109 protein-coding genes, 1 other RNA gene, 1 pseudogene and 1 other annotated feature (2 of these 112 running past the window's edge) are annotated in these 114181 nt (G+C 53.6%); of the genes and pseudogenes, 48 read left to right on the forward strand and 63 right to left on the reverse strand.

Annotated elements, in window-relative coordinates; all coding sequences use genetic code 11:
• A protein-coding gene (gene ushA / locus ACLJRH_RS05650) for a bifunctional UDP-sugar hydrolase/5'-nucleotidase UshA (RefSeq protein WP_000670402.1) crosses the window boundary here: on the reverse strand, positions 1-1009 show its 5' portion. It extends 644 nt beyond the left edge of the window; 1009 of the gene's 1653 nt are visible here — the first part of the coding sequence; the start codon lies at positions 1007-1009; its stop codon lies off the left edge, out of view.
• Positions 1010-1181: 172 nt separating this feature from the next.
• Between ushA and ACLJRH_RS05655 the strand changes: the two genes are divergently transcribed.
• Together ACLJRH_RS05655 and ybaL are read left to right on the forward strand one after the other, a co-directional pair.
• Positions 1182-2402 (forward strand): MFS transporter, encoded by a 1221-nt coding sequence (locus ACLJRH_RS05655; RefSeq protein ID WP_001251593.1) that lies wholly within the window; start codon positions 1182-1184, stop codon positions 2400-2402.
• Between the two features lie 214 nt (positions 2403-2616).
• Complete coding sequence (gene ybaL / locus ACLJRH_RS05660; protein WP_023136490.1) at positions 2617-4293, forward strand: YbaL family putative K(+) efflux transporter; 1677 nt, start codon at positions 2617-2619, stop codon at positions 4291-4293.
• A 48-nt stretch (positions 4294-4341) separates the two neighbouring features.
• Here ybaL and gsk read toward each other — a convergent pair whose 3' ends face one another.
• Positions 4342-5646, reverse strand: coding sequence for an inosine/guanosine kinase (gene gsk, locus ACLJRH_RS05665; RefSeq protein ID WP_000671592.1), 1305 nt, complete (start codon positions 5644-5646; stop codon positions 4342-4344).
• A gap of 152 nt (positions 5647-5798) precedes the next feature.
• On the opposite strand from gsk, the gene aes reads away from it, so the two are divergent.
• The gene (gene aes / locus ACLJRH_RS05670; RefSeq protein ID WP_000801783.1) at positions 5799-6770 is read left to right on the forward strand and encodes an acetyl esterase; all 972 of its coding nucleotides are present in this window, start codon (positions 5799-5801) and stop codon (positions 6768-6770) included.
• Here aes and hemH read toward each other — a convergent pair.
• The 8 genes from hemH to ACLJRH_RS05710 all read right to left on the reverse strand — a co-directional run bounded on the left by hemH (position 6767) and on the right by ACLJRH_RS05710 (position 15041).
• The gene (hemH, locus tag ACLJRH_RS05675; protein ID WP_001250078.1) at positions 6767-7729 is read right to left on the reverse strand and encodes a ferrochelatase; all 963 of its coding nucleotides are present in this window, start codon (positions 7727-7729) and stop codon (positions 6767-6769) included. The genes aes and hemH overlap by 4 nt on opposite strands.
• Positions 7730-7956: 227 nt before the next feature.
• Positions 7957-8601 carry an adenylate kinase gene (gene adk / locus ACLJRH_RS05680; protein ID WP_001220237.1) on the reverse strand — a complete coding sequence of 215 codons (645 nt, stop codon included), beginning with the start codon at positions 8599-8601 and terminating at the stop codon, positions 7957-7959.
• 351 nt (positions 8602-8952) lie between these two features.
• A complete protein-coding gene (gene htpG, locus ACLJRH_RS05685; protein ID WP_001523272.1) occupies positions 8953-10827 on the reverse strand; it encodes a molecular chaperone HtpG in 1875 nt (624 codons plus the stop codon).
• Between the two features lie 110 nt (positions 10828-10937).
• Complete coding sequence (gene recR / locus ACLJRH_RS05690) at positions 10938-11543, reverse strand: recombination mediator RecR (RefSeq protein ID WP_001195023.1); 606 nt, start codon at positions 11541-11543, stop codon at positions 10938-10940.
• Positions 11543-11872 carry a YbaB/EbfC family nucleoid-associated protein gene (locus tag ACLJRH_RS05695; protein WP_000467098.1) on the reverse strand — a complete coding sequence of 110 codons (330 nt, stop codon included), beginning with the start codon at positions 11870-11872 and terminating at the stop codon, positions 11543-11545. The genes recR and ACLJRH_RS05695 overlap by 1 nt, the downstream gene beginning before the upstream one ends.
• A 45-nt stretch (positions 11873-11917) precedes the next feature.
• Positions 11918-13846, reverse strand: a complete 1929-nt coding sequence (dnaX, locus tag ACLJRH_RS05700; RefSeq protein WP_023136488.1) for a DNA polymerase III subunit gamma/tau — start codon at positions 13844-13846, stop codon at positions 11918-11920.
• Positions 12521-12585 (reverse strand) — a sequence feature (DnaX frameshifting element). It overlaps the preceding gene by 65 nt.
• A gap of 113 nt (positions 13847-13959) precedes the next feature.
• Positions 13960-14511, reverse strand: coding sequence for an adenine phosphoribosyltransferase (apt, locus tag ACLJRH_RS05705; RefSeq protein WP_000127350.1), 552 nt, complete (start codon positions 14509-14511; stop codon positions 13960-13962).
• A gap of 152 nt (positions 14512-14663) precedes the next feature.
• Entirely contained in the window at positions 14664-15041 is a 378-nt protein-coding gene (locus tag ACLJRH_RS05710) for a DUF454 family protein (RefSeq protein WP_001189860.1), read from the reverse strand.
• A gap of 68 nt (positions 15042-15109) precedes the next feature.
• Between ACLJRH_RS05710 and priC the strand changes: the two genes are divergently transcribed.
• The 3 genes from priC to ACLJRH_RS05725 all read left to right on the forward strand — a co-directional run bounded on the left by priC (position 15110) and on the right by ACLJRH_RS05725 (position 16823).
• A complete protein-coding gene (gene priC / locus ACLJRH_RS05715) occupies positions 15110-15637 on the forward strand; it encodes a primosomal replication protein N'' (RefSeq protein WP_001530689.1) in 528 nt (175 codons plus the stop codon).
• Between the two features lie 13 nt (positions 15638-15650).
• Positions 15651-15818 carry a pleiotropic regulatory protein RsmS gene (gene rsmS / locus ACLJRH_RS05720; protein ID WP_000051161.1) on the forward strand — a complete coding sequence of 56 codons (168 nt, stop codon included), beginning with the start codon at positions 15651-15653 and terminating at the stop codon, positions 15816-15818.
• A gap of 69 nt (positions 15819-15887) precedes the next feature.
• Complete coding sequence (locus tag ACLJRH_RS05725) at positions 15888-16823, forward strand: Rpn family recombination-promoting nuclease/putative transposase (RefSeq protein WP_000440513.1); 936 nt, start codon at positions 15888-15890, stop codon at positions 16821-16823.
• Positions 16824-16864: 41 nt separating this feature from the next.
• Here the strand turns inward: ACLJRH_RS05725 and mscK are convergent, their stop codons facing one another.
• Both mscK and acrR read right to left on the reverse strand, forming a co-directional pair.
• Positions 16865-20227 (reverse strand): mechanosensitive channel MscK, encoded by a 3363-nt coding sequence (mscK, locus tag ACLJRH_RS05730; RefSeq protein ID WP_000178238.1) that lies wholly within the window; start codon positions 20225-20227, stop codon positions 16865-16867.
• Positions 20228-20345: 118 nt separating this feature from the next.
• A complete protein-coding gene (acrR, locus tag ACLJRH_RS05735) occupies positions 20346-20999 on the reverse strand; it encodes a multidrug efflux transporter transcriptional repressor AcrR (protein WP_000101756.1) in 654 nt (217 codons plus the stop codon).
• A 141-nt stretch (positions 21000-21140) separates the two neighbouring features.
• Here acrR and acrA point away from each other — a divergent pair, with 141 nt between their 5' ends.
• The 6 genes from acrA to ACLJRH_RS05765 all read left to right on the forward strand — a co-directional run bounded on the left by acrA (position 21141) and on the right by ACLJRH_RS05765 (position 27940).
• On the forward strand, positions 21141-22334 hold the full coding sequence (gene acrA, locus ACLJRH_RS05740; RefSeq protein ID WP_001039202.1) for a multidrug efflux RND transporter periplasmic adaptor subunit AcrA: 1194 nt from the start codon (positions 21141-21143) through the stop codon (positions 22332-22334).
• A gap of 22 nt (positions 22335-22356) precedes the next feature.
• Positions 22357-25506, forward strand: a complete 3150-nt coding sequence (acrB, locus tag ACLJRH_RS05745) for an efflux RND transporter permease AcrB (RefSeq protein ID WP_001132508.1) — start codon at positions 22357-22359, stop codon at positions 25504-25506.
• 495 nt (positions 25507-26001) lie between these two features.
• Positions 26002-26376: an Hha toxicity modulator TomB gene (tomB, locus tag ACLJRH_RS05750; RefSeq protein WP_000344807.1), complete on the forward strand. Its 375-nt coding sequence runs from the start codon at positions 26002-26004 to the stop codon at positions 26374-26376.
• A gap of 27 nt (positions 26377-26403) precedes the next feature.
• Positions 26404-26622 (forward strand): HHA domain-containing protein, encoded by a 219-nt coding sequence (locus ACLJRH_RS05755; RefSeq protein WP_001280991.1) that lies wholly within the window; start codon positions 26404-26406, stop codon positions 26620-26622.
• Between the two features lie 178 nt (positions 26623-26800).
• Positions 26801-27352 carry a maltose O-acetyltransferase gene (gene maa, locus ACLJRH_RS05760; RefSeq protein ID WP_001278791.1) on the forward strand — a complete coding sequence of 184 codons (552 nt, stop codon included), beginning with the start codon at positions 26801-26803 and terminating at the stop codon, positions 27350-27352.
• A 117-nt stretch (positions 27353-27469) separates the two neighbouring features.
• A complete protein-coding gene (locus tag ACLJRH_RS05765) occupies positions 27470-27940 on the forward strand; it encodes a YlaC family protein (protein WP_000136183.1) in 471 nt (156 codons plus the stop codon).
• A gap of 55 nt (positions 27941-27995) precedes the next feature.
• Here ACLJRH_RS05765 and ykgO read toward each other — a convergent pair whose 3' ends face one another.
• Both ykgO and ACLJRH_RS05775 read right to left on the reverse strand, forming a co-directional pair.
• Positions 27996-28136, reverse strand: a complete 141-nt coding sequence (gene ykgO, locus ACLJRH_RS05770; protein ID WP_001197749.1) for a type B 50S ribosomal protein L36 — start codon at positions 28134-28136, stop codon at positions 27996-27998.
• 5 nt (positions 28137-28141) lie between these two features.
• On the reverse strand, positions 28142-28402 hold the full coding sequence (locus tag ACLJRH_RS05775; RefSeq protein ID WP_000801415.1) for a type B 50S ribosomal protein L31: 261 nt from the start codon (positions 28400-28402) through the stop codon (positions 28142-28144).
• Positions 28403-28626: 224 nt separating this feature from the next.
• Between ACLJRH_RS05775 and ACLJRH_RS05780 the strand changes: the two genes are divergently transcribed.
• Positions 28627-30177, forward strand: coding sequence for an EAL domain-containing protein (locus tag ACLJRH_RS05780; RefSeq protein ID WP_023136501.1), 1551 nt, complete (start codon positions 28627-28629; stop codon positions 30175-30177).
• A 49-nt stretch (positions 30178-30226) separates the two neighbouring features.
• Here the strand turns inward: ACLJRH_RS05780 and ffs are convergent.
• Positions 30227-30323: signal recognition particle sRNA small type (gene ffs / locus ACLJRH_RS05785), an RNA gene on the reverse strand.
• 84 nt (positions 30324-30407) lie between these two features.
• Here ffs and ACLJRH_RS05790 point away from each other — a divergent pair.
• On the forward strand, positions 30408-30797 hold the full coding sequence (locus ACLJRH_RS05790; RefSeq protein ID WP_000961285.1) for an MGMT family protein: 390 nt from the start codon (positions 30408-30410) through the stop codon (positions 30795-30797).
• A 32-nt stretch (positions 30798-30829) separates the two neighbouring features.
• On the opposite strand, the gene ACLJRH_RS05795 is transcribed toward ACLJRH_RS05790, so the two are convergent.
• On the reverse strand, positions 30830-31399 hold the full coding sequence (locus tag ACLJRH_RS05795; RefSeq protein WP_000779802.1) for a YbaY family lipoprotein: 570 nt from the start codon (positions 31397-31399) through the stop codon (positions 30830-30832).
• 214 nt (positions 31400-31613) lie between these two features.
• Here ACLJRH_RS05795 and tesB point away from each other — a divergent pair, with 214 nt between their 5' ends.
• Positions 31614-32474: an acyl-CoA thioesterase II gene (gene tesB, locus ACLJRH_RS05800; RefSeq protein WP_000084176.1), complete on the forward strand. Its 861-nt coding sequence runs from the start codon at positions 31614-31616 to the stop codon at positions 32472-32474.
• A gap of 99 nt (positions 32475-32573) precedes the next feature.
• Here the strand turns inward: tesB and amtB are convergent, their stop codons facing one another.
• Together amtB and glnK are read right to left on the reverse strand one after the other, a co-directional pair.
• Positions 32574-33860 carry an ammonium transporter AmtB gene (gene amtB, locus ACLJRH_RS05805; RefSeq protein ID WP_000684916.1) on the reverse strand — a complete coding sequence of 429 codons (1287 nt, stop codon included), beginning with the start codon at positions 33858-33860 and terminating at the stop codon, positions 32574-32576.
• A gap of 31 nt (positions 33861-33891) precedes the next feature.
• On the reverse strand, positions 33892-34230 hold the full coding sequence (gene glnK, locus ACLJRH_RS05810) for a P-II family nitrogen regulator (RefSeq protein ID WP_000780341.1): 339 nt from the start codon (positions 34228-34230) through the stop codon (positions 33892-33894).
• 55 nt (positions 34231-34285) lie between these two features.
• On the opposite strand from glnK, the gene ACLJRH_RS05815 reads away from it, so the two are divergent.
• Complete coding sequence (locus tag ACLJRH_RS05815) at positions 34286-34411, forward strand: hypothetical protein (RefSeq protein WP_254888881.1); 126 nt, start codon at positions 34286-34288, stop codon at positions 34409-34411.
• Between the two features lie 31 nt (positions 34412-34442).
• On the opposite strand, the gene ACLJRH_RS05820 is transcribed toward ACLJRH_RS05815, so the two are convergent.
• The 3 genes from ACLJRH_RS05820 to decR are packed head-to-tail and all read right to left on the reverse strand — an operon-like array spanning position 34443 to position 38488.
• A complete protein-coding gene (locus ACLJRH_RS05820; RefSeq protein WP_023136502.1) occupies positions 34443-36224 on the reverse strand; it encodes a SmdB family multidrug efflux ABC transporter permease/ATP-binding protein in 1782 nt (593 codons plus the stop codon).
• On the reverse strand, positions 36217-37989 hold the full coding sequence (locus tag ACLJRH_RS05825; RefSeq protein WP_023136503.1) for a SmdA family multidrug ABC transporter permease/ATP-binding protein: 1773 nt from the start codon (positions 37987-37989) through the stop codon (positions 36217-36219). Before ACLJRH_RS05825 ends, ACLJRH_RS05820 begins: the two co-directional genes overlap by 8 nt.
• 40 nt (positions 37990-38029) lie before the next feature.
• Positions 38030-38488, reverse strand: coding sequence for a DNA-binding transcriptional regulator DecR (decR, locus tag ACLJRH_RS05830; RefSeq protein ID WP_000884593.1), 459 nt, complete (start codon positions 38486-38488; stop codon positions 38030-38032).
• Between the two features lie 112 nt (positions 38489-38600).
• Here decR and cdsH point away from each other — a divergent pair, with 112 nt between their 5' ends.
• Positions 38601-39656, forward strand: coding sequence for a cysteine desulfhydrase (gene cdsH, locus ACLJRH_RS05835; RefSeq protein ID WP_000987850.1), 1056 nt, complete (start codon positions 38601-38603; stop codon positions 39654-39656).
• A gap of 49 nt (positions 39657-39705) precedes the next feature.
• On the opposite strand, the gene cof is transcribed toward cdsH, so the two are convergent.
• Positions 39706-40524: an HMP-PP phosphatase gene (cof, locus tag ACLJRH_RS05840; RefSeq protein ID WP_000113030.1), complete on the reverse strand. Its 819-nt coding sequence runs from the start codon at positions 40522-40524 to the stop codon at positions 39706-39708.
• 99 nt (positions 40525-40623) lie between these two features.
• Between cof and ACLJRH_RS05845 the strand changes: the two genes are divergently transcribed.
• A complete protein-coding gene (locus ACLJRH_RS05845) occupies positions 40624-42324 on the forward strand; it encodes an SgrR family transcriptional regulator (RefSeq protein WP_023136504.1) in 1701 nt (566 codons plus the stop codon).
• Between the two features lie 64 nt (positions 42325-42388).
• On the forward strand, positions 42389-43084 hold the full coding sequence (gene queC, locus ACLJRH_RS05850; RefSeq protein WP_000817201.1) for a 7-cyano-7-deazaguanine synthase QueC: 696 nt from the start codon (positions 42389-42391) through the stop codon (positions 43082-43084).
• A gap of 106 nt (positions 43085-43190) precedes the next feature.
• Here queC and fadM read toward each other — a convergent pair whose 3' ends face one another.
• The 9 genes from fadM to bolA all read right to left on the reverse strand — a co-directional run bounded on the left by fadM (position 43191) and on the right by bolA (position 53754).
• On the reverse strand, positions 43191-43589 hold the full coding sequence (fadM, locus tag ACLJRH_RS05855) for a long-chain acyl-CoA thioesterase FadM (protein ID WP_001194543.1): 399 nt from the start codon (positions 43587-43589) through the stop codon (positions 43191-43193).
• Between the two features lie 103 nt (positions 43590-43692).
• Positions 43693-44067: a helix-hairpin-helix domain-containing protein gene (locus ACLJRH_RS05860; protein WP_000680324.1), complete on the reverse strand. Its 375-nt coding sequence runs from the start codon at positions 44065-44067 to the stop codon at positions 43693-43695.
• A 149-nt stretch (positions 44068-44216) separates the two neighbouring features.
• The gene (gene ppiD, locus ACLJRH_RS05865) at positions 44217-46088 is read right to left on the reverse strand and encodes a peptidylprolyl isomerase (protein WP_023136505.1); all 1872 of its coding nucleotides are present in this window, start codon (positions 46086-46088) and stop codon (positions 44217-44219) included.
• 290 nt (positions 46089-46378) lie between these two features.
• Positions 46379-46669 (reverse strand): nucleoid-associated protein HU-beta, encoded by a 291-nt coding sequence (hupB, locus tag ACLJRH_RS05870; protein WP_254888479.1) that lies wholly within the window; start codon positions 46667-46669, stop codon positions 46379-46381.
• 190 nt (positions 46670-46859) lie between these two features.
• Positions 46860-49214, reverse strand: coding sequence for an endopeptidase La (gene lon, locus ACLJRH_RS05875; protein WP_001067723.1), 2355 nt, complete (start codon positions 49212-49214; stop codon positions 46860-46862).
• 185 nt (positions 49215-49399) lie between these two features.
• Positions 49400-50671, reverse strand: coding sequence for an ATP-dependent protease ATP-binding subunit ClpX (gene clpX, locus ACLJRH_RS05880; RefSeq protein ID WP_000130314.1), 1272 nt, complete (start codon positions 50669-50671; stop codon positions 49400-49402).
• 250 nt (positions 50672-50921) lie between these two features.
• Positions 50922-51545, reverse strand: coding sequence for an ATP-dependent Clp endopeptidase proteolytic subunit ClpP (gene clpP / locus ACLJRH_RS05885; RefSeq protein ID WP_000122257.1), 624 nt, complete (start codon positions 51543-51545; stop codon positions 50922-50924).
• Positions 51546-51791: 246 nt separating this feature from the next.
• Entirely contained in the window at positions 51792-53090 is a 1299-nt protein-coding gene (gene tig / locus ACLJRH_RS05890) for a trigger factor (RefSeq protein ID WP_001198406.1), read from the reverse strand.
• A 346-nt stretch (positions 53091-53436) separates the two neighbouring features.
• Entirely contained in the window at positions 53437-53754 is a 318-nt protein-coding gene (gene bolA / locus ACLJRH_RS05895; RefSeq protein WP_000973433.1) for a transcriptional regulator BolA, read from the reverse strand.
• A 303-nt stretch (positions 53755-54057) separates the two neighbouring features.
• Here bolA and ACLJRH_RS05900 point away from each other — a divergent pair, with 303 nt between their 5' ends.
• From ACLJRH_RS05900 to ACLJRH_RS05935, 8 genes are all read left to right on the forward strand, one after another.
• Positions 54058-54636, forward strand: a complete 579-nt coding sequence (locus ACLJRH_RS05900) for a lipoprotein (protein ID WP_001539323.1) — start codon at positions 54058-54060, stop codon at positions 54634-54636.
• Between the two features lie 43 nt (positions 54637-54679).
• On the forward strand, positions 54680-56155 hold the full coding sequence (ampG, locus tag ACLJRH_RS05905; RefSeq protein WP_023136506.1) for a muropeptide MFS transporter AmpG: 1476 nt from the start codon (positions 54680-54682) through the stop codon (positions 56153-56155).
• A 452-nt stretch (positions 56156-56607) separates the two neighbouring features.
• Positions 56608-57564, forward strand: coding sequence for a cytochrome o ubiquinol oxidase subunit II (cyoA, locus tag ACLJRH_RS05910; RefSeq protein WP_001239448.1), 957 nt, complete (start codon positions 56608-56610; stop codon positions 57562-57564).
• A gap of 10 nt (positions 57565-57574) precedes the next feature.
• Positions 57575-59566, forward strand: a complete 1992-nt coding sequence (gene cyoB / locus ACLJRH_RS05915) for a cytochrome o ubiquinol oxidase subunit I (protein WP_000467158.1) — start codon at positions 57575-57577, stop codon at positions 59564-59566.
• Positions 59556-60170, forward strand: coding sequence for a cytochrome o ubiquinol oxidase subunit III (locus ACLJRH_RS05920; RefSeq protein WP_000179833.1), 615 nt, complete (start codon positions 59556-59558; stop codon positions 60168-60170). The genes cyoB and ACLJRH_RS05920 overlap by 11 nt, the downstream gene beginning before the upstream one ends.
• Positions 60170-60499, forward strand: coding sequence for a cytochrome o ubiquinol oxidase subunit IV (locus ACLJRH_RS05925; protein ID WP_000019878.1), 330 nt, complete (start codon positions 60170-60172; stop codon positions 60497-60499). The genes ACLJRH_RS05920 and ACLJRH_RS05925 overlap by 1 nt, the downstream gene beginning before the upstream one ends.
• Before the next feature lie 11 nt (positions 60500-60510).
• A complete protein-coding gene (cyoE, locus tag ACLJRH_RS05930) occupies positions 60511-61401 on the forward strand; it encodes a heme o synthase (RefSeq protein WP_000971352.1) in 891 nt (296 codons plus the stop codon).
• A gap of 220 nt (positions 61402-61621) precedes the next feature.
• Positions 61622-62986 carry an MFS transporter gene (locus tag ACLJRH_RS05935; protein WP_001000935.1) on the forward strand — a complete coding sequence of 455 codons (1365 nt, stop codon included), beginning with the start codon at positions 61622-61624 and terminating at the stop codon, positions 62984-62986.
• 46 nt (positions 62987-63032) lie between these two features.
• Here ACLJRH_RS05935 and ACLJRH_RS05940 read toward each other — a convergent pair whose 3' ends face one another.
• On the reverse strand, positions 63033-63524 hold the full coding sequence (locus tag ACLJRH_RS05940; protein ID WP_001138913.1) for a YajQ family cyclic di-GMP-binding protein: 492 nt from the start codon (positions 63522-63524) through the stop codon (positions 63033-63035).
• Between the two features lie 125 nt (positions 63525-63649).
• Between ACLJRH_RS05940 and panE the strand changes: the two genes are divergently transcribed.
• Both panE and yajL read left to right on the forward strand, forming a co-directional pair.
• On the forward strand, positions 63650-64561 hold the full coding sequence (gene panE, locus ACLJRH_RS05945) for a 2-dehydropantoate 2-reductase (RefSeq protein ID WP_000705816.1): 912 nt from the start codon (positions 63650-63652) through the stop codon (positions 64559-64561).
• Entirely contained in the window at positions 64524-65114 is a 591-nt protein-coding gene (yajL, locus tag ACLJRH_RS05950; RefSeq protein ID WP_023136507.1) for a protein deglycase YajL, read from the forward strand. The genes panE and yajL overlap by 38 nt, the downstream gene beginning before the upstream one ends.
• Positions 65115-65210: 96 nt before the next feature.
• On the opposite strand, the gene phnX is transcribed toward yajL, so the two are convergent.
• Together phnX and phnW are read right to left on the reverse strand one after the other, a co-directional pair.
• Positions 65211-66020: a phosphonoacetaldehyde hydrolase gene (gene phnX / locus ACLJRH_RS05955; RefSeq protein ID WP_012219071.1), complete on the reverse strand. Its 810-nt coding sequence runs from the start codon at positions 66018-66020 to the stop codon at positions 65211-65213.
• Positions 66021-66029: 9 nt separating this feature from the next.
• Positions 66030-67133: a 2-aminoethylphosphonate--pyruvate transaminase gene (gene phnW, locus ACLJRH_RS05960; RefSeq protein WP_000203956.1), complete on the reverse strand. Its 1104-nt coding sequence runs from the start codon at positions 67131-67133 to the stop codon at positions 66030-66032.
• A 139-nt stretch (positions 67134-67272) separates the two neighbouring features.
• Between phnW and phnR the strand changes: the two genes are divergently transcribed.
• The 5 genes from phnR to phnV all read left to right on the forward strand — a co-directional run bounded on the left by phnR (position 67273) and on the right by phnV (position 71981).
• Positions 67273-67992 (forward strand): phosphonate utilization transcriptional regulator PhnR, encoded by a 720-nt coding sequence (gene phnR / locus ACLJRH_RS05965; RefSeq protein WP_000836268.1) that lies wholly within the window; start codon positions 67273-67275, stop codon positions 67990-67992.
• Between the two features lie 197 nt (positions 67993-68189).
• Positions 68190-69203: a 2-aminoethylphosphonate ABC transporter substrate-binding protein gene (phnS, locus tag ACLJRH_RS05970; RefSeq protein ID WP_000778008.1), complete on the forward strand. Its 1014-nt coding sequence runs from the start codon at positions 68190-68192 to the stop codon at positions 69201-69203.
• Positions 69204-69208: 5 nt separating this feature from the next.
• The gene (phnT, locus tag ACLJRH_RS05975; RefSeq protein WP_000928796.1) at positions 69209-70318 is read left to right on the forward strand and encodes a 2-aminoethylphosphonate ABC transport system ATP-binding subunit PhnT; all 1110 of its coding nucleotides are present in this window, start codon (positions 69209-69211) and stop codon (positions 70316-70318) included.
• Positions 70319-70320: 2 nt separating this feature from the next.
• Positions 70321-71181: a 2-aminoethylphosphonate ABC transporter permease subunit gene (gene phnU, locus ACLJRH_RS05980; protein WP_001602773.1), complete on the forward strand. Its 861-nt coding sequence runs from the start codon at positions 70321-70323 to the stop codon at positions 71179-71181.
• Between the two features lie 2 nt (positions 71182-71183).
• A complete protein-coding gene (phnV, locus tag ACLJRH_RS05985; RefSeq protein WP_000909788.1) occupies positions 71184-71981 on the forward strand; it encodes a 2-aminoethylphosphonate ABC transport system, membrane component PhnV in 798 nt (265 codons plus the stop codon).
• Between the two features lie 43 nt (positions 71982-72024).
• On the opposite strand, the gene thiI is transcribed toward phnV, so the two are convergent.
• A complete protein-coding gene (gene thiI, locus ACLJRH_RS05990; RefSeq protein ID WP_000668648.1) occupies positions 72025-73473 on the reverse strand; it encodes a tRNA uracil 4-sulfurtransferase ThiI in 1449 nt (482 codons plus the stop codon).
• Between the two features lie 209 nt (positions 73474-73682).
• On the opposite strand from thiI, the gene xseB reads away from it, so the two are divergent.
• The 5 genes and pseudogenes from xseB to ACLJRH_RS06015 form a co-directional block, all read left to right on the forward strand.
• Positions 73683-73925: an exodeoxyribonuclease VII small subunit gene (gene xseB / locus ACLJRH_RS05995; RefSeq protein WP_001124944.1), complete on the forward strand. Its 243-nt coding sequence runs from the start codon at positions 73683-73685 to the stop codon at positions 73923-73925.
• Positions 73926-74825, forward strand: a complete 900-nt coding sequence (gene ispA / locus ACLJRH_RS06000; RefSeq protein WP_000348074.1) for a (2E,6E)-farnesyl diphosphate synthase — start codon at positions 73926-73928, stop codon at positions 74823-74825.
• 23 nt (positions 74826-74848) lie between these two features.
• Positions 74849-76711: a 1-deoxy-D-xylulose-5-phosphate synthase gene (gene dxs, locus ACLJRH_RS06005; protein ID WP_000006777.1), complete on the forward strand. Its 1863-nt coding sequence runs from the start codon at positions 74849-74851 to the stop codon at positions 76709-76711.
• Positions 76712-76767: 56 nt separating this feature from the next.
• On the forward strand, positions 76768-77742 hold the full coding sequence (locus ACLJRH_RS06010) for an aldo/keto reductase (RefSeq protein WP_023136508.1): 975 nt from the start codon (positions 76768-76770) through the stop codon (positions 77740-77742).
• Positions 77743-77749: 7 nt separating this feature from the next.
• Positions 77750-77841: pseudogene (locus tag ACLJRH_RS06015) on the forward strand (hypothetical protein); the annotation flags it as partial.
• 4 nt (positions 77842-77845) lie between these two features.
• Here the strand turns inward: ACLJRH_RS06015 and pgpA are convergent.
• The 6 genes from pgpA to nrdR all read right to left on the reverse strand — a co-directional run bounded on the left by pgpA (position 77846) and on the right by nrdR (position 81950).
• On the reverse strand, positions 77846-78361 hold the full coding sequence (gene pgpA / locus ACLJRH_RS06020; RefSeq protein ID WP_000154063.1) for a phosphatidylglycerophosphatase A: 516 nt from the start codon (positions 78359-78361) through the stop codon (positions 77846-77848).
• Positions 78339-79316 carry a thiamine-phosphate kinase gene (thiL, locus tag ACLJRH_RS06025; RefSeq protein WP_000752138.1) on the reverse strand — a complete coding sequence of 326 codons (978 nt, stop codon included), beginning with the start codon at positions 79314-79316 and terminating at the stop codon, positions 78339-78341. Before thiL ends, pgpA begins: the two co-directional genes overlap by 23 nt.
• A gap of 78 nt (positions 79317-79394) precedes the next feature.
• Positions 79395-79814 (reverse strand): transcription antitermination factor NusB, encoded by a 420-nt coding sequence (nusB, locus tag ACLJRH_RS06030; RefSeq protein WP_000801129.1) that lies wholly within the window; start codon positions 79812-79814, stop codon positions 79395-79397.
• 20 nt (positions 79815-79834) lie between these two features.
• Positions 79835-80305 (reverse strand): 6,7-dimethyl-8-ribityllumazine synthase, encoded by a 471-nt coding sequence (ribE, locus tag ACLJRH_RS06035; RefSeq protein ID WP_001021370.1) that lies wholly within the window; start codon positions 80303-80305, stop codon positions 79835-79837.
• Positions 80306-80393: 88 nt separating this feature from the next.
• Positions 80394-81497: a bifunctional diaminohydroxyphosphoribosylaminopyrimidine deaminase/5-amino-6-(5-phosphoribosylamino)uracil reductase RibD gene (ribD, locus tag ACLJRH_RS06040; protein WP_023207505.1), complete on the reverse strand. Its 1104-nt coding sequence runs from the start codon at positions 81495-81497 to the stop codon at positions 80394-80396.
• A gap of 3 nt (positions 81498-81500) precedes the next feature.
• The gene (nrdR, locus tag ACLJRH_RS06045; protein WP_000543533.1) at positions 81501-81950 is read right to left on the reverse strand and encodes a transcriptional regulator NrdR; all 450 of its coding nucleotides are present in this window, start codon (positions 81948-81950) and stop codon (positions 81501-81503) included.
• A gap of 151 nt (positions 81951-82101) precedes the next feature.
• On the opposite strand from nrdR, the gene ACLJRH_RS06050 reads away from it, so the two are divergent.
• A complete protein-coding gene (locus ACLJRH_RS06050) occupies positions 82102-82641 on the forward strand; it encodes a DUF3251 domain-containing protein (protein ID WP_000198486.1) in 540 nt (179 codons plus the stop codon).
• 299 nt (positions 82642-82940) lie between these two features.
• Entirely contained in the window at positions 82941-83804 is an 864-nt protein-coding gene (locus ACLJRH_RS06055; RefSeq protein WP_000752021.1) for a nucleoside-specific channel-forming protein Tsx, read from the forward strand.
• 83 nt (positions 83805-83887) lie between these two features.
• Here ACLJRH_RS06055 and ACLJRH_RS06060 read toward each other — a convergent pair whose 3' ends face one another.
• From ACLJRH_RS06060 to queA, 7 genes are all read right to left on the reverse strand, one after another.
• The gene (locus ACLJRH_RS06060; protein ID WP_000176312.1) at positions 83888-83995 is read right to left on the reverse strand and encodes a type I toxin-antitoxin system toxin Ldr family protein; all 108 of its coding nucleotides are present in this window, start codon (positions 83993-83995) and stop codon (positions 83888-83890) included.
• 437 nt (positions 83996-84432) lie between these two features.
• Positions 84433-84780 (reverse strand): HNH nuclease YajD, encoded by a 348-nt coding sequence (yajD, locus tag ACLJRH_RS06065; protein WP_000974818.1) that lies wholly within the window; start codon positions 84778-84780, stop codon positions 84433-84435.
• 93 nt (positions 84781-84873) lie between these two features.
• A complete protein-coding gene (gene secF / locus ACLJRH_RS06070) occupies positions 84874-85845 on the reverse strand; it encodes a protein translocase subunit SecF (RefSeq protein WP_000046629.1) in 972 nt (323 codons plus the stop codon).
• A 10-nt stretch (positions 85846-85855) separates the two neighbouring features.
• Complete coding sequence (gene secD, locus ACLJRH_RS06075) at positions 85856-87703, reverse strand: protein translocase subunit SecD (RefSeq protein ID WP_000934811.1); 1848 nt, start codon at positions 87701-87703, stop codon at positions 85856-85858.
• 27 nt (positions 87704-87730) lie between these two features.
• The gene (yajC, locus tag ACLJRH_RS06080) at positions 87731-88063 is read right to left on the reverse strand and encodes a preprotein translocase subunit YajC (RefSeq protein WP_000007628.1); all 333 of its coding nucleotides are present in this window, start codon (positions 88061-88063) and stop codon (positions 87731-87733) included.
• 22 nt (positions 88064-88085) lie between these two features.
• Positions 88086-89213, reverse strand: coding sequence for a tRNA guanosine(34) transglycosylase Tgt (tgt, locus tag ACLJRH_RS06085; protein ID WP_000667305.1), 1128 nt, complete (start codon positions 89211-89213; stop codon positions 88086-88088).
• A gap of 196 nt (positions 89214-89409) precedes the next feature.
• Entirely contained in the window at positions 89410-90474 is a 1065-nt protein-coding gene (gene queA, locus ACLJRH_RS06090; protein ID WP_001266530.1) for a tRNA preQ1(34) S-adenosylmethionine ribosyltransferase-isomerase QueA, read from the reverse strand.
• Positions 90475-90567: 93 nt separating this feature from the next.
• Between queA and acpH the strand changes: the two genes are divergently transcribed.
• Together acpH and ACLJRH_RS06100 are read left to right on the forward strand one after the other, a co-directional pair.
• Entirely contained in the window at positions 90568-91149 is a 582-nt protein-coding gene (acpH, locus tag ACLJRH_RS06095; RefSeq protein WP_023136988.1) for an ACP phosphodiesterase, read from the forward strand.
• A 209-nt stretch (positions 91150-91358) separates the two neighbouring features.
• Positions 91359-91961 carry a peroxiredoxin gene (locus tag ACLJRH_RS06100; RefSeq protein ID WP_000244731.1) on the forward strand — a complete coding sequence of 201 codons (603 nt, stop codon included), beginning with the start codon at positions 91359-91361 and terminating at the stop codon, positions 91959-91961.
• 71 nt (positions 91962-92032) lie between these two features.
• On the opposite strand, the gene malZ is transcribed toward ACLJRH_RS06100, so the two are convergent.
• From malZ to phoB, 5 genes are all read right to left on the reverse strand, one after another.
• Positions 92033-93850, reverse strand: a complete 1818-nt coding sequence (gene malZ, locus ACLJRH_RS06105) for a maltodextrin glucosidase (protein WP_023136987.1) — start codon at positions 93848-93850, stop codon at positions 92033-92035.
• 161 nt (positions 93851-94011) lie between these two features.
• Complete coding sequence (gene proY / locus ACLJRH_RS06110) at positions 94012-95382, reverse strand: proline-specific permease ProY (protein ID WP_001555879.1); 1371 nt, start codon at positions 95380-95382, stop codon at positions 94012-94014.
• A 74-nt stretch (positions 95383-95456) separates the two neighbouring features.
• Positions 95457-96776 carry a branched-chain amino acid transporter carrier protein BrnQ gene (brnQ, locus tag ACLJRH_RS06115; protein ID WP_000149625.1) on the reverse strand — a complete coding sequence of 440 codons (1320 nt, stop codon included), beginning with the start codon at positions 96774-96776 and terminating at the stop codon, positions 95457-95459.
• A 408-nt stretch (positions 96777-97184) separates the two neighbouring features.
• Complete coding sequence (phoR, locus tag ACLJRH_RS06120; RefSeq protein WP_023136986.1) at positions 97185-98480, reverse strand: phosphate regulon sensor histidine kinase PhoR; 1296 nt, start codon at positions 98478-98480, stop codon at positions 97185-97187.
• 69 nt (positions 98481-98549) lie between these two features.
• The gene (phoB, locus tag ACLJRH_RS06125) at positions 98550-99239 is read right to left on the reverse strand and encodes a phosphate response regulator transcription factor PhoB (RefSeq protein WP_000113921.1); all 690 of its coding nucleotides are present in this window, start codon (positions 99237-99239) and stop codon (positions 98550-98552) included.
• A gap of 214 nt (positions 99240-99453) precedes the next feature.
• Between phoB and sbcD the strand changes: the two genes are divergently transcribed.
• The 3 genes from sbcD to araJ all read left to right on the forward strand — a co-directional run bounded on the left by sbcD (position 99454) and on the right by araJ (position 105138).
• On the forward strand, positions 99454-100656 hold the full coding sequence (sbcD, locus tag ACLJRH_RS06130; protein ID WP_001221248.1) for an exonuclease subunit SbcD: 1203 nt from the start codon (positions 99454-99456) through the stop codon (positions 100654-100656).
• Positions 100653-103793, forward strand: coding sequence for an exonuclease subunit SbcC (sbcC, locus tag ACLJRH_RS06135; protein WP_023136985.1), 3141 nt, complete (start codon positions 100653-100655; stop codon positions 103791-103793). Before sbcD ends, sbcC begins: the two co-directional genes overlap by 4 nt.
• A 172-nt stretch (positions 103794-103965) precedes the next feature.
• Complete coding sequence (araJ, locus tag ACLJRH_RS06140; protein WP_000755629.1) at positions 103966-105138, forward strand: MFS transporter AraJ; 1173 nt, start codon at positions 103966-103968, stop codon at positions 105136-105138.
• Between the two features lie 19 nt (positions 105139-105157).
• On the opposite strand, the gene mak is transcribed toward araJ, so the two are convergent.
• On the reverse strand, positions 105158-106066 hold the full coding sequence (gene mak, locus ACLJRH_RS06145; protein ID WP_001219270.1) for a fructokinase: 909 nt from the start codon (positions 106064-106066) through the stop codon (positions 105158-105160).
• 125 nt (positions 106067-106191) lie between these two features.
• On the opposite strand from mak, the gene rdgC reads away from it, so the two are divergent.
• Entirely contained in the window at positions 106192-107103 is a 912-nt protein-coding gene (rdgC, locus tag ACLJRH_RS06150) for a recombination-associated protein RdgC (RefSeq protein ID WP_000964307.1), read from the forward strand.
• A gap of 37 nt (positions 107104-107140) precedes the next feature.
• Here rdgC and ppnP read toward each other — a convergent pair whose 3' ends face one another.
• From ppnP to ACLJRH_RS06175, 5 genes are all read right to left on the reverse strand, one after another.
• Complete coding sequence (ppnP, locus tag ACLJRH_RS06155; protein ID WP_000941953.1) at positions 107141-107425, reverse strand: pyrimidine/purine nucleoside phosphorylase; 285 nt, start codon at positions 107423-107425, stop codon at positions 107141-107143.
• A gap of 70 nt (positions 107426-107495) precedes the next feature.
• Positions 107496-108173, reverse strand: a complete 678-nt coding sequence (locus ACLJRH_RS06160) for an AroM family protein (protein WP_001276437.1) — start codon at positions 108171-108173, stop codon at positions 107496-107498.
• Positions 108174-108423: 250 nt separating this feature from the next.
• Positions 108424-108615, reverse strand: coding sequence for a protein YaiA (gene yaiA, locus ACLJRH_RS06165; RefSeq protein WP_001143161.1), 192 nt, complete (start codon positions 108613-108615; stop codon positions 108424-108426).
• Positions 108616-108641: 26 nt separating this feature from the next.
• Positions 108642-109187, reverse strand: coding sequence for a shikimate kinase AroL (gene aroL / locus ACLJRH_RS06170; protein ID WP_000983569.1), 546 nt, complete (start codon positions 109185-109187; stop codon positions 108642-108644).
• A gap of 184 nt (positions 109188-109371) precedes the next feature.
• A complete protein-coding gene (locus ACLJRH_RS06175; RefSeq protein ID WP_000158137.1) occupies positions 109372-109827 on the reverse strand; it encodes a YaiI/YqxD family protein in 456 nt (151 codons plus the stop codon).
• Positions 109828-109966: 139 nt separating this feature from the next.
• Between ACLJRH_RS06175 and proC the strand changes: the two genes are divergently transcribed.
• On the forward strand, positions 109967-110776 hold the full coding sequence (proC, locus tag ACLJRH_RS06180) for a pyrroline-5-carboxylate reductase (protein ID WP_000412193.1): 810 nt from the start codon (positions 109967-109969) through the stop codon (positions 110774-110776).
• A 14-nt stretch (positions 110777-110790) separates the two neighbouring features.
• Here proC and adrA read toward each other — a convergent pair whose 3' ends face one another.
• From adrA to ACLJRH_RS06200, 4 genes are all read right to left on the reverse strand, one after another.
• The gene (gene adrA, locus ACLJRH_RS06185; RefSeq protein ID WP_001632589.1) at positions 110791-111903 is read right to left on the reverse strand and encodes a diguanylate cyclase AdrA; all 1113 of its coding nucleotides are present in this window, start codon (positions 111901-111903) and stop codon (positions 110791-110793) included.
• Between the two features lie 91 nt (positions 111904-111994).
• Positions 111995-112315, reverse strand: a complete 321-nt coding sequence (gene psiF, locus ACLJRH_RS06190) for a phosphate starvation-inducible protein PsiF (RefSeq protein ID WP_000705162.1) — start codon at positions 112313-112315, stop codon at positions 111995-111997.
• A 352-nt stretch (positions 112316-112667) separates the two neighbouring features.
• On the reverse strand, positions 112668-112928 hold the full coding sequence (gene iraP, locus ACLJRH_RS06195; protein ID WP_001518423.1) for an anti-adapter protein IraP: 261 nt from the start codon (positions 112926-112928) through the stop codon (positions 112668-112670).
• Positions 112929-113224: 296 nt separating this feature from the next.
• Positions 113225-114181, reverse strand: partial view of a multidrug efflux MFS transporter gene (locus tag ACLJRH_RS06200; RefSeq protein ID WP_000446772.1) — the 3' portion only. Its footprint extends 255 nt past the window's final position; 957 of the gene's 1212 nt are visible here — the last part of the coding sequence; the start codon falls outside the window, past its right edge; it ends in the stop codon at positions 113225-113227.

The raw sequence follows: 114181 nt of genomic DNA on the forward strand, positions 1-114181 counted from the left end.
GCGTGTAAAGTACACGCTCGCTTTTCCCGTTATCCCAGGTCACTTTTTTCTTGAGATTTACCGGAATAAGCTGGTAGTTAACCATTTTCATCTCGCCGTTACGAAATTCGAAATCCGCGCGGCCCACATATTTACCCCACTCATGCGCCTGCACGATCCAGATACCATTTTGCTTATCCGGCGCGCAGGGCGTTCCCGGTACGTAATTCACCTGTTTTTTATTTTCCGACGCCATGCATACCGGGTCTTGTGAGTGACCGCCCACAATCATCGCCAGCGAACCGGCAGGCAGGCTACGCGCCATCTCAACGTCGCCCGGCGCATTCGAACCGTGATCGCCGTTGTCATAATGTCCCATATGCGTGGTCGCGATAATCACGTCCGGTTTTTCATTCATATTAAGTTCCTGAATCACCACGTTTGCTTCTTCAGCAGGTTTACGAAACTCAATATCGGTGAAATATTCCGGGTTGCCTATTTTCGCCGTGTCATCGGTGGTTAAGCCAATTACCGCGATTTTTATATCCTGGCGTGTAAAAATAGCCCACGGCTTAAACAGACGCTCGCCGGTACTTTTTTGATAAATATTGGCGGAAAGAAAGGGAAACTTCGCCCACTTTTCCTGCTGGCGCAATACGGTGAGCGGGTTATCAAACTCATGATTACCGACGGCCATAGCGTCGTAGCCAATCAGATTCATCCCGCGGAAATCGGGCTCCGCATCCTGGAGATCGGATTCCGGCACCCCGGTATTAATGTCGCCGCCGGATAACAACAGGACGCTTCCCCCCTCTTGCGCCACCTCTTTACGGATACTGTCCACCAGCGTTTTTTGCGCCGCCAGACCATATTCGCCATATTCGCTGCGCCAGAAGTGACCGTGGTGATCGTTGGTATGCAGGATAGTAATTTTATAGGTTTTATCTTTTTCGTAAGCCTGTGCAGGCTGAGTCGTCAGCGCGAACGCCGCCAGTAACGCCAGCGCCACACCCCGTTTCAAAAATTTCATCTTTCTCTCCCTGACTCAATATCAACCGCAGAAATTACCTTTCCTTGCAATAATAGACAAATATGTTTTCAGAATTGAGACTTCCTTCAAACACATTTCACAGGTATGTTAGGCAAGTAATAATTACACATCCTACTATCTCCAACATCGCATAAAATTTAAGTGACTTTCTATGGCCATGAGTGAACCAACCCAGCCGTTAGCCGGCGCGCCCGCAGCGGCCGCTAAAGCACGTACTTCGTTTGGTATTTTGGGCGCGATCAGTCTTTCCCATCTGCTGAACGATATGATCCAGTCGCTAATCTTAGCCATTTATCCCCTGTTGCAGGCGGAGTTTTCGCTGACTTTCGTCCAGATAGGTTTGATCACCCTGACGTTCCAGCTCGCCTCATCGCTACTGCAACCGGTCGTCGGCTACTGGACGGATAAGTATCCCATGCCGTGGTCGCTGCCTGTCGGCATGTGTTTTACCCTGAGCGGGCTGGTACTGCTGGCAATGGCGGGAAGTTTTGGCGGCGTATTGCTCGCTGCGGCGCTGGTGGGTACCGGCTCGTCCGTTTTTCACCCGGAATCGTCCCGCGTGGCGCGCATGGCCTCCGGCGGACGTCATGGTCTGGCGCAGTCTATCTTCCAGGTCGGCGGAAACTTCGGCAGTTCATTGGGCCCGCTGCTGGCCGCCGTGATTATCGCGCCCTATGGCAAAGGGAATGTCGCCTGGTTTGTGCTGGCCGCGCTGCTGGCGATCGTGGTGCTGGCGCAGATCAGCCGCTGGTATGCAGCCCAGCACCGGATAGCGAAAGGCAAGCCAAAAGCGATAATCGCTAACCCGCTGCCGCGCAATAAAGTCGTGCTGGCGGTCAGCGTGTTATTGCTACTCATTTTCTCGAAATATTTTTATATGGCGAGCATCAGTAGCTATTACACCTTTTATCTGATGCAAAAATTCGGATTATCAATACAAAACGCGCAGCTCCATCTGTTTGCCTTCCTGTTTGCGGTGGCTGCCGGGACGGTAATCGGCGGGCCGGTGGGCGATAAAATCGGCAGAAAATATGTGATATGGGGCTCTATTCTCGGCGTCGCGCCGTTTACCCTTGTTTTACCCTACGCCACGCTGTACTGGACGGGGATTTTAACGGTGATTATCGGCTTTATTCTCGCGTCGGCGTTTTCCGCCATTCTGGTGTATGCCCAGGAGCTGCTGCCAGGACGCATCGGTATGGTTTCCGGCCTGTTTTTCGGGTTTGCCTTCGGAATGGGAGGCCTGGGCGCAGCGGTGTTGGGGCTGATTGCCGACCATACCAGTATCTATTTAGTTTATAAAATCTGTGCTTTCCTGCCGCTTCTGGGGATACTGACCATATTCTTACCTGATAATCGACATAAAGCGTGATTTTATGGCGGTTAAAGGTACGCTTTAACCGCCTGTACATCCTGATGCCATCTTGCTTTGTCCATCCCATACTTATCACTTTTACGTTCCGTGCTCTTTTTGCCTTCAGATCGTATCTTTTTATAAAACACAACCATTTTTTATAAACATCCTGATTGAAATTGTCATAAACTATTACCCGGAGTTTTGGAGTCCAGCAACCAAAGGAGACGGAATGCATCACGCTACCCCGCTTATCACCACCATTGTCGGCGGCCTTGTGCTCGCTTTTATTCTCGGCATGATTGCCAACAAATTGCGTATTTCTCCACTGGTGGGATATCTGTTAGCGGGCGTTCTGGCGGGACCTTTTACCCCTGGTTTTGTTGCGGATACCAAACTGGCGCCGGAGCTGGCGGAGCTCGGCGTGATTCTATTGATGTTCGGCGTCGGGCTGCATTTTTCGCTGAAGGATTTGATGGCGGTAAAGTCTATCGCCATTCCCGGCGCTGTCGCTCAGATAGCGGTGGCGACGCTGCTGGGTATGGTGCTTTCCGCCGTGCTGGGATGGTCATTAATGACCGGCATCGTTTTTGGTCTCTGTCTGTCTACCGCCAGTACCGTCGTCCTGCTGCGCGCGCTTGAGGAGCGACAACTCCTTGATAGCCAGCGCGGACAAATCGCCATCGGCTGGCTGATTGTCGAAGATCTGGTGATGGTGCTGACGCTGGTCTTGCTGCCCGCCGTTGCCGGCATGGTGGAAAAAGGCGATGTCGGCATAGCCTCGCTGGCAGTCGATATGGGGATAACCATTGGTAAAGTGGTGGCGTTTATCGCCATCATGATGCTGGTCGGACGCCGCCTGGTGCCGTGGATTATGGCCCGCAGCGCCGCCACCGGCTCGCGCGAATTATTTACCCTTTCCGTACTGGCCCTGGCGTTAGGCATTGCGTTTGGCGCGGTAGAACTGTTTGACGTCTCTTTTGCGCTGGGCGCGTTCTTCGCTGGAATGGTGCTTAATGAGTCGGAACTGAGTCACCGGGCGGCGCACGATACGTTGCCGCTGCGCGACGCCTTTGCCGTCCTGTTTTTTGTTTCCGTCGGCATGTTGTTCGATCCGTTAGTCTTGATCCAACAGCCGCTGGCGGTGCTGGCGACGCTTGCCATTATCGTCTTTGGTAAATCGATCGCTGCGTTTTTCCTGGTGCGTATGTTCGGCCACTCGCCGCGAACCGCGCTGACCATTGCAGCCAGCCTGGCGCAAATCGGCGAGTTCGCCTTTATTCTCGCCGGACTCGGCATGGCGCTCAACCTGCTGCCGCAAGCGGGACAGAACCTGGTGCTGGCAGGCGCTATTTTGTCGATTATGCTTAATCCCGTACTGTTTACCCTGCTGGAGAAGTATCTGGCGAAAACCGAAACGCTGGAAGAGCAAACTCTGGAAGAGGCTATCGAAGAAGAGAAGCAAATTCCGGTGGATATCTGTAATCATGCCCTGCTGGTGGGTTTTGGCCGCGTAGGCAGTCTGCTGGGAGAAAAATTACTGGCGGCGGGGATTCCGCTGGTGGTTATCGAAACGTCCCGTACCCGCGTGGATGAACTGCGCGAACGCGGGATTCGCGCCGTACTGGGCAACGCCGCTAACGAAGAAATCATGAATCTGGCGCATCTGGACTGCGCCCGCTGGCTGTTGTTGACCATCCCCAACGGTTACGAAGCCGGTGAGATTGTCGCCTCAGCGCGGGAAAAAAGTCCTGATATCGAGATAATCGCCCGCGCGCACTATGATGATGAAGTGAAATATATTACCGAGCGGGGAGCTAATCAGGTAGTGATGGGCGAGCGAGAAATTGCCCGGGCGATGCTGGAACTGCTTGAAACGCCGCCGGCGGGTGAAGTCGTCGCCAGTTAAGGGTTTGCCGGACGGCCCGATGCGCGCAGCGCCATCGGGCAAGCCAGATTAGCGATCCCAGTACGACTCTTCCAGGCTGTCCTCACGCTCCGGCAGCCCGCGTGTCAGACGCGGAGAATGCTGGTTCAGTACCTGATAACTGACACGGTTAGCATATTTACACACCTGCGCCAGCGACGAATAGGTCAGCCAGGTGAATTTGTGCTTACTGGAGTTCGGTACGTTGCTACGATGGTAACTGTTCGCCGTAATATCGTGCAGCAGCGCCGCCAGCGCACCATCGCCCGCGCCGTTGGTGTTCATGATTTTTTCCGGCCCGCCCATATACGGCGCAATATGCGAATAAACGCGCAGCGGATTAATACAATCTTTATGGCGCATTGCCCGGCTAAATTCATACTGGTTAAATTCAGCAATAGCCCCTGGCAGCAGCGGATGCTGGGTTTTACGTTTTGCTTCCTCTTCGGTGAAGCCCGCCATATATAACCCTATCGGCCCGGCGGTGCATAACACCAGGTCGACCCAGTCCAGCGCCTTATCCGCCGCCAGCAGCGGGTCGTTTTCGCCGGTCAGCGCTTCCGCTTCTTCTTCGTTCATTGCCAGAATCGAGACATTCTCTTTGAGAAACGCCTGCCACCACTGCGGATTATCGGCGATCACAAATTTGGTGCCCAGCGTCATGACAACCGGCACGTTATGCTTTTTCGCGTATTCGATCGCTTTCATCGTCGCGTCAGGCATCGGTTCGCCAGGCTTACAGCGCACCAGATATGAGGTCAACACCAGCGCGGAAGCGCCAGCGATCACCGCTTCCGGAATACTTTCCGCCCGTAGCTGATTCATATGGCCGGGGCTGATAGCGAAGGTACGCTCGCCGGATTCGCCAATCAGCGTGAAACAGCGGCCAATCGGGCCATCTACCGCTTGCAGATAATTCAGGTCGGTACGGCTGGAAGTATTACACAGGTAGCGATAAGCGTAGCTGCCAATCTCAATATTGCTGCACATCACGCCCAGTAACACCGAACGGTCATCCGCCAGTACCGAGTAATTATGCATCGTATTGCCTATGGTGCCGCCAGCAAACTGATGGGTGATCAGATTTTCCCGCGTCAGTTCCTGATACAGCTTCTCCGCCACCTCGTCTTCTATCACCAGAGAATGCCCGGCGCTTAATCCATAGCGTGTAATAAAATCATCATCCACTTTCGCCTCAATATCCACCAACGTTTGGTCGATACCGACGACCCAGGAGGCGTTAGTTTCCTGTTCTGGCTGAATTTGTTGCAACAACGGGTCACGCGCATTGACGGGAAAATAGTGTTTGGATTTACGTTTACCGGGAAATTTCATGATTGTGCTTACGGATGAATAACGGAGCGCTGCATGGTAGCACATTCCCCCTGCTGCGCGCGACGGACGATGGCGTTTCAATATCGGACGACGAGATCGCAGTTTCTCCAGCCGCGTTTTTTACAATGGTTCACTTTCACAAGGAGCGTTTTATGAAGCCGGAAAATAAAATTCCCGTACTCACCCGACTGTCAGACGAAATGACAGCCGTCGTAAACTTCCAGCAACCAGACCTTCCTCCCTGGCCTGCCGATGGCGATATTGAGACCCAGCGTCAGTATTATCTTCTTGAGCGCCGTTTCTGGAATGCCGACGCGCCGTCCATGACCACCCGCACCTGCGTCGTCCCTACGCCTTATGGCGATGTAACAACCCGGCTCTACTCGCCGCAGCCGACCAGCCAGGCCACCTTATACTATCTGCACGGCGGCGGATTTATCCTCGGTAACCTGGATACGCATGACCGGATAATGCGTCTGCTGGCGCGTTATACCGGCTGCACCGTGATCGGTATTGATTATTCGCTGTCGCCGCAAGCGCGTTATCCGCAGGCCATTGAAGAAACCGTCGCGGTATGCAGCTACTTCTCTCAACATGCCGATGAATACTCGCTCAACGTAGAGAAAATCGGTTTCGCCGGGGATTCCGCAGGCGCCATGCTGGCGCTTGCCAGCGCGCTCTGGTTACGTGATAAGCACATTCGCTGCGGTAACGTTATCGCGATTCTATTGTGGTATGGGCTGTATGGGTTGCAGGACTCGGTAAGCCGCCGTCTGTTCGGCGGCGCGTGGGACGGCCTGACGCGTGAAGATCTGGATACGTACGAAAAGGCCTATCTGCGTAACGATGAAGATCGGGAATCGCCCTGGTATTGTCTGTTTAATAACGATCTCACGCACGATGTGCCGCCCTGCTTTATTGCCAGCGCGGAGTTTGATCCGCTCATTGATGACAGCCGCTTGCTGCACCAGACATTACAGGCGCACCAGCAGCCCTGCGAATACAAAATGTATCCCGGCACGCTGCACGCCTTTCTGCACTATTCGCGAATGATGACAATCGCCGACGATGCCTTGCAGGACGGCGCACGCTTCTTTATGGCGAGGATGAAGACGCCGCGTTAACGGTACGGTGCCGTGAGTTTCAGCATCATATCAATATGTTCCGGCGTCGCGTTCAGCGCCGGAATGTACGCATATTTTTTACCGCCCGCTTCAAGGAAAATCTCGCGGTTCTGTTCCGCTATCTCTTCCAGCGTCTCCAGACAATCCGCGGCAAATCCCGGACACATAACCTGAATATGACCAGTCCCCTTTTCACCCAACATTTTTAGCGTTTCATCGGTGTACGGCGTCAGCCACGGTTCACGGCCAAAGCGTGACTGGAACGTCATCATTACCTTTTCCGGCGGCAGTCCCAATGCGGAAACCAGTTCGCGCGTGGTATCGCGACAGCGCTGCGGGTAGTCATCGCCTTCATCCGCATAACGTTGTGGAATGCCGTGATAGGAGAGCAGAAGCACATCCGGCTCGCCGTGTCTGGCGAACGACTCACGCGCGCTTTTCGCCAGCGCATCGATATAAGCGCCGTCATCCGCGTAATCGCGAATAAATGAGATACCGGGAATACGACGTTTACGCGCCAGTATCCGCCCCAGTTCGTCCCAGACTGCGCCCACCGTTGAGCAAGAGTATTGCGGGTACAACGGCAGCACGACGATATGGTCGACGTCGCTTGCTAACAGTTCATCGACAGCGCTTTCCAGCGAGGGCGAGCCGTAGCTCATCCCCAGCGCGACGGGCGTGTCTGGCAACCGCGCGGCCAGCGCCTGTTGCTGTTCGCGGCTATATACCATGAGCGGCGAACCGCCATCCATCCAGATAGATTGATAGAGTTTCGCGACGCGCGGCGAACGCAGCGGTAAAATAACGCCACGCAGCAGCGGCCACCACAGCAGACGAGGAGTATCCACCACGCGTCTGTCGCTTAAAAATTGTTTCAGGTAGCGCTTTACCGCTTCGGGAGTTGGGGCATCTGGCGTGCCAAGGTTAGCCAGCAGGATACCGGTTTTCGTCTGACGCATTGCCGCCTCTTATCTATTCAAATTGTTGATAATTGTAGCGGAAAAGTGATAAAGAAGAACTAATTGCTGCGAGAGGTAAGACGAGAATTTGCCGAATGGCGCTAACGATACCAGTAGGCCGGATAAGGCGTTCAGGCCGCATCCGGCACCGATTGCCTGATGGCGTTACGCTTATCAGGCCTGCGGGATAATGGCAGGCCTGATAAGCGGTTCACTACGCGAAAAAATTAACCGAGGATTTTTTCCAGCGCTGCGCGCACGTCGGCAACGGCCTGCGTACCATCAACTTTAGCGTATTTGGTGTTGCCCGCTTCCGCTTCTTTCTGGTAGTAGCCAATCAGCGGCGCGGTCATCTGATGATATTCCACCAGACGTTTGCGAACGGTCTCTTCCTGATCGTCTTTACGGGTGGTCAGATCTTCGCCGGTGACGTCATCTTTGCCTTCCACTTTCGGCGGATTAAACTTTACGTGGTAAACGCGGCCAGAGGCGGCGTGTACGCGACGACCCACAATACGGTCAACGATCAGTTCGTCCGGTACGTCGAATTCCAGCACGTAATCCACGACAATACCCGCTTCTTTCATCGCGTCAGCCTGCGGGATCGTGCGCGGGAAACCGTCCAGCAGAAAACCGTTACGGCAGTCTTCCTGGGCGATACGCTCTTTAACCAGCGCAATCACCAGTTCATCGGTCACCAGTTTACCGGCGTCCATGATATCTTTCGCCTGTTTGCCCAACTCGGAGCCTGATTTCACTGCGGCGCGCAGCATATCGCCAGTGGAGATTTGCGGAATACCATATTTCTCCATGATGAACTGAGCCTGAGTTCCTTTACCCGCGCCCGGAGCGCCAAGCAGAATAATACGCATTACGAAAATCCCCTCAAAGGTTGTCGATATTTTTTAAAAAGCGCTAAACGATACCACCATCACGCATTTCGCTCAAGGAAGCCGCCTGATGCTGAAACGGTTAACGAAGAGAAATCCAGAAAAGAGAAGGTATTATAAAAAATGCCGGATGGCGCTGGCGCTTATCCGGCCTACAAACAGTACTCGTCCGTAGGCCGGATAAGCGCCAGCGCCATCCGGCAGTCACAAAACAGTACCCGCCGTAGGCCGGATAAGACGCTTCGCGTCGCCATCCGGCAGTCACAAAACAGTACTCGCCCGTAGGCCGGATAAGACGTTTCGCGTCGCTATCCGGCAATCAGATGAGCGTTATCAGGACACCAGCAACTGGTTCATACGGCGGATAAACTGGTTCGGATCTTCCAGCGTACCGCGTTCAGCGAACAGCGCCTGATCCAGCAGCAGCTCGACCCACTCTTTAAACTGCGCTTCATCCTCGGTATCGGCAGTGCGTTTGACCAGCACATGATCCGGGTTGAGCTCAAAGATGTATTTCACTTCCGGCACGGACTGACCGGCCGCGGCGAACAGTTTCGCCATCTGGGTGCTCATTTCATCCGCATCGGTGGTGACAATCGCCGGCGTGTCGGTTAAACGGTGCGTCAGACGCACCTCTTTCACGCGATCGCCCAGCAGGGTTTTGACACGCTCCACGAACGGCTCAAGCGCCTTTTCCGCTTCTTTCGCGTTTTCGTCGACTTCATCCGCCAGTTTTTCGATGGACTCATCGGCTTTAGCGACCGACTGGAATGCTTTACCGTCAAACTCGGTCAGGTAGTTCATCATCCACTCGTCGATGCGATCGGAGAGCAGCAGCACTTCGATGCCTTTCTTACGCAGCAGCTCCAGGTGCGGGCTGTTTTTCGCCGCCGCATAGCTGTCTGCGGTGATGTAGTAGATTTTTTCCTGCCCTTCTTTCATCCGGGAGACGTAATCTTCCAGCGACACGGTCTGGGCGGAAGAGTCGGTATGGGTGGAGGCAAAGCGCAACAGTTTGGCGATCGCTTCCTGGTTGGCGTGATCTTCCGCCGGGCCTTCTTTCAGCACCAGACCGAACTGTTTCCAGAAGGTTTGATATTTTTCCGCGTCGTCTTTCGCCAGTTTTTCCAGCATTTGCAGAACGCGTTTGGTCAGGGCGCTGCGCAGATTACGCGTTACCGTGCTGTCCTGCAGGATTTCACGGGAGACGTTCAACGGCAGGTCGTTAGAATCAATCAGGCCGCGCACGAAGCGCAGATAGTTCGGCATGAACTGCTCGGCATCGTCCATAATGAACACGCGCTGTACGTACAGCTTCAGACCATGTTTGTGATCGCGGTTCCACAGATCCCACGGCGCCTGCGACGGGATATACAGCAGGCTAGTGTACTCCTGCTTACCTTCCACGCGGTTGTGGCTCCAGGTCAGCGGATCGGTGAAATCATGCGCGATGTGCTTGTAAAACTCGTTGTACTCGTCGTCTTTAATTTCCGACTTGTTACGGGTCCACAGCGCCTGGGCCTTGTTGATTTTCTCCCAGGAAATCACGGTTTCGCCGTCTTTTTCTTCCCGTTTTTCAATCTCTACCGGCAATGCGATGTGATCGGAATATTTACTGATAATCGAGCGTACGCGCCAGTCATCGAGGAATTCATCTTCGCCTTCACGCAGGTGTAAGGTGATTTCCGTACCACGGTCATTTTTGGTGATATCGGCAACGGTGTATTCGCCTTCGCCTGCCGATTCCCAGAACACGCCATTTTCCGGCTTGTCGCCTGCCGCACGAGTACGTACGGTCACTTTATCGGCCACAATAAACGCGGAATAGAAGCCTACGCCAAACTGACCGATGAGCTGGCTATCTTTCGCCTGATCGGACCCCATTGATTCGAGGAAAGATTTGGTGCCGGACTTGGCAATGGTGCCTAAGTGGTCAATCACCTCATCACGATTCATCCCCACGCCGTTATCGGCAATGGTCAACGTACGCTTATCTTTATCGAAAGAGACGCGCACACGCAGCTCGCCATCTCCTTCATACAGGTCCGGGTTTGACAGAGCGCGGAAACGCAGCTTATCCGCCGCATCTGAGGCGTTAGAGATGAGTTCACGCAGGAAGATTTCTTTATTGGAATAAAGAGAATGGATCATCAGGTGCAGAAGCTGTTTAACTTCTGACTGAAAACCACGCGTTTCTTGTCCTTTCATGTGGATAGACCTCAACAATGCCATTTTTAATGGTAAAAATACGTTGAGGGTGAGATGGGGACAAGCGGGTGTGATTTCAAGCGGAGGCCGCGAATGCCGCCTCCGTTTGTTCAGAAAATAATCTTATGGCGTCCCGCCAGCGAGTGGGACAGCGTCGTACCGTCGACCATCTCCAGTTCGCCGCCAACCGGCACGCCGTGGGCGATACGGCTGGCTTCGACGCCGGCCTCCGCGCACAGCTCGGCAATATAGTTCGCGGTAGCCTCCCCTTCAACCGTCGGGTTGGTCGCGAGGATCAGCTCACTGATTTTTTCTGACGCCAGCCGCTGTTCCAGACGATCGAGACCGATATCATCCGGCCCGATGCCGTCCAGCGGCGACAGGTGGCCCATCAGCACGAAATACCGCCCGGAAAATTGCCCGGTCTGCTCAATGGCGTAGATATCCGCAGGACTCTCCACCACGCAAATCTGGCCGTTTTCCTGACGCCGCGGGTTCGAGCAGATATTACAAACATCCTGCTCGGTAAAGGTGCGGCAGTCGGCGCAGTGGCCGATTTCCGACATCGCCCGGGTCAGCGCCTGCGCCAGGCGCATTCCGCCGCTGCGATCGCGCTGCAACAGGGTAAACGCCATCCGCTGCGCCGACTTAGGGCCGACGCCCGGAAGGCAGCGCAACGCTTCCATAAGCTGAGTTAACAGCGGACTGGTTTGCATCAGAATGGCATCTTAAAGCCTGGCGGCAGTTGCATACCGGAAGAGACGGAAGCCATCTTCTCTTTTTGCGTCTCTTCAATGCGGCGCGCCGCATCGTTGAAGGCCGCAGCGACCAGATCTTCCAGCATCTCTTTGTCATCTTCCAGCAGGCTTGGGTCAATTTCCACGCGGCGGCAGTTATGCGCGCCGTTGATGGTAACCTTCACCAGACCCGCGCCGGATTCGCCGGTCACTTCCAGCTGCGCAATCTCTTCCTGCATTTTCTGCATTTTTTCCTGCATCTGCTGGGCCTGTTTCATCAGATTGCCCAGACCGCCTTTTCCAAACATAAGCTCTCTCTCTTGATGGTTCACAATCGCAAGCCAGGCTTACGATCAAATGGGGCGGATACTCTCTTCATCCAGCTCGGCGTCGAAGAATCGACGCAGCGTCTGAATGTTATTATCCGCGATAATTGACTCACGCGCTTGCGCGAGTTTCTCTTCATAAATAGCCTGACGCCATTCCAGCGGCGTACGCACCGCGGGATTATCATCTTCAACGATGGTCAGTTCAACCGTCTCTCCCGTCAGATCGCTGAGCGCTTGCGCCAGCTTTTGCTGCGCGCCGCTGGAATTGAGGTGCCGCTGCGTCGAACGCAGATGCAGACAAACCGCGTTGCCGTTCTGCTCCTTCCAGGCATTGAGCGCCACCTGCTCCACCAGCTTAGGCAAAGAAAGCTGGCTTACCTGCGCCGCCCACGGATCGCGCTCAATCGCCTCCGCCGCCAGTTTAGCCGCCAGCTCCGGCGTTTTTTCATGCTCCAGAGCTTTCTTAAGCGCTTTTGGCGTAGCCACCACTTCTTTGGTTTGTACTACCGGCGTGGTGGCCTTCCAGCGATAAGCCTCTTTCTTTACTGGCGCCGTTTCCAGCGCAGACGGCGCCGGGCGCGCCTGTACGCGCTCCGAAACCGAGGCCAGCCGCTCCAGCGCAGAGTTATTCACCGGCCGCGCGCGGGATGCGGCTGCCGGTTCACTCTTTTTTGTTTTGGTTACTCCCTGCGCGCGCTGTAGCTGATTGCGCGCCGCCAGCACCTGACTGGTAGACGCCGGCAGCGGCGCTGGCGATGTCTGCGGCGCGGGCGCCGACTGCTGCTGCACCTGTGGCGGCGTCATTACCGCCGTTGGGGCCACAGCCGCAAAAGACTGCCGCGGCGTTTCAGGCTCCGGCAAGGGCATACGCGGGTGAAACGCCAGCGCACGCAGTAACGTCATTTCAACGCCCATCCGCCGGTCCGGCGCCCAGGGCAATTCTTTGCGACCAATCAACAACGTCTGATAATAGAGCTGAAGGTCGCCGGGAGGCACCGTCCGGGCAAGTTCGCGCATCCGTTGCTCGATAGCCGCCATATCGCTGCCTAACGCGGCAGGCGAAAGTTGCACCATCGCAATACGGTGCAGCAGGCTAAGCATTTCGACCAGCAGCGATTCCCATTCAATACCGCGCGCCGCCGTCTCGTTGATAAGCGACATGACGCGTTCGCCGTTAGCGTCAACCACTGCCTCGACTAATGACAAAGCCTGGTCGTCGTCCAGCGTACCGAGCATGGCGCTTACCGCCTGCGTCGAAACCTGCCCGTCGCCGCTGGCGATCGCCTGGTCAGTCAGACTTAATGCATCGCGCAGGCTGCCGTCAGCCGCACGTGATAACAACTGCAACGCGCGGGGTTCGTGAGCGATATGTTCCTCATTGAGAATATGCTCAAGCTGATGGCGAATCTGTTCAACATCCAGAGCTTTGAGATGAAACTGTAGGCAGCGCGACAAAATGGTCACCGGCAGCTTCTGCGGATCGGTGGTCGCCAGTAAAAATTTCACATGCGCTGGCGGCTCTTCAAGCGTTTTAAGTAACGCATTAAAGCTGTGGCGCGACAGCATGTGGACTTCATCGATCAGATAGACTTTAAAGCGACCGCGCGCAGGCGCGTACTGGACGTTATCCAGCAGGTCGCGGGTGTCTTCGACTTTGGTACGCGATGCGGCGTCAATCTCAATGAGATCGACAAAACGCCCCTGCTCAATTTCCCGACAATTATCGCAAACGCCGCACGGCGTCGCGGTAATACCGGTTTCGCAGTTCAGCCCCTTCGCCAGCAGTCGGGCGATAGAGGTTTTACCGACGCCGCGCGTGCCGGAAAAAAGATATGCGTGATGAATGCGCCCTAACGACAAGCCGTTCGCCAGTGCGGTCAGCACATGTTCCTGGCCGACGACGTCAGCAAAGGTTTGTGGGCGCCATTTTCTGGCTAAGACCTGATAACTCATTGGCAGGCTCTGAAACGCTGGAAGGTGGATTCATAGAAGGGTAATGCTAACACAACCTCGCCGATACAGCGAGGTTGTCTCTCTGGCTAAAATAGCAGTGCGGATAGCCTGAATCAATGCCCTGGAAACGGCACCAGGCTATAACAGGTAATCCCCTGCTTTTCCAGACGCTGCTCGCCGCCCAGATCGAACAAATTGATGATGAACGCCGCATCGGTGACTTTCCCGCCCAGACGACGGATCAGCTTCACGGTCGCCTCAATGGTGCCGCCAGTCGCCAGCAGATCATCCACGACCAGCACGTTGTCGCCAGGTTTAATCGCGTCGACATGGATTTCCAGCTGATCGGTGCCGTACTCTAATTCATAGGTCTCGGCAATAGTTTCACGCGGTAATTTGCGCGGTTTACGTACCGGAACAAAACCAACGCCCAGCCCAAGCGCAACCGGCGCGCCAAACAGGAAGCCACGCGCTTCGGTGCCGACCACTTTGGTGATACCCGCATTTTTATAACGCTCAACCAACAGTTCAATACTGAGCGCGTAGGCTTTCGGGTCTTCCAGTAAGCTGGTGACATCACGGAAAAGAATGCCCGGTTTCGGGTAATCCTGAATGCTTTTGATGCTGTTTTTGAGAAACTCAAGCTGCTGTGCAGTCGCGGTCATGGATATATGCCTGCTAAGTACGGTGTTACTCACGGCGCAATACTTTTCAGTCAGGGGTAACGCTCGGTTACTCTTTGACCGCCTGCGCCTGTGCTCGAAAACGGTCGAATTTACTGGCTGTGAACGACAATTGCAACAGCGATTCGTGTGCTTCAGCGCTTTTGTTGCTTTTCATCAATCACCGGTATCCGCCACATAAAAATCAGCAGGCAGGCCAAAATAACCAACAGCAGCACCCGCACCCACATCATATTCACCAGCCACAGCGAGATACCAAAGGTCAGCAATATCAACGCGATCGCTCGCGGTTTCGCTCCCGGCGGCATGGCCCGATAGCGCTGCCAGTGGCGCAGATAACCGCCAAACCATGAGCGGTATAACAACCAGGCATGGAAACGCGGCGACGAGCGGGCGAAACACCAGGCCGCCAGTAAAATGAACGGCGTTGTCGGCAACAGGGGCAAAACCACGCCCAATGTCCCTAATACTACCGCCAGCCAGCCAATGATGATTAAAATAGTACGTTGCATAATGCGAATCGTTATCAAACAGAAGGCTACTGTAGCACAGCCTGTCTTATTTTCATCGGGGTGTTGAATTGAAAACCGCTATGCTGTTACAGACGCTGGAAGAGAGGCTGGCGACGCTACGCCAACGCTGCGCGCCGCTGGCGCAACATGCGACGTTAAGCGCGCGCTTTGACCGACATCTTTTCCGTACCCGCAGTACTCTGTTGCAGGGATATCTGGAAGAGGCTGACGCCAATCTCGCCGCGTTGCGTCAGGCGGTAAAACATGAGCAACTGCCGCAAGTCGCCTGGCTGGCGGAACATCTGGCTTCGCAACTGGAGGCGATATCGCGTGAAACCGCCGCCTGGTCGCTGCGCCAGTGGGACACCGCCGCGCCAGGGCTTGGCCGTTGGCAGCGCAGACGAATACAGCATCAGGAGTTTGAACGTCGACTACTGGCGATGACACAGGAGCGCAAAATTCGTCTGGCGCAAGCGACCAGCCTTGTCGAACAACAAACGCTGCAAAAGGAAGTCGAGATCTATGAAGGACGGCTGGCGCGCTGCCGACATGCGCTGGAGAAAATAGAAAACGTACTGGCGCGTTTAACCCGTTAATCCTGGAGAAAGTATGTCGCTTGAAAATGCCCCTGATGAAGTCAAACTGGCCGTGGATTTAATTGTGCTGCTTGAAGAGAATCGCTTACCGGCACGAACGGTGCTACGCGCGCTGGAAATAGTTATGCGTGATTATGAAAACAAGTTAAAAAGTACGGAAGACGACTCGCAAACAGAGTAATTGCCCTCTGGTTTGTCCTCGTTGTCGCTGACAGAGTGGTCGCTACAGTCAGGCAACAAGGGACGGGTCATGGAACGTCTACCCACCACGCCGCACGATGCGGTATTTCGACAGATGCTGATGCAAAAAGAGGTCGCCCGCGACTTTCTGGCTATCCACTTGCCAGAAGACTTTCTTGCAATCTGCGATCTGGATTCACTGAAGCTGGAGTCAGGGAGTTTTGTTGAAGACAATTTACGCAGCCGCTATTCAGATATCCTCTACTCTCTGCATACCCAACACGGCCCCGGGTATGTTTACGCGCTCATTGAACATCAGAGCAAATCAGACCGGCTGATGGCTTTTCGCCTGATGCGTTACGCCATTGCCGCCATGCAGCGTCATCTGGATGCCGGTCATGATACCTTGCCGCTGGTGGTGCCAATCCTCTTTTATCACGGTCCGGAAAGCCCGTGGCCCTATAGCCTTAACTGGCATAATATGTTTGTGAAACCGGATATGGCGAAGGCCTTATACAGCTGCGAATTTGCGCTGGTCGACCTGACGATAATGCCGGATAATCAGCTTTTGCAGCATCGGCGGATAGCGATGTTAGAGCTCCTGCAAAAACATATTCGTCAACGCGATTTAAGCGAACTGCTCGACCCCCTTATCACGCTTTTAACGCAGGATCATTTGACGGACACGCAGCTCAGTGTGCTGATCAACTATATGTTGAAAGCAGGAAACGCCGCAGAACCCGGGGCGCTGATTCGTCAACTGGCGCAGGGCGCGCCGCAGTATAAGGAACAACTGATGACAATAGCGGAATGGCTGGAAGAAAAAGGCCGAACGGAAGGGTTGCAAAAAGGCCTGCAAAAAGGGCTTGAGCAAGGTTTAGCACAAGGCCGTGAGGCCGAAGCGCGCGCTATTGCCCGCAAAATGCTTGCCAACGGGCTGGAACCCGGGCTCATCGCCAGCGTCACCGGCATTACGCCGGAAGAGCTTTCTACGCTTTCGCATTAGCGGCGCCGCGCGCACTCATAAAGCGCGCGGCCCACCGCCTTTTAGCTTGCCGTAGGCGCCAGATCGCCGCCGTTGAGATCGCGCTTCACTTCAGTGACTTCGTCGCCCTTCGCGTTATGCAGATGCACCTCAAGCTGGTTAAAGGCGATATTGATATCATTTTCACGGCACAGTCGATCGATCGCGCGGTTCAGTTCATCCACCGTATGGCTACGATCGCGCAATTCACGCACATACAGACGCAGTTCATGATCCAGAGTGCTGGCGCCAAAGGTGGTGAAGAATACGGCAGGTTCCGGATCGTGCATCACCTTCGGATGCTCCATCGCCGCCTGTAGCAGGACTCTTTTCACTTTCTCCAGATCCGAGCCATAAGCCACGCCAAGCCGGATAACCAGACGGGTCGTGGTATCGGAGAGGGACCAGTTAATCAGCCGCTCCGTTACGAACGCTTTGTTCGGAATGATCACTTCTTTACGATCAAAATCGGTAATAGTGGTGGCGCGAATACGAATCTTACTGACCGTGCCGGAATAGGTGCCGATCGTTACCGTATCGCCAATGCGTACCGGACGTTCGAAGAGGATGATTAAACCCGAGACAAAGTTACCGAAGATCTCCTGTAGCCCAAAACCGAGACCCACCGACAACGCCGCCGCCAGCCACTGGAGTTTATCCCACGAGACGCCGAGCGATCCGAATACTGTCATCGCGCCAACAGCGATAATGACGTAGTTAAGGATCGTGGTGATCGCATACGAAGCCCCCTGGCGCATATTCAGGCGTGAAAGCACCAGCACTTCCAACAGGCCGGGTAAGTTGCGGATGAGCGCCCAGGCCACCATCGCGGCAATAATGGCGAATAACAAGCTGCCCATCGTCACGCTTTTCACCACCGCAGCGCCAGCTTCGGAGCCGTTGTAGTGCCACAGCGTGATGCTATCAAGGTAGCTGAATACGGTGATCAAATCGGACCAAATCGCCCAGAACATAACGCCGAACAGGGCAAGCATTAGCAGCATCGTGATACGTAATGTTTGCTGGTTAATTTGCTCCAGCGCGATGGCGGGTTCCTCCTGTGGCTCCGCGCCTTCCGCTCCCTCTTTTACCAGGTTCTGACGACGAGCCAGCGCGCGTCGCCAGGCAATCCGGCGTGCCGCTACGCTTAACCCGCGCAGCACCGTTTGATAAAGCAGGTTCCAGATAATGACCAGATAGACGGTTTCAATCCAGCGTCCCGCCAGGCGCAGCGTGGTATAGAAATAGCCGGTCGCCGTTAATACCATTAACGCCACCGGAATAATGGAAAGAATCGTCACGGTCACCAGTCGAATGCCGTGAGATTCTTTATCGCGCCAGCTTTCCCGGCACAGTGGCCACACCAGCAATGTTATGACCAGCAGATTGAGGAAAATAACCGCCTGCCCCAGCACGTCATCCATCAGATTCAGCGGCGACAACTCCGCCACCACAGACCAAAAGTGCAGCGGCAGCAATGCGAGGCTAATGCGTACAATCTGGCGACGCCAGTGGCTGGTCAACTGCGCCGGCATACCAAAATGGCGTATCGCCACGCCCTCTTTTTCCAGCACCTTCCAGCACAGTCCAAAGACCAGCCAGAACATCGCGAGCTTTTTACTAAAGGCCCAGAGCAGATCGCTGATATTTAGCTGCATGGTCAGCAAGATCAGTCCAAGCGCGAGGATAATCAGGCACACCGGCAGCGCGCGGATCAGATCGATCAGAATAGCTTTTGGCGTATTGAGCTGACTATCGTTACGCAGCGATCCCACGGCGGCGGCCAGCTTCTGTTGATACGCTTTTAACCATTTCAGACGCCAGCGGATTAAACCGGCGATGAGCAAGAGCGGCAACCCGGCCAAAAAAGCAATAAATACCGCGGGCCAGGCTTTTTGCCAATTCACCGTGATTTTCATGGCGCTGAATTGCTCTTTTAACGTTTGGGGGAACGCTTTAAGCCAGTCCCAGTCCATAGGGCGGTTACTGTTCACCCAAAAAATCTGCTGCGTCAGAATGGCTTTCAGATTTTTCGAGACGCTCATCAACTGCTGCTGGTTAACTTGCAGGTTAATCGCCATCATCAGCTGGTTACCCAACTGTTTATTTAGCTGATCCAATAGCTCACGGCGCATCTCCACCACCTGAAGCAACGCATCATGAACTTCATCATTCACCTCGCTGGTATGCCCCTCCTCCAGCTTGTCGACAAAGGCATCGCTTTGGAATAAGGCATCACGCTGCTGGTTGATTTCAAACTGCTCCAGACGCAAATCCGCAATACGGTTGGTCATATCTTCGAGTTCGTCGGCGGAGGGCAGGGTTTGCTGCTGTTGATAAAGAATACGCGACAGCAACAGGCTGCCTTTTAAGACGGCAATCTGTTCTTTGATATTTCTTTCCGACTGCAGCGCGCGATCGAGCCAGTTTTTCACTTTAATGTTTTGCTGCATCAACATATTGCCGTTTTCGGTCGCGACAATCAGACGCTGGCTGAGTTGATGGTTAATATCCAGTTCCTGTTTTACCAGCGGGTTCGCCTGGATACGCGCCGTTTCGTCCGGCGAAATGGCCTCCTGGGCCGTTTTTTCCGTTAGCGTAAGTCGTTTACTGTTGACCGCCTCCTGTAAAAGTTGAAGCTGATGTTCAAGGCGATTACTGTTGGCCGTCACGTAATCGCGCTGTTTTTGCAGGGTGTCCTGCAAAACGGTATTCCCTTCAAGACTCTTACGTTGCTGGTCGATCTGCGCATTAAGCAGCGCCTGTTTTGCCTGTAATAACACCTGTTGGCTGGGGCGAAGCGCGGCTTCCCCGACGTTATTGCCGTCCAGACGGTTACGGATTTGCTGTATTTGCTGCGAGGCGGTATACATGGCGTTTTGCACGCGCTCAGGCTGGGTCTGTAGCGAAACAAGCTGGCTGTTATAAGCGGCAAGATCGTTTTGCGAATTTTGCAAATCATCCAGTACCTGCGCCACACGCAGCTCAAGCTGACGTAACGAAAGCGCACTCAGCGTTTTTCGCATTTCATCATCATTATCGACATCGCTCAGCGCATTCAACGCAGCCGTCGCCTGGCGCATTTTTTCAGGCGCCTGCGCCACCTTCTGCCGTAGCTGTACGGTCTCCTCTTTTACCCGCTCGATTTTCTCCAGCGTAGCTAACGTATCAATAAGGTCCTGCTGGACGAGCTTATCCTGGGCGGAGAGATCTTTTTGCTTATTCAGCGTATCCAGCTGGTTTTGCACATCCGCTTTTGACGGCAGGTCGCCATTCGTTTGCCCCCGGGCAAATGCCAGAGACTGACAGGACAGCAGGATAATAAGGACGCTAATTGTAATAAAAACAAAATGCTGTGAACGTTTATAAAGCTGCAACATAGTCATGTGAATGAAGTGTCTGAACCGGCAAGCAGACCGGAAATAATTGAGTCGCAAGAATATCACGCCTGTAACAAACAGAATAGCGACACAGAAAATGTCCAGGAGTTTTCCTGGAATATTATCAGGGGGAGCCGGTGACCGTCGACGCGCGCAGCGTCGGACACAATTGATACATCTCCAGCAGGATCGTGACGTAGGCGCGAGCTTCTTTTTTTAAATCAAACGATTGCGGAGCAAATAACCAGTTTTCCATGAGCCCTGAAATAAAGCTGCGCATCAGTATCGCCGCACGACGGGTCAGCAGATTTTCAGGCAGCATTTTAGCATTAATACAATGTTTTAACGTTTGTTCAATCCGATCGTAACTTTCCAGACAAAGGCTACGTTGCGCCTGTTGAACCACAACCATTTCTCCGACAAACTCACATTTATGGAATATAATCTCCATCAATAAGCGGCGTCGTTCTTCTGTTACAGTAGCTTCAAGAATATGAACTAAAATTTCTCTTAATACAGATAGTGGATCGTCGGGGAATTTTGCCTGATACTCAATCTCAAGCTCACCAATATTGGATTCTGATAGCTCCCAGATCTCACTGAATAAATCCGACTTATTTTTGAAATGCCAATAGATTGCGCCGCGCGTCACGCCAGCAGCGTTCGCAATCTCCGCCAGCGAGGTTGCCGATACGCCTTGCTGCGAGAACAAACGCAGGGCCACATCCAGGATGTGTTGTCGTGTCTCCAGCGCTTGTTGTTTGGTTTTTCGTGCCATATGTCGGTGAATTTACAGGCGTTAGATTTACATACATTTATGGATGTATGTACCATAGCACGACGATAATATAAACGCAGCAATGGGTTTAAGGACCTTTGACCATTGACCAATTTGAAATCGGACACTCGAGGTTTACATATGAACAAAAACAGAGGGTTAACGCCTCTGGCGGTCGTTCTGATGCTCTCAGGCAGCTTAGCGCTAACAGGATGTGACGACAAACAGGACCAGCAAGGCGGCCAGCAGATGCCAGAAGTTGGAGTTGTCACACTAAAAACGGAACCACTGCAAATCACAACTGAACTTCCGGGTCGTACCGTTGCTTACCGTATCGCCGAAGTTCGCCCACAGGTAAGCGGCATTATCCTGAAGCGTAATTTCGTTGAGGGAAGTGATATCGAAGCGGGAGTCTCTCTCTATCAGATTGATCCTGCGACCTACCAGGCGACTTACGACAGCGCTAAGGGCGATCTGGCAAAAGCGCAGGCTGCCGCGAATATCGCTGAACTGACGGTGAAGCGTTATCAAAAGCTGCTGGGTACGCAGTACATCAGTAAGCAGGAATACGATCAGGCGCTGGCTGACGCACAACAAGCGACTGCCGCCGTTGTCGCAGCAAAAGCCGCCGTTGAAACCGCACGTATCAACCTGGCGTATACCAAAGTCACCTCACCGATTAGCGGTCGTATTGGTAAGTCGTCCGTAACGGAAGGCGCGCTGGTACAGAACGGTCAGGCGTCGGCGCTGGCGACAGTGCAGCAGCTGGACCCTATTTATGTCGATGTGACCCAGTCCAGCAATGATTTCCTGCGCCTGAAGCAGGAGCTGGCAAATGGTTCGCTGAAGCAGGAAAACGGCAAAGCGAAGGTCGATCTGGTGACCAGCGACGGTATCAAATTCCCGCAATCCGGTACGCTTGAGTTCTCCGACGTGACCGTTGACCAAACCACCGGATCTATTACTTTGCGCGCCATCTTCCCTAACCCGGATCACACCTTATTGCCAGGAATGTTCGTTCGCGCACGTCTGCAGGAAGGGACAAAACCGACGGCATTACTGGTTCCACAACAGGGCGTTACCCGTACTCCACGCGGCGATGCCACGGTGCTGGTGGTTGGCGCTGATAACAAAGTGGAAACCCGCCAAATCGTCGCAAGCCAGGCGATCGGCGATAAGTGGCTGGTGACTGACGGGTTGAAAGCGGGCGACCGCGTAGTTGTCAGCGGGCTGCAAAAAGTACGTCCTGGCGCACAGGTTAAAGTGCAGGAAATTACCGCGGATAACAAACAGCAAGCCGCAAGCGGTGATCAACCTGCTCAGCCCAGGTCTTAACTTAAACAGGAGCCGTTAAGACATGCCTAATTTCTTTATCGATCGCCCTATATTTGCGTGGGTGATCGCCATCATCATCATGTTGGCAGGGGGGCTCGCGATCCTCAAATTGCCGGTAGCGCAATATCCGACGATTGCGCCACCAGCAGTGACGATCTCCGCAACCTACCCTGGCGCTGATGCGAAAACGGTACAGGATACCGTCACGCAGGTTATCGAACAGAATATGAACGGTATCGATAACCTGATGTATATGTCCTCCAACAGTGACTCCACGGGGACCGTGCAGATCACGCTGACCTTTGAATCCGGCACCGATGCGGATATCGCGCAGGTTCAGGTTCAGAACAAGTTGCAACTGGCAATGCCGTTACTTCCCCAGGAAGTACAGCAACAGGGCGTGAGCGTTGAGAAGTCCTCAAGTAGCTTCCTGATGGTAGTGGGCGTCATTAACACCGACGGCACCATGACCCAGGAGGATATTTCGGATTACGTTGCCGCCAATATGAAAGATCCGATCAGCCGTACCTCTGGGGTGGGCGACGTCCAGCTGTTTGGTTCGCAGTATGCAATGCGTATCTGGATGAATCCGACAGAGCTGACCAAATACCAACTGACGCCGGTCGACGTGATTAACGCGATCAAAGCGCAGAACGCCCAGGTCGCGGCAGGTCAGCTCGGTGGTACGCCGCCGGTAAAAGGCCAGCAGCTTAACGCATCGATTATTGCCCAAACGCGTCTGACCTCAACGGATGAGTTTGGCAAAATCCTGCTGAAGGTGAATCAGGATGGCTCTCAGGTTCGTCTGCGGGATGTAGCGAAAATTGAGCTTGGCGGCGAAAACTACGACGTCATCGCGAAATTTAACGGTCAGCCAGCGTCAGGTCTTGGCATCAAACTGGCTACCGGCGCCAACGCGCTGGATACCGCTACCGCTATTCGCGCCGAACTGAAAAAAATGGAACCGTTCTTCCCGCCAGGGATGAAAATCGTCTACCCGTATGACACCACGCCGTTCGTGAAGATCTCTATTCATGAAGTGGTAAAAACGCTGGTCGAAGCGATTATCCTCGTGTTCCTGGTGATGTACCTGTTCCTGCAGAACTTCCGCGCGACGTTGATTCCGACTATTGCGGTTCCGGTGGTGTTGTTGGGAACCTTTGCCGTGCTTGCGGCATTCGGTTTCTCGATAAACACGCTGACGATGTTCGGGATGGTGCTCGCCATCGGCTTGCTGGTGGATGACGCCATCGTGGTGGTCGAGAACGTCGAACGTGTTATGACGGAAGAAGGCCTTCCGCCGAAGGAAGCGACGCGCAAATCCATGGGCCAGATTCAGGGCGCATTGGTGGGTATCGCGATGGTACTGTCGGCGGTATTTATTCCGATGGCCTTCTTTGGCGGCTCAACCGGGGCAATTTATCGTCAGTTCTCTATCACCATCGTATCGGCGATGGCGCTGTCGGTGCTGGTCGCGCTGATCCTGACGCCCGCGCTGTGCGCGACGATGCTCAAACCCGTCGCCAAAGGCGATCATGGCGAAGGGAAAAAAGGCTTTTTCGGCTGGTTTAACCGCCTGTTCGATAAGAGCACGCATCACTACACCGATAGCGTAGGCAATATTCTGCGCAGCACCGGGCGTTATCTGCTGCTCTATCTCATTATCGTCGTCGGTATGGCTTATCTGTTCGTTCGTCTGCCAAGCTCTTTCTTGCCGGATGAAGACCAGGGCGTATTCCTGACAATGGTCCAGCTCCCCGCCGGCGCGACGCAAGAGCGCACGCAAAAAGTGCTGGATGAGGTCACGGATTACTATCTGAACAAAGAGAAAGCCAACGTTGAATCGGTATTTGCCGTCAACGGCTTCGGTTTTGCAGGTCGCGGTCAGAATACCGGTATTGCATTCGTGTCGTTGAAAGACTGGGCCGATCGTCCAGGCGAAAAAAATAAGGTTGAAGCGATTACCCAGCGGGCAACCGCAGCGTTTTCACAAATTAAAGATGCGATGGTCTTCGCCTTTAACCTGCCGGCGATTGTTGAACTGGGCACCGCAACCGGGTTTGACTTCGAGTTGATTGACCAGGCGGGACTTGGTCATGAAAAACTGACCCAGGCGCGTAATCAGTTGTTCGGCGAGGTGGCGAAATATCCTGATCTGCTGGTAGGCGTTCGACCTAACGGCCTGGAGGATACGCCGCAGTTTAAAATCGATATCGACCAGGAAAAAGCTCAGGCGCTGGGCGTGTCTATTAGCGACATCAATACCACGCTGGGCGCAGCATGGGGCGGCAGCTATGTAAACGACTTTATCGATCGCGGTCGTGTGAAGAAAGTTTACGTGATGTCCGAAGCGAAATACCGCATGTTGCCGGATGATATTAACGACTGGTACGTTCGTGGTAGCGATGGTCAGATGGTGCCGTTCTCCGCATTCTCCTCTTCCCGCTGGGAATATGGTTCGCCGCGTCTGGAACGCTATAACGGTCTGCCTTCGATGGAAATTCTGGGTCAGGCGGCGCCAGGCAAGAGTACTGGTGAAGCGATGGCGATGATGGAAGAACTGGCCAGCAAGCTGCCGTCAGGCATTGGGTATGACTGGACCGGGATGTCCTACCAGGAGCGGTTGTCCGGCAACCAGGCCCCTGCCCTGTATGCTATCTCGCTGATCGTCGTCTTCCTGTGTCTGGCGGCATTGTATGAGAGCTGGTCTATCCCGTTCTCCGTAATGCTGGTTGTTCCGCTTGGGGTTATCGGCGCGCTGCTGGCCGCGACCTTCCGCGGACTGACTAACGACGTTTACTTCCAGGTGGGCCTGCTCACAACCATTGGGTTGTCGGCGAAGAACGCGATACTTATCGTCGAATTCGCCAAAGACTTAATGGATAAAGAAGGGAAAGGTCTGGTAGAAGCGACGCTGGAGGCCGTCCGGATGCGTTTGCGCCCGATTTTGATGACCTCGTTAGCGTTCATGCTGGGGGTTATGCCGCTGGTTATCAGTTCCGGCGCGGGTTCCGGCGCGCAGAATGCGGTAGGTACTGGCGTACTGGGCGGGATGGTAACGGCAACCGTACTGGCTATTTTCTTCGTACCGGTCTTCTTCGTGGTGGTACGCCGCCGCTTTAGCCGTAAAAGCGAAGATATTGAGCATAGTCATTCGACAGAACATCGCTGATTTGCTCACTGTAGATAAGGCCGCGCAAGCGGCCTTTTTTACGCAAAAATCATAAAATACGCTTATTGTTAGATTGATTATTTTTTGCCATATTAATAAAAGGTATAATCCTTACTGCGTTAAAGGCTTTTCTTAGGAAAGTTGGCCATTTCTTAATTCAGCCATTAATTAAGAAATATTAAGAATATTCCTGGCTATTTTCTCCTGTCAGAGTCTATTGTTTTAGCCTGAAAAGCTAAAAAACGTTAACCCAATGATTACACAAACAATAAAACTGGTTCCTTTTTAGGCGACCGACGATCACTGTTAAAATTCGAAAAAGTATGGCAACACGCGGCTTTCACGCAATTGTAATTTTTCGTAATATGACGATGAAAAGTTTTTTAGAGTAGATTATAGTTAAATCATAAGGTGACGTGGGAAGTACCAGGTTAGTTAGTTGTATCCATCCCGAAGGTGTTCGGTTAGTTTAAGCCACTAAAAAGGGGATGCATTATGGACGAATACTCACCCAAAAGACATGATATAGCACAGCTTAAATTTCTTTGCGAAACCCTGTATCATGACTGTCTTGCAAACCTTGAAGAAAGCAACCATGGCTGGGTTAATGACCCGACCTCAGCAGTCAACCTGCAGCTCAATGAGCTGATAGAGCATATTGCAACTTTCGCTCTTAATTATAAAATTAAGTACAATGAAGACAATAAATTGATTGCGCAGATAGATGAATACCTGGACGACACCTTTATGTTGTTCAGCAGCTATGGTATTAATACGCAGGATTTGCAAAAATGGCGTAAATCGGGCAACCGCCTGTTCCGTTGTTTCGTCAACGCCACCAGGGCTAATCCTGTTAGTTTGTCTTGTTAAAAATTATTACAATCATAGGTAGAATTTATGTCTGATAAACCATTAACTAAAACTGATTATTTGATGCGTTTACGGCGCTGTCAGACAATTGACACTCTGGAGCGCGTCATTGAGAAAAATAAATATGAATTGTCCGACAATGAGCTGGCTGTATTTTACTCAGCTGCGGATCACCGTCTTGCAGAATTGACAATGAACAAACTCTACGACAAGATCCCCTCTTCAGTATGGAAATTCATTCGTTAATCACGCTACATTACTTTTTAGAGAACACGCAGGTGTTATCTGCCTCCTCGTTCTGGCTAATAACACTACGGGCTATTATAGAACAGTGATATAGATCACATACCAATAGCAGGGAACGTTCCCTCTAATACTTTATTATTGCTTCTATTGCGATAATATCCACCAAGGGGAGCGCGCGATGAGTGACGAAAAACAAAAAATGATCGCTGGGGCACTGTATTGCCCGACCGATGAAACTTTATGCCAGGATCGACTGCGGGCGCGTCAACTCATCCATCAATACAATTATACTACGCCTGATGAAATAAATAAGCGTCAGGCGATTTTACGCGACCTGTTGGGTCGATGCGAAGACGCCTATATTGAACCTTCCTTCCGTTGCGACTACGGCTATAATATTTTTCTTGGTCACTCCTTTTACGCTAACTTCGACTGCGTCATGCTTGATGTTTGCCCAATTCATATTGGCGATAATTGTATGCTCGCGCCAGGGGTACATATCTATACCGCCACGCACCCGCTGGACGCCGTCGAACGCAACAGCGGCAGAGAATTCGGTAAACCCGTCACTATTGGAAATAACGTCTGGATAGGCGGACGAGCCGTCGTTAATCCTGGCGTAACCATCGGCGATAACGTCGTCGTCGCTTCAGGCGCTGTGGTGACAAAAAACGTACCGCCAGACGTCGTGGTAGGCGGAAACCCGGCGCGAATCATTAAAAAATTGTAGCCAAAATGATAACTGTTATGCTAATTCGGGGCTAATCTGTTACTTTTTTCACGTTACACCTCCCTTTAAAATGGGCTGTTATTACCTCCTATGTCGCAGAAATCATGAAGGCAAAAGATGACAGAGATACAGCGCCTGCTTAGCGAAACTATTGATGACTTAAACGTCCGTGAAAAACGCGATAACAGGCCGCGTTTTAGTATCAGTTTTATCCGCAAGCATCCTGGGTTATTTATCGCGATGTATGCGGCCTGGTTTGCGACGCTGGCGGTCATGCTGCAATCAGAAACGCTGGTGGGGTCAGTGTGGCTGTTAGTGGTGTTATTTATCGCATTTAATGGCTTCTTCTTTTTCGACATCGCCCCGCGTTATCACTATAACGACATCGATGTGCTGGACCTCCGGGTCTGTTACAACGGCGAATGGTACAACACCCGCTTTGTTCCCCCCACGCTCATTGAGACGATTCTTCAATCTCCACAGGTGGATAATGAACATAAAGTCCAGCTGCAAAAAATGGTTGCCCGTAAGGGCGAACTTTCCTTCTACGATATTTTTACGCTGGCCCGCGCAGAAGCCAGCCGGTAATAAAAAAGTGCGCACCCTCCCTGGTACGCACTGCTTTCCCTGAACTGTTGTTTTTTTAACGCCTTTTTTTACGCCCCTGAACCGCCTTAAAACGCGGATTTGTTTTACAAATCACGTATAAGCGCCCTTTGCGTTTGACTATCTGGCAATCCGGATGCCGTTGTTTTGCATTGCGAAGTGAGTTTAACACCTGCATTTCATTTACCCCCTTTTAGCGCCGATAAAATGACCGAAACGTTTCTGGAAGCGTGCGGCGCTACTTTCGCTATCAAACGTTTTCTGTCTACCGGTATAAAAAGGATGCGATTTTGATGACACATCAATAGTGACATACGGATATGTCACGCCGTCCAGTTCGATTTCACGTTCAGTTTTGATAGTTGATCCCACTTTCACATATTCATTTGCGCTGGTGTCGTGAAATACGACGGTGCGGTATACAGGATGAATATCAGGTTTCATTGCGCCCTCTCAATTATGTTATAACATAACAATAAAATACGCTATCAACGCTCCTTTTTCAACCGGTAAACATTCACGATCTCTTCCTGGCGGCAAAAGCAACGTGGCGTAACGCGTTAGTCTGGCCCCTGTATCTGTAAAATCGATAAAATAGCTTTATCATTCAAGGGCGCGATTTACGATCGGATATACTTTCTCTACGCTGTGTTTATAAGGACATCACTGTGACAACACGACATCTGGTCAGCCTGGTAACGGGAGTGCTTATCCTGTCTGTCCTTTTCCCGATAGGATTGAGCCTGTGGCTGGCGCACCGTCAAGTTGAAAAAAGGTTTAATGAAGAGCTGGATATCTTCTCGTCCCGGGTAGCGCTACGTACAGAAAGGGTCAGTGACCAGGCAAAAGCCGCGTTAACGCATATTGCCTCCTTTAAAGGCGAGCCCTGCAGCAGCGCCCATTTACTCGCCATGCGCCGCGTGTCTTATAGCTTTCGGTATGTCCAGGAAGTTCTGTATCTTAAAAATTCGATTCCCGTTTGCTCCTCACTTGAAAAAGAGAGCCATATTCCCGCTTTCCCTCCGCCCATGAAAATCACTCGCGACGGTTATCGCGCCTGGTTTACGGCGCAAAACGATCTGGGTATAAAACGCTATATGGCGGCACTCGGGAGCGACAGCTATATCGTGATGATCGACCCGGCGTCCTTTATCGATGTGATTCCGTTTGGCGCATGGCCGATTGACGTCGCTATTATTGGCCGGGAACGCAATACTGTGGTTGCCAGCAGCGGTAACCTTGACCTCGCTATTCTTCCGCTCATTCACCATGAGACGCCCCTGCGGCTGGAAAACCGAGGCATTCAGTATGCTATTCACCCCTTTCCGGAAATGGGCATTACTATCGTAAGCTGGGCACCGACCGCTCCGCTGGAAAGGAGCTGGTATCGACAGGCATTTATCTGGCTACCGGCGGGCATCGTAACGGGTCTGCTGGCTGCGGCCTTTATTCTGCGTATTTTGCGTCGGCTACAGTCGCCCCGCCACCGTCTCCAGGATGCGATAGACAATCGCGAAATTAACGTACACTATCAGCCTATTGTCTCCCTGAGCAGCGGAAAAATTGTCGGTGCCGAAGCTTTAGCTCGCTGGCAACAGGCGGACGGCACCTTCCTTTCGCCGGAAATTTTTATCGCGCTGGCTGAACAAACCGGGCTCACAGAGCCGCTAACCCGGCTAATCATCGACACCGTTTTTGAAGACATGGGGAGTTGGTTAAAGTCCCATCCCGAACAACATATTTCAATCAATCTTGAGGCATCCGATCTGGCGTCGGAAACGTTGCCGACGCTGTTAAGCACGCTGCTGAACCGTAGACAAATTTCTCCGTCGCAAATCGCGCTTGAGTTAACGGAACGCGAGTTTGCCGATCCGAAAACCAGCGCGCCCATTGTCGCCAGATACCGTAACGCGGGACATTCCATTTATATTGATGACTTTGGCACCGGCTATTCCAGCCTCAGCTACTTACAAAATCTGGATGTGGATGTCCTTAAAATTGATAAATCTTTTGTCGATGCGCTGGAATATAAAAACGTCACGCCGCATATTATTGAAATGGCGAAAACGCTCAAACTTAAGATGGTCGCAGAAGGCATCGAAACGATCAGGCAAGAACAGTGGCTACGCCAGCATGGCGTGCATTATGGTCAGGGCTGGTTATACAGTAAACCCCTACCCGCTACGGCATTTATTCTTTGGGCGGAACAGCGGCTATAACGTCGCACAGCAGAAAAGAACAGTGTGGAGAGGCACAAATGGGTGGGGGCCCTGCCAGCTACATCCCGGCACACGCGTCATCTGCCTTGGCTGCTTCCTTCCGGACCTGACCTGGTAAACAGAGTAGCGTTGCGGGAGAACCAACAGAGCCCCCATTGAGAGCGTTGTGAACCAACGCGCAGGCGCATTATCACTGCTATATCGTGCAATTGCAACCCATCAGGCATCGGATGCTGGTTTCTTGCGCATCCGGGCTTTCCTCCCCCCTTATTCCAGATTATCCTGAAGCATTAACGCAGGATTCTATTATGGATATTCAGGACACTTTTCCTCAACGCGTCTGGCAAATCGTCGCCTCGATCCCGGAAGGATTTGTCACGACCTACGGTGATGTCGCCCGGCTTGCCGGTTCCCCTCGGGCGGCGCGTCAGGTCGGCGGAGTGTTAAAACGTCTGCCGGAAGGCAGCACTTTACCATGGCATCGGGTGGTGAACCGCCACGGCGCAATATCACTTACCGGGCCGGATCTACAGCGGCAACGTCAGGCATTACTGGCGGAAGGCGTGGTGGTGTCGGGAAGCGGACAAATCGATTTACAACGCTATCGCTGGGTGTATTAACCCTCTCCGTAACGGAGAGGGTTGGCGCAGGATTAATACTGGGTAGGCGCAGGAACGGCAGAAGACGGATTGACCTGGGTCGGCGAAGTCGATGGAACCGTCGTCGTCGCACCACCGCTGGCCTGCACAGGCACCGCCGTTTGCTGTACCGGTACCAGCGTCAGATCCGCTTTAGTGCCGCCATTGTTAATCACCGGTTTCACGCTATCGGTAATAAATACCAGCTTATTGTCAACGGTGATGGCCGCGCTCAGGAGAATACGCGCGTTAGGTTGAATATCTGATGGGTTAAACGGCAACACAAAACTGAAAGGCGCCTGTTTACCTTCGGTACGTACCGCTTTTTGCGACAGCACCTTAGACGGCGCATCAGCCAGCGAAGCATCTGAAAGCGTCACGGTCAGCACCGCATCTGGCGGCAGAGCGACCTTCTGGCGGATCCAGACGGTACCGGAAACATTGGGTTGCTGAATAGTAGACTGGTTAGCTGTAATCGACATGTTAGGGTTTGGCGCAGGCGTCTGGATATCAGCGCTTTTATCAGCGCAGGCCGCCAGAGATATCGCAACCGCTAAACCACTTACGATGTGCACGAGTTTCATTCAATTCTCCTTATCATCAATGCACCAGCAGGCCTTTCCCCCCGCCGGAAGAGTGGTTAACAGAAACATAACGTGATTAAGTGTGGCACATGTCACTCATTTTTGCCTGGAATTGGTCTGTTATTCAGACTTTTGTACCCATCGGACCACTTGCAAAATTGCGTTATACTCTGCCCTACCTCGCTTCGGCATCGTTGTCACCTGGAGAGTATGTATGAGTCAGACACTGAATAATTTGCTGACATTATTGAATCTGGAAAAAATTGAAGAAGGACTCTTTCGGGGCCAAAGTGAAGACTTAGGGCTGCGCCAGGTATTTGGCGGTCAGGTGGTGGGCCAGGCGCTCTATGCCGCCAAAGAAACGGTGCCGGAAGCGCGACTGGTGCATTCATTCCACAGTTATTTTCTGCGGCCAGGCGACAGCCAAAAACCCATTATCTATGACGTAGAAGTGCTGCGCGATGGGAACAGCTTCAGCGCCCGCCGCGTTGCCGCTATTCAGAACGGGAAACCCATCTTTTATATGACCGCCTCATTCCAGGCGCCGGAACCGGGTTTTGAACATCAAAAAACCATGCCGACGGCAGTCGGGCCGGAAGGACTACCGTCAGAAACGGAAATCGCGCAATCGCTGGCGCATTTACTGCCGCCGATTCTGAAAGAAAAGTTTCTCTGCGATCGCCCGCTGGAAATTCGTCCCGTCGAATTTCACAATCCGTTGAAAGGTCACGTCGCCGCGCCTGTGCGTCAGGTATGGATTCGCGCCAACGGCACCGTTCCGGATGACATTCGCGTCCATCAATATTTACTGGGATACGCCTCGGATCTGAATTTCCTTCCCGTCGCGCTTCAGCCTCACGGCATCGGTTTTCTGGAAAAGGGCATTCAGATCGCCACTATCGATCACTCTATGTGGTTCCATCGTCCGTTCAATTTTAATGAATGGCTACTTTATAGCGTGGAGAGCACTTCCGCCTCCAGCGCCCGGGGCTTTGTTCGCGGCGAGTTTTATACTCAGGATGGCGCGTTGGTCGCTTCAACCGTGCAGGAAGGGGTAATGCGCAATCACAATTAAAAAACATGCCGCTATGCGGCGTTAATGGCCTGATGACGCTGCGCTTATCCGGCCTACGGTAAACTGGATAAGCGCAGCGCCATCAGGCATGTTGCGCAATCACGCGTTATACGCATTCTCGCCGTGACTGTTCACATCCAGCCCCTCGCGCTCCTGCTCTTCCGGTACACGCAGTCCAACAAGGATATCCGCCAGTTTGTAACCAACAAACGCGACAACGCCGGACCAGACGACCGTAATAGCAATACTTTCCAGCTGTACCATCACCTGATGTCCCATCGTAACGCCGTCGACAAAGCCAACGCCGCCCAGCGAACTGGCGGCAAAAACGCCGGTCAGGATACAGCCGATTATTCCGCAAACGCCGTGAACGCCAAATACGTCGCACGGATCATCTACCCGTAACAGACGTTTAAGCATGGTGACTCCCCACAATCCCGCCAGACCCGCAATAACGCCGATAACCAGCGCGCCGCCAACGCCAACATAGCCACAGGCTGGCGTCACGCCGACCAGACCGGCAATCGCGCCGGAACACGCCCCTAGCAGGGAAGGCTTACCGCGTAGCGTCCACTCGCCGATAATCCACCCCAGAATCGCGGCGGCGGTCGCCACCACGGTGTTCACAAAGGCCAGCGCTGCTATCTCGTTTGCGCTCCCCGCAGAACCCGCGTTAAATCCAAACCAGCCGATATACAGAATCGCAGTACCGGTAAAGACCATCGGCAGGTTATGGGGTTTAAATGCTTCTTTCCCAAAGCCGACGCGTTTGCCAATTAAATAAGCCCCTACCAGCCCGGCGATAGCGGCGTTAATATGCACCACCGTACCACCGGCAAAATCCAGCGCGCCGTGAGCAGCCAGCAGGCCGCCGCCCCACACCATGTGCGCAATCGGAATATAAGAGAGCGTGAACCACACCACGACAAAAATCAGTACCGCCGAAAAACGAATACGCTCCGCCAGCGCGCCGACAATCAGCCCGACGGTAATACAGGCGAAAGATCCCTGAAACGCGACATGAATATACTGATAAATCGTACCCGTTACCGCCGTCAACGCGATATTCTTCAACATCGCCCCATCGGTATTACCGAAGAAATGATTCCCTTCGCCAAAAGCCAGCGAATAGCCGTACACCACCCATAAAATACAGACCAGCGCAAAGGTGACGGTCACTTGCGTTAACATTGACAGCACGTTCTTAGCGCGAATTAATCCGCCGTAAAACAGCGCGATACCCGGTATCGTCATGAACAGCACCAGCGCGGTGCAAATCATCATAAAAGCACTATCCGCTTTATCGGCAACCGCCGGCGCGGCTATCGTTAGCCCAGGCAGCAGCGCCAGTGAAGCCAGTGTGGTTTTTATCATCGCTATCTTCATTTTTTCATTTCCTGTTGCTGTGTGGCGGGTCTTACAGCGCTGCTTCGTCAGCTTCGCCGGTACGAATCCGAATAACGCGCATGAGCTCCGCGACGAAAATTTTGCCGTCGCCAATTTTTCCGGTATAAGCCGCTTTACTGATGATATCGATCACCTCTTCCAGTTGGTCGTCGGCGATAGCCACATCAATTTTGACCTTCGGCAGGAAATTCACGCTGTACTCCGCGCCGCGATACAGTTCGGCGTGTCCTTTCTGACGGCCAAACCCTTTCACTTCGGTGACGGTCAGTCCCTGAATGCCAATGGAAGAAAGCGCCTCCCGCACGTCCTCCAGCTTGAACGGTTTGATAATTACGGTAACCAGCTTCATAGAACCCTCCAGTCAGAATTAGGTAACGGCTGCCGCCGCGCATGGACTCTTCAGAATGGATATTGCAAAGGATGTGCCAGAAGCTGGCGAGCGAGGAAAAGCGCAGTTAGCGGCGCGTCTTTATATTGACGCGCCCCAAAATCGAAGCAGGGAAAGAAAAACGCACCACAACGGTGCATAATGGGCGAGGCTTTGCCCTGTGGCGCCAAACCTTATGCCGCAGGGCCGGGTTCTTCGTGTACGCTGGCGGCTAACTCCTCGCCAACTAACTGTAATTGATACATTTGCCAGTAGCGCCCTTGCGCCGCCAGCAATTGTTGATGCGTCCCGCGCTCCACCGCCTGGCCGCGATGGAGAACCAGAATGGTATCCGCCTCCACGATTGTCGATAGCCGATGGGCAATAACCACCAGCGTGGTGCGCTCGCGAATCGCCGCCAGCGCCTGCTGTATCGCCTGCTCAGTGCCGGAATCGATGCTGGCCGTCGCTTCATCAAGAATTAATATTTGCGGGGCGTCAACCAGCACGCGCGCCAGCGCCAATAGCTGTTTTTGCCCGACGGACAGCGTATTTCCCTGCTCGCCGAGATGCGTATGCAGCCCGTCGCTCAGGCCGCGCGCCAGGTCCGCCAGTTGTACCGTTTCCAGCGCCTGCCACACCTGCGCCTCGGAGACATCGCGCCCCAGCGTCACATTAGCCAGAAAGGTATCCGCCATCACTACCGGGTCCTGTTGAACCATCGCCACGCCCTGGCGTAAAACGCGATGATTAAGAGAGGCGATTTCTCGCCCATCCAGCCGAATTTCGCCTTGTGTCAGGGGGTAATACCCCATTAATAAGCTGGCGAGCGTGCTCTTCCCGCTGCCGGTGTGCCCCACCAGAGCCACAAAGCTACGGGACGGTACTGAGAGCGTAATGTCCTGTAAAACAAGATTATCGTCGCGGTAAGCAAACGACAGATGATCAATATCAATCGCCCCGCTTTGTAACGGCCTGTCGTCGCTGCCATAGCGCTGGCGCGGGCGATCCATCAGTTCAAAAACACGTTCTCCCGCCACAACCGCCTGCTGTAGCATGGATTGCTGGGTGGTCAGTTCAATGAGCGGCTCGTTCAGACGTGACAAATAGCTAATGAACGCATACAGCACCCCGACCTCAATCGTGCCGGCAGACGTAAAGCTGAAAAGCATCAACAAACCGCATAAAATGAGCGCGGAAAAGAGGCTAAGCAGCGGACGCAATAAAAAGCCGTCTAAGCGTAGCGTCTGCATCCGCGCCATGTAGTGCGAGCGGCTGGCCTCGCCCATGCGTTCGCCGAAGCGCGCCTGCTGGCGAAACTGCTGGATTACGCTCATCCCGTTGATGATTTCGTTAAAGCCGTCGTTAATATCCGCCAGGTATGCCCGCACGCGGCGTACAATCGGCGTGCTGTAGCGCTGATAAATGACCATCACGGTCAATACCGCCGGAAAAATCAAAATCGCCACCAGCGCCATCCGCCAGTCAAGGCTGAACATGGCGACCAGCATGGCGCCGATCAACGCCGCGCTACGTAATACCGTTGCGACGACCGTGACGTACAGATCGCGGATGACTTCCGTATCGTTGGTCACGCGTGAAATTAATTGTCCGACAGGCTGCGTGTCGAAGGCGCTTAGCGGCTGGCGCAAGGCGGCATCCATGACGTCCGTGCGCAAGGACTGAACCACGCCAACGGCCGCCCGGTTAAATAATAAAGACTGGGCGTAATGCAGACCCGCCGCCAGAAATTGTAGCCCCACATAGGCGGCCGCCAGCCCCGCGACCTTGCTCAACGGTAAATGGTGGCGGGCCACCATGTTATCAATGAAATAGCTGATCAGCAGCGGACCGCTAACCTCCGCCGCCGCCGCAATCCACAGCATCATCACCGCGACAGAGAGCGGTTTTCGCCATGGCGAGCCATACGCCAGCAACCGTTTCAGCGTCGGCCATAGCTGTCCAAAACTACGCATTCACCGCCTCCTCGCCGCGTTCCGGCGCGTCATCCAGAGCGGCCTCCAGTTGCTGATAGCGATACATATCGCGATACCAGCCAATCTGCTGCGCCAGTTGATCGTGATCGCCGCGCTGAACAACATGACCATGTTGCATAACGATAATTTCATTGGCGTCGGTCAGCGCGGATAAACGATGCGCGCTGATGATGACCGTACGCCCTTCGCCCCACTGGCGCAAATTATGCAAAATCTGATGCTCCGTGCGACTATCTACTGCTGAGAGCGCATCATCAAGAAGCAGAATTTCCGCATTCAACAGCAGCGCTCTGGCAATCGAGATACGCTGTTTTTGCCCTCCCGATAACATGACGCCACGTTCACCTACCTGCGTGTCGTAGCCCTGAGGCAAGCGGAGAATATCCTCATGTACGCTGGCTAAACGCGCCACCTGTTCAATCTCCTCCTGAGTCGCCTCCGGGCGTCCGAGCGCAATATTATTGGCAATAGAGTCCGAGAACAAAAACGGCGTCTGGCTGACGACCGCCAGTCGGCTACGCCAGCTATCCAGTTGCAGATGCGTCAACGGCATGTCATGGAATCGGATCTCTCCCTGCGTCACATCAAAATGGCGCTGGATAAGCGACAATATTGTGCTTTTCCCCGCGCCGGTCGGACCGCATATCCCCAGCATCTGACCCGGTTTAAGACGAAAGTTCACATTCTCCAGCGCCGGATGCGTCGTTTGCGGATAGCAAAACTCACGAATGGCCGCCGTCAGTTCGCCGCGCCCCGCCGGGACCGGCTCTTCGCCATCCTTAACTACCGGCGCTTCCGCCAGCATGGCGCGGATGCGGCTGTAAGCGGCGCTACCCCGCTCCACGATATTAAACATCCAGGCCAGCGCCAGCATCGGCCAAATCATCAACCCCAGATACATCATAAAGCTGGTGAGTTCGCCCAGCGTCAGGCTGCCGTTAACCACCATCCAGCTTCCGCCGCTAATCGCGAGCAGGTTCGCCATGCCAATGGCGATGTAAATGGTTGGATCAAAACGCGCGTCAATACGCGCCACGCGCATATTTTTCTTGCCGGTATCTTCGGCATCCGCCGCAAACAGCGAAGACTGGCGGTCCTCCAGACCAAACGCTTTGATCATGCGGATGCTGGTCAGACTCTCCTGCGTGCGGTCGTTCAGGCTGGAGAAGGCGGCCTGCGCCAGTTTGAAATAGTCATGCAGCCGATCGCCGTAACGTTTGATCATCAGCGCCATAATCGGCATCGGCAACAGCGCTAATAGCGTTAGCTGCCAGCTAATTTGCGTCGACATGACAATCAGTACCGCGCAGCCCATTACCAGCGAGTCAACCAGCGTCAGAACGCCCTCGCCCGCCGCAAATACGACGCGATCCACATCATTCGTCGCGCGCGCGATAAGATCGCCCGTCCGATGGCGCTGATAAAATTCAGGATGCTGACGACTCAGCTGGCGATAATAATCTTCACGCAGTTCGACGGCTAATTGATAAGAAGCGCCAAATAGCAGCACGCGCCAGACATAGCGCAACAAATAGACCACTACGGCGATCAGGGCAATGGTGCCAATCCACATCGCTATTCGGCCTGGAGTAAAATGCTGTGCGGTTACGCCATCCACGACAATCCCCACCACTTTGGGCGGGATCAGCTGAAGCATCGCAATAAGCATAAGCAGGGCCACCGCGCCAAGATAGCGACGCCATTCCCGGCGAAAGTACCAGCTTAATTGAGCAAATAATCGCACGCGTTATTTCCTGATATGATTTCCGGCAATACCGGGAGAATTATTCAATGGGCAGAGAGGTGGTGTACTTAATCTGTTCCATCGCAAAACTGGAGGTGACGTCTGACAGTCCTGGGACGCTATTGACCAGACGTTTATAGAAGTCGTCATACCGCTTCATGTCGGCCACCTGAACTCGCATCAGATAGTCGTATTCCCCCGCCATCCGCCAGAAGCCAAGCACTTCCGGCATCTCAGAGACGACGGTCACGAACCGACAGTACCATTCACTGCTGTGGTGCTGCGTTTTTATCAACACAAAAGCGGTTAACCCCAGCCCCAGTTTTTCCGGGTCCAGCAGCGCGACCCTGCCAAGCAGGATACCGTCATCTTCCAGGCGTTTAAGCCGCTTCCAGCAAGGCGTTGTCGTCAGATTAACGGCATCCGCCAGCGCCTGCAAAGAGAGGGTACAGTCCTGCTGCAATAAGCAAAGCAGTTTACGGTCAATTTTATCTAACATACCCACTCCATAGAGAATATTTTTCTCCTTATATTGTAATTTAAAGGTCAAATAGCAACAATTTTTTCCGTACTTTTCGCTACTCTTGGCACAAAATGATAAATGGATATTAATGATGAGTAGCAATTGGGTTAAAAATGCCATTAATGAAATTAACGCTGACCACCAGCGCTCAGCGGATACGCATCTTATTCGTTTGCCCCTGTCGGCATTTCCAGGTATCCAGCTTTACCTGAAAGATGAAAGCACGCATCCCACCGGTAGCCTCAAGCATCGCCTGGCGCGCTCGCTGTTCCTTTATGGGCTGTGCAATGGCTGGATTAAAGAAGGCACTCCGATTATTGAAGCATCATCAGGCTCAACGGCGATTTCCGAAGCCTGGTTCGCGCGTTTACTGGGACTGCCGTTCATCGCCGTCATGCCCGCCTGTACCGCAAAACGTAAAATCGAACAGATTCAATTTTACGGCGGCCACTGTCATTTTGTGGAGAGCGCCTGCGAAATTTATGCCGCCTCCGAGCGGCTGGCGCATGAACTGAACGGTCACTATATGGACCAGTTTACCTACGCAGAACGAGCTACCGACTGGCGGGGCAACAATAATATTGCCGACAGTATTTTCCGCCAGATGCGCAACGAACCCCATCCGGTACCGCGATTTATCGTCATGAGCGCCGGAACGGGCGGAACCTCTGCGACGATTGGGCGCTATATTCGCTGCCAGGGCTATGATACTCAGCTCATGGTGGTGGATCCGGAAAATTCCGTCTTTTTACCTTACTGGCAGGATCGCGACGCTTCATTACGCAGCCCGGTGGGCAGTAAAATTGAAGGAATTGGTCGTCCGCGAGTAGAGCCTTCTTTTATTCCGGATGTCGTAGATGAGATGCTGCGCGTGCCGGACGCCGCCAGCGTTGCCACCGCACACTGGCTGGAAACGCAGCTAGGCCGTAAAGTCGGCGCCTCTACCGGCACGAATATGTGGGGAGCGCTGCAGCTTGCGGCCCGGATGCGCGAGGCTGGAGAAACCGGCGCTATCGTGACGTTATTGTGCGATAGCGGCGATCGCTATCTGGATACCTATTACCATCCGTCCTGGGTTAGCGACCATATCGGCGATTTGACGCCGTGGTCAGCGGCCATCGCAAAATTACTTACCGGCGACTAGAAACCAAAAAAAAGCCAGACTGAATGTCTGGCTTGCTGGAAGAGATCTCTCATTCGGGGGAATAAGGTAGATGCGGATTGTCCAGCCAATGCGTCAAAAAGTGTGATACCGCTTGATTACCACAATGTCCGATAACCGAAAGGTGTGGCAGCGCGGCGATAAGCTGCGGCATGGCATTGCCCATAATGAGCCCCCGCCCGACGCTGCCCAGCATTTCCCGATCGTTCATCGCGTCGCCAAACGCCATGCAATCTGCCAGTGAAAGCCCTAAATGGTTGCTCAATACCGCCAGCGCCGATCCTTTATTGCACCCCAGCGGTAGCACTTCCAGGCAGTCGACGGCAGAGAAACAGAGGTGAGCGCGTTCTTCCAGCGCCTCATTGAGCTGAATGCGCAAACGGATCAGATCGTCATGATCGCCGCAAAAACAGATCTTCGTCACCTGATGGGCCGGAATGCTTTTTATATCGATAACCTGATAACGAAAGCCGCTGTAGACGTGCGCCTGGAGTAGCGCGGGGATCTCCTGGCCTGTAAACCAGCCGTTGTCATTAAACACATGCATACTGGCTCGGGTATCCCAGGCATGGTGCATCACCGTATCGGCAACCTGAGGATCGAGATCCTGACGATGCAGCACGTCGCCTTCCAGCGAGTGAATTCGCGTCCCGTTACCGGTAATAAGATAAGCATCCAGTGAAAGCGTCCCCAGAATATGCCGCATCTCCAGCACATGACGACCCGTAGCGAATGTCAGAGTGATATCGCGTTCGCGCAGACGCGCCAGCGTGGCGATCGTTTCTCTACCCAAATGGTGATCGGGCATTAATAACGTGCCATCCATATCAAATGCTGCCAGACGGGCCATCTCTTTCTCCACACTGTGACGCGGTTAACTTGTTGTTCAGTATTACCTGAGATATACGGAAGTAATAGTGAACAGATAAAAGGAAGTGTTCCGGGTTTTATGAGGCTACTGAATCGGCTTAATCAATATCAACGCCTCTGGCAGCCTTCCGCCGGGGAAACGCAACATGTCACCGTTAGCGAACTGGCCGAACGCTGTTTTTGTAGCGAGCGCCATCTGCGAACGCTGCTGCGTCAGGCCCAGCAGGCAGGTTGGCTAAGATGGGAGGCGCAGTCCGGGCGCGGGAAACGTGGACGGCTCCAGTTTCTGGTCACGCCGGAATCGCTCCGCACCGCCATGATGGAACAGGCGCTGGAAAAAGGGCAGCAGCTCAACGTACTGGAACTGGCGCAGCTGGCGCCTGGCGAGTTACGGGCGATGCTCCAGCCTTTTATGGGCGGCCAATGGCAAAACGATACGCCGACATTGCGTATTCCCTACTATCGTCCGCTTGATCCGCTGCAGCCGGGTTTCCTGCCAGGACGCGCGGAACAGCATCTCGCAGGGCAAGTTTTTTCCGGGTTAACGCGCTTCGACCGCGATAGCCAATATCCTTGCGGGGATCTGGCGCATCACTGGAAGGTTTCCGCCGACGGTTTACGCTGGGATTTTTATATTCGCTCCACGCTGCACTGGCATAATGGCGATGCGGTGGATACCGCGCAGCTACACGAACGCCTGGAAAGGCTGCTTACCCTACCCGCGCTAAGCAAATTGTTTATTAGCGTCGCACGGATCGAAGTAACGCATCCTCAGTGCCTGACCTTTCTCCTTCACCGACCTGATTACTGGCTGGCGCATCGTCTGGCGAGCTATTGTAGCGGTCTGGCGCATCCTGACCTGCCGCTTATCGGCACCGGCCCTTTTCGCCTGGCATTGTTCACGCCGGAACTGGTGCGTCTGGAAAGTCATGACCATTATCACCTCAGCCATCCGCTGCTGAAAGCGATTGAATTCTGGATCACCCCGCAACTGTTTGCCCAGGATCTGGGCACCAGTTGCCGCCATCCGGTGCAGATTGCCATCGGCAAACCGGAAGAGCTGGCGACGCTGAGTCAGGTAAGTAGTGGTATCAGCCTTGGCTTTTGTTATTTAACCCTCAAAAAGGGCTCACGGCTCAACGTACAGCAGGCGCGGCGTCTGATACATATTATCCATCATACTTCGCTGCTGAAAACCTTGCCGGTAGATGAGAACTTGATTATGCCAAGTCAGGGGCTGCTACCCGGCTGGACAATCCCGCAATGGCAGGACGTTGATGAAACACCATTGCCGAAAAAACTTACCCTGGCGTACCACCTTCCCGTAGAGCTGCATACGATGGCGGAACAGCTTCGACATTACCTGGCGATGCTCGGCTGTGAGTTAACATTGATTTTTCATAATGCCAAAAACTGGGATAACTGCCCTGCGTTGGCGCAAGCGGATCTGATGATGGGCGACAGGCTGATCGGCGAAGCGCCGGAATATACGCTGGAGCAGTGGCTACGTTGCGATCAGATCTGGTCACATGTCCTGGACGCGCCTGCGTTTTCCCATCTGCAGGCTACGCTTGACGCTCTGCAAATTCAGCCCAATGAAAAAGATCGCCGCGCCGCGCTACAACAAGTTTTTGCCAACCTGATGGATGACGCCACACTTACGCCGCTGTTTAATTATCACTATCGCATCAGCGCCCCACCGGGCGTTAACGGCGTTCGACTCACCCCTCGCGGCTGGTTTGAATTTAGCGAAGCCTGGCTTCCGCCGCCTTCGCCGTGAAGAAGCTGGTCGGGATTATCCGTACGCGTTACCATATTGGTTTTCGTCATTGATCAGGATAACTATGAAACGCGCCGTTGTTGTATTTAGTGGAGGTCAGGACTCCACCACTTGTCTGGCGCAAGCGCGGCATCAGTATGATGAAGTGCATTGTGTCACGTTTGATTATGGTCAGCGCCACCGCGCAGAGATCGATGTCGCGCGCGCGCTGGCGTTAAAACTTGGCGCACGCGCGCATAAAGTGCTGGATGTCACTTTGCTGAACGAACTGGCGGTCAGCAGCCTGACGCGGGATAGCATTCCGGTGCCGGACTATGAACCGAACGCTGACGGTATCCCCAATACTTTCGTACCGGGACGCAATATTCTCTTTCTGACGCTGGCGGCGATTTACGCTTATCAGGTCAAAGCCGAGGCGGTGATCACCGGCGTTTGCGAGACCGATTTTTCCGGCTATCCAGACTGTCGCGATGAGTTCGTCAAAGCGCTGAATCACGCGGTGAATCTGGGCATGGCGAAAGATATCCGTTTCGAAACGCCCTTAATGTGGATTGATAAAGCTGAAACCTGGGCGCTGGCCGATTATTGGGGCCAACTGGATTTAGTTCGCGAAGAGACGCTGACCTGCTATAACGGCATTAAAGGCGATGGCTGTGGTCATTGCGCAGCCTGTAATCTGCGCGCTAACGGCCTGAATCATTATCTGTCGAATAAAGCGGCGGTGATGGCGGCAATGAAGCAAAAAACCGGGTTAAGGTGATTGTTTTGCCGGATGGCGGCGCACGCACCTTATCCGTGCCTGGCGATATGCACCATGGTCAATATCGCCAGGCCGGACAAGTTCAACGCCATCAGACAGCGAGGCGTTATTGCACCATCTGTTCCAGCTTTTCACGCAATTCGCCTTCCAGCGGCAGCGCTTTTTGCGTTTTTAAATCAATACAAACAAACGTGATGAGCGCATCGGCCACCACCTGCCCTTCTGGCTCCAGCGTAATCGTCTGGCTTAATACGCCGCTTTTACCGTTAAGCTGTTGTACCTGGCTGGTCACGGTCAGTAGATCGCTCAATACCGCCGGGCGACGGTAATTTATGTTGATGTTTACCACCACAAAAGCAATATTGCGGGCCGTCATCCACTGAAAGCTGTCGCTGTTTTCCAGCCCATCCCAACGGGCCTCTTCCAGAAACTCCAGATAGCGGGCATTATTAACATGTTGATAAACATCAAGATGATATCCACGAACTTTGATTTGTGTTTGCATAGCGCAATAACCTTACGTTGTTGTTATAAGTAAACGACAAGTACAGAGGTCATAACTGGTATGACCTCTACAGTCTGGCAAATTTTTGCCACTGTGCAAGTGATTACAATGTTAAAACTGCCAGATTACGCTCCACCAGCGCGCTTCCCATTCCCGGCACCTGCTTTAAATCATCCACCGTTTTAAAAGGACCATACTCCTCCCGATAGCTCACAATAGCCTGCGCTTTTTTCAGCCCAACGCCGTTCATCACCCGCGCCAGATCCTCCGCAGACGCGGTATTAATGCTCACCCTGGTACCTTCATCATCGCTGGCTTTAGTAGGTAATGCCGCTTTGGCGGAGGATGAAGAAGGCGTATCCGCTTTTGTTTCCACCGCTGCATTTTTTGCGACAGGCGTCGCCGCCAGTGCGCTATGGGCCATGCCCGCGCAGGTTAAAGAAAGTGTAATAAGCAGTGCTTTAATTCCGTGTTTCATACTGTTTTCTCCTTGTTTGTTAACAGTGCAGCCACGATAGCGGGGCGGAGAAAAACGAACAAACGGCAATTCTCAGAAATGGAAAAGGCCGCGAAAGCGGCCTTTGTGGGATACAACGTTTTGCAATTTTTTGCGAAGCGCCTCGACGATTACTGCTGTTCCAGAGCGTCGCCGATTTTGATTTTCGCCTCTTTACGCAGATTACTCATCAGCGCTTCAAAGACAATTTGCGCATTGTTCTGCGTGATGCCCTGCACCATCGCTTTTTTCTGCGCTTCCGGCATGGCACCCGCTTTCACCTCGTCAAACGCCAGCAGAACGACGTTACCCTGCATATCGTTCGCCACGCCATAAACTGGCTTATCTTTCGTCGGAAGGCTTAATGCAAAGGCCGCCTGACTCACCGGATCCTGACTGGTACGACTTAACGTTTTAGGCTCGCCAAAACTCAGACCCGCCGCTTTCATCGCTTCCGCGCCTTTGCCCGCTTTCAGCTCGACCAGCAGTTTTTCCGCATCCAGCTTCGCCTGTTGTTCCGCTTTGTTATGCTTCACCAGGGCAGTGACCTGTTCTTTCACTTCTGCCAACGGCTTCACGGCTTCAGGTTTATGTTCGCTCACGCGTACAACAAAAGCCCGGTCGCCATCCACGGTGATAATGTCTGAATTCGGCCCCGGCGTACCGTTTTCGCCTACCAGACCGCCATTAAAGATAGCATCGGCTACCGGTTTGAAGTTCAGCTCTTCCGGTAAGGTGTCACGGCTAAACCAGCCGGTTTCAACGACTTTTACACCAGCGACCTGTTCAGCGCCTGCTAACGACTCATTGTCGTTGCTTGCCGCATCGCTCACTTTCTGCTGCAACGCATAGTAAGCATCCAGCGCTTTTTCTTGTTTCACTTTCGCGGCAATGTCGTCGCGAACCTCGCTTAACGGTTTCACTTTGGCAGGCTGAATATCATCCAGACGCGCCACCAGAAAACCGACAGACGACTTAATCACACCAGATATCTGGCCTTTTTCTTTTAATCCGGCGTTTTTCAGTTCCGGCACCGTGGCAGACTCTTCCAGCCAGCCCATATCGCCGCCATTACGCGCAGAGATGATATCGGTAGATTTCTCTTTCGCCAGCGTGGCGAAATCTTCGCCCTTGTTCAGCGCATCCAGTACCGCTTTCGCATCATCTTCCGTTTTGGTCTGAATAATGCTGTAACGAATGCGCTCCGGCTGAGTAAACTGATCTACATGCTGGTCATAATAGGCCTGAATATCCGCATCGCTGACCGGTGCCTGCATCGTCGCGGCATCCAGCTTGATATAGCTTACGCGGAACTGTTCCGGCGTCATAAAGCGGGCTTTATTCTGATCGTAGTAGCTGGACACTTCCTGATCGGTCACCTGCTGCTTCGCCGCCAGCGCGTTGACATCAATAACGGCTTCACGCACCACGCGCTGTTGAGAGACTAATGCCGCCAGTTCGTCGGTTTCCCCTTTCAGCATAAAATCAGTACCGGCCACGCCGTTGATCAGTTGCTGAGTGGTAAGCTGGTTACGCAGCGCCTGAGCATACTGATCGGCCGTCATTCCCATCTGATTCACAATCGCGTTATAGCGGTTGTTGTCAAACTTACCGTCCACCTGAAAAGCGGGAGTGGCGAAAATCGCCTGCTTTACCTGCTCATCGCTGATGCCCAGTTTCAGTTCGCGGGAATATTGATCCAACAGCGCTTCATCTATCAGACGATTCAGCACCTGCTGGCGCAGGCTTTTCATATAACCTTCGTTGGCCGCCAGTTCAGAATACCTGTCGCCCAACTGCTGCTGCATACGGTTACGTTCGTTATTAAACGCATTCTCAAACTGTGCCCGGCTGATTTCCTGGCCATTCACTTTTGCGGCGTAGTTATTGCTTCCGCCAATCAGGTAACCACTAACGCCGGTCAAAATGAACGATACGATAATGAGAACGAAAATAATCTTGAGCACGAGACTGTTTGCAGCCGTGCGTAAGCTGTCCATCATGGTGTAACCACACTCCGCTGTAGGTGACTTTACACTTTATCTTTCAGGCGGCTTCTCTGCTGGCTACCGAGTGATTCGCTCAGTTGCCGCGTCGACGCAACCTGAATGATTTGCGTATATAGACTTCACGCGCATCGCATTTTCTGAACGCGGCGCGCAAAAGCCTATTGTGACAAGAAACGAGGGCAATTGTCAGCCCGCAACGCGCAGAAAGTCCCGAATCGTCAATAAAAAAGGCACATCAGTTGATGCGCCCTTGTACTTTGTCACATCCCCCGAGGGGATCACGCTTAGTTTACCGCGTCTTTCAGCGCTTTACCTGCACGGAAACTCGGCACTTTGGCTGCGGCGATGGTGATCTCTTTACCTGTTTGCGGGTTGCGACCAGTACGGGCAGCACGCTCTTTAACAGCAAAAGTACCAAAGCCTACCAGTGCAACGTCATCCCCTTCTTTCAGAGATTCGGTAACAGAAGCAATAATCGCGTCTAACGCACGTCCAGCCGCAGCCTTAGAGATATCAGCCCCTGCAGCAATTTTTTCGATCAGTTGAGATTTATTCACTCTTCTCTTCCTCTTTATAATTTATATCGCACCTGAATCCTTCGAAGTACGACCGCGCAGCAGTTATATCAGGCCTGCCACGCCCTTACAACACCCGTTAATGGTGGCAGACCCAATCAACCATCTAAATTAGCTATACAAAAAAAGGCTGGCAAGTCCGAAATAGCCTGCCAGCCCTGTTTTTATTAGCGCTATTTGCGCGAGGTCACTATTTTGCGGTTACAACCTGCATTCCAGACGGTTCGTTTTGCAGAGCAAGCGTCAGAACTTCCTCAATACGCTTAACCGGGTGAATATCCAGATCGGCAATCACGTTGTCCGGAATTTCCTCCAGGTCACGTTTATTTTCGAATGGAATTAAGACCGTTTTAATCCCGCCGCGATGCGCCGCCAACAGTTTTTCTTTCAGGCCGCCGATCGGCAACACCTGACCGCGCAGCGTGATCTCACCGGTCATTGCCACATCTGCGCGCACCGGATTACCGGTCAGGCAGGAAACCAGCGCGGTACACATCGCGATACCGGCACTTGGACCGTCTTTCGGCGTTGCGCCTTCCGGCACGTGAACGTGGATATCGCGTTTTTCGTAAAAGTCCGGATTAATACCCAGTTTTTCCGCGCGCGCGCGCACCACGGTCAGCGCCGCCTGAATGGATTCCTGCATCACTTCACCGAGCGAACCGGTGTAGGTCAGCTTGCCTTTGCCCGGTACGCAGGCGGTTTCGATGGTCAACAGATCGCCGCCCACTTCCGTCCACGCCAACCCCGTCACCTGACCTACGCGGTTTTCGCTATCCGCGCGGCCATAATCAAAGCGCTGCACACCGAGGTAGTCGTGCAGATTATCGCCGTTAATTTCGATATGTTTTAACGACTTATCGAGCAACAGTTGTTTAACCGCTTTGCGGCACAGTTTGGAGATTTCACGCTCCAGACTACGCACGCCCGCTTCACGCGTGTAATAGCGAATAATACCGATAATCGCGCTATCGTCGACCGTCAGTTCGCCTTTCTTCAGCGCGTTACGCTCGATCTGCTTCGGCAGCAGGTGACGTTTAGCAATATTCAGCTTCTCGTCTTCGGTATAACCGGACAGACGGATCACTTCCATACGATCCAGCAGCGGCGCCGGAATGTTCATGGAGTTGGAGGTGGCGACGAACATCACATCGCTGAGATCGTAATCCACTTCCAGGTAATGATCGCTGAACGCCACGTTCTGCTCTGGATCCAGCACTTCCAGCAGTGCGGAAGCCGGATCGCCGCGCATGTCCGAGGACATTTTGTCGATCTCATCGAGCAGGAACAGTGGGTTTTTAACCCCCACTTTGGCCATTTTTTGGATCAGTTTGCCCGGCATAGAGCCAATGTAAGTCCGGCGATGACCGCGGATTTCCGCTTCATCACGCACGCCGCCCAGCGCCATACGGATGTATTTACGCCCTGTTGCTTTAGCGATGGACTGGCCCAACGAGGTTTTACCTACCCCCGGCGGCCCCACCAGACACAGGATCGGCCCCTTGATTTTATTTACACGGCTTTGAACCGCGAGATACTCAAGGATGCGGTCTTTCACGCGCTCCAGACCATAATGGTCAGTATCGAGGATTTCCTGCGCCTGACGCAGGTCTTTTTTGACCTTGCTACGCGCATTCCACGGCACCTGCACCATCCAGTCGATGTAGCCGCGCACCACGGTCGCTTCCGCCGACATCGGAGACATCATTTTCAGCTTCTGCAGTTCCGCTTCCGCTTTCTCTTTCGCCTCTTTCGGCATTTTCGCCGCGTCGATCTTACGCTTCAGCGCTTCGTTTTCGTCCGGCGCGTCGTCCATCTCGCCAAGTTCTTTCTGAATCGCTTTCATTTGCTCGTTCAGATAGTACTCGCGCTGGGATTTCTCCATCTGCTTTTTCACGCGGTTGCGAATGCGTTTCTCAACCTGCAGCAGATCGATTTCAGATTCCATCATCGCCATCAGATATTCCAGACGTTCGTTAACGTCGGACATCTCCAGTACGGACTGTTTATCCGCCAGTTTCAGCGGCATATGCGCGGCGATGGTGTCAGCCAGACGTGCAGGGTCGTCAATGCTATTGAGTGACGTCAGCACTTCCGGCGGAATTTTTTTGTTCAGCTTGATGTAGCCTTCGAACTGGCTGATAGCGGTACGCACCAGCACTTCTTGTTCTCGCTCATCAATGGCTGGCGAATCAAGGTACTCCGCCTTCGCGGAGAAATGTTCGCCGTTGTCAGACAGCGCGGAAATACGCGCGCGCTGTAACCCCTCGACCAGCACTTTTACGGTGCCGTCAGGCAGTTTCAACATCTGCAAAATAGAGGCCACGGTCCCGACGGTGAAAAGATCGTTTACACCCGGCTCATCCGTTGATGCTTCCTTCTGGGCGACCAGCATGATTTTTTTATCATGGTCCATAGCCGCTTCCAGACAACGGATAGATTTTTCCCGCCCTACAAATAAGGGTATGACCATGTGCGGATAAACCACCACATCGCGCAAGGGCAATACGGGGATTTCAATGCGTTCAGAACGCTCAGGATTCATAGAGCTCTCTCTTAGTTTAGTGTCCGCCAGGTAATCAGATAGTATAGCTGTGCTCCATACCACCTATAACATGTACGTCAGTATATGGGGATGTTTCCCACACATTCAACGGCGTGTTTACAGGAAAAACGAAAGGGGAGATAAAATCCCCCCTTTTTTGGCTAACTGATTGTATGAATGTTTAATTATTCGCCAGAAGCCTGCGCTTCCGGTTTGCCGTAAATCAGCAACGGCTTACTCTGACCGGCAATAACGGACTCGTCGATCACCACTTTTTCGACGTCTTCCATAGATGGCAAATCGTACATGGTATCCAGCAGCGCCGCTTCGACGATAGAACGCAGGCCACGGGCGCCGGTTTTACGCGCCATTGCTTTCCTGGCGATAGCGTCCAGCGCTTCGTCACGGAATTCCAGATCGACGCCTTCCAGGTTAAACAGCGCCTGATACTGCTTGGTCAGCGCATTTTTCGGCTCTTTCAGGATTTGAATCAGCGCTTCTTCGCTGAGTTCGTTCAGCGTCGCCACCACTGGCAGACGACCGATAAACTCAGGAATCAGACCAAATTTGATCAAATCTTCCGGTTCAACCTGCGACAACAGCTCGCCTTCGCTGGCTTTGTCGGACTTCGCTTTCACCGTCGCGCCAAAACCAATGCCGGAGCCGGTTTCAACACGGTTAGCGATCACTTTATCCAGACCGGCAAACGCGCCGCCGCAGATAAACAGAATCTTAGAGGTATCTACCTGTAAGAATTCCTGCTGCGGATGTTTGCGACCGCCCTGCGGTGGAACCGCGGCGACGGTGCCTTCGATCAGTTTCAGCAACGCCTGCTGTACGCCTTCGCCGGAAACGTCGCGGGTAATGGACGGATTGTCTGATTTACGCGAAATCTTATCGATTTCATCAATGTAGACAATCCCACGCTGCGCTTTTTGCACGTCGTAGTCGCATTTCTGCAACAGTTTCTGAATGATATTCTCGACGTCTTCACCCACGTAACCCGCTTCGGTCAGCGTGGTCGCATCCGCCATAGTGAACGGCACATCCAGCAAGCGCGCCAGCGTTTCCGCCAGCAGCGTTTTACCGGAGCCGGTCGGTCCAATCAGCAGAATGTTGCTTTTGCCTAACTCGACGCCATTGCTGGTATCGCCGTTACGCAGACGCTTGTAGTGGTTATAGACCGCCACCGCCAGCACTTTTTTCGCCTGCTCCTGGCCGATAACGTAATCGTCCAGGTGAGTACGAATTTCATGCGGCGTCGGCAGCGCACTACGTTCACGGTGCGGAGCAACTTCTTTAATTTCTTCGCGAATAATGTCGTTACATAAATCGACGCATTCGTCGCAGATATACACGGATGGACCGGCAATCAGCTTGCGCACTTCATGCTGGCTTTTGCCGCAAAAAGAGCAGTACAACAATTTGCCCGAGCCATCTTTGCGTTTATCTGTCATGAGTCAAAACCTCTTCTTTGTTCTTTGTGCCGCACACGACGACGCAAATGCCATTCTCAGGCGCAAGCCGCTAATCAGCGTTGTGCCGCCCTTCATTAGTATATACACAAAATCATTCGAGCTACATCAAGGCGGCAACTCAGCGACTCCGCAGCGCTTACATAAGTAAGTCACCGGGAGGCGCGCTGGCAGCCAACACCGAGGTAGCGTGAAGGATGAAGTGTATAGCGGCACACTTGCGTCCAGGGCATCAATTACGATGGGTCAAAATTGAGTCAACCAAACCGTACTCTACCGCTTCAGGCGCGGAGAGGAAGCGATCGCGCTCAGTATCACGTTCAATCTGCTCAAGAGATTGACCCGTATGGTGCGCCATAAGTTCATTCATGCGCCCTTTTACTTTCAAAATTTCGCGGGCGTGAATTTCAATATCCGTCGCCTGGCCCTGGTAGCCGCCCAGCGGCTGGTGGATCATGACGCGAGAGTTCGGCAAGCAGAAACGTTTGCCTTTCGCCCCGGCAGTCAGCAAAAACGCCCCCATAGAGGCCGCCTGTCCCATACAAATGGTGCTGACGTCTGGCTTAATAAACTGCATGGTGTCATAGATGGACATCCCCGCAGTAATTACGCCGCCAGGAGAATTAATGTACAGATAGATATCTTTTTCCGGGTTTTCCGCTTCCAGGAACAGCATCTGCGCCACGATCAGGTTAGCCATATGGTCTTCGACCTGGCCGGTCAGAAATATGACGCGTTCCTTAAGTAGACGAGAATAGATATCAAAAGAGCGCTCACCGCGTGAGGTCTGTTCAATGACCATCGGCACCAGCGCCATATGAGGGGCCAAATTATCTCGTTCTCCGCTGTATGACATTTCCGTCTCCTGGATAAAAATTGAAAAAACCTGCTGTACTGATTGTAACCTGATGGACGGATTATCAGCCAGTCCCTCTGTAATGGGTACGGCATCGCCATAATTCAAGCATAACAATCTTTTGCTCTAACGCTAACACTGAAACGCGGTTTTCGCACCCTTACCATGCAAAATGCGTGACAAAAAAAACCCGTCACTGAAAGGTGACGGGTTTTTGTGCAAATTTCGTGCTTTTAACGCGAAAAATTACGCCTGCTGGTTCATCAGCTCATTGAAGGAAGTGGCTTTTTCAGACACTTTCGCTTTTGCCAGAACCGCTTCAACAGCCTGTTCTTCCAGAGCGACGTTACGCATATTGTCCATCAGCTCTTTATTTTTGCTGTAGAACTCAATCACTTCTTTCGGATCTTCGTAAGCAGACGCCATCTCTTCGATCAGGCCTTTAACACGTTCTTCGTCCGCTTTCAGCTCGTTGGTACGAATGACTTCGCCGAGCAGCAGACCTACAACTACACGACGCTTAGCCTGTTCTTCGAACAGTTCGCGCGGCAGCTCCAGAGCCTGTTTCTCGTTACCACCAAAACGCTGCGCAGCCTGACGACGCAGAACGTCGATTTCGCTGTCGATCAGCGCAGACGGTACGTCGATGTCGTTAGCTTTTACCAGACCTTCGATCGCCTGAGACTTAACGCGGTTACGTACCGCGCCTTTCAGCTCGCGCTCCATGTTTTTACGCACTTCAGCGCGCAGACCGGCTACGGAACCATCTTCAACGCCGAAACGTTTGATGAATTCTTCGGTCAGTTCCGGCAGTTCGCGTTCTTCAACTTTCTTCAGGTTGATAACGAACTTAGCCGCTTTACCTTTCAGGTTTTCAGCATGGTACTCTTCCGGGAAGGTCACATCGATAGTGAACTCTTCGCCAGCTTTGTGGCCTTTAACGCCGTCTTCAAAGCCCGGAATCATACGCCCCTGGCCCATCGCCAGAACGAAATCGGTCGCTTTGCCGCCTTCGAACTCTTCGCCGTCTACAGAGCCGGTGAAGTCGATGGTCACGCGGTCTTCCGCATCAGCAGCGCCGTCTTTTTCTTTCCAGGTCGCCTGCTGCTTACGCAGGGTGTCCAGCATCACATCAACGTCAGCGTCGGTGACTTCAACAACCGGTTTTTCAACTTCGATGGACTCGAGGCCGGTCAGTTCAACTTCCGGATAGACTTCAAACTCGACGGAGTAAGTGAAGTCTTCACCCACTTTGTATTCGCCCGGAACATAGTTCGGCGCGCCTGCCGGGTTAATTTTTTCTTTGATGATCGCGTCAACGAAGTTGCGGCTCATCAGATCGCCCAGCACGTCCTGGCGAACAGAAGCGCCATAACGCTGAGCGACGATATTCATCGGTACTTTGCCTTTACGGAAGCCGTCAATACGTACTTTTTTCGCTACGTTGACCAGCTCGCTTTTTACAGCGGTCTCGATGCTGTCAGCAGCGATTGTAATCGTTACACGGCGGCCAAGGCCCTGAGTGGTTTCAACTGAAACTTGCATCTTGTTACCTCAAAAAATCACAGTGCTCGGTCAACTCTACTCCGCAAGCACGTGCTATTTGCTTCGCGGAACCGGGATGTTCTCATAATCAATCACATTCCCTGTCGTCAGAATCATCCCGAAGACGTTCATATATAAGACGGCGCATTATAGCGGCATCACTTTTGTGAGTCGAGAACGGTGATTGTGCGATGCTGCGGCGGTTTTCACAATTCTCGGCTAATTTTTGTCTGAATACTGTACGACATGCTCAAAATTCAGACAAAACAAAACGGCCCGCAGGCCGTTTTCACATAATTCTGTAGCAACATACTGGAAAAGCGGAGGTAGTTGCAAATCCGTTTTGCTACGCGATGCTTCCCGCGCCGCGACAAGGAGGCGACGCGAAGATAGTATCCTGCAATCCTTCCCACTCTTTGAGGGTATAAGTATGCAGTGCCAGCGCATGTACGGTTGTGGAAAGTTCCGCCGTTAACGTACCGTAAATCATCCGATGACGATTAAGAAAACGTTCGCCTGTAAAGCGATCGCTCACCAGCACGACCTTAAAATGGCTTTCCGATCCTGCTGGAACATTGTGACGATAGCTTTCATCCACAACTTCGAGAAACACGGGGTCGAACGCTGTCCTTAATTTTTCTTCTATTTGCTCACGTATCATCATGAAAATCTCCTCCGACAACGCTGTGATGTCACCCATCCCTTTAAATACTAGCCGCTTTTACCGTTTCCATTACAGCATGACAACAAAAATTTAGCTTTCGTCTGATTATTTCAGCCAAACGTATGAAGTTTACTGCCTTAATCATTCTTTTAGCGCTCAAAATCCCCGCTCGCGCCGTTATCAATACCAAATCGGACATTACGACGAATTTACCTGCGTTGACCACTTCCCCTCGCCGTTAGCGGTGTTATGATGGCGGGAATTTTTACCTATCACGTTTTAAGCGTCATTGAGAGCCTGAATATGTTAAAAAAACTTCTCTTTCCGTTAGTCGCTCTGTTTATGCTGGCAGGATGCGCCACACCGCCGACGACCATTGACGTCGCGCCGAAGATCACCTTGCCACAGCAGGATCCGAGCCTGATGGGCGTCACCGTTAGCATTACCGGCGCGGACCAACGCCAGGATCAAGCGTTAGCGAAAGTCACGCGTAACAACCAGCTGGTAACGTTAACCGCCTCCCGCGATTTACGCTTCCTGTTACAAGAAGTCCTGGAAAAACAGATGACGGCGCGGGGCTATATGATCGGGCCTAACGGCGCGGTTAATCTGCAGATTATTGTTAACCAACTGTATGCTGATGTTTCCCAGGGCAGCGTGCGCTACAACATCGCGACCAAAGCGGATATCGCGATTATTGCGACCGCGGCAAATGGCAACAAGATGACCAAAAACTATCGCGCCAACTACTCTATTGAAGGGGCATTCCAGGCCTCTAACCAGAATATTGCCGACGCGGTGAACAGTGTTCTGACCGATACTATCGCTGATATGTCTCAGGACACCAGTATTCACGATTTTATCAAGCAAAACGCCCGTTAATAGCAACAACAAGACCCGGCAGAAGCCGGGTCTGTAGATGCCTATGTCAAGTCAATATTTACGTATTTTCCAGCAACCGCGTTCAGCCATTCTGCTGATATTGGGTTTTGCCTCCGGCCTCCCGCTGGCGCTCACCTCCGGTACGCTACAGGCGTGGATGACCGTCGAGAATATCGATCTTAAAACGATTGGCTTCTTCTCGCTGGTTGGTCAGGCCTATGTGTTTAAGTTTCTCTGGTCCCCGCTGATGGACCGCTACACGCCGCCTTTTTTAGGTCGTCGTCGCGGTTGGTTACTCGCCACCCAACTGTTGTTACTGGCGGCGATTGCGGCGATGGGCTTTCTTGAACCCGGCACGCAGCTACGCTGGATGGCGGCGCTGGCGGTGGTGATTGCTTTTTGCTCCGCCTCGCAGGATATCGTGTTCGACGCCTGGAAAACCGATGTTTTACCCGCAGAAGAACGCGGCGCTGGCGCGGCAATCAGCGTGCTTGGCTACCGGTTGGGGATGCTGGTTTCCGGCGGACTGGCGCTATGGCTGGCCGATCGCTGGCTCGGCTGGCAGGGCATGTACTGGCTGATGGCGGCATTGCTGATCCCCTGCATTATCGCCACCTTACTGGCGCCGGAACCGACCGATAGTATCCCGTCCCCGAAATCGCTGGAACAGGCCGTCGTCGCGCCGCTACGCGATTTCTTTGGCCGTAATAACGCCTGGCTGATTTTACTGCTCATTGTGCTTTATAAACTGGGTGACGCCTTCGCCATGAGCCTGACCACCACCTTTTTGATTCGCGGCGTCGGCTTTGACGCCGGCGAAGTCGGCGTGGTCAATAAAACGCTGGGCCTGTTGGCGACAATCGTCGGCGCGTTATACGGCGGCATATTAATGCAGCGTCTTTCGCTGTTTCGCGCGCTGCTGATTTTCGGCATTTTGCAAGGCGCGTCCAACGCCGGTTACTGGTTGCTCTCCATTACCGATAAAAACATGTTCAGCATGGGCGCGGCGGTCTTTTTCGAAAATCTGTGCGGCGGGATGGGTACTGCCGCCTTTGTCGCCTTATTAATGACGCTATGTAATAAGTCGTTTTCCGCAACACAGTTTGCCCTACTGTCGGCCCTCTCCGCAGTAGGCCGCGTTTATGTTGGTCCTGTAGCGGGCTGGTTCGTTGAAGCGCACGGCTGGCCGACATTCTACCTCTTCTCGGTTGTCGCCGCCGTTCCCGGGCTGTTACTGTTGCTGGTCTGTCGGCAAACGCTGGAATATAGCTGGCAGAGCGAGCGTTTCATTCCCCGCACGCAATACCGTGGTGCCTACAATTTCGCGCTTTCAATCCTGCTCGCGGGCGTCGCTTTGCTGGCGGTCTGGGTACTCCTGCTGACCATGAACGCGGTGGATTACACTAACTTCTCATTCCTGTCCGGATTGCTTGAGACTGCGGTAGCGGTTGCCGTGTGCGGCATTGTCTTTGGCGGGTTACTGGATTACCTGGCGCTACGAAAAACACGCCTGCTCTAAAACATTATTTGCCGTTGTAATAACGACCCGGAATTATAACGGCTAAATAACCATCAATTGATAAAAAATATATTTGTCTTTTTGTGCGCAACAGAATTTTGGAAATTATTGGTAATTTCTACGCTACCTATTTTCTTTACACGATTCAGCCGATTAAATTTAAATTTCCGCCGTTGATTGTCCTTTTATTGATAATAAATTGTTAAGTAATTGTTTTATTTTTACATTGGTTATACCAATTATCCCTCAACATCCCACTTACAGACCTCATCCGTTATAACGCAAAGTTTCAACAGTGTCTTAAAGTTATTTCGACATACTTGGCAACATATGTGACATGCGCGGCAGAACTTGGTAACACAGAACCAATCATGTTTACAGTAATGTAACCTTACCGTAAAATGCCCCTACACTTTAAACGCCACCAGGTCCCGTGGAATTGAGGTCGTTAAATGAGACTCAGGAAATACAATAAAAGTTTGGGATGGTTGTCATTAATTGCAGGCACTGCATTACTCAGTGGCTGTAATTCTGCGCTGCTGGATCCCAAAGGACAGATTGGACTGGAGCAACGTTCGCTGATACTGACGGCATTTGGCCTGATGTTGATCGTCGTTATTCCCGCCATCTTGATGGCTGTTGGTTTCGCCTGGAAGTATCGTGCGAGTAATAAGGATGCGAAGTATAGCCCGAACTGGTCACACTCCAATAAAGTGGAAGCTGTGGTCTGGACGGTGCCTATCTTGATCATCATTTTCCTTGCCGTACTGACCTGGAAAACCACGCACGCGCTTGAACCAAGCAAGCCGCTGGCGCATGACGAAAAACCGATCACCATCGAAGTGGTTTCCATGGACTGGAAATGGTTCTTCATCTATCCGGAGCAGGGTATCGCCACCGTCAACGAGATCGCCTTCCCGGCGAACACGCCGGTTTATTTCAAAGTGACCTCCAACTCCGTGATGAACTCCTTCTTTATCCCGCGTCTGGGTAGCCAAATTTATGCCATGGCCGGTATGCAAACACGTTTGCATCTGATCGCCAACGAACCCGGAACCTACGATGGCATCTCCGCCAGCTATAGCGGCCCGGGCTTCTCTGGTATGAAGTTTAAAGCTATCGCCACCAAAGACCGCGCAGAATTCGACCAATGGGTCGCAAAAGCGAAGCAGTCTCCGAACACCATGAATGATATGGCGGCGTTCGAGAAAGTGGCTATGCCAAGCGAGTACAACAAGGTGGAATATTTCTCCAGCGTGAAACCAGATTTGTTCAAGGACGTTATTAACAAATTCATGGACCACGGTAAGAGCATGGACATGACCCAACCTGAAGGTGAGCACAGCTCGCATGAAGGAATGGAAGGTATGGACATGAGCCACGCGGAATCCGCCAACTCCAAGGGTTGAGGAAGATAAGATGTTCGGAAAATTATCACTGGATGCAGTACCGTTCCATGAACCTATCGTCATGGTAACGATCGCTGCAATTATCGTCGGGGGACTGGCGATACTGGCAGCGATTACTTACTTCGGTAAGTGGACCTACCTATGGAAAGAGTGGTTAACGTCAGTTGACCATAAACGCCTCGGCATCATGTATATCATCGTCGCGATTGTGATGCTGTTACGTGGTTTCGCCGATGCCATCATGATGCGTAGCCAGCAGGCGCTTGCCTCCGCCGGCGAAGCGGGTTTTCTACCGCCGCACCACTACGATCAGATCTTTACCGCTCACGGCGTAATCATGATCTTCTTCGTGGCGATGCCCTTCGTTATCGGTCTGATGAACCTGGTGGTTCCGCTGCAGATCGGCGCGCGCGACGTTGCGTTCCCTTTCCTGAACAACCTGAGCTTCTGGTTCACCGTTGTCGGCGTTATCCTGGTTAACCTCTCACTGGGCGTGGGTGAATTCGCGCAGACAGGGTGGCTGGCTTATCCGCCGCTATCGGGAATAGAGTACAGTCCCAGCGTCGGGGTCGATTACTGGATATGGGCGTTGCAACTCTCGGGTATTGGTACGACGTTAACCGGTATCAACTTCTTCGTGACGATCCTGAAGATGCGTGCGCCGGGTATGACAATGTTCAAGATGCCGGTCTTTACCTGGGCCTCTTTGTGCGCCAACGTACTGATCATCGCCTCTTTCCCGATTCTGACGGTTACCGTCGCGTTGCTGACCCTGGATCGCTATCTGGGCACCCATTTCTTTACCAACGATATGGGCGGCAACATGATGATGTACATCAACCTGATTTGGGCCTGGGGCCATCCGGAAGTGTACATTCTGATTCTGCCGGTCTTCGGGGTATTCTCCGAAATCGCAGCGACCTTCTCGCGTAAACGTCTGTTCGGCTATACCTCGCTGGTTTGGGCGACCGTCTGTATTACCGTACTGTCGTTTATCGTTTGGCTGCACCACTTCTTCACGATGGGCGCGGGCGCGAACGTTAACGCCTTCTTCGGTATCACCACCATGATTATCGCCATCCCGACCGGGGTGAAGATCTTCAACTGGTTGTTCACCATGTATCAGGGCCGTATTGTCTTCCATTCCGCAATGATGTGGACCATCGGCTTTATCGTGACCTTCTCGGTCGGCGGTATGACCGGCGTTCTGCTGGCGGTACCGGGCGCGGACTTCGTCCTGCACAACAGTCTGTTCCTGATTGCGCACTTCCATAACGTGATCATCGGCGGCGTGGTGTTTGGCTGCTTCGCGGGTATGACCTACTGGTGGCCGAAGGCGTTTGGCTTCAAGCTGAACGAAACCTGGGGTAAACGCGCCTTCTGGTTCTGGATTATCGGTTTCTTTGTAGCCTTTATGCCGCTGTACGTACTGGGCTTCATGGGCATGACCCGTCGCCTCAGCCAGCAAATTGATCCGCAGTTCCATACGATGCTGATGGTTGCCGCCGCCGGTGCCGCGCTGATTGCGCTGGGTATCCTGTGCCAACTGATTCAGATCTTCGTTTCTATTCGCGACCGCGATCAGAACCGCGATCTGACCGGCGACCCATGGGGTGGCCGTACGCTGGAGTGGTCAACCTCGTCTCCGCCGCCGTTCTATAACTTTGCCGTTGTGCCGCACGTTCACGAACGTGACGCCTTCTGGGAAATGAAAGAAAAAGGCGAAGCGTACCAACAGCCTGGACAGTATGAAGAGATTCATATGCCGAAAAATAGTGGTGCCGGTATTGTTATCGCCGCCTTCGCGACGGTATTTGGCTTCGCCATGATCTGGCATATCTGGTGGCTGGCGATAGTGGGTTTCGCAGGCATGATCATCAGCTGGATTGTAAAAAGCTTTGATGAAGATGTGGATTACTACGTGCCGGTCCCGGAAGTCGAAAAACTGGAAAACCAGCATTTCGATGAGATTACTAAGGCAGGGCTGAAAAATGGCAACTGATACTTTAACGCACGCGACTGCCCACGCGCACGAACACGGGCACCATGACGCAGGCCAGAACAAAATCTTCGGATTTTGGGTCTACCTGATGAGCGACTGCATTCTGTTCTCTATTCTGTTTGCTACCTATGCCGTTCTGGTGAACGGCACCGCTGGCGGCCCGACAGGTAAGGACATTTTCGAACTGCCGTTCGTTCTGGTTGAAACCTTCCTGCTGTTATTTAGCTCCATTACCTACGGCATGGCGGCGATCGCCATGCACAAGAACAACAAGAGCCAGGTTATCTCCTGGTTGGCGTTGACCTTCTTGTTTGGCGCCGGATTTATCGGGATGGAACTCTATGAATTCCATCACCTGATTGTTAACGGTATGGGCCCGGATCGCAGCGGCTTCCTGTCTGCGTTCTTCGCGCTGGTCGGCACGCACGGTCTGCACGTCACTTCCGGTTTGATCTGGATGGCGGTGCTGATGGTGCAAGTTGCCCGTCGCGGTCTGACCAGCACTAACCGTACCCGCATCATGTGTCTGAGCCTGTTCTGGCACTTCCTGGATGTGATTTGGATTTGCGTATTCACTGTTGTTTATCTGATGGGGGCGATGTAATGAGTCATTCTACCGAGAGCGGCGGCGCATCCCACGGCAGCGTAAAAACGTACATGACCGGCTTTATCCTGTCGGTCATCCTGACGGTTATTCCATTCTGGATGGTGATGACCGGCGCTGCCTCTCCGGCCGTTATTCTGGGATCTATCCTGGCAATGGCAGTGGTGCAGATTTTGGTGCATCTGGTGTGTTTCCTGCACATGAACACCAAATCTGATGAAGGCTGGAACATGACGGCCTTCATCTTTACCGTGCTGATCATCGCCATCCTGGTTGTGGGCTCCATCTGGATTATGTGGAACCTCAACTACAACATGATGATGCACTAAGAGCGGCGAGTATGATGTTTAAGCAATACCTGCAAGTAACGAAACCAGGCATCATCTTTGGCAACCTGATCTCGGTGATCGGGGGATTTCTGCTGGCTTCAAAGGGCAGCATTGACTATCCCCTGTTCATTTATACGCTGGTCGGGGTGTCACTGGTTGTGGCGTCGGGTTGTGTATTTAACAACTACATCGACAGGGATATCGACAGGAAGATGGAAAGGACCAAGAATCGGGTGCTGGTCAAAGGCCTGATTTCTCCTGGCGTCTCGCTGGTATACGCCACCCTGCTGGGTATTGCTGGCTTTATGCTGTTGTGGTTTGGCGCCAATCCTCTGGCCTGCTGGCTGGGGGTGATGGGCTTCGTGGTCTACGTTGGCGTGTACAGCTTGTACATGAAGCGTCACTCCGTTTACGGAACGCTGATTGGTTCTCTCTCCGGCGCAGCGCCGCCGGTGATTGGCTACTGCGCCGTAACGGGCGACTTTGACAGCGGCGCGGCGATTCTGTTGGCTATTTTCAGCCTCTGGCAGATGCCGCACTCTTACGCCATCGCCATTTTCCGCTTTAAGGACTATCAGGCGGCCAATATCCCGGTTCTGCCGGTGGTAAAAGGAATCTCAGTCGCTAAAAACCACATCACGCTGTACATCATTGCGTTTGCCGTTGCAACGCTAATGCTCACGTTGGGCGGTTATGCCGGTTACAAATACCTGGTGGTCGCCGCGGCGGTCAGCGTTTGGTGGCTCGGCATGGCGCTACGCGGTTACAAAGTGGAAGATGATAAGGTCTGGGCGCGCAAGCTGTTCGGCTTCTCTATCATTGCGATTACCGCGCTGAGTATCATGATGTCCGTTGATTTTATGGTGCCGAATTCGCAGAATCTGCTGACTTACGTCTGGTAAGTTCATCGTCACCTCTTCTATGCCGGATGGCGGCTTATGCCTTATCCGGCCTACAAAAGCACGTTACCTGTAGGCCGGATAAGCGACGTGAGTATCGCCATCCGGCATTTTTCGTCTCTCGTGGCCTACCCTCACCACCACAACATTTGTTAATAAAGCGCATATTTACCCAACCAACCTGGCGCTTTACACTAGGTGCGAATTTCATACAGAGGTGGCAATGAACGATTATAAAATGACGCCAGGGGAGCTGCGTGCCACATGGGGTTTAGGGACCGTCTTTTCGTTGCGTATGCTGGGCATGTTTATGGTTCTACCGGTACTGACCACATACGGTATGGCGCTACAGGGCGCCAGCGAAGCATTAATCGGCATTGCGATCGGCATTTACGGGCTGGCGCAGGCTATCTTTCAAATTCCCTTTGGGCTGCTGTCCGACCGCATTGGCCGTAAACCGCTGATTGTCGGCGGACTGGCGGTATTTGTCGCGGGCAGCGTCATTGCCGCGCTCTCCCACTCTATCTGGGGCATTATTCTGGGGCGAGCACTACAGGGGTCCGGCGCTATTGCCGCCGCCGTCATGGCGCTCCTGTCTGACCTCACCCGCGAGCAAAACCGTACCAAAGCGATGGCGTTTATCGGCGTCAGCTTTGGTATCACTTTCGCGATTGCGATGGTATTAGGGCCGATTGTTACCCATAGTCTGGGATTGAACGCGTTGTTCTGGATGATCGCTGCCCTCGCCACCCTGGGCATTCTTCTGACGATCTGGGTGGTTCCCAACAGTACCAACCATGTGCTGAATCGCGAATCCGGGATGGTCAAAGGCAGCTTCAGTAAAGTGCTGGCGGAGCCGAGGCTGCTCAAGCTCAATTTCGGCATTATGTGTCTGCATATTTTATTGATGTCCACCTTTGTCGCCCTACCCGGCCAGCTTGCCGATGCCGGTTTCCCTGCCGCCGAACACTGGAAGGTGTATCTGGCAACCATGGTGATCGCCTTTGCCGCCGTCGTGCCTTTTATCATCTATGCTGAAGTCAAACGGCGGATGAAGCAGGTATTCCTGTTCTGCGTGGGGCTCATTATCGTCGCGGAAATCGTGTTGTGGGGAGCGGGCCAGCATTTCTGGGAGCTGGTGATTGGCGTACAACTCTTTTTCCTTGCCTTTAATTTGATGGAGGCGCTGCTGCCTTCTCTTATTAGCAAAGAGTCGCCCGCGGGGTATAAAGGAACGGCGATGGGCGTCTATTCTACCAGTCAGTTTCTTGGCGTGGCGCTTGGCGGCTCGTTGGGCGGCTGGATAGACGGCACGTTTGATGGGCAAACCGTTTTTCTTGCCGGGGCCGTACTGGCGATGGTATGGCTGGCGGTGGCAAGTACCATGAAAGAGCCGCCCTATGTCAGCAGCCTGCGTGTGGAAATTCCAGCGGATATCGTTGCTGACGACAGGCTAAAACAGCGACTGTTGGCAATGAAAGGCGTAAGCGAAGCGCTGATCGTGGCGGAAGAGCATTCCGCTTACGTCAAAATCGACAGCAAAGTGACCAATCGCTTTGAAGTTGAACAGCTTATCAGCAAAGGATGAATGCAGCATTGCCGGATGGCGACGAAGCTCTATCCGGCATAACAACTTAATCGCGGAAGTTTTTGAACTGGAACGGCTGGCCCAAATCACCGCCGCGAACCAGCGCCATTACCGATTGCAGATCGTCACGTGATTTGCCCGTCACGCGAATCTCTTCCCCCTGAATTTGCGCCTGCACCTTCAGTTTGCTGTCTTTAATCAGCTTGACGATTTTCTTCTGCACGGCGCTTTCAATGCCCTGCTTCAGCTTCGCTTCCACATACCAGGTTTTACCGCTATGCACGAACTCGTCCGGTACATCCAGCGAAGCGCCTTCAATACCGCGTTTAAGCAGCTTGGCGCGCAGAATATCGAGCAACTGATTGACCTGGAAATCGGACTCGCTCAGCACCTTGATGGTTTTATTGGCATCGTTCAGTTCAATAGTCGCCTCTACGCCACGGAAGTCAAAACGAGACTCAACCTCGCGAACCGCGTTATCCACGCCGTTACGCGCTTCCTGCAGATCAACTTCAGAAACAATATCGAAAGATGGCATCTTTTCTTCTCCCTTCATTTTCGTTGCGTTGCATAATACCTGCAACGAGGCTTAACGAGAAGCTTAGCTGATGACGCTATAATTAGCGCCATAACACCTGGCGCTGTTGCAGGTGAGGAGGAACAATGAAAATTACTGTACTGGGATGCGGAGCCTTAGGACAACTTTGGCTTTCGGCACTGTGCAAACACGGACATGACGTACAGGGCTGGCTACGGGTGCCACAACCTTATTGCAGCGTAAATCTGATCGATACCGATGGTTCCTTTTTCAACGAATCACTGACGGCAAACGATCCGGATTTTTTGGCGAAGAGCGAACTGTTGTTAGTCACGCTGAAAGCGTGGCAGGTTTCCGACGCAGTACGAACCCTGGCGTCAACCCTACCGGTGACGTCGCCTATCCTGCTCATTCATAATGGAATGGGAACCATAGAAGAGCTGCAAAATATCCAACAGCCGATGTTGATGGGGACTATCACCCATGCTGCGCGCCGCGACGGTAATATCATTATTCATGTCGCTAACGGTACTACGCATATTGGCCCTGCGCGCGAGCAAGACGGCGATTACAGTTATCTCGCCGATATCCTGCAGGGGGTACTGCCCGATGTCGCCTGGCATAACAATATCCGCGCAGAGATGTGGCGCAAACTGGCGGTCAACTGTGTTATCAACCCGCTCACCGCGCTTTGGAACTGCCCGAACGGCGAGCTGCGCCATCATACTGATGAAATCAACGCGATTTGCGAAGAGGTCGCCGCCGTGATTGAACGTGAAGGCTACCACACATCGGCAGACGATTTACGCTATTATGTTGAGCAAGTGATTGACAGTACGGCAGAAAACATCTCATCCATGTTGCAGGACGTGCGCGCCATGCGCCATACCGAAATTGACTACATCACCGGTTATTTACTCAAGCGCGCCCGCGTGCACGGTCTCGCCGTTCCGGAAAATAGCCGCCTGTTTGAAATGGTAAAGCGAAAGGAGAGTGAGTATGAGCGCTCAGGCACTGGTATGCCTCGCCCCTGGTAGTGAAGAGACCGAAGCGGTCACCACTATCGATCTGCTGGTTCGCGGCGGAATCCACGTCACTACCGCCAGCGTCGCCAGCGATGGCAACCTGACGATTGTCTGCTCGCGCGGTGTAAAGCTACTGGCGGATGCGCCGCTGGTTGAAGTTGCCGACGGCGATTATGACATCATCGTGTTGCCCGGCGGAATTAAAGGCGCCGAGTGCTTTCGCGACAGCCCGCTGCTGGTCGAAACCGTAAAACAGTTTCACCGCTCCGGGCGCATTGTCGCAGCCATTTGCGCCGCAGCCGCTACAGTGCTCATGCCGCACGATATCTTCCCTATCGGCAATATGACCGGTTTTCCGGCGCTGAAAGATAAGATCCCCGCCGAACAGTGGCAGGATAAGCGTGTGGTGTGGGATGCGCGGGTAAAATTATTAACCAGCCAGGGACCGGGTACCGCTATCGATTTTGGCTTGAAAATCATCGACCTGTTGGTTGGTCGTGAAAAAGCGCATGAAGTGGCTTCGCAACTGGTGATGGCGGCGGGGATTTATAACTACTACGAATAAGAATGATTGCCGGATGGCGGCGTAAACACCTTATCCGGCCTACAAAACGGTACAGTCTGTAGGCCGGATAAGCGACAGCGCCATCCGGCAGTTATTTTACGGGCGTTCGCCCTGCGCCAGACGCGCATTAATATGCGCAATCACCTCAGGTAAATCCGCCAGTGAATCCACCACGTAATGCGCCCCGGCGGCGTACAGCTTGCTGGCCGCGTGCTCGCGGCGGACCGCAACGTCCTCTTTCGACATTGTCTGATAGGCGTCCCATGTTGCGCCGAATTCGTTACCCGATACCGCCAGCCCCACCGTCCACATCCCCGCGTTAAGCCCCTCGCTAATGCCCGGCGCGGCATCATCTACCTTCACACAGTGCGCGACCGCATCAATGCCCAGCGCAATCACGTTTTGCAGCGCCATCCACGGCCCCGGGCGACCACCCGCGGCCAGGTCGTCCGTTGCCACCCAATGATCCGGACGATAACCATGCTCGGCGGCGGCGGGAACCAGGCGCTCCATCACCGCTCGTGGGTAACCGGAGCAGGAGCCTATCTTGATACCCTCGGCTCGTAGCGCCGCGATCGTGTCGATAACTCCGGCAATAGGAGAAGAAAAATCGACAACTTTAGCAATCTGTAGCGGCATGAAGGCGGCATAGATGGCATCAATATCTGCTGCGCTCATGGAGCGGCCAAACTTTGCCTGCCAGCGCGCGTCAACAGCAGGTAATTTTCCCAGCGCTTCAATGTGTTGCCATTTACCCAGCCCCATTGGCACGCGTGCTTCGGCGAGGGTGATCTCCACATCAAATGCCTGACGGAACGCCTCGACGAAAATTTGCGTCGGCGCGAAGGAGCCAAAATCGACGGTGGTGCCCGCCCAGTCGAGAATAACAGCGTGAATACGGTTCATCATGGTTCCTTATTTCGTCCAGTACATGGCGGTACGAATGGCGGTCAGCAGGGCTGTGATATCGGCGGCATATACTTCGCCAATGTTGCCGATGCGGAAGCAGTCGCTTTGCGACACTTTGCCAGGATAGATAACAAAGCCCTGCTCTTTGAGGCGGCGATAAAATTCGCTAAAGCGATACTGCGGGTCTTCCGGTGAATAAAAGGCGGTGATAATGGGCGAGTGAAGTTCGTCATCCAGCAGCGTGTTAAAGCCCAGCGCCCGCATTCCGGCCACCAGGCTGCGCTGATTTTGCTGATAGCGTTGATGACGTGCCGCCACGCCACCTTCTTCCGCCAGCTCTTTCAACGCCTGGGCAAACGCCAGGACGGTATGAGTGGGCGAAGTAAAACGCCATTTGCCGTGGTTATCCTCCATGCAGCGCCACTGGGCGTAGAGATCTAACGACAGCGAGCGGGAACGCCCTTTGCACGCGGCCAGTTTTTGCTCGCGGGCAATCACGAAAGCAAAACCAGGCACGCCCTGAATGCATTTATTGGCGGAGCTGATCAGATAATCGATGTGTAATGCTGCAATATCCATGGGGATGCCGCCGAAGCTGCTCATGGCGTCAACGATGTAGGTTTTGCCATAGCGATGCGCCAGAGCGCCCACCTCATCAATGGGGTTGAGCATCCCGGTGGTCGTTTCGCTATGCACCATGGCGATATGGCTGATCGTCGGGTCGGCGTTGAGGATCGCGTCGATCGCCTGCACGTCCGGGCGCGCAACTTCGCCGCAGTCGTAAGCGTGATGGGCGATACCCATAAGGCCGGCCATCTCGACCATTCGTGCGCCGTATGCACCGTTGCTGACGATCAGCACCTTATCCTGCGGCCCCAATGCGCTGCCCAGTACGGCTTCCACAGCATAGCTGCCGCTGCCTTGCAGCAGTACGGAGGTGTAGCCTTCGGAGGCCGTTGCCAGTGCGGTCAACTGCTGGCGGATCTGTTCTACCACGCCGATATTGTAATCATCATCCCAGGTACAGCTATCGAACAACATCGCTTCTTTCACGGTGCGAGAGGTGGTGAGCGGGCCAGGAGTCAGCAGCAGATAGTTACGCGAAGTCATGTTATTTACCTTTGGTCTATACCAGATTGCATTTATCATGACGATCTTTGCCGCGACGGGTCAAAGAGAAAATCGCGCTGCAACAAAAAATTCATCTCTGCTTGTATAATGGCGGCAGGCAAAACGGAAGCGAGTAAGCATGAAATCTATCCCGGGCGATATCCCGCAGTACCTGTTGATCAAGGCGCAGCTTCAGGCGCGTATTCAGAGCGGTGCGTTGAAAAGCGGTGATAAACTGCCGTCTGAACGCGAACTGTGCGCGATCTTCAACACCACGCGCATTACTATCCGCGAAAGTCTGGCGCAGCTGGAGTCCAGTGGGCTTATCTGGCGCGCCGATCGTCGCGGTTGGTTCGTTACGCCGGAACGCCTGTGGCTGGATCCGACCCAGAACACCAACTTCCATAAGCTTTGCCGCGAGCAGGGGCGGGAGCCAAAAACCGCGCTACTGAGCGGCGTGTTAACCACAGTGCCTGTCGAGGTCATGGAGCCCCTCCAGCTCCAGCCGTTTGATCAAATCTATCTGCTGACCCGTCTGCGTTACGCCGATGGCCGCGCCGTGTGCTACTGCGAAAACCATTGTTTGCCCGCCCGCGTGCCTGAGCTGCTGCAGTACGATCTCAACGGCAGCCTGACCGAGGTATACGAGTCGCACTACAACCTCGTCTATACCAGCATGCATCTGTCGTTCTACCCCACCGCCATGCCTGCGCAGGCCGCACAGGCGCTGGGAGTTATGGAAGGACGCCCGGCGCTGTTGCTGCGCCGTCTGAACTACGATCAACACGGGCGAGTGCTGGATCTGGATATCGAATACTGGCGTCACGACAGCCTGCGTATTGAGGTAGATACCCACTAGCGGATGCGCCGGATGTTGGCTGCGAGCCTTATCCGGCCTGTCAATCGTATCGTCTCACGGCTATCCGGATAAGCGCAGCATCCTCCGGCGTGGACTGATTTATTTCTCTTTCATCGTTTTGTCACATAAGCCGTTTAGCGTAAAAAGCAAACCTGGTATAGGCCAGAAAATGCAACGTACGCTATGAGGCTATTACGATGAAACTTTCCCGACTTGCTCTGCTGTCTGTCTTCGCTCTCGCCAGCGCCCCGTCATGGGCGGAATCAGTGGTCACGGTGTACTCCATCGACGGGCTGCACGATGGCGATAACAGCTGGTACCAGGTGCAGTTTGACGCATTCACTAAAGCGACCGGCATTACCGTACGCTATGTTGAAGGCGGTGGTGGCGTGGTAGTGGAACGTCTGGCAAAAGAGCGTACGAATCCGCAAGCCGACGTGCTGGTAACCGCGCCGCCATTCATTCAGCGCGCCGCCGCCGAAAAGCTGCTGGCGAACTTTAACACCGACGCCGCATCGGCTATCCCCGATGCCAACAACCTTTATTCGCCGCTGGTAAAGAACTATCTGAGCTTTATCTACAACAGCAAGCTGCTGAAAACTGCCCCGGCGAGCTGGCAGGATCTGCTTGACGGTAAATTCAAAAATAAACTCCAGTATTCCACGCCAGGTCAGGCCGCTGACGGCACGGCGGTAATGCTGCAGGCTTTCCACAGCTTCGGCAGTAAAGATGCCGGTTTTGCGTATCTCGGCAAGCTGCAGGCCAATAACGTCGGGCCATCTGCCTCTACCGGCAAGCTAACCGCGCTGGTTAATAAAGGTGAAATCTACGTCGCTAACGGCGACCTGCAAATGAACCTCGCGCAGATGGAACGTAACCCGAACGTGAAAATCTTCTGGCCGGCCAACGACAAAGGCGAGCGCAGCGCGCTGGCCATCCCTTATGTCATTGGCCTGGTCCAGGGGGCGCCGCAGAGTGAAAACGGTAAAAAGCTGATTAACTTCCTGCTGAGTAAAGAAGCGCAGACTCGCGTCAGCGAACTCTCCTGGGGAATGCCAGTACGCAGCGACGTGACGCCGAGCGACGAACATTACAAGGCCGCCACTGCCGCGTTGGAAGGCGTGCAAAGCTGGCAGCCAAATTGGGATGACGTAGCCGTTTCGTTGTCGGCAGATATTAGCCGTTGGCACAAAGTGACCGAAAGCGAGTAAGCCTGATGCTGATGAAAACGACCGCCGTTCACGCCCCTGCATCGCAGGGGACATCGGGGATAGTCCTCGACTCGCTGCGCGTTGCGTATCACGGCAACGTGGTGCTTAAACCGCTCTCTTTGACGATTGAACCTGGCGAAGTGCTGGCGCTGATTGGCCCATCAGGATCTGGAAAAACGACGGTGCTGCGTGCGGTTGCGGGCTTTGTGCAACCTGCAGGCGGTCGTATTCTGATTGGCGATACGGACGTCACCCATCTGCCACCCTATAAACGCGGGTTGGCGATGGTGGTGCAGAACTACGCCTTGTTCCCGCATCTGAAAGTGGAAGACAACGTCGCTTTTGGTCTGCGTGCGCAGAAGCAGCCAAAGGCGCTAATTAATGAGCGTGTCACGCAGGCGCTGAAAACGGTTGGCATGAGTGATTACGCCACCCGTTATCCGCATCAACTTTCCGGCGGCCAGCAGCAACGCGTGGCCATCGCCCGCGCGATTGCCGTGCGCCCGCGCGTGCTGTTACTGGATGAACCACTGTCAGCGCTGGACGCACAGATTCGTCATAATATGGTGGAAGAAATCGCCCGTCTTCACCGTGAGTTGCCGGAACTCACTATTCTCTACGTTACCCACGATCAAACGGAAGCGCTCACCCTGGCCGATAAAATCGGCATTATGAAGGATGGCTCGCTGATTGCTCACGGCGAAACCCGCGCGTTATATCAGCATCCGCCCAATCGCTTTGCCGCCGAATTCTTAGGCCGCGCCAATATTCTCTCCGCCATTGCGCTGGGGATAACGGAGATTCCGGGGCTGGTGGACGTCAGCTGCGGCGGTGCGGTGATTCGCGCGTTCAGCCGGGGCAGCCACCACGGTTACAACAAACTGCTGTGCATTCGTCCTCAGCACCTCAGCCTGACGCCGCGTTCGGCCTACAGCAACCGCTTCAACGCCACACTGCAATCGGTGCACTGGCAGGGCGATTTAACCCATCTGTTGTGTGACGTTGCTGGCGAAACGGTGCGGATGGTGTTGACGCATGTCAATCCGCTGCCGCGCGTGGGCGACAAGCTGGCGCTGTGGTTCGAACCGGATGATGCGGTCCTGATTGAGGTATAACCATGTCACTCATTTTACCTCTGGAAAAACCGGCGCTTAACCTACGCCCGCTGCTGTGGCTGCTGCTCCCGTTGCTGGTGCTGGCGACACTGTTTTTCTGGCCTCTGTCGCTCATCGTTGAACAGGCGCTACGCGGTGCCAATGGCGAGATCGGGCTCGAGACCTTCCGCCAGGTGGTCGACTCGAAACGCTTTGTCGGCGCGTTGCTGAACACGTTGCAAATCGCCTTTTTCGCCACCGCCGGTTGCCTGCTGCTGGGCAGCGTGATGTCGCTGATTCTGGTGTTTATTCCTTTCCCCGGCAGCGAGTGGATTGGTCGGGTCGTCGATACTTTTATTGCGCTGCCGACCTTCCTGATTACGCTGGCGTTCACCTTTATTTATGGGTCAGCGGGTCTGCTCAACGGTACGCTGATGAGCCTGTTTGCCTTTGAGCTACCGCCGGTGGATTTTCTCTACTCGATGCAGGGCGTCATTCTGGCGGAGATCACGGTGTTCACTCCGCTGGTGATGCGGCCACTGATGGCCGCGCTGCGGCAAATTGATAAAAGCCAGCTAGAGGCAGCCAGCATTCTGGGGGCGCACCCGTTACGGGTGATTGGGCAGGTGATTTTCCCGGCGGCGCTACCGGCGCTGATGGCTGGTGGCAGCCTGTGCCTGCTGTTGACCACTAACGAGTTTGGCATCGTACTGTTTATTGGCGCGAAGGGAGTTAACACCCTGCCGATGATGGTTTACAGCAAAGCGATTCTGGAGTCCGACTATACGGTCGCCTGCATGATTGCGTTGATTAACATTGTCTTGTCGCTGGGACTGTTCTCCCTCTATCGCCTGGCGGCATCGCGTACCGGCGTAAGGAGCTAGCCATGCTAATTTGGTCACCTAAAGGACGCGCAGCGGCGGGCGTTGTGGCTAGCGCACTGTTTATCGTGTTCTTTTTCCTGCCGCTGGCGGTGATTCTGATGTCCAGCCTTAGCCAGCAGTGGAACGGTATTCTGCCGAGTGGCTTCACGCTGAACCACTTTGTTAACGCTCTGCACGGTGCGGCATGGGATGCCCTACTTGCCAGCCTCACGATTGGCTTTTGCGCCAGCCTGTTTGCGCTGCTTTGCGGCGTTTGGGCGGCGCTGGCGCTGCGTCAATATGGGGTGAAAACGCAGAAATGGTTAAGTATGGTGTTCTATCTGCCGAGTGCGATTCCGTCAGTGTCCGTGGGCCTGGGCATTCTGGTTGCTTTCAGCCAGGGGCCATTGCAAATGAACGGCACCCTATGGATTGTGCTGACAGCGCACTTTGTGCTGATTTCCGCCTTTACCTTCAGTAACGTGTCGACCGGACTGGCGCGAATTTCCGCCGATATTGAAAACGTCGCGTCGAGTCTGGGGGCATCGCCCTGGTATCGTCTGCGTCACGTGACGTTGCCGTTATTGATGCCGTGGATGATGTCAGCGCTGGCGCTGAGTTTATCGCTCTCCATGGGGGAGTTGGGCGCGACGATGATGATTTATCCGCCGGGCTGGACGACGCTGCCGGTGGCTATCTTTAGCCTGACCGACCGTGGAAATATCGCCGACGGCGCGGCGCTGACCATTGTGCTGGTGGCCATTACGCTGCTGCTGATGATGAAGCTGGAGCGCATTGCAAAACGGTTGGGGCAGAAATAAAACGGTAGGCCGGGTAGGACATAGCCGCCACCCGGCAAAGGAATTACGGGCGATACACCTTCACATTGGCAAACCCCTGCTCGCGCAGATAGAGCGCCTGCAGGCGACTCATTACGCCGCGTTCGCACCATAGCAGCCAGGTTTTGCTCTGATCGAGGTCGCCAAATTTAGTACTCAGCTTGTAGAAAGGCAGCGAAACGACGTCGACGCCTTCCACTTTCAGCGGCTTGTCATCCTGCTCATCGACAGAACGGATATCCAGAATCACATCGTTGGCGCCAAAACCGCTCACGGTTTCTACTTCCACCACCTCCTGCTGGGTCTGCTGGGCGATTTCACGAATATCGACGTTGTTCGCTTCTTCTACCACCTTATCGAGAATACTGAAGTCGAAATTTTCTTCTTCGGCTTCAATTTTCGCTTTAATGGCTTTCACCGTCGGACTTTTTGAAATCACGCCACAGTATTCCGGCATCGTACGGGCAAAATCTTCCGTACCAATCTGGCGCGCCAGGTTGATAATGTGCTCTTTATCGTAAGAGATCAGCGGGCGCAAGATCAGCGTGTCAGATACGTTATCGATCAAGCGCAAGTTGGTTAGCGTCTGGCTGGATACCTGGCCCAGCGCTTCGCCGGTCACCAGTGCCTGTACGCCGTAACGTTCCGCCACTTTCGACGCCGCGCGTACCATCATACGTTTGAGCACCACGCCCATCTGGCCGTCGTCAACTTTCTCCAGAATCTCGCCGACCACCGGTTCGAAGTTAATCGCCACAAAACGCACGCGATGGGAGCTGCCAAAGCGGTTCCACAGGTAATGCGCCACCTGGCGAACGCCGATTTCATGCGCCGCGCCGCCGAGGTTAAAGAAGCAGTAGTGTACGCGGCAGCCGCGACGCATCAGCATATAGCTGGAGACGCCGGAGTCAAAACCGCCGGAGATCAGCGACAGCACATCTTCCTGGGTGCCAATCGGGAAACCGCCAATACCTTCATAACGCCCTTTGATCAGCAGCAGGCGATCATCTTCCACTTCCAGATGCACCGTCACATCCGGGTTAGTGAGCTTCACGCGCGCCGATTCAATATGCTGATTTAATCCGCCGCCGACATAGCGCTCCACCTCAATGGAGCTAAACTCATGCTTACCGCGACGTTTTACGCGCACGCAGAAGGTTTTGCCTTCAAGCTGCTCGCGATACTGCGCCAACGCTTTCTCGAAAATGTCGTGCATATCGGTGAACGGCACATCTTCGACTTCAAGAATATGGTGAATTCCCGGAATGCGGGTCAGCGCGTCGCGAATCGCCAGACGCTGGTTTTCATCTTTGGCGCGAACTTCAATGTTATCCCAGTGACGGACAACCGCGAGGGTCTCATCGTAGTGCTTTAAAACGTTACGGATGTTCCCGGTTAAAATTTTTATAAAGCGCAAACGCACAGATTGGCTTTTGATAGTGATTTCCGGGAACAATTTAATGATAAACTTCATGGCGGCAATGGTTCTTTAGCAAGCTATCTAAGGCTTGTCGTGGAGAAATAGTACAGCAGCCCATACCTACGGCTGCATCCAGGCGCGGAAGTATATCACTATCACGGACATCTTGCGCATTTCCCCTTACCATTGCGCGTTATTTGCTTATCAGTGTGAGTCCGTTACCATAGACTTGTGCTGCCATTACAGAGAGTCAAACAGTCATCATGCCGAAGAAAAATGAGGCGCCCGCCAGCTTTGAAACTGCGCTGAGCGAGCTGGAACATATTGTTACCCGCCTGGAAAGCGGCGATTTGCCGCTGGAAGACGCGCTGAATGAATTCGAGCGCGGCGTACAACTGGCGCGTCAGGGGCAGGCAAAACTGCAGCAGGCGGAACAGCGCGTGCAAATTTTGCTGTCTGATAATGAAGAGGCTTCACCTGAGCCTTTTATCGCGGATAATGAGTAAATGGACTTTACGCAGCAGCTACAGGCTTGCGTAACGCAAGCGAATCAGGCGCTGAGCCGTTTTATCGCGCCACTGCCCTTTCAGAACACTCCCGTGGTCGAAGCCATGCAGTATGGCGCATTATTAGGCGGTAAACGCCTGCGGCCATTTCTGGTTTACGCCACCGGTCAAATGTTTGGCGTCAGTACGGCAACGCTGGATGCGCCAGCTGCGGCGGTCGAATGCATTCATGCCTATTCGCTGATCCATGACGACCTGCCAGCAATGGACGATGACGATTTGCGTCGCGGCCTGCCGACTTGCCATATTAAATTTGGCGAAGCCAACGCAATCCTGGCGGGAGACGCGTTGCAAACGCTGGCGTTTGCCATTATCAGCGACGCGCCGATGCCGGAAGTCGCCGATCGCGATCGTATCGCGATGATCGCCGAACTGGCGAACGCCAGCGGCATCGCCGGTATGTGCGGCGGTCAGGCATTGGATCTGGCGGCAGAAGGCCAGCGGATCACTCTGGACGCGCTGGAACGCATTCATCGCCATAAGACCGGCGCGCTCATTCGCGCCGCCGTTAGACTTGGCGCGTTGAGCGCGGGCGATAAAGGACGGAATACTCTGCCGATACTTGACCGCTATGCAGAGAGTATCGGCCTTGCCTTCCAGGTTCAGGATGACATTCTGGATGTGGTGGGCGATACTGCAACGTTAGGTAAACGTCAGGGCGCAGACCAGCAGCTTGGCAAAAGTACCTACCCTGCACTTCTGGGTCTTGAGCAAGCCCGGAATAAAGCCCGGGACCTGATAGAGGACGCCCGTCAGTCGTTACATCAGCTGGCCGCGCAATCACTGGACACCTCGGCACTGGAAGCGCTAGCGAACTACATAATCCAGCGTGATAAATAAACCCCATATCCAATGAGCTTGCGATGAGTTTTGATATAGCCAAATACCCTACCCTGGCATTGGTCGACTCCACCCAGGAGTTACGACTGTTACCGAAAGAGAGTCTGCCGAAACTCTGCGACGAGCTACGCCGCTACTTACTCGACAGCGTAAGCCGTTCCAGCGGGCACTTCGCTTCCGGGCTGGGCACGGTAGAACTTACCGTGGCGCTGCATTATGTCTACAACACCCCGTTTGACCAGCTAATCTGGGATGTTGGACACCAGGCTTATCCACATAAAATCCTTACCGGTCGTCGCGACAAAATCGGCACCATTCGTCAGAAAGGCGGTCTGCACCCGTTCCCGTGGCGCGGAGAAAGCGAATACGATGTGCTGAGCGTTGGGCATTCCTCCACTTCCATCAGCGCCGGTATCGGCATTGCCGTGGCGGCGGAGAAAGAAGGCAAAGATCGCCGCACCGTCTGTGTGATCGGCGACGGCGCCATCACCGCCGGTATGGCGTTTGAAGCAATGAATCACGCAGGCGATATCCGGCCCGACATGCTGGTCATTCTGAACGACAATGAAATGTCGATTTCGGAAAACGTCGGCGCGCTCAACAACCATCTGGCGCAGCTACTTTCCGGTAAGCTTTACTCTTCTCTGCGCGAAGGCGGAAAAAAGGTCTTCTCCGGCGTACCGCCAATTAAAGAACTGCTCAAGCGTACCGAAGAACATATTAAAGGCATGGTTGTGCCGGGCACACTGTTCGAAGAGCTGGGCTTTAACTACATCGGGCCGGTCGATGGTCACGATGTCATGGGGCTTATCAGCACATTGAAGAACATGCGCGACCTGAAAGGCCCGCAGTTCCTGCATATCATGACCAAGAAAGGCCGCGGCTATGAGCCCGCGGAAAAAGATCCGATCACTTTCCATGCGGTGCCTAAATTTGATCCTTCCAGCGGATGTTTGCCGAAAAGCAGCGGCGGTCTGCCAGGTTATTCAAAAATCTTCGGTGACTGGCTGTGTGAAACCGCCGCCAAAGACAGCAAGCTGATGGCGATCACCCCGGCAATGCGCGAAGGTTCCGGCATGGTGGAATTTTCACGTAAATTCCCGGATCGCTATTTTGACGTCGCCATCGCCGAGCAGCATGCCGTCACCTTCGCCGCAGGCCTGGCGATTGGCGGCTATAAGCCCGTCGTGGCGATCTACTCTACTTTCCTGCAACGCGCCTACGATCAGGTCATCCATGACGTCGCTATCCAGAAACTGCCGGTCATGTTCGCCATCGATCGCGCCGGTATCGTTGGCGCGGATGGACAAACACACCAGGGCGCGTTCGATCTCTCCTATCTGCGCTGCATCCCGGATATGGTGATCATGACGCCAAGCGACGAAAACGAATGTCGCCAGATGTTATTTACCGGGTATCACTATAACGACGGCCCGACGGCAGTACGTTATCCACGCGGTAATGCGCAGGGCGTGGCGCTAACCCCGCTGGAAAAACTGCCTATTGGTAAAGGCCTTGTGAAGCGTCATGGCGAAAAACTGGCGATTCTGAACTTTGGCACCTTAATGCCTGAGGCGGCGAAAGTCGCCGAAGCGCTGAACGCCACGCTGGTCGACATGCGCTTTGTTAAGCCGCTGGACGACACGTTAATTCTGGAGATGGCCGCGCAGCATGACGCGCTGGTGACGCTGGAAGAAAACGCCATTATGGGCGGCGCTGGCAGCGGCGTAAACGAAGTGCTAATGGCCCATCGTAAACCTGTACCTGTGCTGAATATCGGCCTTCCGGATTTCTTTATCCCGCAAGGAACGCAGGAAGAAGCCCGCGCGGAACTGGGGCTCGACGCCGCAGGCATTGAAGCCAAAATCAAGGCCTGGCTGGCATAATCCCCTCTTTGCTCCTGCTATGCTTGAAGAGTGACGGGTATAACAGGAGCGGAGTCATGCAATACAACACGTTAGGAAATACAGATCTTCGGGTATCCCGCCTTTGTCTGGGCTGCATGACATTCGGCGAGCCGAGTCGCGGCAATCACGCCTGGACGCTTCCCGAAGAGAGCAGCCGTCCCATCATCAAGCGCGCCCTTGAGGGCGGCATTAACTTTTTTGATACCGCCAACAGCTACTCCGACGGCAGCAGCGAAGAGATTGTCGGCCGCGCGCTGCGTGATTTCGCCCGGCGCGACGAGGTGGTGGTAGCGACGAAAGTCTTCCATCGCGTCGGCGATCTGCCGGAAGGATTGTCCCGCGCGCAAATCCTGCGCTCTATTGACGATAGCCTCACCCGTCTGGGAATGGAGTATGTCGATATCCTGCAAATCCACCGCTGGGATTACACCACGCCGATAGAAGAGACTCTGGAAGCGCTAAACGACGTGGTGAAGGCGGGTAAAGCCCGCTATATCGGCGCTTCCTCAATGCACGCCTCACAATTTGCCCAGGCGCTGGCGCTACAAAAACAACACGGCTGGGCGCCGTTTGTCACCATGCAGGATCACTATAACCTGATCTACCGCGAGGAAGAGCGTGAGATGCTACCGCTGTGCTGGCAGGAAGGCGTCGCCGTGATTCCGTGGAGCCCGCTGGCGCGCGGGCGCTTAACTCGCCCCTGGGGAGAAACCACGGCCCGCCTGGTCTCGGATGACGTGGGTAAAAATTTATACGCTGAAAGCGATAAAAATGATACGCAAATAGCGGAACGGCTGGCTGGCGTCAGCGAGGCGCTTGGCGCAACGCGAGCGCAGGTCGCGCTGGCTTGGCTGCTCAGCAAACGAGGCGTCGCCGCGCCGATTATCGGCGCTTCGCGTGAAGAGCAGTTAGATGAGTTGCTGAATGCCGTTGATTTAACGCTCAAACCGGAGCAGATTGCCGAACTCGAAACACCGTACAAACAGCATCCGGTGGTGGGATTTAAATAATCCGCCATTGCCCGATGGCGCGGCGCTTATCGGGCCTGTGAAATCGACATATTGTTCGGGGGTAGGCCGGATAAGGCGTTTACGCCGCCATCCGGCAAACCCTTTAAATAATACCGAGCGGCCAGTGATGACCGATAAAATACAGTATGCCGGCGGATATCACCCCGGCGACGATATCATCGATCATAATCCCCATGCCGCCGTGCACGTTGCGATCAAACCAACGGATCGGCCAGGGTTTCCACATATCCAGAATGCGGAAAATAACGAACCCGGCTGCCACCCACTGCCAGTCCGTCGTCGGCAACGCCATTAGCGTTATCCACATACCGATAAATTCATCCCAGACAATACTGCCGTGGTCGTGTACGCCCATATCTTTCGCCGTCTGATGGCAAAGATAAACGCCAATGCAGATCCCAAACATCACGACCAGCGAATAAAGCTGCCACGGCAGAAACGTCATCAAATACCAGAAGGGGATCGCCGCCAGCGAGCCCATCGTGCCCGGCACCACGGGGCTCAGCCCGCTGCCAAAGCCGGTAGCGAGCAGATGCCACGGATTGCGCAAATTCAGGCGGCTTTTCGCAACATCTTTATGGCGTGGCAAAATGGTCATATCCTTTCCAGTCAAAGGTGACAGGCATTCCGTCACGTACAAAATTCAGCCCTTCAATATCTGCGCTCATTTGACCTATGCAGGTAAAGGGAACACCCAGTTGACCAATGGCGACATCCAGCGCGCCACGATTCAGTTCCGGCACCGTAAAGCACAGCTCATAGTCTTCGCCGCCGGAAAGCGCCCAACGCAGCGCCTGCCCGTCATCAACATGGCGCATCATCGCATCGGATTTTGGCAGCGCATCAACATCTACTCTTGCCCCACAGCCGCTGGCCTTGACGATATGCCCCAGATCGGAAATCAAACCATCGGAAAGATCGATAGCCGCGCTGGCGATATCACGCAGCGCCTGGCCGTGTAAAATACGCGGCGTCGGGCGTAAATGCCGTTGAATTAAATAGTGAGCGTCTGTCTCCTCCGACACCTGTAGCCGGTTTTGCAAAACCGCCAGCCCGGCAGCGCTGTCGCCCGGCGTACCGGTGACATAAATCCAGTCGCCCGGCTTCGCGCCAGATCGCTTGAGCGCGCGCCCTGCCGGGATATAACCGTGGATACCCAGCGTCATCGACAGCGGTCCACGCGTGGTGTCGCCGCCAATGAGCTGCATATCGTAGTAATTCAATAGCGCAAACAGACTGTCGCTAAAAGCCTCCAGCCACGGCTCATCCACTTCCGGCAACGTTAACGCCAGCGTTAACCAGGCCGGGTCGGCCCCCATCGCGGCCAGATCGCTTAAATTCACTGCCAACGCTTTATAAGCCAGATCGGCAGGATCGATATCAGGGAGGAAGTGGTTGCCCGCCACCAGCGTATCGGTACTGATCGCCAGGGTCTGCTTTTCAGGAATATTCAGGAGCGCACAATCGTCGCCAATACCGGTTTCAACATCAAGACGAGAGCTTCTTACACGGTCAAAATAACGGGCAATCAGGGAAAACTCGCCACATGCCATACGTTATGCCTCAGCAGAAAAAAAGAAAAGGCCGGAGACGGCGGGTATCGATCGCCCGCTATCTTTCCGGCCTGTGAATCACTTTTTGTTAGGACGAATCACCGGAGCTGCTTTATCCAGTACGCCGTTGACGAATTTGTGGCTGTCTTCAGCGCCAAAGGTTTTCGCCAGTTCAATCGCTTCGTTGATGGCCACTTTATAAGGCACATCGCTGCGTTTTGACAGCTCAAACAACGCAATACGCAGCACGGCTTTTTCAACCTGTCCCAGCTCTTCAAGCAGGCGGGACAGATACGGTTTCATTAAACCATCCAGGTACGCGCTGTTAGTCGCCACCCCGGATAGCAGTTCACGGAAATAGAGAACGTCGACGTCTTTTACGTCCTGTTCCGCCAGGAACTGGTATTCAACATCAGCGATGTCGTTCTGGGACAACTGCCAGGAGTAAAGCGCCTGGACGGCACACTCACGGGCGCGGCGACGAGCAGCAGGTTTCACGGAATTCCCCTTACAAAAAATCAGGCCTTAATGGCTTTCAATACATTAATCATTTCAAGCGCGGTCAGCGCAGCTTCTGCGCCTTTATTACCGGCTTTTGTACCAGCACGTTCGATGGCTTGTTCAATACTCTCGGTGGTCAGAACACCAAAGGCTACCGGCACGCCACTGTCCTGGGCAACGCTTGCCAGGCCATTGCTGGCGCCGCCTGCCACATATTCAAAGTGCGCAGTCCCCCCGCGAATCACGGTTCCCAGCGCAACCACGGCGTCATATTTACCGCTTTTCGCCAGCGCATCGGTCGCCAGCGGCAGTTCATAGGCGCCAGGCACCCACACTACGGTAATATTATCATCTTTTACCTGACCAATACGCGTCAGGGCATCAACCGCGCCATCCAGCAGGCTGTCGTTGATAAACTGATTGAAACGCGCAATAGTGATGGCGACGCGAGCGTCAGGGGCTGCAACGTTAGCTTTAATAATGTTCATATTCTCTCTTCCAGGGTTCATTTGGCCCCGCAGGGGGGCGGATTTTATCATAATAATTTGAGCGCTGCTCCCCTTTCGACGGGAGAACTCATGCGCTCACCATATGCAGGCAAACATCCGGGCCGACATGTCGTATTTCGCTGAAGGTAAATTGCGGCGCGTCGGCGAGCTTCTCAAGCCCCGGCAATTCGCATAATCCCCGCGCCTGGGTTCCCAACAATTTAGGCGCGACATAGACAATCAGTTCATCCACCAGCCCGGCTTGCAGCAACGCGCCCGCCAGCCCCGGTCCGGCTTCAACCCATATGCTATTAATCTGCTGCCTGCCTAACTGCATCATCAGCACAACCAGATCCAAATGTCCGTTGTGCGCTGGTACGCTGATAGTACGAACCGCATCGGGCCACGTGCGGCTATCTTCCTGGGTACGCGCAATCCACGTTTCGCCAGGCTGCTGCACAATACGATGCGCAGGCGTTACCCGGTTTTGGCTGTCGATAACAATTCGCACCGGCTGGCGCAGATTTTCCTGCGGGTAAGACGCCTGCGTAGAGGCGTCTAACTCCGCCCAACGCACCGTCAAGGCCGGATCGTCAGCCAATACCGTCGCGCTACTGGTTAAGATAGCGTGGCTTTGCGCACGCAAGCGCTGAACGTCGCGCCGGGCCTGCGGCGAGGTGATCCACTGGCTTTCGCCGCTGGCCATCGCCGTCCGTCCATCCACGGAGGCGCCCAGTTTAAGCTGAAGATAAGGGAATCCGGTACGCATCCGTTTGAGGAAGCCTTTATTGAGCGCCTCCGCTTCACTCATCATTAACCCGTGGCTGACCGCAATACCCGCCTGTTGCAGACGATACAGTCCGCGCCCGGCGACCTGTGGGTTCGGGTCCTGCATCGCGGCGACCACGCGCGCGACGCCGGCCGCAATCAGCGCATCGCAACATGGCGGCGTTCGCCCATGATGGCTACAGGGTTCAAGCGTGACATAGGCGGTTGCGCCTTTGGCTTTTGCGCCCGCCATCCGCAGCGCATGGACCTCGGCGTGCGGCTCTCCGGCGCGCTGGTGATAACCTTCGCCGACGATGTCGCCATTGTTAACAATGACACAGCCGACATTAGGGTTCGGGTGAGTGGTGAAACGCCCACGCTGCGCCAGTTTGAGCGCTCGCGCCATGTAAAACTCATCCTGCATGGCTTAGTCCTGTAGGCGAGCGATTTCTTCGCCAAAGTCTTTGATATCTTCGAAACTGCGATAGACGGAGGCAAAGCGAATATACGCGACTTTATCGAGTTTTTTCAGCTGCTCCATGACCAGGTTGCCAATCATCTTGCTGGGAACTTCACGCTCCCCAGTGGCACGTAATTGTGACTTAATATGGTTCAATGCCATTTCAACATCATCTGCGCTGACGGGTCTTTTTTCCAGCGCTCTCAACATGCCGCTACGCAGCTTATCCTCATTAAAGGGTTCGCGCACATCGTTGCTTTTTATCACGCGCGGCATGACCAGTTCAGCCACTTCAAAGGTCGTAAAGCGTTCATTACACACCAGACACTGCCGACGGCGGCGCACGGACGAGCCCTCGCCTACAAGACGAGAGTCAATGACTTTGGTATCTACGGCGAAACAAAATGGGCAATGCATACGGCGTCCTGACCAGATGATTTAGAAAACACTATTTTACCCTGAACTGGCGCGACAACAAAGGCGGAGCGCTTTTGAGATAAAGGATCGGTGCCTTTGTGCGTATAGCGCACTACCATTACGCTATCGGACCACGAAGGAAATGATCGACATGACAAGACGTTACCTAAGAATTCTCCTGGTGGGAAGTCTCTTGAGCCTGACCGCCTGCGCGCCGCAGAGCGAAGTTCGCCAGATGCATCAAAGCATTAGCACCCTGAATAAAGAGATGACCCAACTGAATCAGGAAACGGTAAAAATTACCCAACAAAATAAGCTGAATGCGGAGTCAACCCGCGGCGTCTATTTGTTGCCTGGCGCCAATACGCCTGCCCGGCTGGAGAGTCAGATCGGTACGCTACGTATGACATTGCTGGAAATTACGCCTGTCGCAGACGGCGCTCACGCAACGTTACGCATTCAGGGCGAGTCCCGCGATCCGCTGCCGGCATTCAGCGCTACCGTAGAGTACGGGCAAATTCAGGGCACTACGGAGAACTATCAGGAGGTGAATGCACAGAGCCTTCTGGTAAATGCCCCTGCCAGCTTGCTGGCGCCCAGTGATGTCAATATTTCGTTACCGTTGAAGGGGATCACTCCGGCGCAGTTAGGCTTCATTCGCATCCATGATATTCAGCCTGTTAATCAATAAACGTTCTGGCGGAGCGTTTTGTGCGTTCCGCAACATCCCCCGCGCGACTTTTGTTGCCCTACTGACATTTTCGTCATTTATGACATAGATTGGTAATATTCATGAAAGACAGTACTGTCGCCGCACCTAAAATGCGCAAACGTGAACGCAATCGATTACGTAAATGATAGATATGTGAAACAAGACATATTTTTGTGAGCAATGATTTTTATAATAGGCTCCGCAGAAACACGAAATATTTAGAAACGCAAATTGCGTTCTTTTCACTCCCGTAAGGGATTTCAAACAGTGGCATACATATGAAAAAAACTTTACTCGCAGTCAGCGCAGCGCTGGCGCTCACCTCATCTTTTACTGCTAACGCAGCAGAAAATGATCAGCCGCAGTATTTGTCCGACTGGTGGCACCAGAGCGTAAACGTGGTAGGCAGCTACCATACCCGTTTCTCGCCGAAATTGAACAACGACGTCTATCTGGAATATGAAGCATTTGCCAAAAAAGACTGGTTTGATTTCTACGGCTATATCGATATTCCCAAAACCTTTGATTGGGGTAACGGCAACGATAAAGGTATCTGGTCCGACGGTTCTCCGCTGTTCATGGAAATCGAACCGCGTTTCTCGATTGATAAGCTGACCGGCGCAGACCTGAGCTTCGGCCCGTTTAAAGAGTGGTATTTCGCCAACAACTACATCTACGATATGGGCGATAACAAAGCCAGCCGCCAGAGCACGTGGTATATGGGTCTGGGGACCGATATCGACACCGGCCTGCCGATGGGCCTGTCGCTGAACGTGTATGCGAAATATCAGTGGCAAAACTACGGCGCGTCCAATGAAAACGAATGGGACGGCTACCGTTTCAAAGTGAAATACTTCGTCCCCATCACCGATCTGTGGGGCGGTAAACTGAGCTATATCGGCTTTACCAACTTTGACTGGGGATCTGATTTAGGCGACGATCCGAACCGTACCAGCAACTCCATCGCTTCCAGCCATATCCTGGCGCTGAACTACGATCACTGGCACTACTCGGTCGTTGCGCGTTACTTCCATAACGGCGGACAGTGGCAGAATGGCGCAAAACTGAACTGGGGCGACGGCGATTTCAGCGCGAAATCTACCGGCTGGGGCGGCTACCTGGTCGTGGGTTACAACTTCTAAACCTGCAAAAAAGGCCAGAGGTCGCCCTCTGGCCCGTTTCGGGCGCATGCTGCCATCCGGCGGCGAGTCGCGCCCACTTCACATTACTTCCGGCGATGCCACCAGCCTAAAAACAGACCTGTCGCAATCCCGACCAGCGTTGGTGCCGCCAGATCGTGCCAGATAGTAATGCTCAACTCTGTGAGCGTCATATTGCCGCCTTTGTTGCAATGGCAACGGTTCGCGGCTATCCTCAACTTGTCTAGGGTCAAGTTAGCCCCCGTAATGTTGCCGGTGAATACCGAACAATGTGCGGGGGTTTTCTCTTTCCAGCGACAAGGCCACCGGGGATCAAGCCCCCGCAACATTGCGCCTCACCGGGTTGCCCCGGCTTACCGCTGATTCTACTCTGCTCGCCAGTATCGGCATGAATTAAAAACAAAAAAATCCCAACCTTGCGATCGGGATTCCAGTGACAATGTATGCGTTACAGGACGTTTGGGGCTGGCGACAAACTCCGGGGCTGAAAAAATGTCGGATTGCATCCGACCTACGAAAACCAATAATTCATTTATATTGCGGATTCCGTTGGGTGGAGCGAAGCGTAACCTAACATTCAACAGCACCAACAGCTTTGTCAGCAGTCTGCTTATTTCTTTTTATTCATCATCGCTTTCAGATCGGCAAACGGGTTATAAGTCGCCTCGCCGACATCTTTTTGCGCATCTTCCCCGGCAATGACCGTCGAACCATACTGATCGGCTTCGGTATATTTGGAATGCTCGTGATCGTGGCAGTAGAGGCACAATAGCTCCCAGTTGCTGCCGTCTTCCGGATTATTGGTGTGGTCATGATCGATATGATGCACCGTCAGCTCACGCAGATTTGAATACACAAACTCACGGGAACAACGTCCGCACACCCACGGAAACAGCTTCAGCGCTTTTTCACGATAGCCGCTTTCCAGGCGCGCGTAGTTTTTTGGGATGATAGCCATGATAGTTCCTCATGCAATCGAGTTTATTCTGGATAATAAAAAGCCGCAGCACCCTGCGATGTTGCGGCTTTTTTCAGTCATGTTAACGCCAGCTTACGGCAGAATGGACGGCTGATCCGCCCCTTCTTTTTCGACTTTCTGCTGCAGCATATGCTCGCGCTTCATACCGAGTTTCAGCGCCAGCGCCGATGCGACATAGATAGAAGATGCCGTACCAATAGAGACACCGATCAGCATCGTCAGCGAGAAGCCTTCCAGTACCGGACCGCCGAAGAGGTACAGCATCAGAATTACCACTAACGTCGTACCGGAGGTAATCAACGTGCGGTGTAGCGTCTGGGTCAGCGACACGTTAAAGATTTCGTAAGGCGTCCCGCGACGGATTTTGCGGAAGTTTTCACGAATACGGTCAGAGACCACGATACTGTCGTTCAGCGAGTAACCGATCACCGACATCAACGATGCCACAATGGTCAGGTCAATCTCGATATGGAAAAGCGACAGTATCCCCAGCGTAATGATCACGTCGTGCGCCAGCGCGATGACCACCCCTGCCGCCAGTCGCCACTCAAAGCGGAAACCGACATAAACGAGGATAGAGATCAACGCCACCAGCAGCGCCATAGCGCCGGTTTGCGCCAGATCGGCGCCCACGCTTGGCCCCACGAATTCAATACGCTTCACGGCCGCGTTCTGGTTGGTGGCTTCATTAATGATCGTCACCACTTTGCTACCCAGTACCTGACCGCCGGTTTCACCTTCGGTTGGCGGCATACGCACCATAATGTCGTGACTGCTGCCAAAGTTCTGCAACTGCGGCTCTTCATAGCCCGCTTTTTGCAGCGCTTCGCGCATCACGTCCATTTCAGCCGGTTTTTCCAGCGTGATTTCAATTACCGTACCACCGGTGAAATCCAGCCCCCAGTTAAACCCGCGTACGCCCATAATGACAATGGCCGCGATCAGCAACAGCCCGGAGATGCCGAATGCCCAGAAGTCCCAGCGCATAAAGTCATAGACTTTACGGCCGTGGTTTAGTTGTTCAACAGTGTATTCCTGTGCCACATCGCACTCCTCAGATTGACAGCTTAGTGACGCGCTTGCCGCCATATAGCAGGTTTACGATAGCACGCGTACCGATAATCGCGGTAAACATCGACGTCGCCACACCGATACCGGTCGTAATCGCGAACCCTTTAATTGCCCCGGTACCGACAGCATACAGAATGATGACTTTAATCAGCGTCGTGATGTTCGCATCGAAGATGGAACTGAACGCGCCGGCATAGCCTTCGTTTATCGCCTGCTGTACCGTGCGGCCATTACTCAACTCTTCTTTGATACGTTCGTTAATCAGAACGTTGGCGTCGACCGCCACCGCAAGGGTTAACACGATACCCGCAATCCCCGGCATACTGAGCGTTGCCCCCGGCAACAGCGACATGATACCGACAATCAACACCAGGTTAGCCACTAACGCGCTGGTCGCAATCAGACCAAACTTCTTATAGAAGAAGATCATGAACAGGATGGAGACCACCAGACCGGCCAGACAGGCTTCCAGGCCCTGCTTAATATTTTGCATACCCAAAGTCGGGCCAATGGTGCGCTCTTCAACGATCTGAATCGGAGCAATTAGGGCGCCCGCACGCAGCAACAACGAGAGCTGACGCGCTTCGTTCGGGTTGCTGATACCGGTAATACGGAAGCTGTTACCCAGCCGAGACTGGATGTTGGCAATGTTAATCACCTCTTCCTGTTTCACCAGTACGGCGCGACCGTTAGCGTCTTTCTTACCGCTGTCTTTATACTCCACAAACAGGGTCGCCATCGGTTTGCCGATATTGTCCTTAGTGAAGTTAGACATGATATTGCCGCCTGCGCTATCCAGCGAGATGTTAACCTGCGGTTGGTTATATTCATCCTGGCTGGACGTCGAGTCGGTGATATGGTCGCCGGTGAGGATCACGCGTTTGTACAATACCACCGGCTGACCTTCGCGGGTCTGTTTCACTTCGGAATCACCCGGTACGCGCCCGGCAGCAGCAGCGGCCTGGTCAACGTTGGTATTCACCAGACGGAATTCCAGCGTCGCGGTCGCGCCGAGAATTTCTTTCGCACGAGCGGTATCCTGGATACCCGGCAGCTCAACCACAATACGGTCTGCGCCCTGACGCTGTACGACAGGCTCCGCGACGCCCAGTTGGTTAACACGGTTACGCAGAATATTAATGTTCTGCTGAACGGCGTATTCACGCGCTTCGCTCAGGCGCGCATCGGTCATTACCGCGCGAAGTTGATTGCCGCTCTGGCTGGAAATCACCAGGTCACGATGACGCGGCGTCAGATAGGCGATCGCCTCATCACGCGCTTTGCTGTCACGAAACGTGATGCTCAGCCCATAATTATTTTCTTTACGAACGGTGGTATAAGGAATGCCTTTTTCACGCAGATCGCTGCGCAGGCTATCGATATTTTGTTCCTGGAGTTTACCTAACGCGGTATCCATATCCACTTCCATCAGGAAGTGAACGCCGCCGCGCAGATCAAGACCGAGCTTCATCGGATCGGCGTGAATAGCCGCCAACCAGCGCGGCGTAGCCGGCGCAAGGTTAAGCGCCACGACATATTTATCCCCCAGCACGCTCATCAGCGCTTCACGGGCGCGTAGCTGGGTATCGGTGGTGTCGAAGCGCGCAAGAATAGCGCCCTCTTCCAGTGCCACAGACTTAGCGGGAATTTTTTCTTCTTGTAACGTTTTCTGGACCTGGATCAGCGTTTGCTCACTGGCGGCGACGCCGCGCACGCCAGTGATTTGAACAGCCGGATCCTCACCATACAGGTTGGGAAGTGCGTAAAGCAGGCCGACGATAATCACGACGACCAGCATGATGTACTTCCACAAAGGATAACGGTTTAACACGGCAGTTCCCTTTGGGAAAACGAAATATTACAGCGCCTTCATGGTGCCTTTCGGCAGAACGGCAGCTACGAAGTCACGTTTGATAACCACTTCCGTGGTGTCATTCAGCGCGATGGCAATGTAGCCGGCTTCCGCTACTTTGGTCACTCGACCGACCAGACCGCCATTCGTCAGAACTTCATCACCTTTCGCAATGGAGTCCATCAGCTTTTTGTGCTCTTTGGTGCGCTTCTGCTGCGGGCGCAGGATCATGAAATAGAAAATCAGACCAAACACCACCAGCATTAAAATCAGAGACATCGGGCTGCCCTGCGCCGGAGCACCTGTTGCCGCTACCGCATCAGAAATAAAAAAGCTCATTCAAATTCCCTCATTATTAAAATTAATCAACGTTCAAAGGTGGAACGGGTCGCCCCTGACGTTGGTAAAACTCGGTTACGAAGCTCTCTAATTTACCCTCTTCAATAGCCTTGCGTAAACCCGCCATCAAACGCTGGTAGTAACGCAAGTTATGAATGGTATTGAGACGCGCACCTAATATTTCGTTGCAACGGTCGAGATGATGCAAGTAAGCGCGTGAATAATTGCGACAAGTGTAGCAATCGCACTCGGCGTCAAGCGGGCTGGTGTCGCTTTTATGCTTTGCATTACGAATCTTCACCACGCCGTCGGTCACAAACAGATGACCATTACGGGCATTTCGCGTTGGCATGACACAGTCAAACATATCAATACCGCGTCGCACCCCTTCCACCAGATCTTCCGGTTTACCCACGCCCATCAGGTAACGCGGTTTGTCAGCCGGAATCTGCGGGCAAACGTGCTCCAGAATGCGGTGCATATCTGCTTTCGGCTCACCGACAGCCAAACCGCCGACAGCGTAGCCATCAAAGCCAATCTCTACCAGACCTTTCACCGAGATATCGCGTAAATCTTCGTAAACGCTGCCCTGAATGATGCCAAAAAGCGCATTCTTATTGCCAAGGCTATCAAAACGGTCGCGGCTACGCTTCGCCCAACGCAACGACATCTCCATCGAGCGTTTAGCATAGTCCCAGTCTGCCGGATACGGCGTACATTCATCAAAGATCATCACGATATCGGAACCGAGATCGTACTGAATCTCCATCGACTTTTCCGGATCGAGGAAAATCGGATCGCCGTTGATCGGGTTACGGAAGTGCACGCCTTGCTCGGTAATCTTACGAATATCGCCGAGGCTGAAGACCTGGAAGCCGCCGGAATCGGTGAGAATCGGCCCTTTCCACTGCATAAAATCGTGCAGATCGCCATGCAGCTTCATGATCTCCTGACCCGGGCGCAGCCACAGGTGGAAAGTGTTGCCGAGAATAATCTGCGCGCCGGTCGCTTCCACTTCTTCCGGCGTCATGCCTTTCACGGTACCGTAAGTACCCACAGGCATAAAAGCAGGCGTTTCCACTACGCCACGATCAAACACCAGACGACCGCGACGCGCGCGACCATCGGTGGTATCTAACTCAAATTTCATTATCACTCCTGCGTCAGAAAAACAGTCCGACGTTTAACGACTCGCTACGGAATGATTCCATAGCTAATAAATTCCCGAAGGCGTCATCGGCGCAGCCAGTTTGGGGTCGACCAGCGCACAGCCACCGGAGCGTACACGCAGTACGTGAGGATGGCGAGCACTGCCCGGCGTCAAAATGGCAAGTGAGATAGCCTTCTTACGGACGCTCAGAAATAGCCTGCGGATTGTACGTGATAAACATCGCGTCCCCGTAGCTAAAAAAGCGATATTTTTGTTCTACCGCAGTCTTATAGGCATTCATGGTGTGTTGATAACCGGCAAATGCGGAAACCAGCATAATCAACGTCGATTCCGGCAGATGGAAGTTGGTGATCAGCGCATCAATCACTTTGTATTGATAACCTGGATAAATAAAGATTTGCGTATCGCCGAAGAACGGCTCTATCAAATCGCTTTTTGCCGCCTGCGCCGCGCTTTCCAGCGAGCGTACCGAGGTGGTGCCGACCGCAATCACGCGGTTGCCGCGCGCTTTCGCCGCCAGCACCGCGTCGACCACCTCTTGCGGCACCTCAGCATATTCGGAGTGCATGATGTGATCTTCAATGGTATCGACACGCACCGGCTGGAAAGTGCCCGCGCCTACGTGTAGCGTAACAAACGCCATTTCGACACCTTTCTCACGAAGCGCCGCCAGCAGCGGCTCATCAAAGTGCAGCCCCGCGGTCGGCGCGGCGACGGCGCCCGGTTTTTCACTGTAGACCGTCTGGTACAGTTCGCGGTCGGCGTCCTCGTCCGGACGGTCGATATACGGCGGCAACGGCATATGGCCGATGGCGTTAAGAATATCCAGCACCGGACGCGGGTCATTAAACTCAACTTCAAACAGAGCGCCGTGACGCGCGGTCATGGTCGCGTGAATACTTTCGTCGTCGCCCAGCAGCAGTTCCGTACCCGGTTTTGGCGCTTTAGAAGCGCGAATATGCGCCAGGATGCGTTTATCATCGAGCATACGTTCGACCAGCACTTCTATCTTGCCGCCGCTGGCTTTACGGCCAAAGAGCCGCGCCGGGATCACGCGGGTATTATTGAAGACCAGCAAATCGCCAGGGTTGAGCTTATCGAGCAGATCAGTGAAAGTACCGTGCGTCAGCGCGCCCGTCGGCCCCTCTAATGACAGCAAACGGCAGCGACTGCGTTCCGGCTGTGGGTAGTGGGCAATCAGGGATTCGGGTAGTTCAAAGGAAAAATCGGTAACGCGCATGACTCTGACTCAGACTAAAATAAGAGGCGGGTAGTCTAGTGCCGGGGCGTTCCCGCTGCAACCGTTACCCGCTTTTTGGACAGAGAATCAATAATGAATTTTCTTGCTCACCTGCATCTGGCGCACCTTGCCGACAGCTCGCTTTCCGGTAATCTGCTGGCCGATTTTGTCCGCGGTAACCCGGCAACACATTATCCTCCTGACGTCGTAGAGGGTATTTATATGCATCGGCGTATTGACGTCATGACCGACAACCTGCCGGAAGTTTGTGAGGCGCGAGAGTGGTTCCGCCATGAAACGCGGCGCGTGGCGCCCATTACGCTGGACGTCATGTGGGATCATTTTTTATCGCGCCACTGGACACAAATCTCTCCTGATTTTCCACTTCAGGCGTTTGTCGGCTACGCCCATGCGCAGGTCGCGACGATTCTGCCCGATTCCCCGCCGCGCTTTGTCAACCTGAATGATTATCTTTGGTCAGAAAAATGGTTAGAGCGGTATCGCGATATGGATTTCATTCAAAACGTGCTGAATGGCATGGCGAATCGCCGTCCCCGGCTGGATGCCTTGCGTGATTCCTGGTACGATCTGGACGCGCACTACGACGCGTTAGAAGAGCGATTCTGGCATTTTTATCCGCGTATGATGGCACAGGCCGCCCGCAAAGCGCTGTGACGGTCTGATAGCGAGGGCGTGCGTCAGATCCGCCGTTGGCAGAAAGATGGTTCGCTGTCATAAAGGGGTCATCATTACGATTTATAATGACCCGATCGATAGGCAAAAGCTGTCTCATTGATTGTCAAGACCGCATTGTTTTGTCGCTTCGCCCTCCCTATACTGCCCGCGTTGCGTTCTAAAACCCTTAATATTGCAGGAGAATTATTATGGTACTGGTTACTCGTCAGGCCCCGGATTTCACCGCTGCGGCGGTACTGGGTAGCGGTGAGATTGTTGATAAATTCAACTTCAAACAGCACACCAATGGTAAAACAACCGTTCTGTTCTTCTGGCCGATGGACTTCACTTTTGTTTGCCCGTCTGAGCTGATCGCCTTCGATAAACGTTATGAAGAATTCCAGAAGCGCGGCGTTGAAGTGGTCGGCGTTTCTTTCGACTCTGAGTTCGTCCACAACGCATGGCGTAACACCCCTGTCGATAAAGGCGGCATTGGCCCGGTGAAATACGCAATGGTTGCTGACGTGAAGCGTGAAATTCAGAAAGCTTACGGTATCGAACATCCGGACGAAGGCGTTGCGCTGCGCGGCTCCTTCCTGATTGATGCTAACGGTATTGTTCGCCACCAGGTCGTAAACGATCTGCCGCTGGGTCGTAACATCGACGAAATGCTGCGTATGGTCGACGCGCTGCAGTTCCACGAAGAGCACGGCGATGTCTGCCCGGCGCAGTGGGAAAAAGGCAAAGAAGGCATGAACGCCTCTCCGGACGGCGTGGCTAAATACCTGGCTGAGAACATTTCCAGCCTGTAAGTCAGTGCATTGATAAAAGGCTCGCGAATGCGAGCCTTTTTTATGCGTGAGGTGTTACGAACCACCTCGCCTCAACGATTCATCCATACCGTCGCGGAAATCGCGGGTAAACTAAGTCTTCCCTCGCGGATGTCACCGCTTCCCGTTTTACATTGCCATCCGGCCACGTTCAGCAACGGCAACGCTTCCAGCGCCACTTCACAGGCTTCGCCCCGGTTAATCGCCACCAGCGCCCGCTGCTGCTGATAAACTCGCACGAATACCACTACGTCACCTTCGGCATACAGCGCCTGGCATCCGCCACGACGCAGCGCCAGACTGCGCTGACGCAGTTTCGCCATACGCTGGTACAGCGCCAGCAAGTTGCCGTCCTGCCTGCGTTCATCCCACGGGAACGGTTTGCGGCACATGGGGTCATTTGCGCCGTCCACGCCGACTTCATCGCCGTAATAAATACATGGCACGCCGGGCCAGGTAAACAGCCAGACCACCGCCAGCGGCAGGCGCGCCGCGTCTTTACCGAGCAAGGTTTTAAAGCGCGCAGTATCATGACTGTCGAGTTGATTAAACATGCGTAGTTGTTGCTGATGTGACAGCCCGGCGCGGTAGTTATCCATCCACACGATACAGGTCCGGGCATCGATATGCTGTGGTTCGTAAGCGATATCAGTATTGGCGAGAAATCCCCACAGCGGGAAGGTGAAGCCGCGATAATTCATGGCGGCATCTTCCGCATCGGCCTGTAGCCACTGCCGCGCATCGCCGAAATGTTCCCCCACAATATAGGCTTCAGGCTGCGCCTCTTTTGCCGCCCGGGTAATGCCGGCAACGTGCTGCAAATTATGGCGCGCCCCGCCCGCCTCGCCCAGCATATGTACGACATCCAGCCGCCAGCCGTCCATATTCCACGGAGCCTTTAGCCAGTGACGAACGATACTGTCCTCACCGCGATAGATCTCATCCACCAGCGTTTCTGATTGATAATCGAGTTTCGGCAGGCTCGGATAACCCAGCCAGTCCAGCGCCACGCCTTGTGGTGAAAAGGAGTACCAGTCGCGCCACGGCGAGTCCGGGTGATGGCACGCGCCGCCAGTGCTGCGGTTATGCCTGTCAAACCACGCATGCGAGTCGCCACTATGATTAAACACGCCATCCAGCACCAGTCTCATGCCCTGCGCCTGGGTTTCACGCCGCAGGCGTAGCAGCGCCCGATCGCCGCCAAATTGTGGATCGACATGGCGATAATCTTCCGTGTCGTACTTATGGACGCTCGGCGCGGTAAATACCGGATTCAGATATAGCGCTGTGGCGCCCAGTTTTTTCAGATACGGCAGCTTCTCACAAATGCCATTCAGACAGCCGCCGTAAAAGGTGGAACCGCCCGCCTGAGGAGTTAAAGGATCGTCCCAGTCGCGCAGCACAATCTCCTGACCTGCGGCATGATGGTAGTACACCCGGTCCTGATCGGCTTCACGCGTCGCGCTGCGGGCAAAACGATCCGGGAAGATCTGATAAAAAATTTGATCGGCGACCCACTGCGGGCCGCTATCCGGCGCATCAACGGCAAATTGTTCCAGACGCGCAGGCGGAAAACGGCTAAATCCCTGCGGCGTAAACCAAAGCTGGCGATCATGCCAAAGCAATTTAAAGCTGTAACGGCGACGGGGTTGCCCTAACGCGATATTGAGCGTCGCTCGCCACGCCGTCACGCCCGGCTGCTGCTGGCGGCGCTGTTTGCGCATCGCCAGTGAGATTTCTTCATTATCGAATTCTGAGCGCAACGTCACGCGAGACGGCGGATTTTCTCCGCTCAGCCACAGCGTAATGGTTAATTTGTCGTTATGTTGCTTCACAAATGGGGCAACCGGTAGGTGCCAGGCATTCAACATCTCGTATCCCCTCTACTGAAAATGGGGCCACCTTGCCATAGAGATTTAAAGGATAACTCATCATCCAGGGGGTTATTAGGGGAGGAGACTCCAGGAGGAGAAGCGGCTCCGCTTATCCGGTCTACCGTTGCCTGCAGACCGGATAAGGCAGAGAAAAACGACTACGCCTGCGCCAATTGACGGTCGCGACGGCGTTTAAATATCCAGCCAATCAACAGCAGAACTATCCAGGCGAAGCCCACATACAGTGAGATGCGGGTATCCGGATGGTAGCCGATAAGCGCAATAATGAAGACCAGGAAAATCAGCCCCGCTATCGTCGTGACGACACCGCCCGGCACCTTAAACTTCAGCGCTTTTACCTCTTCCGGCGGTAAACGACGACGGAAGGCGATTTGCGACAGCAGGATCATAATCCATACCCATACCGTCGCAAACGTCGCCAGCGAGGCAATCACCAGGAAGACGTTTTCCGGCATGATGTAGTTCAGGTAAACCGCAAACAGCAGCGCAATCGTCATCACCAGCACAGTGACCCACGGAATACCACGGCGTGACGTTTTGGCAAAGACTTTCGGCGCGCTCCCCTGCTCCGCCATACCATGCAGCATACGGCCTACACCAAACACATCAGAATTGATAGCGGAAAGCGAGGCGGTCAATACCACAAAGTTCAGAATGCTGGCGGCAAAGGTAATCCCCATATGCTGGAACGTCAGCACAAATGGGCTGCCGTTTGTGCCGACCTGATTCCACGGATAGATAGACATAATGACGAACAGCGTGCCGACATAAAATACCAGGATACGCATCGGTACTGAGTTAATGGCGCGCGGAATGGATTTCTCCGGGTCTTTCGCTTCCCCGGCGGTGATACCGATAATCTCAATCCCGCCGTAAGCGAACATCACCATTTGCAGCGACATGATCATTCCCAGCCAGCCATTGCTGAAGAAGCCGCCGTTGCTCCACAGGTTATGAATGCCGGTCGGCTGCCCGCCGTTGCCAATTCCCCACACAATGATGCCGATACCCGCGACAATCATGATAATAATGGTGGCGACTTTGAAGAAGGAGAACCAAAACTCCAGCTCGCCGAACACCTTGACGCTCATCAGGTTGATGGCGCAAATGATCAGCACCACGCTAAGCACCCAAATCCAGTGCGGCACGGCGGGGAACCAGACCCCCATATAAATGCCGAACGCGGTCACGTCGGCAATGGCGACGATCAGGATCTCAAAACAGTAGGTCCAGCCAGTAATGTAGCCCGCAAGCGGGCCGAGGTTTTCCTGCGCATAGCGCGAAAATGAGCTGGCGGCAGGGTTGTGAACGGACATTTCCCCCAATGCGCGCATAATGATATATGCCGCGACCCCGCCAATAATATAGGCCAACAGCACGCTCGGCCCCGCCATTTTGATGGCGTCCGCCGAGCCGTAAAACAGGCCGGTGCCGATTGCCGAACCTAATGCCATAAAGCGAATGTGCCGGGTGCTCAGCCCACGCTTTAGCTTATTATTGCTTTCCATCAATTTCTGACCTATCAACACAATAAAAAACCACGGGGCGTTAAGCCCCGTGGTGTACACATATGTCAGCGATTTTAGTGAGCGCTGGAGGTCACCTGCCGACCCGCCGCGCGATCCCAGATAATCGCCAGGATCACCATCACCACCGTTGGCATCAACCACGCCAGTCCCTGTTCCGCCAGCGGCAAACGCTGACTCCAGGCTGGCAGCATATCGCCAAAGGCAGATGCTTTGATGCCGTCAAGGATACCAAAAAGCAGACTGATAAACATGGCCGGCGCGATGATGCGGGTGGAATTATGCCACCATGAGCGGGTAAAACTTAATACAACCAGTGCGATACACGGCGGATAGATAGCCGTCAGCACCGGAATGGAGATTTGAATCAGATGGCTCAGTCCGAGGTTTGACACCACCATAGAGAAGCCGCCGAGAATAAAGACCAGCGTGCGGTAAGACAGCGGAATATACTGCGCGAAAAACTCAGCGCAGGCGCAGGTCAGCCCCACCGCCGTCACCAGACACGCGATAAAGATCAGCGCCGCCAGCAGGAAGCTTCCCGCGCCGCCAAAGGTATGCTGAACGTAGGCATGAAGAATCGCCGCGCCGTTCGCTGACTGATCGACCAGCGTCGCGCTATCAGAACCTAAGCGGAACAAGGCAAGGTAAAGCAGCGTCAGCCCCACGCCCGCCATCAGGCCGGCCCAGACCGTGTAACGCGTCAACAGGCGCGCTTCGGTAACGCCGCGAGAACGCGCCGCGTTCACAATAACGATACCAAACACCATCGCGCCCAGCGTATCCATCGTCAGATAGCCGTTCACAAATCCGTTAGAAAAGGCCGCATTCTGATAAGCGTCCAGGGCGTTGCTGATTGGACCGGCAGGCCAAACGATAGCCGCGACGGAAAGGATGACCAGCGCAATAATTTTCAACGGCGCCAGGAAATTCCCCACCGTATCCAGCAGCTTACCCGGATAGAGGGAAACCAGAATAACGATAGCGAAATAGACCACGCTGTAAATCAGCAACGGCATTGCAGAATCGCCGGTCAACGGAGCGATACCGACCTCAAACGACACCGTCGCAGTACGCGGCGTCGCAAATAACGGCCCGACGGCCAGATAGCAAACGGTCGCCAGCAGGAGTCCCGCCACTTTACCAATCGGCGTACTGAGGCTGTCTACGCCGCCGCCGACTTTCGCCAGCGCCACAACAGTAAGAACCGGTAGCCCTACGGCGGTAATCAGAAAGCCAATAGCGGCTGTCCAGACGTGTTCACCCGCCTGCAAACCGACCATAGGAGGAAAGATAATATTGCCTGCGCCAACGAACAGCGCAAATGTCATAAAGCCCAGGGCGATGATATCGCGCGATTTTAACTGATGGGTCATAAAGTCTTACTGCCTGTGGATGGTGATGTTGTAAACATTAAAATTTTTGCCTTTCCCGGAGGATTATAAAGCGGCGTTTTTTATCAATTTCAGCGGGAAAAGCTCCCGGACCGATGCGGCGAAGAATTGTTTTTCGATTTACCGCGCAAATGCAGTCGTAATGACAGCACCTGAAGCGCAATTTAAACGCTTATAACGTTTTAAAGCAAGGTGGGATCTAAAAACCAGATGAATATAGCGATATGAAATTTACAACCAGAATAAAACACCATTCTCATGAAAAAGTTATGGCTAATCATGCGAACAAAAAATCACCAAACGTTGAATGTTTCAACGAGCCCGTCTTAACTGCAAAGAAAATAAGCCAGCATCCGCTGGCTTATGGAAAGTTATACTTACGAAAGGCAATTAATCGCTATTTTTGGCAATTAAACGTTCCGGCAGCACAAAGCTAAATCGCGTTCCTTTGCCAGGCGAACTGTCGATTTCAAGGCGGCTTTCATGGTGATTCAACGCATGTTTCACAATCGCCAATCCCAGGCCGCTGCCGCCCGTTTGCCGCGAACGCGCTTTATCGACGCGGTAGAAGCGTTCGGTCAGACGAGGAATATGCTCGGCAGCAATCCCCGGACCGTTATCTTGAATGCAAAATTCAGCGCCATGCGCGGCACGTCGCCAGCTCACCGTAATATGCGTTCCCGCCGGCGTATGGTTTACTGCGTTATACACCAGGTTTGAGATCGCGCTACGTAGCTGCTCTTCATTGCCCAGAACGCTAAGACTATCGTCGACCTCAAACGTAAAGGTATGTTTCTGCTGGCTGAGCGTCTGCGCTTCACGCTCCACGACCCGCAGCATCATCGGTACATCCACTTTTTCATTTAATAACAGCGCCGGGGCCGCCTCAATTTTAGACAGCGTAAGCAGTTGTTTTACCAGCCCTTCCATACGATACGTTTGCTCGCGCATCGTATGCAGCGCTTTTTCTCGCGTTGCCCCTTCCAGCGCCTGTTCCTGCATCATTTCCAGATAGCCTTGCAATACCGTCAAGGGCGTACGCAACTCATGGCTAACGTTGGCGAAAAAGTTACGTCTGGCGCCTTCAAGCTGATGCATTTGCGTCACATCGCGCGCCACCATCAGGAGTTGTTTATCGGTATAAGGCATGACGCGGATCTCCAGATGCCGCCCGGTATTGAGCACCAAATGAAGCGGACGGGTGAAATCACGCGTTTTTAAATACTGGGTAAACTCCGGATAACGCAGTAGATTGAGAATATTCTGCCCGTTGTCATCCGGCCAGCGTAGCCCCAGTATCTGTTGCGCCAAACCGTTACACCAAAAAATACCGCCCTCTTCTGTGGTCAGTACCACGGCATCAGGCAGCGACTCCGCGCCGCTGCGAAAACGTTTAATCAGGTTCCCCAGCTCGCGGCGCCGCTTCTTATTTCGCAACTGCATCTGGTGTAAACCGTATAACAGCGGTTCCCAACTTCCCCGTCCCGGCGGCGGCGTCATACTTCTGTCGACCCAAAGCCACCAGGAGAGGCGTAATAAATTCCAGAAATGCCAGACAAGCAGTCCCGTCACCGCCACCAGTAAAAACCACGGCAGATAACCAAAAAAAGCGCTAAGGATAAGCGCGGGGATGCAACAGAGCACCAGCTCCAGCACCAGCCTTTTCCATGACAGCCGTTCCAGCACGCGTCATACTCCCTCAAGAATGGAAAGCCTTCTCCGCCAGAAACCTGTGATCAACTGGCGGAAAAGGCATTAAAAGCGGGTCGAAAAACGATACCCTGTCCCGCGTACCGTTTGCACCATCCGGTCGTGGCCGCTGTGCTCCAGCGCCTTACGCAAACGGCGAATATGCACGTCGACCGTCCGGTCTTCAACGTACACATTGGTGCCCCAGACATGATTGAGTAGCTGTTCGCGGCTGTAAACCCGTTCCGGGTGCGTCATAAAGAAATGGAGTAATTTAAATTCGGTCGGCCCCATATCCAGCGGGCTGTCGCCGGTCATCACGCGGTGAGAGCCGGGATCAAGGCTCAGTCCCTGCATCTCGATCACCTCTTCGACCGCCATCGGCGAGATGCGCCGCATAACGGCTTTAATGCGCGCCACCAACTCCTTGGGGGAAAACGGCTTGGTAATGTAATCGTCAGCGCCGGTTTCCAGTCCGCGCACGCGATCTTCTTCCTCACCTCTTGCGGTCAGCATAACCACGGGAATATCCCGGGTCATGGCTTCACGTTTGAGATGTTTAATAAACTGTAACCCTGACCCGCCGGGCAACATCCAGTCAAGAAGGATGAGATCCGGCCAGGGTTCATTAAGTTTATTCACCGCACTGTCATAATCTTCGGCTTCTACGGGCTGAAAGCCATTTTGTTCGAGCACGAAGCACACCATTTCACGGATCGGCGCCTCATCTTCTACGACCAGAATACGTCTCGCCATAATTTGCCCTGTTAGTCGTTAGTTATCAATGCCGCGCCATTATGCGTCAGATTTATGACAGATTTATGAAAAAAAAAGGCGGCATTGACAGCATGTTGATGATTTATGACACCGGTGAAACCGTGCATTACCGTGTACCGGCGGTAAATTGCGCCCAAAAATGGAGGGGATGACGTGTATAATCCCGTTCACGCTTTTTTTGCATGGAACTATTATGCGCATCCTCCACACCTCTGACTGGCATCTGGGACAAAACTTCTACAGTAAAAGCCGCGCCGCGGAGCATCAGGCTTTTCTGGACTGGCTGCTGGAGACCGCGCAGGCCCATCAGGTGGATGCCATTATTGTCGCTGGCGATATTTTTGATACCGGTTCGCCGCCAAGCTATGCCCGAGAACTTTATAACCGTTTCGTCGTTAATTTACAGCAAACGGGCTGTCATCTGGTGGTGCTGGCCGGTAATCATGATTCCGTCGCCACACTAAACGAGTCACGCGACATTCTGGCGTTTCTCAATACAACCGTGATCGCCAGCGCGGGCTATGCGCCGCAGCTACTTCATCGTCGAGACGGTTCTCCGGGCGCCGTACTGTGCCCCATTCCCTTTTTGCGCCCGCGCGACATTCTTACCAGTCAGGCGGGGTTATCCGGCAGCGAGAAACAGCAGCAACTTCTTCATGCGATTGCCGATTATTATCAACAGCAGTATCAGGAAGCGTGCTTGCTACGCGGCGAACGAAAGCTGCCGGTTATCGCGACGGGACATTTAACCACCGTCGGCGCCAGCAAAAGCGATGCGGTTCGCGACATTTATATCGGTACGCTGGATGCCTTTCCGGCGCAGCATTTCCCCCCAGCGGATTATATCGCATTAGGACACATTCACCGCGCGCAATGTGTCGGCGGCACAGAGCATATCCGCTATTGCGGCTCGCCCATCGCCCTCAGCTTTGATGAGTGCGGCAAAAGCAAATGCGTGCATCTGGTGACCTTCGAGCAGGGGAAATGGCAAAGCACCGAAAGTCTGGCTGTCCCCGTGACTCAACCGTTGGCGGTTTTAAAAGGCGACCTGGAGTCGATTACCGAACAGCTTGAGCAGTGGCGCGGCGTGGAGCAATCACCCCCCGTCTGGCTGGATATTGAAATCACCACCGATGATTATCTGCACGATATCCAACGCAGAATACAGACGCTAACGGAGTCGCTACCCGTAGAGGTATTACTGGTGCGCCGTAGCCGCGAACAGCGTGAGCGCTCGCTGGCGAACGAACGGCGGGAAACATTAAGCGAGCTTAGCGTGGAGGAGGTTTTTGCGCGGCGTCTGGCGCTGGAAGCGTTAGATCCCCCGCAGCGCGAGCGCCTGAATCAGCTCTTTTCCAGCACGCTCTACGCGTTGAATGAGGAGCATGAGGCATGAAAATTCTCAGTTTGCGTCTGAAAAACCTGAACTCGCTGAAAGGTGAATGGAAGGTCGACTTTACCGCCGAACCGTTTGCCAGTAACGGGTTATTCGCCATTACCGGCCCGACCGGCGCGGGAAAAACCACCTTGCTTGACGCCATCTGTCTGGCGCTGTACCACGAAACGCCGCGCCTGAATACGGTATCGCAGTCGCAAAACGATTTGATGACGCGCGATACGGCGGAATGTCTGGCCGAAGTGGAGTTTGAGGTAAAAGGCGAGGCCTGGCGCGCGTTCTGGAGCCAGAACCGAGCCCGAAATCAGCCTGACGGCAATCTCCAGGCCCCACGCGTGGAGCTGGCGCGGTGTTCAGACGGAAAGATCTTTGCCGATAAGGTAAAGGATAAACTGGAGATGATCGCCACGTTGACCGGGCTGGACTACGGGCGCTTCACCCGTTCGATGTTGTTATCACAGGGGCAGTTCGCCGCCTTTCTTAACGCCAAAGCGAAAGAGCGCGCAGAGCTTCTGGAGGAGCTCACCGGCACTGAGATTTACGGGCAGATCTCCGCACAGGTATTTGAAAAACATAAATCAGCCCGTCTCGAACTGGAAAAGTTACAAGCGCAGGCCAGCGGCGTCGCCCTATTGGCGGACGAACAGTTACAGCAACTGGAAGCCAGTTTGCAGGCGCTTACTGACGAAGAGAAACGCCTGCTGGCCGACCAGCAGGGACAGCAGCAGCACCTTCACTGGCTGACCCGAAAAAACGAGCTCCACACTGAATTACACGCCCGACAGCAGGCGCTGTACGCGGCACAAGAGGCGCGAGAAAAAGCGCAGCCGCAGCTCGCGGCGTTGACTCTGGCGCAACCCGCTCGCCAGTTGCGTCCGCATTGGGAGCGCATTCAGGAACAAACCCGCGCCGTTGAGCGTGTTCGCCAGCACAGTGATGAAGTGAATGCTCGCTTACAAAGCGCGTATCGCCTGCGCCAGCGTATCCGCGCCTGCGCGCATCGACAATTCACGCAACTGAACGCCACAGGGCAGCGGTTGAAGACATGGCTGGCGGAACACGACGGCATCCGCGTCTGGCGCAGCGAACTGGCGGGTTGGCGAGCATTGTTAACACAACAATCCCACGACCGGGCGCAACTGAGCCAATGGCAACAGCAGTTGCTGAGCGATACGCGTCAGCGTGATGCGCTACCGCCGCTCACGCTCGACCTCACGCCACAGGCGCTGGCGGAAGCCAGAGCATTGCATACCCGGCAGCGTCCGCTACGGCATCGTCTCGCCGCGCTTCAGGGGCAAATTATCCCGAAACAAAAGCGTCAGGCGCAGCTACAGGCAGCTATCGCGCGTCATCATCAGGAGCAGACGCAATACACCCAACGTCTGACGGATAAGCGACTGAGTTATAAGACTAAAGCGCAGGAGCTTGCGGACGTTCGCACTATTTGCGAGCAGGAGGCGCGCATCAAAGATCTGGAAAGCCAGCGGGCGCACTTACAGTCCGGCCAGCCGTGTCCGCTTTGCGGCTCGACGACACACCCCGCCATCGCCGCCTATCAGGCGCTGGAGCTGAGCGCGAATCAAACCCGCCGCGACGCGCTGGAAAAAGAGGTCAAAGCACTGGCGGAAGAAGGCGCGGCGCTGCGAGGACAGTTAGATGCCTTAACGCAACAATTACAGCGGGATGAAAGCGAGGCGCAGTCGTTGTTGCAGGAGGAGCAAGCGCTTACTGAGGAATGGCAAACGCTGTGCGCTACGCTGGGCGTTCAGCTCCAGCCGCAAGAAGACCTCGCGGGCTGGTTGACCGCCGCGGAAGAGCATGAGCAACAGTTGGATCAACTCAGCCAGCGTCATGCTCTACAAACGCAAATCGCGGCGCATACTGAACAAGTAGCGCGCTTTACCGCGCAGATTGCGCAGCGTCAGGCCTCGCTGACGGCTGATTTGGCGCAGTATACGCTTTCCCTTCCTGCGCCAGAAAACGAGGCTTCGTGGCTGAATGAGCGCGCCGACGAAGCGAAAATATGGCAACAGCGTCAGACAGAGTTCGCGGATTTGCAAACGCAGATCGACAGGCTTGCCCCGTTGCTGGAGACGCTACCGCAAACAGATACCGCGGATTCCGACGACGACGTGCCGCTGGATAACTGGCGGCAGGCGCATGATGAGTGCGTGTCATTACAAAGCCAGTTGCAAACCCTGCAGGAACAGACGACGCAGGAACAGCAGCGCGCCGCCGAGGCGATAGCGCACTTTGATGCGGCGTTAAAAAATAGCCCGTTTGACAGCCAGGCAACGTTCCTGGCGGCGTTGTTGGATGAAGAGACCGTGACCCGTCTGGAAAAACAACAACAAACGCTGGAAAGTCAGCTACAACAAGCGAAGGCGTTAAGCGCGCAGTCCGCGCAGGCGCTGGCTGACCATCAGCAACAGCCGCCCGCCGGTCTGGACCCAACGTGTACGGCAGAGCAGCTCGCGCAGCGGCTGGCGCAGTTGGCGCAACAACTGCGCGAGAACACGACACGCCAGGGGGAAATCCGCCAGCAAATTAAACAGGATGCAGATAATCGGCAGCGCCAACGCGCGCTGATGGCGGAAATGAAGCAAGCCTCTCAGCAAGTGGAAGACTGGGGCTATCTCAATGCGCTGATCGGCTCTAAAGAAGGTGATAAGTTCCGCAAATTCGCCCAGGGACTGACGCTGGATAATCTGGTCTGGCTGGCGAATCATCAGCTCACCCGCCTGCATGGCCGTTATTTATTGCAGCGCAAAGCCAGCGACGCGCTGGAACTGGAGGTTGTCGATACCTGGCAGGCCGACGCCGTGCGCGATACGCGAACGTTATCAGGCGGCGAAAGCTTCCTGGTCAGCCTGGCGCTGGCGCTGGCGTTATCAGATTTGGTCAGCCATAAAACGCGCATTGATTCTTTGTTCCTCGACGAAGGCTTCGGCACGCTTGATAGCGAAACGCTGGACGCCGCGCTGGATGCGCTCGACGCGCTGAATGCCAGCGGGAAGACCATCGGTGTGATTAGCCACGTGGAAGCCATGAAAGAACGTATCCCCGTGCAGATAAAAGTGAAAAAAATCAATGGGCTTGGTTATAGCAAACTGGACAAAGCGTTTGCCGTGGAGTAACACGAGTGTCATCCTGCGCACAGCATACCGTCATGACATAGCATAATAATGAATACACAAAGACGGATAAGGAATGGTATTACCTCGCGCTTATCCGCAAGCTATACGTTGATTGGCTGTGACAATTCACAGCCACAGCGCGCAACATGCGCCTTTATTTTCGGCAGGTGGTATGAAAAAAGTTATTTTTTCTTTGGCGCTGGGTACGTTCGGACTGGGGATGGCCGAGTTTGGCATTATGGGCGTGCTGACGGAGCTGGCACGCGATGTCGGGATAACGATTCCCGCCGCCGGGCATATGATCTCGTTTTACGCCTTCGGCGTCGTGCTGGGCGCGCCTGTTATGGCGCTCTTTTCCAGCCGCTTTTCGCTTAAACATATACTGCTGTTTCTGGTCACGCTGTGCGTGATGGGCAATGCCATATTTACCTTTTCCTCGTCATATCTGATGCTCGCCGTCGGCAGACTGGTTTCCGGCTTTCCGCACGGCGCCTTTTTTGGCGTCGGCGCCATTGTCCTGTCAAAGATTATCCGCCCCGGGAAAGTCACCGCCGCCGTCGCGGGTATGGTTTCAGGAATGACGGTGGCGAATCTGGTGGGCATTCCGGTCGGCACTTACCTGAGCCAGGAATTTAGCTGGCGCTACACCTTTTTATTGATCGCGGTTTTCAACATCGCTGTGCTCACCGCAATTTTCTTCTGGGTGCCGGATATCCGTGACAAAGCCCAAGGCAGCCTGCGCGAGCAGTTCCACTTCTTGCGTAGTCCTGCACCGTGGCTCATTTTCGCCGCCACGATGTTCGGCAATGCGGGCGTTTTTGCCTGGTTCAGCTATATCAAGCCATTTATGATGTACATCTCCGGTTTTTCGGAGACGAGCATGACGTTTATTATGATGCTGGTCGGGCTGGGGATGGTGTTAGGCAATCTGTTAAGCGGCAAACTCTCCGGCAGATATACTCCGCTGCGCATCGCGGTAGTGACTGACCTCATTATCGTGCTCTCTCTCATGGCGCTCTTTTTCTTCAGCGGATACAAAACGGCATCGCTGACTTTCGCGTTTATCTGCTGCGCTGGTCTGTTTGCGCTCTCTGCGCCGCTGCAAATCCTGCTGCTGCAAAACGCCAAAGGCGGCGAACTGCTGGGCGCGGCGGGAGGGCAAATCGCCTTTAATCTCGGTAGCGCGATTGGCGCCTGGTGCGGCGGACTGATGCTGACGCTAGGTTTTGCGTACCACTACGTGGCGCTTCCCGCCGCCCTGCTCTCGTTTTCCGCCATGTCGTCGTTGCTGGTATACGGACGTCTAAAACACAAGCAGCCATCGGTCACGCCGGTTGCCGGATGACGCCATCCGGCTAAAAACGTTACGCCAGCGGCCACAGCCAGGCCGCGCCGCGCACGCCGCTCGAATCGCCATGCCGCGCCTTACGTACCGGCGTCTCGCACTCGCCGCCAAAAACAAACGATTTCATCAGCGACGGAACCGTCTTGTACAGGCGCTCAACATTGCTCATACCACCGCCCAGCACAATGACATCCGGATCCAGAATATTCACGACATGAGATAATGCTTTCGCCAGCCGCAGCTCATAACGGCTTAACGCCAGTTCCGCCACGGCGTCCTGCGCGTCGACCAGACGAATAATCTCATCGCCTTTTAGCGCTTTACCGCTCAAACGCTGGTAATCCGTGGCAAATCCCGTACCGGAAATAAAGGTTTCGATACAGCCTTGTTTACCGCAATAACAGGGAATTTCTTCGCGGTAACGCAACTCATCGTCATCCATCCACGGCAACGGATTGTGGCCCCATTCACCTGCCGTACCGTTGCCGCCGATGTGCGCCCGGCCATTTAGCGCTACGCCCGCGCCGCACCCGGTACCGATAATCACCGCAAATACCGTTTGCGCCCCCGCTGCCGCGCCATCTACCGCCTCTGATACCGCCAGGCAATTGGCATCGTTGGCTAACCGCACTTCACGCTTCAGACGACGGCTCACATCGCTATCGAACGGCTGGCCGTTAAGCCACGTAGAGTTAGCGTTTTTTACCACGCCGGTGTAAGGCGAGAGAGAACCGGGAATGCCAATGCCGACGCTACCGGTCTGGCCGGTCGCCTGTTCCGCCATGTCGACCAGCGTAGCGATGGTTTCTATCGTTTGCTGATAATCCTCCCGCGGCGTAGGCAGACGATGGCGAAACCGCTGCTCTCCTGCATCATCAAGCGCAATGACTTCCGTTTTTGTGCCGCCTAAATCGATACCAATACGCACATACCGCTCCTCATTTTTTGGGAATATCAACAGGGTAGAATTCACCGTTCTGATTGGCAATGCAAGCCTGCCGACAATTCGTTACTATACCGCCTGGATTTAACGACAAGGCCGTGGAAATTATCATGCTGTGGTTCAAAAATTTAATGGTTTACCGTCTTAGCCGCGATATTACATTACGCGCCGAAGAGATGGAGAAACAGCTCACCTCAATGACGTTTACCCCATGCGGTAGCCAGGATATGGCCAAAATGGGCTGGGTTCCGCCGATGGGCTCTCACAGCGATGCGTTAACGCACACCGCCAATGGCCAAATTATTATTTGCGCGCGCAAAGAAGAGAAAATCCTGCCATCGCCAGTGATCAAACAGGCACTGGAGGCGAAAATCCAGAAACTGGAAGCCGATCAGGGACGCAAGCTGAAGAAGACGGAAAAAGATTCCCTGAAGGATGAAGTGTTGCATTCGTTGCTGCCGCGCGCGTTTAGCCGCTTCAGTCAGACAATGATGTGGATTGATACCGTTAACGGCCTGATTATGGTTGACTGCGCCAGCGCGAAAAAAGCGGAAGATACTTTGGCGCTACTGCGTAAAAGTCTTGGCTCGCTGCCGGTCGTCCCGCTGGCGCTGGAAAATCCGATAGAGCTGACGCTCACAGAGTGGGTGCGCTCCGGTACGGTCGCTCAGGGTTTCCAGTTGCTGGACGAAGCCGAATTGAAAGCGATGCTGGAAGATGGCGGCGTGATCCGCGCGAAAAAGCAGGATCTGGTCAGCGACGAGATCGCCGTTCATATTGAAGCGGGTAAAGTGGTCACGAAGCTGGCGCTCGACTGGCAGCAGCGTATTCAATTCGTCATGTGCGACGACGGCTCCATTAAGCGTCTGAAATTCTGCGATGAGCTGCGCGATCAGAACGAAGATATCGACCGGGAAGATTTTGCCCAACGTTTTGACGCGGACTTTATCCTGATGACCGGCGAGCTGGCGGCGCTGATTCAAAGCCTGGTGGAAGGATTAGGCGGCGAAGCGCAGCGCTAACCAGAGGGTCCCTCTCCGCCGGAGAGGGGACTCACCGTTACAAATAGCGGCACAGATACGAGGTGGGCTCAGCGACCTGTAGATGAAACTCGCTGTGGCCAGGCACGTTAAACACCTCACCGGCTGTATACACTTTCCATTCGACAGTTCCCGGCAACAGTACCTTCAACGCGCCGCTCACAACCGTCATCTCTTCGGGTTCGGCGGTGCCAAAGGTATACTCCCCTTCCGCCATCACACCAACGCTGGCCCGGCCGGTGCTACTGCTGGTAAATCCAATAGACTTCACTTTCCCGGAAAAGTATTCATTGCTTTGTAGCATAATCAGGCCCCGTCTCATTATTAAATTAACACCCAATATAGAGTCCTGACGTTCGGCCTGTCACGTAAAATTAGACAAGCAGTTCTGAAGCTAACCGCGCAATCAAAACATTAGAGAGTAAAACCGGCACATCCAGCGCCTGCTGTAAAATATCCCGATGACGCTGATGAAAACCCAGACAATCCAGCATAATGACGTCCGCGCCTTGATCCAGTAGCGCCTGTCCGGCATCAATTAACTGTTGCTCAGAACCGTGAACCGGATTCGCCAGCGAATACACCGGCGGCATTTGCAATACCTGCCATTTTTTCTCCTGGGCCGCCAGAAGTTCTGCAACAGGCACAATCACGCCCACCTGATGCCCATCCACAATAGAGGCGACAAGCGGTGGAATAATACGCAGCGGTTCAAGCAAAATAGAATTACGGGCTGCCATACTTTTAATCGCCGCGGTGCTCATCAGTATAATGACGTCATAACCCTGGTTATCCAGCACCTCGACAACGCTCTGTAAATCTCGCTCCACTTTCTGGCGGGAAACATGGGCTATCTGGTTATCATTCAGCAACGTCAAAAGCGGATCGTCGCCAGGCTCTACAGCGTAATCCGCCATAACGTCTTCCCGGCTCATTTTTCCCAGCAGGCTATGATGGGTGATGTGTTGTTCGTCGATGTATTCCGTCAGAAGCGGTAACACTTCGCTCATTGGCACAACGCCGATTGTGAGGATTGCCAACGACGCACTCATTTTTATTCCACCTTATTACTTCGTCGTAATTCCCGGGCAAATATTCACACGCTCACCGCGCTACCTGCCCTACAAATCTCAGAAAGCGTAGCAGCAGATGAGCAACGTATTGTGTAAAGATTCCAAATAACTCCAATATTGTATTGTTATCGCTTAATTTACGGTTTTAGTTGCCAGTATAAATGTTTCAAGAATGTGATGGAGATACAATTTAGGGGTACTCAGAATCCCTTCCGAGTGGTTCATGCGTCTATGATTTATCCGGATCTTCGTAACGTTTTTTCGCATCCATCGCTTCTTCTGCGGTCGGATGCTCGCTGATGAGCGAATCAGGTTTCGGATGGTCAGCCCGTAGCTGATACCACGTCACCGTCTGGCCCGGCGTGCCTTTTTCAATGGTGACGATATAAGCTTCCCGCGGATAAGGTGGTCTGGTTGGCATAGCGTTTCCTTTATTCTGGGTGAGCGTTAAGTATAGACATCTCCCTGTAACCGTTGCGTCGACGGCGGCAGCGCCGCAATAATTTCAGAAACGACCTGGGCCGGCGCTTTCGTCGCGTCAATAATGTAATGCGCCGTTTCGCGATACAACGCGTCACGCTGCTCAAGCACTTCCCGAACCTCTTCGCTCAACGGCTTGCCGGTGAGGGTCGGGCGCAGATCCGCTTCAGGTTCAGCCTCAAGCCGGTTAACCAACGTGGATACCGGCGCGCACAGATAAATCACTACGCCAACACGGTGCATATAACGTCGGTTATACTCCGTGAGAATAATACCGCCTCCCGTCGCCACGACAGTCGAAGGCGCGCTTACCGCCTCCAGGGCCGCGGTTTCCCGGGCGCGGAACCCTCCCCAGCCTTCTTTTTCAACGATATCAGCGACGCTCATCTGCACGTGCGATTGCAGCCAGCGGTCGGTATCTGCAAACCGAAAACCGGTTGCCTGCGCCAGCGCCATACCGATGGTGGTTTTCCCACAGCCCCGCGGGCCAACAAGATAAAGAGGTTGCATCATAGCAGGCGTTCCCCCAGGAACTGCGCATACGCAGGATTTGATATCAGCAATGTTATAATCATATCATCTAACTAGTACAACGCATGAATGTAAATAATAATTTACACAAAGGTGCTAAAGTCACAATATTAGTACTATAGCAAGAATCAGAAATGAATAAACTGTAAATTTTTCATTACACGATTTATTTTTTACGCTGGCTTTCCAGCCACCACTTATCCAGCTCGGCGGCAAAATGCTGACGATCGCGCGGCGAGAGAGTGTTTGGTCCCCCCGTTTGTACGCCGCTGGCGCGTAGCGTGTCCATAAAGTCACGCATCGTCAGACGTTCGCGAATCGTGGCGTCGCTATAGCGTTCTCCCCGGGGATTAAGAGCCGCAGCGCCTTTTTCCAGCACTTCAGCCGCCAGCGGAATATCCGCGGTAATCACCAGATCGCCCGCTTCGCATTGACGCACAATTTCATTGTCCGCCACGTCAAACCCGGCGGCCACGCGGAGCGTGCGGATAAAACGCGAAGGCGGCACGCGCAAGGCCTGATTGGCAACCAGAATAAGCGGCAACTGCATCCGCTCGGCGGCGCGGTACAAAATTTCTTTAATGACATTCGGACACGCATCCGCATCCACCCAGATGGTCATAATGTCTCCCGTACGGTATACAATCTTTTATTGTCTCGCGCTTTTGCCTTTCATCAAAGTGCTGTTTCTCCTTCTGCCCGTTTTCAATCCGCGTTAAGCTAACCATTCCCCATAACACACAAACATAGGGAGTGACGAGATGGAGAAGAAAATCGGTTTTATTGGCTGCGGTAATATGGGCAAGGCTATTCTTGGCGGACTGATTGCCAGCGGTCAGGTACTTCCCGGTCAGATCTGGGTCTACACCCCCTCCCCCGATAAAGTTGCCGCCCTGCATGACCAGTACGGCATTAATGCGGCGCAAAGCGCGCAGGAGGTCGCTCAGGTCGCGGATATCGTTTTCGGCGCGGTAAAACCGGGCATTATGGTGAAAGTGCTCAGTGAAATCTCCTCCAGCCTGAACAAAGACTCGCTGGTGGTCTCTATCGCCGCAGGCGTAACGCTTGATCAGCTTGCGCGCGCGCTGGGACACGACCGTAAAATCATTCGCGCTATGCCGAATACGCCGTCGCTGGTCAACGCAGGAATGACCTCCGTCACGCCAAACGCGCTGGTCACACCGGAAGATACGGCTGATGTGCTGAATATTTTCCGCTGCTTTGGAGAGGCGGAAGTAATTGCTGAGCCGATGATCCATCCGGTGGTTGGCGTGAGCGGATCTTCGCCGGCCTATGTCTTTATGTTTATCGAGGCGATGGCGGACGCTGCCGTTCTGGGCGGTATGCCTCGCGCTCAGGCTTATAAATTCGCCGCGCAGGCCGTTATGGGATCGGCGAAAATGGTACTCGAAACCGGAAAGCATCCCGGCGAACTGAAAGATATGGTGTGCTCGCCTGGCGGAACGACGATTGAAGCCGTACGCGTTCTGGAAGAACGTGGCTTCCGCGCTGCGGTAATAGAAGCGATGACGAAGTGTATGGAAAAATCAGAGGCGCTCAGTAAATCCTGAAGCCCGGCTGGACGTCATGCCGCCACTTCGGTGCGGTTACGTCCGGCATTCTTTGCTTTGTAAAGCGCCATATCCGCAGACTTTAGCCATTCCCGATAATGACCGATTTGTGGCGTTAACGGCGCCACGCCCACGCTGATACGTAACATGACCTGCGGCGCGCCCGGCAAGCGTAAGGTATTTAGCCGTTCATGCACTCGCGACATGGCGGTAATCGCGCTGTCTGCCGGCGTTCCGCACATAATCACCGCAAATTCGTCGCCGCCAAAGCGCCCGATAATATCACTCCCGCGTAGCGTTATCTGTAATTGACGCGTCAGGGCGATAATAGCCTCATCCCCAACATCATGCCCCCAGGTGTCGTTAATGCTCTTAAAATGATCGATGTCGATAATCAACAATGTCGCCTCCCGATGGTGGCGTCGGCTGTGATCGAATTCATTACGTAATAAAATTTCCCAGTGGCGTCGGTTATAGACGCCGGTCATGCCATCCCGCGAGCTCATCGCCTGCAAGCGTCGCTTATGTTCCGCTAATTTAATGGCCGTTTGGTAACTTACCCAGGCGAACAGAAGCGGATACAACATAATGACGGGCAAAGAGAGTGTGACTTCCAGCGACGAGCTTCGCATAGCGACGGGTAGCCCGGTAAGCTGCAACGTCACCAGACATGACGCCAGCAAAAGCCCCATTCCGGCAGTGAATAGCTGCCGCCCGCCAGCCCCCATCAGATTCATGCTCATCATCATAAACAGCGCGGCGGCAGGCAACATATTGACGCCCATCAGCGCGATCCACATGCCGGAGAGGATCGCATCCACTTTCAGGTTGTAAATTTCCTGACGTAGCGGATCAAGGGCTTTCGCCGACCACTGCCACGCCAGATGCGGCCAGACAAAAGACCAGCCGACCAGCAACAGCCACCAGCCGCCAAAGACAGGTTGCGTCACTAACACGGCGGCCACCGGTAAAAACATCCCCCCTAACCCCACCGCGCGCGGTAGCCTGATGCGCCGGGCGAAGCGCAACCCGGAGCGCTGACGATCATCAGAAGGGTCAGGCGGCGCTACCGCCTGTTCAACTGCTTTTCGGTAAAAATTTTCATCATTCATTATTTTTGGGAACATTTAGAAACAATTTTCCCAAATTATAGAAACAGAGCGCATGGAGGGAGTATGAAATTTCGGGTGAGTGTTTTTCAGGGCTCACCCGATAGCACTACGCCGCTTTTTTCAGGCAGGCGCTCATAAACTTGCTACGGTCATCGCCTTTCAGGGATTGTTCCGTCGCCTGAACATTGCATTCACGCATTTTCTGCTGTTGCGGCGTCAGGCTTTTCTCGCCAGGGGCTGACTTACTATTTTTCAAGCAGTCGCTAAGGTAGGTTTTACGCGCATCGCCTTTCAACGCTTGCGCTGTCGCCTGCTGATTACAGGTCGTCATGCGCTGCTGTTGCGGCGTTAACGGTTTCTCGGTTGCGCCGACGGCGGTTAAAAAGACCAGGCCAAAAAGTAAAGTCACCAGTAATGTTATTTTCATAGCACCATCCTTTTGTCAGTGTACACATTACACGTTGTCCCTTTGGGAAATATCCCAGGGACTTTATATAAGTCTGGCTGTTACTGGCAAAAATACCACCCGGTTGTAAAAGTATTACTTACCGTGAGCAATAGATGTTTTATTGATTGACAAACCGTAGGCTAATGTGCAATTCGATTATCCACAGTCACACTGGCAGGATGCAGAAGAACAGCGCATAGCGTTACACTGTTATTACCATAGCCGCTTCGTTTTTATTTTCTTCTGGTTAATACAGAGCAAAATAAAAACGAAGCGGCCAGGGCTATTTTATAAAAGTAACGTTATAACAACTGTGTTGTTTTAAATACGATTAGTGCCGGGGGTGTCTCAGCAACTTTTTTACATATTGGCGCAGCAATTCCGTATCGTGATCAGGAACGCTGGCATCCGGCTTTACGCCTTCAAGTGCCCCCTCTACCTGACGTATCAACATCTCCTGCTCGTTTTGCGCCATGTTACGTAACATTGCTGTGACGATAATCTCTAACGCTTCTACCTGAGCAACCAGTTCTTTCGACTCTTCTTCTTTTTGGGCTAGCTTAAGCAACAACTCTGCTATGAGATTTTTCATGACCATATTTCCTTATTAGTTCCAGGGTGACGTTATCACTATGAAGAACCACTGCCTAGAGGCTGAAAGTACTATTTTTATGATACAGGAAGAACTTTACACAAATAATTATCACTGTCGCCGCAGCGAAACGTTTCTCAGACCGAAAACGAGACGATAATAAACCATCAAAAAACAATAATCACGCTATATCATAATTTAAGGTTATGCCATCTATAGAAAAACTTCACGGATAAAGAATATATCTTTTAATTTAAACCATATCGTAACGGCAGAAGCGCCGTTACGATGCACCGCTATTGGCCTTTCGCTTTTTGCGCGTTACGCCGACGACGTAACGCCAGGGTCAGTTGCCCAATATTGATCAACACGATCGCCGCCGTAGCGATAAAAACCCAGCGGAAACCGGCCATCGCCGATACCGTCGCGCCCATCAACGGCCCAACCACGTTGCCCAGGTACATAAATGACTGGTTGTAACCAAAAATACGTCCGGTAATTTGATCGCTGGAGTATTTCACCAATAACGTTTGTACGGCGGGTAACATCGCGCCATCGGCAAAGCCTAACAAGAAACGCAACAGCCCCAACTGGAACGGCGTGGTGACCCAGGACATCGCGAAGAAAAGCAGCACTGCGCAGATAAGCGTGGCCATCAGAATTCTTTCCGTGCCGATTCTGTCGCCAAGTTTTCCCAGGCGAGGCGCGGAGATAAGCGCGGAGATACCGGGCACCGAGGCAATTAACCCGCTAAGAAAGGCGATGTTATTACTGTCCGGCATCATTGATTTGATAAACAGCGCCAGGATTGGACTGATGGAACCATTACAGAGTTGAATGACCATCGTGGTAAAAAACAAACTGATCACCAGCGCAGGATAAGGTAACGACGCAAAAACGGCTTTACCGCTCAGGCGTTCGCTTTTCCTGATGACCGGACGTACGCCTTCTTTAATTAAAAATAGAGTGACCAGAAAGCTCACCACCAACAGCATGGCGGTAATCAGAAATACCGCCCGCAGCCCGATATGATCCGCGACAAAGCCGCCCATTAACGGCCCGCCGATAACGCCGCTGATTTGCGCGGTAGAAAGCGTACTGAGCGCCCAGCCGCTACGTTCGCGCGGTACCTGAGAGGCTACCAGCGCCATGGCATTGGGGATATAGCCTGACGTTAACCCCATGATTCCGCGCAGCAGGAAAAGTTGCCAGACATGGGTCGCGAATGCCTGCAGTAGAATAGCTATCGCCAT

Source organism: Salmonella sp. SAL04162, assembly GCF_046551535.1.
GTDB lineage: Bacteria > Pseudomonadota > Gammaproteobacteria > Enterobacterales > Enterobacteriaceae > Salmonella > Salmonella enterica.

What these genes read in the sequence shown, in the direction of transcription:
- htpG (WP_001523272.1), bottom strand. Translation starts at nt 10,827, where the DNA reads ATGAAAGGACAAGAAACGCGTGGTTTTCAGTCAGAAGTTAAACAGCTT.
- ACLJRH_RS05815 (WP_254888881.1), top strand. Translation starts at nt 34,286, where the DNA reads ATGGATATTGCAAAGGATGTGCCAGAAGCTGGCGAGCGAGGAAAAGCG.
- phnX (WP_012219071.1), bottom strand. Translation starts at nt 66,020, where the DNA reads ATGAACCGTATTCACGCTGTTATTCTCGACTGGGCGGGCACCACCGTC.
- phnR (WP_000836268.1), top strand. Translation starts at nt 67,273, where the DNA reads ATGAAATCTATCCCGGGCGATATCCCGCAGTACCTGTTGATCAAGGCG.
- ykgO (WP_001197749.1), bottom strand. Translation starts at nt 28,136, where the DNA reads ATGCAGGTGTTAAACTCACTTCGCAATGCAAAACAACGGCATCCGGAT.
- tgt (WP_000667305.1), bottom strand. Translation starts at nt 89,213, where the DNA reads ATGAAATTTGAGTTAGATACCACCGATGGTCGCGCGCGTCGCGGTCGT.
- xseB (WP_001124944.1), top strand. Translation starts at nt 73,683, where the DNA reads ATGCCGAAGAAAAATGAGGCGCCCGCCAGCTTTGAAACTGCGCTGAGC.
- ACLJRH_RS06060 (WP_000176312.1), bottom strand. Translation starts at nt 83,995, where the DNA reads ATGACGCTCACAGAGTTGAGCATTACTATCTGGCACGATCTGGCGGCA.
- ACLJRH_RS05775 (WP_000801415.1), bottom strand. Translation starts at nt 28,402, where the DNA reads ATGAAACCTGATATTCATCCTGTATACCGCACCGTCGTATTTCACGAC.
- ACLJRH_RS06175 (WP_000158137.1), bottom strand. Translation starts at nt 109,827, where the DNA reads ATGACCATCTGGGTGGATGCGGATGCGTGTCCGAATGTCATTAAAGAA.
- apt (WP_000127350.1), bottom strand. Translation starts at nt 14,511, where the DNA reads ATGACCGCGACTGCACAGCAGCTTGAGTTTCTCAAAAACAGCATCAAA.
- ACLJRH_RS06160 (WP_001276437.1), bottom strand. Translation starts at nt 108,173, where the DNA reads ATGAGTGCGTCGTTGGCAATCCTCACAATCGGCGTTGTGCCAATGAGC.
- ACLJRH_RS05820 (WP_023136502.1), bottom strand. Translation starts at nt 36,224, where the DNA reads ATGCGTAGTTTTGGACAGCTATGGCCGACGCTGAAACGGTTGCTGGCG.
- sbcC (WP_023136985.1), top strand. Translation starts at nt 100,653, where the DNA reads ATGAAAATTCTCAGTTTGCGTCTGAAAAACCTGAACTCGCTGAAAGGT.
- ppiD (WP_023136505.1), bottom strand. Translation starts at nt 46,088, where the DNA reads ATGATGGACAGCTTACGCACGGCTGCAAACAGTCTCGTGCTCAAGATT.
- amtB (WP_000684916.1), bottom strand. Translation starts at nt 33,860, where the DNA reads ATGAAGATAGCGATGATAAAAACCACACTGGCTTCACTGGCGCTGCTG.
- cof (WP_000113030.1), bottom strand. Translation starts at nt 40,524, where the DNA reads ATGGCCCGTCTGGCAGCATTTGATATGGATGGCACGTTATTAATGCCC.
- queA (WP_001266530.1), bottom strand. Translation starts at nt 90,474, where the DNA reads ATGCGCGTTACCGATTTTTCCTTTGAACTACCCGAATCCCTGATTGCC.
- adk (WP_001220237.1), bottom strand. Translation starts at nt 8,601, where the DNA reads ATGCGTATTATTCTGCTTGGCGCTCCGGGCGCGGGTAAAGGAACTCAG.
- ACLJRH_RS05765 (WP_000136183.1), top strand. Translation starts at nt 27,470, where the DNA reads ATGACAGAGATACAGCGCCTGCTTAGCGAAACTATTGATGACTTAAAC.
- acpH (WP_023136988.1), top strand. Translation starts at nt 90,568, where the DNA reads ATGAATTTTCTTGCTCACCTGCATCTGGCGCACCTTGCCGACAGCTCG.
- phnT (WP_000928796.1), top strand. Translation starts at nt 69,209, where the DNA reads ATGCTGATGAAAACGACCGCCGTTCACGCCCCTGCATCGCAGGGGACA.
- phnS (WP_000778008.1), top strand. Translation starts at nt 68,190, where the DNA reads ATGAAACTTTCCCGACTTGCTCTGCTGTCTGTCTTCGCTCTCGCCAGC.
- glnK (WP_000780341.1), bottom strand. Translation starts at nt 34,230, where the DNA reads ATGAAGCTGGTTACCGTAATTATCAAACCGTTCAAGCTGGAGGACGTG.
- panE (WP_000705816.1), top strand. Translation starts at nt 63,650, where the DNA reads ATGAAAATTACTGTACTGGGATGCGGAGCCTTAGGACAACTTTGGCTT.
- hemH (WP_001250078.1), bottom strand. Translation starts at nt 7,729, where the DNA reads ATGCGTCAGACGAAAACCGGTATCCTGCTGGCTAACCTTGGCACGCCA.
- adrA (WP_001632589.1), bottom strand. Translation starts at nt 111,903, where the DNA reads ATGTTCCCAAAAATAATGAATGATGAAAATTTTTACCGAAAAGCAGTT.
- aes (WP_000801783.1), top strand. Translation starts at nt 5,799, where the DNA reads ATGAAGCCGGAAAATAAAATTCCCGTACTCACCCGACTGTCAGACGAA.
- thiI (WP_000668648.1), bottom strand. Translation starts at nt 73,473, where the DNA reads ATGAAGTTTATCATTAAATTGTTCCCGGAAATCACTATCAAAAGCCAA.
- ACLJRH_RS05940 (WP_001138913.1), bottom strand. Translation starts at nt 63,524, where the DNA reads ATGCCATCTTTCGATATTGTTTCTGAAGTTGATCTGCAGGAAGCGCGT.
- rdgC (WP_000964307.1), top strand. Translation starts at nt 106,192, where the DNA reads ATGCTGTGGTTCAAAAATTTAATGGTTTACCGTCTTAGCCGCGATATT.
- clpX (WP_000130314.1), bottom strand. Translation starts at nt 50,671, where the DNA reads ATGACAGATAAACGCAAAGATGGCTCGGGCAAATTGTTGTACTGCTCT.
- ppnP (WP_000941953.1), bottom strand. Translation starts at nt 107,425, where the DNA reads ATGCTACAAAGCAATGAATACTTTTCCGGGAAAGTGAAGTCTATTGGA.
- acrR (WP_000101756.1), bottom strand. Translation starts at nt 20,999, where the DNA reads ATGGCACGAAAAACCAAACAACAAGCGCTGGAGACACGACAACACATC.
- ACLJRH_RS06100 (WP_000244731.1), top strand. Translation starts at nt 91,359, where the DNA reads ATGGTACTGGTTACTCGTCAGGCCCCGGATTTCACCGCTGCGGCGGTA.
- ACLJRH_RS05655 (WP_001251593.1), top strand. Translation starts at nt 1,182, where the DNA reads ATGGCCATGAGTGAACCAACCCAGCCGTTAGCCGGCGCGCCCGCAGCG.
- bolA (WP_000973433.1), bottom strand. Translation starts at nt 53,754, where the DNA reads ATGATGATACGTGAGCAAATAGAAGAAAAATTAAGGACAGCGTTCGAC.
- ACLJRH_RS05795 (WP_000779802.1), bottom strand. Translation starts at nt 31,399, where the DNA reads ATGAAACTCGTGCACATCGTAAGTGGTTTAGCGGTTGCGATATCTCTG.
- yaiA (WP_001143161.1), bottom strand. Translation starts at nt 108,615, where the DNA reads ATGCCAACCAGACCACCTTATCCGCGGGAAGCTTATATCGTCACCATT.
- aroL (WP_000983569.1), bottom strand. Translation starts at nt 109,187, where the DNA reads ATGATGCAACCTCTTTATCTTGTTGGCCCGCGGGGCTGTGGGAAAACC.
- clpP (WP_000122257.1), bottom strand. Translation starts at nt 51,545, where the DNA reads ATGTCATACAGCGGAGAACGAGATAATTTGGCCCCTCATATGGCGCTG.
- acrA (WP_001039202.1), top strand. Translation starts at nt 21,141, where the DNA reads ATGAACAAAAACAGAGGGTTAACGCCTCTGGCGGTCGTTCTGATGCTC.
- gsk (WP_000671592.1), bottom strand. Translation starts at nt 5,646, where the DNA reads ATGAAATTTCCCGGTAAACGTAAATCCAAACACTATTTTCCCGTCAAT.
- fadM (WP_001194543.1), bottom strand. Translation starts at nt 43,589, where the DNA reads ATGCAAACACAAATCAAAGTTCGTGGATATCATCTTGATGTTTATCAA.
- tig (WP_001198406.1), bottom strand. Translation starts at nt 53,090, where the DNA reads ATGCAAGTTTCAGTTGAAACCACTCAGGGCCTTGGCCGCCGTGTAACG.
- ACLJRH_RS05860 (WP_000680324.1), bottom strand. Translation starts at nt 44,067, where the DNA reads ATGAAACACGGAATTAAAGCACTGCTTATTACACTTTCTTTAACCTGC.
- ACLJRH_RS06010 (WP_023136508.1), top strand. Translation starts at nt 76,768, where the DNA reads ATGCAATACAACACGTTAGGAAATACAGATCTTCGGGTATCCCGCCTT.
- iraP (WP_001518423.1), bottom strand. Translation starts at nt 112,928, where the DNA reads ATGAAAAATCTCATAGCAGAGTTGTTGCTTAAGCTAGCCCAAAAAGAA.
- ACLJRH_RS05935 (WP_001000935.1), top strand. Translation starts at nt 61,622, where the DNA reads ATGAACGATTATAAAATGACGCCAGGGGAGCTGCGTGCCACATGGGGT.
- decR (WP_000884593.1), bottom strand. Translation starts at nt 38,488, where the DNA reads ATGTTAGATAAAATTGACCGTAAACTGCTTTGCTTATTGCAGCAGGAC.
- ACLJRH_RS05900 (WP_001539323.1), top strand. Translation starts at nt 54,058, where the DNA reads ATGTTAAAAAAACTTCTCTTTCCGTTAGTCGCTCTGTTTATGCTGGCA.
- malZ (WP_023136987.1), bottom strand. Translation starts at nt 93,850, where the DNA reads ATGTTGAATGCCTGGCACCTACCGGTTGCCCCATTTGTGAAGCAACAT.
- dxs (WP_000006777.1), top strand. Translation starts at nt 74,849, where the DNA reads ATGAGTTTTGATATAGCCAAATACCCTACCCTGGCATTGGTCGACTCC.
- tesB (WP_000084176.1), top strand. Translation starts at nt 31,614, where the DNA reads ATGAGTCAGACACTGAATAATTTGCTGACATTATTGAATCTGGAAAAA.
- brnQ (WP_000149625.1), bottom strand. Translation starts at nt 96,776, where the DNA reads ATGACCCATCAGTTAAAATCGCGCGATATCATCGCCCTGGGCTTTATG.
- ACLJRH_RS06050 (WP_000198486.1), top strand. Translation starts at nt 82,102, where the DNA reads ATGACAAGACGTTACCTAAGAATTCTCCTGGTGGGAAGTCTCTTGAGC.
- cyoE (WP_000971352.1), top strand. Translation starts at nt 60,511, where the DNA reads ATGATGTTTAAGCAATACCTGCAAGTAACGAAACCAGGCATCATCTTT.
- yajC (WP_000007628.1), bottom strand. Translation starts at nt 88,063, where the DNA reads ATGAGCTTTTTTATTTCTGATGCGGTAGCGGCAACAGGTGCTCCGGCG.
- proY (WP_001555879.1), bottom strand. Translation starts at nt 95,382, where the DNA reads ATGGAAAGCAATAATAAGCTAAAGCGTGGGCTGAGCACCCGGCACATT.
- phoB (WP_000113921.1), bottom strand. Translation starts at nt 99,239, where the DNA reads ATGGCGAGACGTATTCTGGTCGTAGAAGATGAGGCGCCGATCCGTGAA.
- ACLJRH_RS05755 (WP_001280991.1), top strand. Translation starts at nt 26,404, where the DNA reads ATGTCTGATAAACCATTAACTAAAACTGATTATTTGATGCGTTTACGG.
- phnW (WP_000203956.1), bottom strand. Translation starts at nt 67,133, where the DNA reads ATGACTTCGCGTAACTATCTGCTGCTGACTCCTGGCCCGCTCACCACC.
- sbcD (WP_001221248.1), top strand. Translation starts at nt 99,454, where the DNA reads ATGCGCATCCTCCACACCTCTGACTGGCATCTGGGACAAAACTTCTAC.
- recR (WP_001195023.1), bottom strand. Translation starts at nt 11,543, where the DNA reads ATGCAAACCAGTCCGCTGTTAACTCAGCTTATGGAAGCGTTGCGCTGC.
- ampG (WP_023136506.1), top strand. Translation starts at nt 54,680, where the DNA reads ATGTCAAGTCAATATTTACGTATTTTCCAGCAACCGCGTTCAGCCATT.
- nrdR (WP_000543533.1), bottom strand. Translation starts at nt 81,950, where the DNA reads ATGCATTGCCCATTTTGTTTCGCCGTAGATACCAAAGTCATTGACTCT.
- queC (WP_000817201.1), top strand. Translation starts at nt 42,389, where the DNA reads ATGAAACGCGCCGTTGTTGTATTTAGTGGAGGTCAGGACTCCACCACT.
- ACLJRH_RS05695 (WP_000467098.1), bottom strand. Translation starts at nt 11,872, where the DNA reads ATGTTTGGAAAAGGCGGTCTGGGCAATCTGATGAAACAGGCCCAGCAG.
- phnV (WP_000909788.1), top strand. Translation starts at nt 71,184, where the DNA reads ATGCTAATTTGGTCACCTAAAGGACGCGCAGCGGCGGGCGTTGTGGCT.
- dnaX (WP_023136488.1), bottom strand. Translation starts at nt 13,846, where the DNA reads ATGAGTTATCAGGTCTTAGCCAGAAAATGGCGCCCACAAACCTTTGCT.
- cdsH (WP_000987850.1), top strand. Translation starts at nt 38,601, where the DNA reads ATGATGAGTAGCAATTGGGTTAAAAATGCCATTAATGAAATTAACGCT.
- ribE (WP_001021370.1), bottom strand. Translation starts at nt 80,305, where the DNA reads ATGAACATTATTAAAGCTAACGTTGCAGCCCCTGACGCTCGCGTCGCC.
- ybaL (WP_023136490.1), top strand. Translation starts at nt 2,617, where the DNA reads ATGCATCACGCTACCCCGCTTATCACCACCATTGTCGGCGGCCTTGTG.
- ACLJRH_RS05710 (WP_001189860.1), bottom strand. Translation starts at nt 15,041, where the DNA reads ATGCAACGTACTATTTTAATCATCATTGGCTGGCTGGCGGTAGTATTA.
- ACLJRH_RS06055 (WP_000752021.1), top strand. Translation starts at nt 82,941, where the DNA reads ATGAAAAAAACTTTACTCGCAGTCAGCGCAGCGCTGGCGCTCACCTCA.
- proC (WP_000412193.1), top strand. Translation starts at nt 109,967, where the DNA reads ATGGAGAAGAAAATCGGTTTTATTGGCTGCGGTAATATGGGCAAGGCT.
- tomB (WP_000344807.1), top strand. Translation starts at nt 26,002, where the DNA reads ATGGACGAATACTCACCCAAAAGACATGATATAGCACAGCTTAAATTT.
- rsmS (WP_000051161.1), top strand. Translation starts at nt 15,651, where the DNA reads ATGTCGCTTGAAAATGCCCCTGATGAAGTCAAACTGGCCGTGGATTTA.
- ispA (WP_000348074.1), top strand. Translation starts at nt 73,926, where the DNA reads ATGGACTTTACGCAGCAGCTACAGGCTTGCGTAACGCAAGCGAATCAG.
- cyoB (WP_000467158.1), top strand. Translation starts at nt 57,575, where the DNA reads ATGTTCGGAAAATTATCACTGGATGCAGTACCGTTCCATGAACCTATC.
- ACLJRH_RS05845 (WP_023136504.1), top strand. Translation starts at nt 40,624, where the DNA reads ATGAGGCTACTGAATCGGCTTAATCAATATCAACGCCTCTGGCAGCCT.
- ACLJRH_RS05925 (WP_000019878.1), top strand. Translation starts at nt 60,170, where the DNA reads ATGAGTCATTCTACCGAGAGCGGCGGCGCATCCCACGGCAGCGTAAAA.
- yajL (WP_023136507.1), top strand. Translation starts at nt 64,524, where the DNA reads ATGAGCGCTCAGGCACTGGTATGCCTCGCCCCTGGTAGTGAAGAGACC.
- araJ (WP_000755629.1), top strand. Translation starts at nt 103,966, where the DNA reads ATGAAAAAAGTTATTTTTTCTTTGGCGCTGGGTACGTTCGGACTGGGG.
- thiL (WP_000752138.1), bottom strand. Translation starts at nt 79,316, where the DNA reads ATGGCATGTGGCGAGTTTTCCCTGATTGCCCGTTATTTTGACCGTGTA.
- mscK (WP_000178238.1), bottom strand. Translation starts at nt 20,227, where the DNA reads ATGACTATGTTGCAGCTTTATAAACGTTCACAGCATTTTGTTTTTATT.
- pgpA (WP_000154063.1), bottom strand. Translation starts at nt 78,361, where the DNA reads ATGACCATTTTGCCACGCCATAAAGATGTTGCGAAAAGCCGCCTGAAT.
- ACLJRH_RS05920 (WP_000179833.1), top strand. Translation starts at nt 59,556, where the DNA reads ATGGCAACTGATACTTTAACGCACGCGACTGCCCACGCGCACGAACAC.
- lon (WP_001067723.1), bottom strand. Translation starts at nt 49,214, where the DNA reads ATGAATCCTGAGCGTTCTGAACGCATTGAAATCCCCGTATTGCCCTTG.
- phnU (WP_001602773.1), top strand. Translation starts at nt 70,321, where the DNA reads ATGTCACTCATTTTACCTCTGGAAAAACCGGCGCTTAACCTACGCCCG.
- ACLJRH_RS05790 (WP_000961285.1), top strand. Translation starts at nt 30,408, where the DNA reads ATGCTGGTTTCTTGCGCATCCGGGCTTTCCTCCCCCCTTATTCCAGAT.
- ribD (WP_023207505.1), bottom strand. Translation starts at nt 81,497, where the DNA reads ATGCAGGATGAGTTTTACATGGCGCGAGCGCTCAAACTGGCGCAGCGT.
- yajD (WP_000974818.1), bottom strand. Translation starts at nt 84,780, where the DNA reads ATGGCTATCATCCCAAAAAACTACGCGCGCCTGGAAAGCGGCTATCGT.
- maa (WP_001278791.1), top strand. Translation starts at nt 26,801, where the DNA reads ATGAGTGACGAAAAACAAAAAATGATCGCTGGGGCACTGTATTGCCCG.
- ACLJRH_RS05725 (WP_000440513.1), top strand. Translation starts at nt 15,888, where the DNA reads ATGGAACGTCTACCCACCACGCCGCACGATGCGGTATTTCGACAGATG.
- psiF (WP_000705162.1), bottom strand. Translation starts at nt 112,315, where the DNA reads ATGAAAATAACATTACTGGTGACTTTACTTTTTGGCCTGGTCTTTTTA.
- acrB (WP_001132508.1), top strand. Translation starts at nt 22,357, where the DNA reads ATGCCTAATTTCTTTATCGATCGCCCTATATTTGCGTGGGTGATCGCC.
- cyoA (WP_001239448.1), top strand. Translation starts at nt 56,608, where the DNA reads ATGAGACTCAGGAAATACAATAAAAGTTTGGGATGGTTGTCATTAATT.